At 64.7% G+C, this 110,728-nt stretch carries 114 protein-coding genes, 1 tRNA gene and 2 pseudogenes (2 of these 117 cut by a window edge); 57 read left to right on the top strand and 60 right to left on the bottom strand.

Annotated features, from left to right (window positions below; all coding sequences use genetic code 11):
* From I2488_RS05615 to I2488_RS05630, 4 genes are all read right to left on the bottom strand, one after another.
* A protein-coding gene (locus I2488_RS05615; protein WP_196274826.1) for a TonB-dependent receptor family protein crosses the window boundary here: on the bottom strand, positions 1-1,093 show its 5' portion. 890 nt of this gene lie to the left of the window's left edge; only the first 1,093 of its 1,983 coding nucleotides appear in the window; the start codon lies at positions 1,091-1,093; its stop codon lies beyond the left edge, outside the window.
* A 59-nt stretch (positions 1,094-1,152) separates the two neighbouring features.
* Positions 1,153-1,563, bottom strand: a complete 411-nt coding sequence (locus tag I2488_RS05620) for a hypothetical protein (RefSeq protein WP_196274827.1) — start codon at positions 1,561-1,563, stop codon at positions 1,153-1,155.
* A 68-nt stretch (positions 1,564-1,631) separates the two neighbouring features.
* Positions 1,632-4,178, bottom strand: coding sequence for a DUF2309 domain-containing protein (locus I2488_RS05625; RefSeq protein ID WP_196274828.1), 2,547 nt, complete (start codon positions 4,176-4,178; stop codon positions 1,632-1,634).
* 4 nt (positions 4,179-4,182) lie between these two features.
* Positions 4,183-5,577 carry a proton-conducting transporter transmembrane domain-containing protein gene (locus I2488_RS05630; RefSeq protein ID WP_196274829.1) on the bottom strand — a complete coding sequence of 465 codons (1,395 nt, stop codon included), beginning with the start codon at positions 5,575-5,577 and terminating at the stop codon, positions 4,183-4,185.
* 100 nt (positions 5,578-5,677) lie between these two features.
* Between I2488_RS05630 and I2488_RS05635 the strand changes: the two genes are divergently transcribed.
* Positions 5,678-6,544: a LysR substrate-binding domain-containing protein gene (locus tag I2488_RS05635; RefSeq protein WP_196274830.1), complete on the top strand. Its 867-nt coding sequence runs from the start codon at positions 5,678-5,680 to the stop codon at positions 6,542-6,544.
* A gap of 2 nt (positions 6,545-6,546) precedes the next feature.
* Here I2488_RS05635 and I2488_RS05640 read toward each other — a convergent pair whose 3' ends face one another.
* Positions 6,547-6,813 carry a hypothetical protein gene (locus tag I2488_RS05640; protein WP_196274831.1) on the bottom strand — a complete coding sequence of 89 codons (267 nt, stop codon included), beginning with the start codon at positions 6,811-6,813 and terminating at the stop codon, positions 6,547-6,549.
* Between the two features lie 445 nt (positions 6,814-7,258).
* On the opposite strand from I2488_RS05640, the gene I2488_RS05645 reads away from it, so the two are divergent.
* Complete coding sequence (locus I2488_RS05645; RefSeq protein WP_196274832.1) at positions 7,259-8,161, top strand: LysR substrate-binding domain-containing protein; 903 nt, start codon at positions 7,259-7,261, stop codon at positions 8,159-8,161.
* Positions 8,162-8,170: 9 nt separating this feature from the next.
* Here the strand turns inward: I2488_RS05645 and I2488_RS05650 are convergent, their stop codons facing one another.
* Complete coding sequence (locus I2488_RS05650; protein ID WP_196274833.1) at positions 8,171-9,925, bottom strand: cation:proton antiporter domain-containing protein; 1,755 nt, start codon at positions 9,923-9,925, stop codon at positions 8,171-8,173.
* Positions 9,926-10,028: 103 nt separating this feature from the next.
* Here I2488_RS05650 and I2488_RS05655 point away from each other — a divergent pair, with 103 nt between their 5' ends.
* The 3 genes from I2488_RS05655 to I2488_RS05665 are packed head-to-tail and all read left to right on the top strand — an operon-like array spanning position 10,029 to position 13,760.
* Entirely contained in the window at positions 10,029-11,492 is a 1,464-nt protein-coding gene (locus tag I2488_RS05655; RefSeq protein ID WP_196274834.1) for a DUF4139 domain-containing protein, read from the top strand.
* Between the two features lie 7 nt (positions 11,493-11,499).
* Complete coding sequence (locus tag I2488_RS05660; RefSeq protein ID WP_196274835.1) at positions 11,500-13,029, top strand: DUF4139 domain-containing protein; 1,530 nt, start codon at positions 11,500-11,502, stop codon at positions 13,027-13,029.
* A 50-nt stretch (positions 13,030-13,079) separates the two neighbouring features.
* Positions 13,080-13,760: an SCO family protein gene (locus I2488_RS05665; protein ID WP_196274836.1), complete on the top strand. Its 681-nt coding sequence runs from the start codon at positions 13,080-13,082 to the stop codon at positions 13,758-13,760.
* Here the strand turns inward: I2488_RS05665 and I2488_RS05670 are convergent.
* The 3 genes from I2488_RS05670 to I2488_RS05680 all read right to left on the bottom strand — a co-directional run bounded on the left by I2488_RS05670 (position 13,742) and on the right by I2488_RS05680 (position 16,239).
* On the bottom strand, positions 13,742-14,425 hold the full coding sequence (locus tag I2488_RS05670; RefSeq protein ID WP_246465513.1) for a cupin domain-containing protein: 684 nt from the start codon (positions 14,423-14,425) through the stop codon (positions 13,742-13,744). The two genes, I2488_RS05665 and I2488_RS05670, sit on opposite strands and share 19 nt — an antisense overlap.
* A 201-nt stretch (positions 14,426-14,626) precedes the next feature.
* Complete coding sequence (locus I2488_RS05675; protein ID WP_214652231.1) at positions 14,627-15,655, bottom strand: helix-turn-helix domain-containing protein; 1,029 nt, start codon at positions 15,653-15,655, stop codon at positions 14,627-14,629.
* A gap of 86 nt (positions 15,656-15,741) precedes the next feature.
* Positions 15,742-16,239 (bottom strand): L,D-transpeptidase family protein, encoded by a 498-nt coding sequence (locus tag I2488_RS05680; protein WP_196274838.1) that lies wholly within the window; start codon positions 16,237-16,239, stop codon positions 15,742-15,744.
* A 107-nt stretch (positions 16,240-16,346) separates the two neighbouring features.
* Between I2488_RS05680 and I2488_RS05685 the strand changes: the two genes are divergently transcribed.
* Both I2488_RS05685 and I2488_RS05690 read left to right on the top strand, forming a co-directional pair.
* On the top strand, positions 16,347-17,684 hold the full coding sequence (locus I2488_RS05685) for a surface lipoprotein assembly modifier (protein ID WP_343070992.1): 1,338 nt from the start codon (positions 16,347-16,349) through the stop codon (positions 17,682-17,684).
* Between the two features lie 261 nt (positions 17,685-17,945).
* Positions 17,946-20,339, top strand: coding sequence for a transferrin-binding protein-like solute binding protein (locus tag I2488_RS05690; protein ID WP_196274839.1), 2,394 nt, complete (start codon positions 17,946-17,948; stop codon positions 20,337-20,339).
* 46 nt (positions 20,340-20,385) lie between these two features.
* On the opposite strand, the gene I2488_RS05695 is transcribed toward I2488_RS05690, so the two are convergent.
* The 3 genes from I2488_RS05695 to yghU all read right to left on the bottom strand — a co-directional run bounded on the left by I2488_RS05695 (position 20,386) and on the right by yghU (position 22,873).
* Complete coding sequence (locus I2488_RS05695; RefSeq protein ID WP_196274840.1) at positions 20,386-21,675, bottom strand: adenylosuccinate synthase; 1,290 nt, start codon at positions 21,673-21,675, stop codon at positions 20,386-20,388.
* 178 nt (positions 21,676-21,853) lie between these two features.
* Positions 21,854-21,928, bottom strand: a tRNA-Gln gene (locus tag I2488_RS05700).
* Between the two features lie 78 nt (positions 21,929-22,006).
* Positions 22,007-22,873 carry a glutathione-dependent disulfide-bond oxidoreductase gene (yghU, locus tag I2488_RS05705; RefSeq protein WP_196274841.1) on the bottom strand — a complete coding sequence of 289 codons (867 nt, stop codon included), beginning with the start codon at positions 22,871-22,873 and terminating at the stop codon, positions 22,007-22,009.
* A gap of 88 nt (positions 22,874-22,961) precedes the next feature.
* On the opposite strand from yghU, the gene I2488_RS05710 reads away from it, so the two are divergent.
* On the top strand, positions 22,962-23,978 hold the full coding sequence (locus I2488_RS05710) for a DNA topoisomerase IB (RefSeq protein ID WP_196275071.1): 1,017 nt from the start codon (positions 22,962-22,964) through the stop codon (positions 23,976-23,978).
* Positions 23,979-23,984: 6 nt separating this feature from the next.
* Here the strand turns inward: I2488_RS05710 and I2488_RS05715 are convergent, their stop codons facing one another.
* Positions 23,985-25,343, bottom strand: a complete 1,359-nt coding sequence (locus I2488_RS05715; protein ID WP_196274842.1) for a peptidylprolyl isomerase — start codon at positions 25,341-25,343, stop codon at positions 23,985-23,987.
* Between the two features lie 126 nt (positions 25,344-25,469).
* Complete coding sequence (locus I2488_RS05720) at positions 25,470-27,752, bottom strand: LPS-assembly protein LptD (protein WP_196274843.1); 2,283 nt, start codon at positions 27,750-27,752, stop codon at positions 25,470-25,472.
* Positions 27,753-27,856: 104 nt separating this feature from the next.
* Between I2488_RS05720 and I2488_RS05725 the strand changes: the two genes are divergently transcribed.
* From I2488_RS05725 to I2488_RS05750, 7 genes and pseudogenes are all read left to right on the top strand, one after another.
* Positions 27,857-29,314 (top strand): leucyl aminopeptidase, encoded by a 1,458-nt coding sequence (locus I2488_RS05725; protein ID WP_196274844.1) that lies wholly within the window; start codon positions 27,857-27,859, stop codon positions 29,312-29,314.
* A gap of 133 nt (positions 29,315-29,447) precedes the next feature.
* On the top strand, positions 29,448-29,603 hold the full coding sequence (locus I2488_RS05730; RefSeq protein WP_118072268.1) for a DUF2256 domain-containing protein: 156 nt from the start codon (positions 29,448-29,450) through the stop codon (positions 29,601-29,603).
* Positions 29,603-30,034: a DNA polymerase III subunit chi gene (locus I2488_RS05735; RefSeq protein ID WP_196274845.1), complete on the top strand. Its 432-nt coding sequence runs from the start codon at positions 29,603-29,605 to the stop codon at positions 30,032-30,034. The genes I2488_RS05730 and I2488_RS05735 overlap by 1 nt, the downstream gene beginning before the upstream one ends.
* A gap of 78 nt (positions 30,035-30,112) precedes the next feature.
* Positions 30,113-30,535, top strand: a complete 423-nt coding sequence (gene ndk / locus I2488_RS05740) for a nucleoside-diphosphate kinase (RefSeq protein ID WP_118072266.1) — start codon at positions 30,113-30,115, stop codon at positions 30,533-30,535.
* Between the two features lie 272 nt (positions 30,536-30,807).
* Positions 30,808-31,239 (top strand): annotated as a pseudogene (locus tag I2488_RS19845) (TonB-dependent receptor plug domain-containing protein); the annotation flags it as partial.
* 459 nt (positions 31,240-31,698) lie between these two features.
* A pseudogene (locus tag I2488_RS19850) lies at positions 31,699-33,072 on the top strand (TonB-dependent receptor); the annotation flags it as partial.
* Between the two features lie 84 nt (positions 33,073-33,156).
* Positions 33,157-33,402, top strand: coding sequence for a hypothetical protein (locus I2488_RS05750; protein ID WP_196274847.1), 246 nt, complete (start codon positions 33,157-33,159; stop codon positions 33,400-33,402).
* Here the strand turns inward: I2488_RS05750 and I2488_RS05755 are convergent.
* From I2488_RS05755 to purM, 3 genes are read right to left on the bottom strand one after another with little or no spacing between them, the layout of a single operon-like run.
* On the bottom strand, positions 33,399-34,541 hold the full coding sequence (locus I2488_RS05755) for an MFS transporter (RefSeq protein WP_196274848.1): 1,143 nt from the start codon (positions 34,539-34,541) through the stop codon (positions 33,399-33,401). The genes I2488_RS05750 and I2488_RS05755 overlap by 4 nt on opposite strands.
* A 7-nt stretch (positions 34,542-34,548) precedes the next feature.
* Positions 34,549-35,490: a phosphoribosylglycinamide formyltransferase gene (purN, locus tag I2488_RS05760; protein ID WP_196274849.1), complete on the bottom strand. Its 942-nt coding sequence runs from the start codon at positions 35,488-35,490 to the stop codon at positions 34,549-34,551.
* Positions 35,483-36,589 carry a phosphoribosylformylglycinamidine cyclo-ligase gene (purM, locus tag I2488_RS05765; protein WP_196274850.1) on the bottom strand — a complete coding sequence of 369 codons (1,107 nt, stop codon included), beginning with the start codon at positions 36,587-36,589 and terminating at the stop codon, positions 35,483-35,485. Before purM ends, purN begins: the two co-directional genes overlap by 8 nt.
* 113 nt (positions 36,590-36,702) lie before the next feature.
* Here purM and I2488_RS05770 point away from each other — a divergent pair, with 113 nt between their 5' ends.
* The 4 genes from I2488_RS05770 to I2488_RS05785 all read left to right on the top strand — a co-directional run bounded on the left by I2488_RS05770 (position 36,703) and on the right by I2488_RS05785 (position 39,758).
* Positions 36,703-37,992, top strand: coding sequence for a heavy-metal-associated domain-containing protein (locus tag I2488_RS05770; RefSeq protein ID WP_246465514.1), 1,290 nt, complete (start codon positions 36,703-36,705; stop codon positions 37,990-37,992).
* A 31-nt stretch (positions 37,993-38,023) separates the two neighbouring features.
* Positions 38,024-38,638 (top strand): HdaA/DnaA family protein, encoded by a 615-nt coding sequence (locus tag I2488_RS05775; RefSeq protein ID WP_196274851.1) that lies wholly within the window; start codon positions 38,024-38,026, stop codon positions 38,636-38,638.
* Positions 38,639-38,664: 26 nt separating this feature from the next.
* The gene (epsC, locus tag I2488_RS05780; RefSeq protein WP_196274852.1) at positions 38,665-39,390 is read left to right on the top strand and encodes a serine O-acetyltransferase EpsC; all 726 of its coding nucleotides are present in this window, start codon (positions 38,665-38,667) and stop codon (positions 39,388-39,390) included.
* Positions 39,391-39,452: 62 nt separating this feature from the next.
* Entirely contained in the window at positions 39,453-39,758 is a 306-nt protein-coding gene (locus I2488_RS05785) for a DUF2794 domain-containing protein (protein WP_196275073.1), read from the top strand.
* Here the strand turns inward: I2488_RS05785 and I2488_RS05790 are convergent.
* From I2488_RS05790 to pyrE, 9 genes are read right to left on the bottom strand one after another with little or no spacing between them, the layout of a single operon-like run.
* Complete coding sequence (locus tag I2488_RS05790; protein WP_196274853.1) at positions 39,755-40,171, bottom strand: PaaI family thioesterase; 417 nt, start codon at positions 40,169-40,171, stop codon at positions 39,755-39,757. The genes I2488_RS05785 and I2488_RS05790 overlap by 4 nt on opposite strands.
* Complete coding sequence (locus tag I2488_RS05795; protein ID WP_196274854.1) at positions 40,168-40,671, bottom strand: PaaI family thioesterase; 504 nt, start codon at positions 40,669-40,671, stop codon at positions 40,168-40,170. The genes I2488_RS05790 and I2488_RS05795 overlap by 4 nt, the downstream gene beginning before the upstream one ends.
* A gap of 53 nt (positions 40,672-40,724) precedes the next feature.
* On the bottom strand, positions 40,725-41,192 hold the full coding sequence (gene ruvX / locus I2488_RS05800; protein ID WP_196274855.1) for a Holliday junction resolvase RuvX: 468 nt from the start codon (positions 41,190-41,192) through the stop codon (positions 40,725-40,727).
* Positions 41,189-42,313, bottom strand: coding sequence for a DUF3089 domain-containing protein (locus I2488_RS05805; protein WP_196274856.1), 1,125 nt, complete (start codon positions 42,311-42,313; stop codon positions 41,189-41,191). The genes ruvX and I2488_RS05805 overlap by 4 nt, the downstream gene beginning before the upstream one ends.
* Positions 42,314-42,355: 42 nt before the next feature.
* Entirely contained in the window at positions 42,356-43,417 is a 1,062-nt protein-coding gene (locus I2488_RS05810; RefSeq protein WP_196274857.1) for an AI-2E family transporter, read from the bottom strand.
* Between the two features lie 5 nt (positions 43,418-43,422).
* Positions 43,423-44,298 (bottom strand): signal peptidase I, encoded by an 876-nt coding sequence (lepB, locus tag I2488_RS05815; RefSeq protein WP_246465532.1) that lies wholly within the window; start codon positions 44,296-44,298, stop codon positions 43,423-43,425.
* A gap of 32 nt (positions 44,299-44,330) precedes the next feature.
* On the bottom strand, positions 44,331-44,765 hold the full coding sequence (gene acpS / locus I2488_RS05820) for a holo-ACP synthase (RefSeq protein WP_196274858.1): 435 nt from the start codon (positions 44,763-44,765) through the stop codon (positions 44,331-44,333).
* A 10-nt stretch (positions 44,766-44,775) separates the two neighbouring features.
* The gene (locus I2488_RS05825) at positions 44,776-45,519 is read right to left on the bottom strand and encodes a pyridoxine 5'-phosphate synthase (RefSeq protein ID WP_196274859.1); all 744 of its coding nucleotides are present in this window, start codon (positions 45,517-45,519) and stop codon (positions 44,776-44,778) included.
* Entirely contained in the window at positions 45,516-46,100 is a 585-nt protein-coding gene (gene pyrE / locus I2488_RS05830; RefSeq protein ID WP_196274860.1) for an orotate phosphoribosyltransferase, read from the bottom strand. Before pyrE ends, I2488_RS05825 begins: the two co-directional genes overlap by 4 nt.
* Positions 46,101-46,369: 269 nt before the next feature.
* Between pyrE and coxB the strand changes: the two genes are divergently transcribed.
* From coxB to I2488_RS05910, 16 genes are all read left to right on the top strand, one after another.
* Positions 46,370-47,389, top strand: a complete 1,020-nt coding sequence (coxB, locus tag I2488_RS05835) for a cytochrome c oxidase subunit II (protein ID WP_196274861.1) — start codon at positions 46,370-46,372, stop codon at positions 47,387-47,389.
* A 30-nt stretch (positions 47,390-47,419) separates the two neighbouring features.
* A complete protein-coding gene (gene ctaD, locus I2488_RS05840) occupies positions 47,420-49,111 on the top strand; it encodes a cytochrome c oxidase subunit I (RefSeq protein ID WP_196274862.1) in 1,692 nt (563 codons plus the stop codon).
* A 154-nt stretch (positions 49,112-49,265) separates the two neighbouring features.
* Positions 49,266-50,192, top strand: coding sequence for a heme o synthase (locus I2488_RS05845; RefSeq protein WP_196274863.1), 927 nt, complete (start codon positions 49,266-49,268; stop codon positions 50,190-50,192).
* Positions 50,192-50,356 (top strand): hypothetical protein, encoded by a 165-nt coding sequence (locus tag I2488_RS05850; protein WP_196274864.1) that lies wholly within the window; start codon positions 50,192-50,194, stop codon positions 50,354-50,356. Before I2488_RS05845 ends, I2488_RS05850 begins: the two co-directional genes overlap by 1 nt.
* 1 nt (position 50,357) lies before the next feature.
* Positions 50,358-50,999: a cytochrome c oxidase assembly protein gene (locus I2488_RS05855; protein ID WP_196274865.1), complete on the top strand. Its 642-nt coding sequence runs from the start codon at positions 50,358-50,360 to the stop codon at positions 50,997-50,999.
* 81 nt (positions 51,000-51,080) lie between these two features.
* A complete protein-coding gene (locus I2488_RS05860) occupies positions 51,081-51,902 on the top strand; it encodes a cytochrome c oxidase subunit 3 (protein WP_196274866.1) in 822 nt (273 codons plus the stop codon).
* Entirely contained in the window at positions 51,902-52,273 is a 372-nt protein-coding gene (locus I2488_RS05865) for a DUF983 domain-containing protein (protein WP_196274867.1), read from the top strand. The genes I2488_RS05860 and I2488_RS05865 overlap by 1 nt, the downstream gene beginning before the upstream one ends.
* A complete protein-coding gene (locus tag I2488_RS05870) occupies positions 52,273-52,857 on the top strand; it encodes an SURF1 family protein (RefSeq protein WP_196274868.1) in 585 nt (194 codons plus the stop codon). Before I2488_RS05865 ends, I2488_RS05870 begins: the two co-directional genes overlap by 1 nt.
* A 49-nt stretch (positions 52,858-52,906) precedes the next feature.
* Positions 52,907-54,313, top strand: a complete 1,407-nt coding sequence (thrC, locus tag I2488_RS05875; protein ID WP_196274869.1) for a threonine synthase — start codon at positions 52,907-52,909, stop codon at positions 54,311-54,313.
* Positions 54,306-55,190 (top strand): class I SAM-dependent methyltransferase, encoded by an 885-nt coding sequence (locus tag I2488_RS05880; RefSeq protein WP_196274870.1) that lies wholly within the window; start codon positions 54,306-54,308, stop codon positions 55,188-55,190. Before thrC ends, I2488_RS05880 begins: the two co-directional genes overlap by 8 nt.
* Positions 55,191-55,594: 404 nt before the next feature.
* Positions 55,595-55,969, top strand: a complete 375-nt coding sequence (locus tag I2488_RS05885; RefSeq protein ID WP_196274871.1) for a dihydroneopterin aldolase — start codon at positions 55,595-55,597, stop codon at positions 55,967-55,969.
* Positions 55,966-56,727: an SDR family oxidoreductase gene (locus tag I2488_RS05890; protein WP_196274872.1), complete on the top strand. Its 762-nt coding sequence runs from the start codon at positions 55,966-55,968 to the stop codon at positions 56,725-56,727. The genes I2488_RS05885 and I2488_RS05890 overlap by 4 nt, the downstream gene beginning before the upstream one ends.
* Entirely contained in the window at positions 56,724-57,728 is a 1,005-nt protein-coding gene (gene moaA / locus I2488_RS05895; protein ID WP_196274873.1) for a GTP 3',8-cyclase MoaA, read from the top strand. Before I2488_RS05890 ends, moaA begins: the two co-directional genes overlap by 4 nt.
* Positions 57,729-57,731: 3 nt before the next feature.
* Positions 57,732-57,968 carry a MoaD/ThiS family protein gene (locus I2488_RS05900; RefSeq protein WP_196274874.1) on the top strand — a complete coding sequence of 79 codons (237 nt, stop codon included), beginning with the start codon at positions 57,732-57,734 and terminating at the stop codon, positions 57,966-57,968.
* Positions 57,961-58,407, top strand: a complete 447-nt coding sequence (locus I2488_RS05905) for a molybdenum cofactor biosynthesis protein MoaE (protein WP_196274875.1) — start codon at positions 57,961-57,963, stop codon at positions 58,405-58,407. The genes I2488_RS05900 and I2488_RS05905 overlap by 8 nt, the downstream gene beginning before the upstream one ends.
* 77 nt (positions 58,408-58,484) lie before the next feature.
* Positions 58,485-58,907, top strand: a complete 423-nt coding sequence (locus I2488_RS05910) for a hypothetical protein (protein WP_246465516.1) — start codon at positions 58,485-58,487, stop codon at positions 58,905-58,907.
* Positions 58,908-58,960: 53 nt separating this feature from the next.
* On the opposite strand, the gene I2488_RS05915 is transcribed toward I2488_RS05910, so the two are convergent.
* Positions 58,961-59,500, bottom strand: coding sequence for a hypothetical protein (locus I2488_RS05915; RefSeq protein WP_196274877.1), 540 nt, complete (start codon positions 59,498-59,500; stop codon positions 58,961-58,963).
* A 282-nt stretch (positions 59,501-59,782) separates the two neighbouring features.
* Between I2488_RS05915 and rplU the strand changes: the two genes are divergently transcribed.
* The 3 genes from rplU to I2488_RS05930 all read left to right on the top strand — a co-directional run bounded on the left by rplU (position 59,783) and on the right by I2488_RS05930 (position 61,181).
* Positions 59,783-60,079 (top strand): 50S ribosomal protein L21, encoded by a 297-nt coding sequence (gene rplU / locus I2488_RS05920; protein WP_011444588.1) that lies wholly within the window; start codon positions 59,783-59,785, stop codon positions 60,077-60,079.
* 28 nt (positions 60,080-60,107) lie between these two features.
* Positions 60,108-60,377, top strand: a complete 270-nt coding sequence (rpmA, locus tag I2488_RS05925; protein ID WP_084279130.1) for a 50S ribosomal protein L27 — start codon at positions 60,108-60,110, stop codon at positions 60,375-60,377.
* 234 nt (positions 60,378-60,611) lie between these two features.
* Positions 60,612-61,181 carry a GNAT family N-acetyltransferase gene (locus tag I2488_RS05930; RefSeq protein WP_196274878.1) on the top strand — a complete coding sequence of 190 codons (570 nt, stop codon included), beginning with the start codon at positions 60,612-60,614 and terminating at the stop codon, positions 61,179-61,181.
* A gap of 41 nt (positions 61,182-61,222) precedes the next feature.
* On the opposite strand, the gene I2488_RS05935 is transcribed toward I2488_RS05930, so the two are convergent.
* Positions 61,223-62,107, bottom strand: coding sequence for a metal-dependent hydrolase (locus tag I2488_RS05935; RefSeq protein WP_196275075.1), 885 nt, complete (start codon positions 62,105-62,107; stop codon positions 61,223-61,225).
* A 37-nt stretch (positions 62,108-62,144) separates the two neighbouring features.
* Here I2488_RS05935 and I2488_RS05940 point away from each other — a divergent pair, with 37 nt between their 5' ends.
* A complete protein-coding gene (locus I2488_RS05940) occupies positions 62,145-62,732 on the top strand; it encodes a TetR/AcrR family transcriptional regulator (RefSeq protein ID WP_196274879.1) in 588 nt (195 codons plus the stop codon).
* Here the strand turns inward: I2488_RS05940 and ygfZ are convergent.
* A complete protein-coding gene (gene ygfZ / locus I2488_RS05945) occupies positions 62,716-63,450 on the bottom strand; it encodes a CAF17-like 4Fe-4S cluster assembly/insertion protein YgfZ (RefSeq protein WP_196274880.1) in 735 nt (244 codons plus the stop codon). The genes I2488_RS05940 and ygfZ overlap by 17 nt on opposite strands.
* Before the next feature lie 39 nt (positions 63,451-63,489).
* Between ygfZ and pyrC the strand changes: the two genes are divergently transcribed.
* Entirely contained in the window at positions 63,490-64,524 is a 1,035-nt protein-coding gene (gene pyrC, locus I2488_RS05950) for a dihydroorotase (protein ID WP_196274881.1), read from the top strand.
* Here pyrC and rarD read toward each other — a convergent pair.
* A complete protein-coding gene (rarD, locus tag I2488_RS05955) occupies positions 64,521-65,402 on the bottom strand; it encodes an EamA family transporter RarD (protein WP_196274882.1) in 882 nt (293 codons plus the stop codon). The two genes, pyrC and rarD, sit on opposite strands and share 4 nt — an antisense overlap.
* A 205-nt stretch (positions 65,403-65,607) precedes the next feature.
* Here rarD and I2488_RS05960 point away from each other — a divergent pair, with 205 nt between their 5' ends.
* On the top strand, positions 65,608-66,105 hold the full coding sequence (locus I2488_RS05960) for a glycine zipper 2TM domain-containing protein (RefSeq protein ID WP_196274883.1): 498 nt from the start codon (positions 65,608-65,610) through the stop codon (positions 66,103-66,105).
* 114 nt (positions 66,106-66,219) lie between these two features.
* Entirely contained in the window at positions 66,220-66,438 is a 219-nt protein-coding gene (locus I2488_RS05965) for a hypothetical protein (RefSeq protein WP_196274884.1), read from the top strand.
* Positions 66,439-66,441: 3 nt separating this feature from the next.
* On the opposite strand, the gene astD is transcribed toward I2488_RS05965, so the two are convergent.
* Together astD and I2488_RS05975 are read right to left on the bottom strand one after the other, a co-directional pair.
* The gene (gene astD / locus I2488_RS05970) at positions 66,442-67,857 is read right to left on the bottom strand and encodes a succinylglutamate-semialdehyde dehydrogenase (protein ID WP_196274885.1); all 1,416 of its coding nucleotides are present in this window, start codon (positions 67,855-67,857) and stop codon (positions 66,442-66,444) included.
* A gap of 143 nt (positions 67,858-68,000) precedes the next feature.
* Positions 68,001-69,407 (bottom strand): protein adenylyltransferase SelO, encoded by a 1,407-nt coding sequence (locus tag I2488_RS05975; RefSeq protein WP_196274886.1) that lies wholly within the window; start codon positions 69,405-69,407, stop codon positions 68,001-68,003.
* A gap of 73 nt (positions 69,408-69,480) precedes the next feature.
* On the opposite strand from I2488_RS05975, the gene I2488_RS05980 reads away from it, so the two are divergent.
* The 5 genes from I2488_RS05980 (at position 69,481) to I2488_RS06000 (ending at position 75,199) form a co-directional block, all read left to right on the top strand.
* On the top strand, positions 69,481-70,335 hold the full coding sequence (locus I2488_RS05980; RefSeq protein ID WP_196274887.1) for an alpha/beta fold hydrolase: 855 nt from the start codon (positions 69,481-69,483) through the stop codon (positions 70,333-70,335).
* The gene (locus tag I2488_RS05985; RefSeq protein WP_196274888.1) at positions 70,332-71,489 is read left to right on the top strand and encodes a glycosyltransferase family 4 protein; all 1,158 of its coding nucleotides are present in this window, start codon (positions 70,332-70,334) and stop codon (positions 71,487-71,489) included. Before I2488_RS05980 ends, I2488_RS05985 begins: the two co-directional genes overlap by 4 nt.
* A 151-nt stretch (positions 71,490-71,640) precedes the next feature.
* Positions 71,641-72,396 carry a tetratricopeptide repeat protein gene (locus I2488_RS05990; RefSeq protein WP_196274889.1) on the top strand — a complete coding sequence of 252 codons (756 nt, stop codon included), beginning with the start codon at positions 71,641-71,643 and terminating at the stop codon, positions 72,394-72,396.
* 18 nt (positions 72,397-72,414) lie between these two features.
* Positions 72,415-73,755: an outer membrane protein assembly factor BamB family protein gene (locus I2488_RS05995; protein ID WP_196274890.1), complete on the top strand. Its 1,341-nt coding sequence runs from the start codon at positions 72,415-72,417 to the stop codon at positions 73,753-73,755.
* A gap of 109 nt (positions 73,756-73,864) precedes the next feature.
* On the top strand, positions 73,865-75,199 hold the full coding sequence (locus tag I2488_RS06000) for a methyltransferase family protein (RefSeq protein WP_196274891.1): 1,335 nt from the start codon (positions 73,865-73,867) through the stop codon (positions 75,197-75,199).
* A gap of 3 nt (positions 75,200-75,202) precedes the next feature.
* On the opposite strand, the gene I2488_RS06005 is transcribed toward I2488_RS06000, so the two are convergent.
* From I2488_RS06005 to I2488_RS06015, 3 genes are all read right to left on the bottom strand, one after another.
* The gene (locus I2488_RS06005) at positions 75,203-75,502 is read right to left on the bottom strand and encodes a putative quinol monooxygenase (RefSeq protein WP_196274892.1); all 300 of its coding nucleotides are present in this window, start codon (positions 75,500-75,502) and stop codon (positions 75,203-75,205) included.
* Positions 75,502-76,875, bottom strand: coding sequence for a glutamate--cysteine ligase (locus tag I2488_RS06010; protein WP_196274893.1), 1,374 nt, complete (start codon positions 76,873-76,875; stop codon positions 75,502-75,504). Before I2488_RS06010 ends, I2488_RS06005 begins: the two co-directional genes overlap by 1 nt.
* Positions 76,876-76,986: 111 nt before the next feature.
* Positions 76,987-77,736 carry a 16S rRNA (uracil(1498)-N(3))-methyltransferase gene (locus I2488_RS06015; protein ID WP_196274894.1) on the bottom strand — a complete coding sequence of 250 codons (750 nt, stop codon included), beginning with the start codon at positions 77,734-77,736 and terminating at the stop codon, positions 76,987-76,989.
* A gap of 46 nt (positions 77,737-77,782) precedes the next feature.
* Here I2488_RS06015 and ubiA point away from each other — a divergent pair, with 46 nt between their 5' ends.
* Positions 77,783-78,697, top strand: a complete 915-nt coding sequence (gene ubiA, locus I2488_RS06020; RefSeq protein WP_196274895.1) for a 4-hydroxybenzoate octaprenyltransferase — start codon at positions 77,783-77,785, stop codon at positions 78,695-78,697.
* On the opposite strand, the gene I2488_RS06025 is transcribed toward ubiA, so the two are convergent.
* Positions 78,676-79,521 carry an arylamine N-acetyltransferase family protein gene (locus I2488_RS06025; protein ID WP_196274896.1) on the bottom strand — a complete coding sequence of 282 codons (846 nt, stop codon included), beginning with the start codon at positions 79,519-79,521 and terminating at the stop codon, positions 78,676-78,678. The genes ubiA and I2488_RS06025 overlap by 22 nt on opposite strands.
* A complete protein-coding gene (locus I2488_RS06030) occupies positions 79,511-79,888 on the bottom strand; it encodes a VOC family protein (RefSeq protein WP_196274897.1) in 378 nt (125 codons plus the stop codon). The genes I2488_RS06025 and I2488_RS06030 overlap by 11 nt, the downstream gene beginning before the upstream one ends.
* Before the next feature lie 105 nt (positions 79,889-79,993).
* Between I2488_RS06030 and soxR the strand changes: the two genes are divergently transcribed.
* Positions 79,994-80,434 carry a redox-sensitive transcriptional activator SoxR gene (gene soxR / locus I2488_RS06035; RefSeq protein WP_196275076.1) on the top strand — a complete coding sequence of 147 codons (441 nt, stop codon included), beginning with the start codon at positions 79,994-79,996 and terminating at the stop codon, positions 80,432-80,434.
* Here the strand turns inward: soxR and I2488_RS06040 are convergent.
* The 4 genes from I2488_RS06040 to I2488_RS06055 all read right to left on the bottom strand — a co-directional run bounded on the left by I2488_RS06040 (position 80,431) and on the right by I2488_RS06055 (position 86,050).
* On the bottom strand, positions 80,431-83,871 hold the full coding sequence (locus tag I2488_RS06040; RefSeq protein WP_196274898.1) for an AAA family ATPase: 3,441 nt from the start codon (positions 83,869-83,871) through the stop codon (positions 80,431-80,433). The genes soxR and I2488_RS06040 overlap by 4 nt on opposite strands.
* 38 nt (positions 83,872-83,909) lie before the next feature.
* On the bottom strand, positions 83,910-84,659 hold the full coding sequence (locus tag I2488_RS06045) for a DsbA family protein (protein ID WP_196274899.1): 750 nt from the start codon (positions 84,657-84,659) through the stop codon (positions 83,910-83,912).
* A 90-nt stretch (positions 84,660-84,749) separates the two neighbouring features.
* A complete protein-coding gene (locus tag I2488_RS06050) occupies positions 84,750-85,469 on the bottom strand; it encodes a DsbA family protein (protein WP_196274900.1) in 720 nt (239 codons plus the stop codon).
* Positions 85,466-86,050 carry a DUF721 domain-containing protein gene (locus tag I2488_RS06055; RefSeq protein WP_196274901.1) on the bottom strand — a complete coding sequence of 195 codons (585 nt, stop codon included), beginning with the start codon at positions 86,048-86,050 and terminating at the stop codon, positions 85,466-85,468. Before I2488_RS06055 ends, I2488_RS06050 begins: the two co-directional genes overlap by 4 nt.
* A 29-nt stretch (positions 86,051-86,079) precedes the next feature.
* Here I2488_RS06055 and I2488_RS06060 point away from each other — a divergent pair, with 29 nt between their 5' ends.
* The 4 genes from I2488_RS06060 to I2488_RS06075 are packed head-to-tail and all read left to right on the top strand — an operon-like array spanning position 86,080 to position 90,013.
* Complete coding sequence (locus I2488_RS06060) at positions 86,080-87,144, top strand: A/G-specific adenine glycosylase (RefSeq protein ID WP_196274902.1); 1,065 nt, start codon at positions 86,080-86,082, stop codon at positions 87,142-87,144.
* A gap of 3 nt (positions 87,145-87,147) precedes the next feature.
* The gene (locus I2488_RS06065) at positions 87,148-88,443 is read left to right on the top strand and encodes a serine hydrolase domain-containing protein (protein WP_196274903.1); all 1,296 of its coding nucleotides are present in this window, start codon (positions 87,148-87,150) and stop codon (positions 88,441-88,443) included.
* On the top strand, positions 88,443-89,324 hold the full coding sequence (gene nudC / locus I2488_RS06070; protein WP_196274904.1) for an NAD(+) diphosphatase: 882 nt from the start codon (positions 88,443-88,445) through the stop codon (positions 89,322-89,324). The genes I2488_RS06065 and nudC overlap by 1 nt, the downstream gene beginning before the upstream one ends.
* Positions 89,321-90,013, top strand: a complete 693-nt coding sequence (locus I2488_RS06075) for a DsbA family oxidoreductase (RefSeq protein ID WP_196274905.1) — start codon at positions 89,321-89,323, stop codon at positions 90,011-90,013. The genes nudC and I2488_RS06075 overlap by 4 nt, the downstream gene beginning before the upstream one ends.
* Here the strand turns inward: I2488_RS06075 and I2488_RS06080 are convergent.
* Entirely contained in the window at positions 90,010-90,417 is a 408-nt protein-coding gene (locus I2488_RS06080; protein ID WP_196274906.1) for a DUF1489 domain-containing protein, read from the bottom strand. The two genes, I2488_RS06075 and I2488_RS06080, sit on opposite strands and share 4 nt — an antisense overlap.
* 117 nt (positions 90,418-90,534) lie before the next feature.
* Positions 90,535-91,980: a magnesium transporter gene (gene mgtE / locus I2488_RS06085; protein ID WP_196274907.1), complete on the bottom strand. Its 1,446-nt coding sequence runs from the start codon at positions 91,978-91,980 to the stop codon at positions 90,535-90,537.
* Between the two features lie 110 nt (positions 91,981-92,090).
* Between mgtE and I2488_RS06090 the strand changes: the two genes are divergently transcribed.
* On the top strand, positions 92,091-92,546 hold the full coding sequence (locus I2488_RS06090; RefSeq protein ID WP_118072212.1) for a peptidylprolyl isomerase: 456 nt from the start codon (positions 92,091-92,093) through the stop codon (positions 92,544-92,546).
* A gap of 145 nt (positions 92,547-92,691) precedes the next feature.
* Here the strand turns inward: I2488_RS06090 and gltX are convergent, their stop codons facing one another.
* The 5 genes from gltX to I2488_RS06115 all read right to left on the bottom strand — a co-directional run bounded on the left by gltX (position 92,692) and on the right by I2488_RS06115 (position 99,411).
* Positions 92,692-94,020, bottom strand: coding sequence for a glutamate--tRNA ligase (gltX, locus tag I2488_RS06095; RefSeq protein ID WP_196274908.1), 1,329 nt, complete (start codon positions 94,018-94,020; stop codon positions 92,692-92,694).
* A 45-nt stretch (positions 94,021-94,065) separates the two neighbouring features.
* Positions 94,066-94,506, bottom strand: coding sequence for a hypothetical protein (locus tag I2488_RS06100; protein ID WP_246465517.1), 441 nt, complete (start codon positions 94,504-94,506; stop codon positions 94,066-94,068).
* An 81-nt stretch (positions 94,507-94,587) separates the two neighbouring features.
* Positions 94,588-97,344: a patatin-like phospholipase family protein gene (locus I2488_RS06105; protein WP_214652233.1), complete on the bottom strand. Its 2,757-nt coding sequence runs from the start codon at positions 97,342-97,344 to the stop codon at positions 94,588-94,590.
* A gap of 134 nt (positions 97,345-97,478) precedes the next feature.
* Complete coding sequence (locus I2488_RS06110; RefSeq protein ID WP_196274909.1) at positions 97,479-97,676, bottom strand: hypothetical protein; 198 nt, start codon at positions 97,674-97,676, stop codon at positions 97,479-97,481.
* A 64-nt stretch (positions 97,677-97,740) separates the two neighbouring features.
* Positions 97,741-99,411 (bottom strand): NAD+ synthase, encoded by a 1,671-nt coding sequence (locus I2488_RS06115; RefSeq protein ID WP_196274910.1) that lies wholly within the window; start codon positions 99,409-99,411, stop codon positions 97,741-97,743.
* A 118-nt stretch (positions 99,412-99,529) separates the two neighbouring features.
* Between I2488_RS06115 and I2488_RS06120 the strand changes: the two genes are divergently transcribed.
* A complete protein-coding gene (locus I2488_RS06120; protein WP_196274911.1) occupies positions 99,530-100,465 on the top strand; it encodes a ribose-phosphate pyrophosphokinase in 936 nt (311 codons plus the stop codon).
* Here I2488_RS06120 and I2488_RS06125 read toward each other — a convergent pair.
* Positions 100,462-100,803 carry a hypothetical protein gene (locus I2488_RS06125; RefSeq protein WP_196274912.1) on the bottom strand — a complete coding sequence of 114 codons (342 nt, stop codon included), beginning with the start codon at positions 100,801-100,803 and terminating at the stop codon, positions 100,462-100,464. The two genes, I2488_RS06120 and I2488_RS06125, sit on opposite strands and share 4 nt — an antisense overlap.
* Positions 100,804-100,844: 41 nt before the next feature.
* On the bottom strand, positions 100,845-101,786 hold the full coding sequence (locus tag I2488_RS06130; RefSeq protein WP_196274913.1) for a helix-turn-helix domain-containing protein: 942 nt from the start codon (positions 101,784-101,786) through the stop codon (positions 100,845-100,847).
* Between the two features lie 166 nt (positions 101,787-101,952).
* Here I2488_RS06130 and I2488_RS06135 point away from each other — a divergent pair, with 166 nt between their 5' ends.
* Both I2488_RS06135 and I2488_RS19855 read left to right on the top strand, forming a co-directional pair.
* On the top strand, positions 101,953-102,732 hold the full coding sequence (locus I2488_RS06135) for an inositol monophosphatase family protein (protein WP_196274914.1): 780 nt from the start codon (positions 101,953-101,955) through the stop codon (positions 102,730-102,732).
* A gap of 7 nt (positions 102,733-102,739) precedes the next feature.
* The gene (locus tag I2488_RS19855) at positions 102,740-103,207 is read left to right on the top strand and encodes a gamma-glutamylcyclotransferase family protein (protein ID WP_196274915.1); all 468 of its coding nucleotides are present in this window, start codon (positions 102,740-102,742) and stop codon (positions 103,205-103,207) included.
* On the opposite strand, the gene I2488_RS06145 is transcribed toward I2488_RS19855, so the two are convergent.
* The 10 genes from I2488_RS06145 to I2488_RS06190 all read right to left on the bottom strand — a co-directional run.
* Positions 103,204-103,596 carry a hypothetical protein gene (locus I2488_RS06145; protein WP_196274916.1) on the bottom strand — a complete coding sequence of 131 codons (393 nt, stop codon included), beginning with the start codon at positions 103,594-103,596 and terminating at the stop codon, positions 103,204-103,206. The genes I2488_RS19855 and I2488_RS06145 overlap by 4 nt on opposite strands.
* A complete protein-coding gene (locus I2488_RS06150) occupies positions 103,596-104,477 on the bottom strand; it encodes a LysR substrate-binding domain-containing protein (protein ID WP_196274917.1) in 882 nt (293 codons plus the stop codon). The genes I2488_RS06145 and I2488_RS06150 overlap by 1 nt, the downstream gene beginning before the upstream one ends.
* Positions 104,478-104,486: 9 nt before the next feature.
* On the bottom strand, positions 104,487-105,437 hold the full coding sequence (locus I2488_RS06155; protein ID WP_196274918.1) for a CBS domain-containing protein: 951 nt from the start codon (positions 105,435-105,437) through the stop codon (positions 104,487-104,489).
* Positions 105,438-105,457: 20 nt separating this feature from the next.
* Entirely contained in the window at positions 105,458-105,961 is a 504-nt protein-coding gene (ybeY, locus tag I2488_RS06160; RefSeq protein WP_196274919.1) for an rRNA maturation RNase YbeY, read from the bottom strand.
* Positions 105,958-106,980, bottom strand: coding sequence for a PhoH family protein (locus I2488_RS06165; protein WP_196274920.1), 1,023 nt, complete (start codon positions 106,978-106,980; stop codon positions 105,958-105,960). Before I2488_RS06165 ends, ybeY begins: the two co-directional genes overlap by 4 nt.
* Positions 106,981-107,068: 88 nt before the next feature.
* The gene (gene miaB, locus I2488_RS06170; protein ID WP_196274921.1) at positions 107,069-108,388 is read right to left on the bottom strand and encodes a tRNA (N6-isopentenyl adenosine(37)-C2)-methylthiotransferase MiaB; all 1,320 of its coding nucleotides are present in this window, start codon (positions 108,386-108,388) and stop codon (positions 107,069-107,071) included.
* A gap of 33 nt (positions 108,389-108,421) precedes the next feature.
* Positions 108,422-109,195, bottom strand: coding sequence for a lysophospholipid acyltransferase family protein (locus I2488_RS06175; RefSeq protein WP_196274922.1), 774 nt, complete (start codon positions 109,193-109,195; stop codon positions 108,422-108,424).
* Positions 109,179-109,601: a Fur family transcriptional regulator gene (locus I2488_RS06180; RefSeq protein WP_084278251.1), complete on the bottom strand. Its 423-nt coding sequence runs from the start codon at positions 109,599-109,601 to the stop codon at positions 109,179-109,181. Before I2488_RS06180 ends, I2488_RS06175 begins: the two co-directional genes overlap by 17 nt.
* A 99-nt stretch (positions 109,602-109,700) precedes the next feature.
* Entirely contained in the window at positions 109,701-110,138 is a 438-nt protein-coding gene (locus I2488_RS06185) for a Ros/MucR family transcriptional regulator (RefSeq protein WP_196274923.1), read from the bottom strand.
* A 165-nt stretch (positions 110,139-110,303) separates the two neighbouring features.
* On the bottom strand, positions 110,304-110,728 hold the 3' portion of the coding sequence (locus I2488_RS06190) for a GNAT family N-acetyltransferase (protein WP_246465518.1). It continues 7 nt past the right edge of the window; 425 of the gene's 432 nt are visible here — the last part of the coding sequence; its start codon lies beyond the right edge, outside the window; it ends in the stop codon at positions 110,304-110,306.

Here is a 110,728-nt window from a genome sequence, read left to right on the forward strand (position 1 = left end):
GCTCGGCGCGGAAGACCAGCGCGCCGCGCTTGCCATTCTGGTTGACGAACTGGCGGGCACGGGTGGTGCCCCAGCGGGATTCGCCGCCAAGAGTGAGCGAGACGATGCCGATTTCCCATTCGGCGCGGGCGAACAGGCCGCGATCTTCGGACTTCTGATCGATGACCATGAAGATCGGATGGTCGAGCTGCTTGATGTTGTAGAAGCCGCCGACCGTGAGGTGCAGCGTTCCGAGATCGAAGGTGGTGCGGTTCTGCAGACGCAGGGAGTCGATGTTGCGTGCCTGATCGCCGGTGAAGTTGCCCTTGCGCGGGGTGCTCAGAGCATCAGTCAACGTCAGCGCGCCGGGGAGGTCCTGCCGGATGGTGCTGGCGGTGGCGTAGAAACGGGTGGTAATGGTTTCGCCCAGAGCGAGGCCGACATTGCCATTGAAGCGGAGCGAGCGGCGGCTGGCGTGCTGGCGGTCTCCGTCATGACGGTCGGCGCTGATCGCGGCCCAGGCGTTGGCCTGCGCGTCACCGAAGCCTGCGGAGACGAGGCCGCGCAGGAAATCGAAAGAGCCGGCATCGAGCCTTGCATAGATGCCATGAGCCTCGTCGCCTCGGGGCGTTACGCCATTGATTGCGCCGCCGAGCGTGCCCGAGCCGAAGCGCAGGGCATTGGCGCCGCGATAGACTTCGAGATGATCGAGGAAGATCGGTTCAAGTTCCTGAAAGTCGCCGTTGTCGTCGGCAAGGTTGATCGGCACGCCGTCCTGCAGCAGCGTCAACCCGCGCATGTGGAAGCTGCGCGACAGGCCGGAGCCACGGATCGAGATGCGCACCTCCTGCCCGAAGCGCGGCTGGGTATAGACGCCGGGCGAGAAGGCGAGGGCATCGCGCAGCGAAACGACGGTGCGGTCGGCGTAGTCCTCGTAGGTGACGACATCGGTGCCGCCGGGAGTTTGCGCGGCTTGCTGTTCGGCAACGCTGGCATCGTTCTGGCCGATGACGATGATGGCGGCGCTGTCGGCTGCGGTGTCTTCGGCGTGGGCGGCAGTGGCGAGCGAGAAGGCCATGGCCCACGGGGCCACGGCGAGGATGCGGGTAGTCATTCGGGAAATCGCTTTCGATCGCGTCTGTGATCAGACGACGGGCAGGGTGACCGGTACGGTCAGGCTATCGAGGTGGCGATTTCGTGAGGAGGGCCGCAGGGCGGGGGGAGGATGCGGCGCGCGGCGGCAAGGTGGGGCGCTTCGACCGCAAGGAAGCCCAGTGCCAGCACGAAGGCCAGCGCGAGCGCGAGCTGGATCGGGTCGGCACCGCCCAGCGCAGCGGCGCCGTGGCCTGCGAAGGTGCAGGGTTTGTGGTCCTTGGCGGCTGTTTCCTTGGAGCCTTGCGGGATGGTGACCTGCACTGCCGAGCGTGCGCCGGTGCTGTCGGCGCAGACAAGGATGGTGAGCGCGCGCGAGGAGGTGCCGACCATGTAGCCCGGCGGGACCAGCGCTTTCATGGCGAGCGCGAGCATGACCAGCAGCACGGCCAGACGGCGATTATGCAGCAGGAATGCGCGCAGGCCCCTCATGGCGCCCGCCCCTAGGGCCAGGAGCGGGCGCTGTCATGGGTTTTCATCTGGTTTTCAGCAGGCAGCTTTCAGCAGGGGCGGGCTGCCCACTCGCCGCGGACCCAGTGGTGCGCCTTGTGCTTCCAGGGATCGATCACGACGAGGTTGATCCAGCCGTTCTCGACAAGGCGACCGACGACATCGTGGGCGAGCACGATGTCCTGCACGCGCTGCAGCGGGGCCTCGATGATCACCGCGAGGCGGCGCGGCGTGTGGTAGGGCGTGCCGTCGTCGCGGAACAGCGACTGGCGCGGCAGGCCGACGCAGAGGTCACCGCCGCTGCCCTGAACCACACCGAAGCCGCCGATGACGTTCTGCGTGGTCTTGTCGCCCGCGCCGAACACCTCGTTGTCGATGGTGGAGAACAGGTACTGGCAGTTGATCCACTGCGCGACGATCATCGGTGCGGTCATGATGCCGGTGAGCGCGCTGCCGTCTTCGTCCTTCTTCCAGTCGTAGCTGTGCAAGAAGGCGCTGCCGCCAAGGTCGATGTCGGCAGTGAGGGCGCGCGGGCCGACGATGAAGGCGGCGTTGCCCGAAAGGCCCCATTCGGGGCGCACTTCGCCCCAGTGGGCAGCGCCGGTGAGCAGGTCTTCGGGGGTGCGACCGAGGCGCATGGCGCGTTCTTCGCGGCACTGGGCGCCGGCACGCTGCAAGGCCAGCGTGAACTTCGCCAGATCGTCGGTATGGCTTGCCGGAACCAGCTGGCGGTCGAAGATCTCGATCTCGTCGCGCGTGGTGTCGTGCTGTGCGGCGATGAACCAGCTGTCGTCCGGAATGGCGATGCCCTGTTCGGCAAGGCCTGCGCGGACTTCGCTGTCATTCAGGATGGCCGCCATGAGCCGGGCGTTGGGTCCACCGGGGTGACCACCGCAGGCACCGCAATCGAGGCTTGCGGCGAAGGCATTGTTCGTGGTGCAGCCGCCATGGCCAACCAGCGCGACGAGGCGGGCGGTCTCGTGCGAAAGGCCGGTGAGGGCGAACATGCCCTTGGCATAGGCGACGCGCTGCTCGAGCGGGATCGCGCCTGCGCCATGTCCATGGTCGTTGCAGGCGCTTGGCGTGAGCACGTGCCCCCGTTCGCCGACGAGGCGCTTGCGCAAGGCATCGGTGAGGCGCGGAGCCAGCGTCCGGGCCAGCAGCGCAACGGCTGCAAGTGGCCCCGCCGCCTCGGCAGTGGCAAAGCCGGTGGCGCCGCTCTTCGTGGTGTCGAGGATCGCACGTGCATCGGCGAGGGCGGCGTGACGATCGAGCAAGGCATCCGCTTCGGCTTCGCGCCCCTGCGCGGCGCGTTCGGCAACGACGTGGGCCGGGGAGAGCAACACGGGCAGCTGGTTGCGGGTGGGCGCTTCGCACGCGGGGTTGATGGCGATCGGCAAGCCGAAGAAGCCGGCGTAGCCGAGGGTCTCGTAGCGGCCCTGTGCCTCGAGTGCGCGACGCATCGGTTCCGAACGGACATCGATGCAGAATACGGCCTGAGCCTCGGCTGCAGGTGCCCGGGCAGGTGCGGTCAGACGTGCCGAGGCGCCTTCGAGCTGTGGTGCGAACTGTCCGAGGAAGCTCGCTTCGGCGGCTTCCTGGAAAACGAGGCCCAGCTCTGCCAGCGACATGCTGGCCACGCGCCGCAGGGCGTCACGGGCCTGATCGGACCACGCCGAGGGTGCAGTGGCGGGCAGGCCGAAGTAGGACAGGAGGGCCTGTTCGACTTGGCCGATAGCGTCCGCGGCGCCGGCGAGGGCCTGCGGTCCGCTGCGGACGCTGCCCTGCACCAGAGCGATCAGCGCCATCAGCTCGATCATGGTTGCGGGTGCGCCAGCGCTTGCCGAAGGACCTCCGTGCTCAGCCCGCCAGCGCAGGTGCGCTGCCCAGCCCGGCAGTGATGCGACAAGGCTGCGCAGCCAGGGCAGGCGCCGATCGCGCGAGACGCCATCCCGGCGCGCGGCAAAGAGCAGCATCTCCAGCGGCTCGGCCGGGGCGTTTGCAAGCCAGGCGGCTGCCGTGGTGTCGCCCGCGCGAACCAAAGCTGGATCGTGGCGGAGCGCCGCGCTCACGCTGTGATAGAGGCCGAGTTCCCGGCCGGGCAGGCGCAGCGCAGCATTGCGGTCAAAGAACGCGGCAAGATAGCGCGCAAGGACGGCGTGGGGCGCATCGAGTTCGTTCCGAGACGCCGGAGTGTCTTCCGTGGGAAGCTCGACCAGCCGGGCAACGAGCAGGTTGTAGGCGTTCAGATCGGGGCCGAGCGATTCAAACGCGCTGTCGATCCCGCCCAGCGCGTTGACCACGGCTCTGCGGAAGGCAACATCCTCGATCCGCCCCTCGGCCTTGAGGCTGCGCCACTGGACCAACGACAGCGAGGCTCGTGCACCGAACAGTTCCGCCGCTTGGGGCACCGCGTCCTCGAAGGGAAGATCCTCGAAGCCCGAGAGGGGGTTCACGGCGATTGCGCTGTCGAGGGGCCAGAGGGGGGCAACCGTCTGCCCGGCGATATCGACCAGCGCCTGGAGTTCCTGACGCTCTTCCTGGAGACTTGCGGGTACGCCGGTTTCCGCTGCGCGCACTGCAGTTGCGATGTTCATGGCATCAGTCCTTCGCGTTGGCGTTGGTCGAGGAGGTGAGCGCGTTGCCCGCGTGGATCATGCGGGCGAACAGCGCAGGGGGGAGGGCCTGCTGGCCACTGACGATCCGCTGCTGCCAGACCCAGCCGGCGAGGAACAGCGAGAGGATGGCGATCTGGCCGTAGGGGGAGATCAGGGGCTGGGCAGCACCGGGCTGCACCGCGGTCATGAAAGCAAGCGCAGCCGCATTGATGGCGATCAGCACGATCGGAGCCAGCGCTACGGCGGCGCCAAGCGGTCCGCGAGGCAGCGCGCGCAGCGCCACTGCCAAGGCGCTGAGCAAGGCAGTGAGGGCAAGGCAGACCGGGAGCAGCGCGTGCGCCTGTTCGGTCTGGATCAGCGCGATACCGCCGATGATCGTGGCAAGAGCGATCAGGGCTGGCCAGGGTTGCGAGAGGCCCTTTGCGCGGGTGGGCGCGGAAGAGATCGTGCCGGCCGAACCGAGGAACAACCAGGCCTTGAACAGGCCATGCGCAATCATGTGCCACAGCGCGGCGGGGTAGGCTCCCAGTGCGACTGTCAGCAGCATGAAGCCCATTTGGCCAACCGTGGAAGCGGCCAGCGAACCCTTGATGTCGGCACGGACCAGCATGATGGCACTGCCGACCAGCGCGGCGACGATCCCGGTGGCGAAGAGAGCGTAGCGGGCATTCAGCGAGGCTTCGAGGACCGGAGCGAACTGGATCAGCAGGAAGCCGCCCGCGTTGACGAAGCCGGCATGCATCAGGGCGGAGACCGGCGTCGGCGCCGCGAGCGAGCGCATCAGCCAGTTCGAGAACGGCGGGATGGCGCAGCGGGCGAGCGCTGCGATGACCAGCAGGAACGCCGCAACCGTCGTTTCCAGCGCAGGCATGGCGGGCAACGCAGCCTTGATCGCGGCGATGTCGGTAGATCCGGCGATCGATGCAAGCGAACCAACGGCCACAACCAGGGCGATGTCGCCGACCGTGAAGGCGATGTTGGCGCGGCGGGCAGCATCGCGCGCCTCGCTCCATTCACCGACGTGTCCGATCAGGCCCGCCATGAGCCGACCGGACACAATCCAGGCAGCAGCGAGCAGGAGCGCGTCGGCAGCCAGGCCCATGAGCACGGTCGCGATGGCAAGGCCCGTCGCAAGGCGGGCGAACGAAGCGCTGCGCGGATCGGCACGGAGCTGGCGACGGGAGAACGCGAGAACCACGATCGTGACCAGCAGGCTGAGCGCGGACAGCGCCGCTCCTGCGGCGGTGACACTGGCATTGCCCGTAGCAATGGCCACCGCAAGCAGTGCGCCGAGCGCCAGGACGGGCACGTCGGCGATGCTGGCGCGCCAGCCGCGGGTTCCTGTGGCCGTGTTTGTCGTCATGGTGATCGCGTTCATCGGGTGCCTCCTTCAGTTCGCAGGTGCAGCAGGATCGATGATTTGGGAAACGAATTTCTGAAATGTTGAAGATTGCAAATGTAAATGATAAAGCGATCCCATGGCCTTACGGAATCTCGACATCGATCTGTTGCGCTGCTTCGTGACGATTGCCGACACCGGCAGCTTCACGCGCGCTGGCGAGCGACTCGGCAGGACGCAGTCCGCCATTTCGCTGCAATTGAAGCGGCTTGAGGAGCAGGTCGGGCGTACCTTGTTCCAGCGCAGCCCGCGAAGCCTGTCGATGACGGCCGACGGTTCGCGCCTGATCGGGCCTGCCCGGCAAATCCTGCGCCTCAACGATGCGACAATGGCCGAGATGTTCGAACCTGACATTGCAGGCTCGGTGCGCGTCGGAGTTCCCGAGGATTTCGCGACGGCGCATCTGCCCTCGGTGCTGTCGGCGTTCACCGAGGCGCACCCGCTCGTCGAACTTGAAGTGACCTGCGATCTGACGCTGAACCTGATCGAGCGGTTTCACGCCGGCGCTTTCGATCTGGTGCTGATCAAGCGGCAGCCGACACAGGAGCGTCAGGACGGCGTGCGGGTGTGGCGTGAACCGCTGGTCTGGGTTGCGCGGGACAGGCAGTCAGCGGCGGATTTCGCGCGGGTCCCCTTGGTGGTGTCGCCGGAGCCCTGTGTCTATCGCAAGCGCGCGACCGAGGCGCTGGATGCGATGGGCCGCCCCTGGCGCGTCGCCTATACCTCGACCAGCCTTGCCGGGAGCCTTTCCGCCGTTCGCGCCGGACTTGGCATTACCGTGCTGCCGCTCGAGATGGTGCCATCAGGGCTTGCGACCGCCGGAGAAGACGTCGGGCTTCCGCCCCTTTACGATACCGAGATCGCCTTGCTCGAAGCGCCGGGCCTTTCCGATACCGCGCACCTGCTGGCACAGCACATCATTGCCGCGCTTGAGCGGGGGGCCTGAGATCAGTCGCCGAGGTTGACTCGCGCCAGAGCAGTAGGCCGGACGCACCTGAGGCCGTCTTCGACCGGATTGGCGCACCGTGACGGGGCGATCCGTAGCACGGTGTGATGCCTGGGCGGCGCGGTTTCCGTCACGTGGCCGGTCAGGCGCGGGCCGTCACCCTGCGGGGCGCAGACTGTCAGTTCGCGGCCAGCAGAGCAGCGCTGTTGCTTTGGCAATGTGATCGTGTCCGGGCCGGGTAGGCGGAAGGCGTGATGGTTCTGAGCCATTTCCGGTGCTCCGGTCGTCAGCACGATTGCAGCAAGCATTTTCAACATGACGCATGACCTCGCGGTCTGGGCGGGATAGCCCGGATTTGTCTGACGGCGCGCCGTGCCAGGGTGCTGCAGCGCGCCGCCAGTGCTCCATCGTCGTCGGCGCAGCGCTTCCGGTAAGCGGGCCAGAGCGGCAATGGCGTGCCTTGCGCCGGGTGGGTGGCGGAAGGCCCGTTCGAAACTCTTGGGGGCGACGCGGACTGGCGGTGCGTCGCCCCCGGCAAGGCATCAAGGGACGGTCGGGCAGTTTTGCGAGAGGGGTCCGTGTGCAAACTGTCGGAGATCGACCGTCAGCGGGGCATCCTCTTTTGCCTTGCCATGCCAGGATGGCGAACGAGAGGCATTGCGTCCAATCGAAAGAAAGGGGATAATCCGATAGAAGGAATCTATCGGGGGTGGGATGCCTACGGTCCGACAGCTTGAGTATTTCCTGGCCGTTGCCGAACTGCGTCATTTCGGCAGGGCGGCCCAATCGTGCAACATTTCGCAACCGACCTTGAGCCATCAGTTACGTGCCTTGGAAGATCGTCTTGGCACCACCCTGATCGATCGCGCATCGCAAGGCATCGAACTGACCCCGGTAGGGCGCGAGATTGCGGAGCGGGCGCGCCGGGTGTTGCGGGAGATTCGCGATATTCGCGCGGTTGCAGCGCGAGCCCGCAAGCAGCCCTCCGGCATCGTCCGGCTGGGCATCACGCCGACCCTGGGCCCTTACCTGCTTCCGGCCCTGATCGGTGCGCTCAATGCCGAGCAGAGCGATCTTCGCTTCTACATTCGCGAAGGCATACCCGCAGAACAGGCGCGCGATCTGGTGTCAGGCCGCATCGACCTCATGGTAGGACCGGGGCCGGTCATCGGCGAGGACCTTGAGGTTCTTCCGTTGTTCGATGAACCGATGAGCGTGGTCGCATCGCAAAGCCACCACCTTGCCGGGCATTCGCACATCGATCGGAGCGATCTGGCGGGCGAGCGTTTCCTCACAATGGATCCCCGCCATCATTACCACCAGCAGGTTCAGCGCGCCTGCGCCGAACTGGGCGCGGAGATGCTGCTGGACTACGAGGGGACCAGCCTCGACAGCATTCACCAGATGGTGGGAAGCGGGGTCGGCCTTGCCATCCTGCCCGAACTTTACCTGCGCTCCGAAGTGGGTGGCGATGCCCTCGTGGTGCGCTTGCCCGTGACCAACTGGCAGTGCAGCAGGTCGATCGTGGCGGCGTGGCGCGCCAAATCGGCAAGCGCGGACGACTATCACACGCTGGCTGAGCGCATCCGTGACGAAGCCGGAAAGCTGCTCGCCTAGGGTCCTGACTCAGGTGTGGGGACCTTGCGGTTCGGTGATGATCCGGTCGCGTGCGACCCGCACGTCGCCTGCTTCTATCTGGAGCTTGAGGCGTTCGCGATCGCTGGCGCGGAACATGTCTTCGGCGCGCGCGATCTCTTCCGCCGATAGACCGGCATCGGCAAGCGCGACACGCGCCATCTTCACGGCAGATTCCATCACCTCGCGAACCACCGCGCTGACCGGCGTGCCGCGCAAGCGGATAAGAGCGCGGCGATCGTAGGCGCGCACGTAGAGGGCTGCGCGGGGGAAAGCTTCGTGGACGGCCTCGACCAGATCCGGGGTGACCTGATCGCCGTCCATGCAGAAGAAGATCATCTCGGCTTCGGCAGCGCCGGCCTGGCGCAGCAGGTCAAGCCTGGTGCCATCGCCGAAGTATACCTTGGCACCAAAGGTCGCCGCGACGTCGATCATCTCAATGTCGGTATCGACCATGGTGACCGGGATATTGCTTGCGAGCAGCATCTGGGTGACGCCTTGGCCAAAACGACCGAAGCCGACGACGACCGCATTCGATCCATCGGGTTGCGGACCTTCGCGTTCCCCGGCTGGCGCATTCTCTGCCTCGCGGCGGAAGTTGGCGGTTGCCATCATCAGGAACGGCGTGGTTGCCATCGACAGGGTGACCACCGCCCCGAACAGGCTGGCGGCGTCAGGCGCGATGAGGAGCGCGTTTTGCGCCTGCGCGAAGAGGACAAAGCCGAATTCGCCGCCTTGGCTGAGCAGCAGGCCAAGGGCGAGGGCGCCGCGCCAGGGCATGCCGAAAACACGGCCGATGCCGAAGATGATCGCCGCCTTTATCACGATCAGTCCGGCCGCCATCCCCGCAACGAACAGCGGGCGTTCGGCAATGGCGTGAAGGTTCAGCATCATGCCGACGGCGAGGAAGAACAGGCCCAGCAGGATCGAACGGAAAGGTTCGACGTCGGCCTCGAGCTCGTGGCGATAGGGGCTGTCAGCCAGCATGACGCCGGCAACGAAGGCGCCCAGTGCCGTCGACAGGCCAAGCAGTTCCATGACCGCGGCGGAGGCCATGACGGTGAACAGCGCGGCAACGACGAACATCTCGCGCTCGCCCAGATTGCCGATCAGGCGGAACAGCGGGCGGATTACATAACGACCTGCGGCAATAAGGCCGACGATGGCCGCAATGGTATAGAGAACCATCAGCCAGCCGGGAGGTCCTCCGGCATCGACGGGATTGCGGCTCATCGCGGTGATGATCGTGATCATCGGAATGATCGAGAGGTCCTGGAACAGCAGGATGGCAAAGGCCCGTTCGCCAAACGGCGTGCGCAGGCGGCCCGAGGATTGCAGCATCGGCAGCACCTGGGCGGTCGAGGACAGCGCGAGCGGCATGCCGAGGGCCAGAGCCGCTTCCCAGGTGAAGTCGGTCACGGCAAGGATCATGCTGGCAATGGCAATTCCGCATGCGGTTACCTGAAGCAGACCCAGCCCGAGGATGTCGCGCTTCATCTTCCACAGGCGCGAGGGGTTCAGTTCCAGTCCGACGAGGAACAGCAGGAGCGTGATGCCCAGTTCGGCAATGCCAAGCTTCTGTTCCGCGTCTCCGACAAGGTTCAGTATTTGCGGGCCGACGACGGCGCCTGCCAGCAGATAGCCCAAGGTGGCCCCGAGCCCGAGCCGTCGAAACACCAGCACGAAGGCCAGTGCGAAGCCAAGCAGCAGGAAGCCATCGCGGAGCATGGAGGAATGTTCTGCCATGCCTCTTCTTTAGGCCGCTGACGCAGCACCGCAACCGCCGTTCAGCCTGCGTTGATCTGGCGTCGGGGACAGTCTAGCCATCGGTGAAACGATGGAGGGGCAGATGCGCGAGGTTTTTGGTCTTCTGGGAGTTGCGGCTCCGGCATTGGCTGTTGCGCAGACTGTTCCGACCAGTGCGCAAGGCGACGTTTCGCTGACGATCTACAACAACGATCTGGCACTGGTGCAGGACGTGCGACAGATGTCGCTGCCTCTGGGACGGCACCGTCAGGAGTTTCCTGACGTATCGGCTGCGATCCGGCCCGAGACGGTGACGCTGAATGCCGGCGGGACCGGGATCGTCGAGCAGAACTTCGACTATGACCTGCTGACCCCGGAAAAGCTGATGGACAAGGCGGTGGGGCAGACGGTCACATTGATCCGGGGCGCAGACGACAAGCGCGAGACCGCGACAATCCTCGCCAACAACGGCGGCACGATCGTGCGGGTTGGCGATCATATCGAGGTGCTCCAGAACTATGGCGCACGCGTGCTGTTCTCCAGCTTGCCTCCGGGCCTTCGCGCCCGGCCGACGCTTTCGGTGACGCTCGATACCACGGCACCGGGGACGCGGCCCGTCTCGCTCAGCTACCTCTCGCGCGGGTTCGGCTGGAAGGCCGATTATGTTGCCCTTTTCGACGAGACGGCGGGCAAGATCGACGTGCAGGGGTGGATTACCCTGACCAACAACAGCGGGACCACGTTTGACAAGGCGAAGGTGCTGCTGGTCGCCGGTGCAGTGGGCGATGGCAACACCGGTTACAACGGCGGCTATCGGGCCCAGCCTCCCCGCCTGCCGGGTAACCGGCCGGGGATCGAGAGTGCCAATCGCGAGAGCCTCGGCGATTTCTATGTCTATCCCATCGCGGGCCGGACGACAGTGGCCAATGCCCAGCAGAAGCAGGTCAGCTTCCTCGACGTGGGCGGTGCTCCGGCAACCAAGGCCTACCATTTCCGCAACGGCTGGCTTTCCAGCCAGACCGAACCGCAAAGTGCCGATACCGTGCTGCGTTTCTCAACCTCGCGCGAGGCCGGGCTGGGCGATGCACTGCCGGCCGGTACGGTGCGCGTCTACATGCGCGATGCGCGCGGGCAGCCACAGTTCATCGGCGAGAATGCCATCGGGCACACCCCGATGGGCTCCAGTCTTGCGCTGAAGACCGGCGAGGCTTTCGACGTGAAGGTTCAGCCCGTGCTGGAAAAGCGTGAGCGGATCGACAGCGGCGAATGGGAGAAGTCCGTCCGCTATCGCGTGACCGCGCCGGGCAAGGCGCCGAGCGAGGTCACGGTGGAGACCGAGAAGGTCTTCTGGCGCACAACGATGAGCTACAAGGTGACCAATGCCAAGGCGGTGCCGGTGACGGTCGAGGTCGTGCAGGGCGGGCTCGACAACTGGCGGCACGATACGCGCGTGCCCTCCGAAAGCATCAAGGGAGAGCAGCGCTCCGTCGACGAGCGGATCTGGGCCGTGCCGGTGCCCGCCAATGGCGAAGCGACGCTGACCGTACAGTTCGACACCCGGTACTGAGCCTTCAGTGCGCCGCCTTGCCGCCCTGTCCCTGCTCCTGTCCGGCGCGCCGGTGCTGGGGCAGGGCATTGTCGTCTCGCCCGGCCCAGAGAACGTGGCGGTGAGCGTGTATCGCGCGCCCGATCGTGACACCGATCAGGCGATGGAACTGGACTGGTTGCAGGGCTACGCGCTGATCACCGAAAAGCGCACCGTCCAGATACCGGCCGGCAAGGCGACCGTGCGGTTCGAAGGAGTGGCGGCGGGACTGTTTCCGGAAAGCGCGATCGTGACCGGCCTGCCTTCCGGCGTGCACGAGAAGAACCTCGATGCCGACCTGCTTTCGCCGCGCAGTCTCTATGCGCGCATGTTCGGCCGGCCGGTCATCCTGCGACGTACCGACCTTGCCACGGACAAGGTGCGCGAAGAGCGTGCCGTGATCCGGTCTGGCCCCGATGGAGCGGCGATCGTGCAGACGGCGTCCGGTTTCGAGGTGGCGAATTGCGGCGGGCTGGAGGACGAAATTCTCTACCCGGAGGCGCCGAAGGACCTCTCCGCCCGCCCGACCCTGTCGATCGAGACGGAAAGCCCGGTTGCTCAGACCGCGACCATTTCGTTGTCCTACCTTGCCTGGGGGTTCGATTGGCAGGCAAACTATGTCGTGCGGATGGCTCCGGACGGACGGACTGCCGAGCTTTCGGCATGGGCTACCCTTGCAAGCAGCGATTCCACGAGTTTTGCCGACGCCGAAACGGCGCTGATTGCCGGTGAGGTTCGCCGCGAGGACGCCGGGCGCGGTACCAGGCCAACGGGTGGAGAGCTGGAGTTGCAGTGTTCGCTTTCTCCCGTTGCCGCTCCTGCGTTGGACCTGCCCCCATCGCCAGTGATGGCATTGCCAGCGCCGCCTCCTGCGATGGAGATGGCTGATATTGTGGTGACGGCCCAGCGTGCGGCACCGATGAACGCTCCGGTAATGGTCCAGCAGGAAGGGCTGGGCGATCTCAAGCTCTATCGCGTTCCGGTTCCGGTGACGGTTGCCGCCAACGCCCAGAAGCAGGTCGCGCTGGCGCACAAGCAGGCCGTGAAGATGGAGGCGCTTTATCGCGCCGAGGTTTTCGAAGGCGGCACCGGCGAAGTGCGTCAGATGCTGCGTACGCGCAACCGCAAGGAAGAGGGGCTTGGCCTGCCTTTACCCGGCGGACCTGTCTCGGTTTTCGAGCCTTACGGGGCAGCGATGATGCTATCGGGCGAAGGCGGCGTCACAGACCGGGCAGTGGGTGATGACGTCGAGATCATGCTGGGGGCCGCGACGCAGGTCAGTGTCGATGCCGAACAGGTAGGCTCGGACGACCGCTCGCAGACGATACGCCTTACGGTGCGCAACGCCCGTCCGGTGCCGATACGCTTCGAAGCGCGCATCGCTGCAGACAGCGCTTCGAGAGTACAGGGCCTGTCGCGCCAGAAGCTGGGTCGCCGGAATGGCCGCTTCATCTGGACAACCGAGGTACGTCCATCGGCTATGACGTCGCTCACTTACAGGATAGTTAAATCGGACTAAACGGGACAAAGCTTCCTGACGGGTGCCCTCGCAAACGTTATCAGGGTGCCATGAGAAGCGAGCAGTGCGGCAAGAAAACGGGAAAGATGCGAAGAGTTGTCCTGCTTTCGGCCTTGCTGGCTTTCGCTCTCATCGCAGGGTATTTTGCAACCGGCAGACTGGTCGACAGGGAGACGCCGAGGGCCGGCTTTGACAGCTCTGGCCGATACAGGCTGATTGACCAGAACAGGCAGCTGTTCGATCGGGCCAGCCTGAAGAGACGACCCTATCTGACTTACTTCGGCTATGCCTCGTGCCCTGATCGTTGCCCCGCCATGCTCCTGCGCCTGGCCCGGCTGCGCAAGGACATGGGATTGTCGGCTGAACAGTTGCCGATCCTGTTCATCACGGTCGACCCCGAGCGTGATACGCCCGAGCGCCTCGCGGCGTTCGTCAAGGCCCTGAACGTTCAGATCATCGCCCTTACAGGACCCGCGGATGTCATCCATCGGGTGACTGACAATGCGGGCGTGTTCGTTCAGGTTATCGAACAGGAAGGCAAGGAGGCCCGGATAGAGCACACGACCAGTGCGTTCATCTATAACCGGAACGGGGACTTTTCGGATGCCATCATCCCCGAAGACGATGACCGCACGGCCTTGCGCAAGCTGCAAGAGGCGGTGGGCGCCGCCCCCCGCGCGGCAGCGTCGGCTGCACCTGCCAGAACTACGGATCAGGCTGCGGGTCGGTAGATCGCATAAACCTTCTTGACGTGAACCGTGCTTTCCCACGAGCAGCTGGCGCCTTGCTCCACCAGGAATACGTCACCCTTGCGGAAGGTTTTCTCGCGCCCCGCTTCATCGACGAACGTCACCGCGCCTTCGAGTAGGTGCATCAGCTCGTGGTGCCCATAGCGCATCGGAAGGCGATGGTACGGGCTCGAATCCCAGGTGCCGCAGACGAACTCGCCGTTCGCGGACCTGAAGTCGGTGAAGTTCCGGCATGAAGGCGTCGGTCCGACGAGCAATTCGGCCAGAGGAGCGCCGGAGGGAGCAAGCGGCGCAGACAAATCGACAGGCGTAATGCCAGCTGCTTCCGAAGCCGGCCCGGCGCAGGTCATCGTTACCACCGTCGTCCCCGTCTGCGCCGACCAATCGAACGCTCGTCCGGCGGGGAGCACGCAACTTGCCCCTTCCGGTACCTGAACGACCTTGCCTTCCCCGGTGAGTTCAAGGCTGCCGGTCAGGACATGGACGAATTCGTCCGCGGTCTGCGGGACTTGGGTGCCGCTGCCTGCGAGACGCAACACCCCGACCGTGACCGCTCCTTCAGGCAATGGAAGATCGATCCGGTTCGCCGTCCAGGCCTGCGGTTCTGAGCCCGCAGGGGAGGGATTCGCAGCGGCAAATTCGCGCAAGTCGTGGAAGGTTCGGATGCCGGTTATCGCGTTCATACATGCCCTGGATCAGAATGCTGTGAACCAAGCATAGCGAGGAAGGGCAACGGGTTCTGGCTATCACGCGGCCGGTGCGGCAGGTTCGACCGTCACCGGCCGGCCGTGCGGCACACTTTACCGACCCGGCCAGTAACGGTTCGACTGCCTCCTTAGCTCCTGACCCTAAAGGACCAGAGCCGCGTTGCCGGCCTCGGCAAAGTACTGTGCCATGGAGTCTGCCGCCTTGTCCGACAGTGCGATGAACGCCCTGCGGCGATCGGTTGCGTCCTCGGCACGACAGAGCAGGCCGGTCTCGGTCATCTGGCTGATCCACCGCAGCGCAGTCGTCGGCGGCACGCCCGAAGCGATGCACAGCGATGTAACCGAGACGCGCTTGTGCTCTGCCCGCGCTGCGGTGAGATCCAGCAGCATGTCCCACGCGGGGTCGGCGAAGAGATCACCTTCGAAGAAGCGCGCGCGCAATTGCCTTTGGCGGATGATCTTCCGAACCAGCCGGGGATCGGGAAGTGGCGCGCGGTTGCGCGCAGGAATGCGCGGTGCGCAATCCCGGTCACCGGTTGCGTCAAACGAAAAGGCCGAGGCTTCTACCCGTGCACTGCCGTCGGGCGTACCCGACAGGGATTCCAGCCGTTGCGCGATTTCGCTGACCTGCTGGGTCAGCCGCAGCAGGGACATGCGGTCATTGTCGGACAATTCCCGAACACGCCCGCCGCGTGCGGCGAGATGGGGGGAGGACAGGAGATGTCCCAACGCTACGACACGGTCCGCCCTGCCGGGATTGACCAGGATTTGTGCATTCGACTGGTCGAGGCAGCCGAAGACGTCGTCGAGGGAGCCGACACTGGTCGAGACGATCATCATCGCGCCTGTACGCGCAACGGACTGATCGAGTTGTGCCAGTGCAGCCAGATCTGCGCCTTCCAGCATCGGGCAATCGACGAGGACAATGTCGCCCAGCGGAGGTCCGTCGTCCGCTTCGATGATCCGCTCGAGCCCGGAACTCTGCGCGACGCGGAGGCCTGCAGCGGTGGCATCCTCGGCCATTTCCATTCTGACATAGGCGCGATCCGCCAGCACCGTCACCGAAAGAGGGGCGCAAGGACTGATCCAGGCGACATCGCCTCCCGTCGTCACGTCATCGAAGAAATCGGGGGCGGTACCGGGTGTGGTGTCAGCTTGGACCAATGTCATCGCGTTTGCCCTCAGTAGGAAACCTTAGTGAGAACATCAGTGGAACAAACTGCCGCACGGTCAAGCAAGACTATCTCGGATTTGGATCAAGGTACGATCTCAACCGGGGTGCCATCTGGCACAAGTTGCCATATTTCTTCGATTTCTTCATTGGCGAGGGCAATGCACCCGGCCGTCCAGTCACCGGCGATACGTCCGGTATCGAGGAAGTTGGGTTGTCCGTGGATGAAAATCTCCCCTCCGGGTGACCTTCCCAGCGATTCGGCATGAGCGCGTTCCTGCTTGTTCGGGTAGGTAATGTGGAGTGACAGGTGGTAGGCGCTCGACGGGTTGCCGTAGTCAATGACGTAGCGGCCTTCGGGCGTGCGGCCATCGCCCTCGAACTGCTTGGCTCCGACGGGCTGGCTGCCAAGCTGAATGCCGCCGTATGCCCTGCTGACGTGCCCGGATTCGTCCAGCAACAACAGCCGTCGGGCAGCTTTCTCCACGCGGACCGAAGCGATCGCCGAGGCTTCGGTTGATGGTTCCGCCGCAGCATCGCCCGCCATCATCAGGGCGAGGGGCAGGAGCGCTGATCGGATCATTTGGTCAACCTATCGACGAGAGGCGCGGGAGGCGAGAGCCGAAGCGGGCCAATCGCGGCTTGCGCCCGAACGAGTCCTAACCGATAGTTAGCATCAGTGGGGGTGACGTGCTGTTGCTGGCGATGCTGAGTGTTGTCTGGGAGCCGTCCGCCCAGCAATCTGCTGGTGGAAGCGGGACATCGGGTACGCCCGAGGCCGCTCCGATCCAGTTGACCGCAGCACAGTTGTTCCAGTTTGCCGACGCTGCTCGCGATGCGGGAGACTATGCCGCCGCCGAAGCCGCCTACCGGGCCTTGGCGGGCAACCCGGATATCGAGCTGAGAACCGAGGCACGCTTCCGTCTTGCGCTCATGCTGGCCGACCGGATGCAGCGCCCGCGCGATGCGGCGGTGGAACTGCGTCGCATCCTTGATGAAAAGCCCGACGTTGCCCGCGTCCGGCTGGAACTGGCCCGGATGGATGCCATGCTCGGGCGACTTGGTGCTGCCGAGCGGGAGTTCCGTGCGGCACAGGCGTCAGGGCAATTGCCTCCGGATGTCGAGCGAGCCGTGCGCTTCTATGCATCCGCTCTGGCAGCGGCAAAACCGCTTGGTGGAAGTCTCGAGCTGGCGCTTGCACCTGACAGCAACATCAACCGTGCCACCCGGGCTGATACCTTGGGAACGGTGATCGGCGATTTCACGCTGAGCGATGATGCGAAGGCACAGTCAGGCCTTGGTCTTTCTGTGCGCGCGCAAGGGTATGTCCGGTTGCCGATCGGCTCCAAGGCGCGAATGCTCGGCCGCATTTCCGGAAGCGGCGACTTCTACCGTACGGGCCAGTTCGACGATTATGCGCTTGCGCTGCAGCTGGGGCCGGAGTTCCAATCCGGCGCAGACCGGGTCACGCTTTCGGGTGGTCCATCCTGGCGCTGGTTCGGGCAAAAGGCGTTCAGCCGTGGCTGGGGCGCATCTGCGGTTTATCAGCATCCCATGGGGAAGCGCACGCAACTGCGGACGGAAGCGGCGCTGTCGAGGCTCGACAATCAGCGCAACGATCTGCAGGATTCGACGATCTACGCCGGCGCCCTTGGTATTGATCGCGCATTCAGCGCCCGCTTCGGAGGCGGGGGGCAAATCCGCCTCAGCCGGACCGCTGCGCGCGATCCGGGCTGGTCAGACTGGACGGGCGGTGGGTCGGCCTACCTGTTCCGGGAGATCGGGCGGACGACTCTTGTGCTCGACGGCAGCTATGCCCGTCTCGAGGCCGACGAACGTCTGTTCCTTTATCCAAGGAAGCGTGTGGACGACCGGTTCGCCGTGGGATTGTCCGCAACGTTTCGCGCTATCCAGTGGAAGGGCATTGCCCCTTTTCTGCGCCTGCGGGCCGAGCGCAACCGATCGACAGTAGGGATTTTCGATTTCAGTCGCCGGGCGGCGGAAGTCGGGCTGACTTCGGCCTTCTGAGAAGGAAAGGGAGAGGGAATGATTGATCATCGTCGCAGGGCGGCCGCCGCATCGGTCCTGACCATTGCGCTCATGCTCGCAGCTTGCGGTGGGGGTGGCGGCGTCAGCAGCACACCGGCGCCGGTGCCGACTCCCACTCCGACCCCAAGCCCCACGCCAACTCCGACACCCACACCTACGCCAACTCCGACGCCAACACCCACACCTACGCCAACCCCAACTCCGACGCCCACGCCAACTCCAACCGCGAACACCAGCCTGGTGGCACCGCTGGTAAGCGAGAGCTTCAAGAACGTCGCATCCGTCGGGACGATCAGTGTTCCGACGAGCGGTGCGGCGGTCAGCACTTCGGCCTCGGCATTGACGCTGACGGTTTCGTATAATGCAACCAGCCAGTCGTGGACGGTCTCCGACGGCACGCGCAGCCGCACGTTCGGCCCGGGCGATATCGACGCGACCCAGTCCAACAGCGCGATCACGACCTACAAGGTCGTATCCGGCAACACGACCGAGTTTCTTTCGCTGACCACTACCGGAACGGCTGCGGGGCAGACTCGCTATGTCGGAGCCGGGATCTGGCAGCGGCAGGTCAACGGCACCGGGACCATCGACGGCCGCATCTCGGCCTTTGCCTATGGCGTTCAGACCCCGAACGCCTCGTTGCCCCGGACCGGCGCAGCCAGCTTCGACGTCAAATTGCTTGGCGCGCGCACTTTCAGCACCAACATCTATGCGCTCGGCGGTACGGGCAAGCTTTCGGTCGACTTCCTGTCCGGTGGCATTGCGGGCAAGGGTTTCTATGACGAGACCGACGTGCAGACCAACGTAACTGCGCGCGGCTACAACTGGAGCGCATTCGCCCTGTTGTCCAAGAGCGCGAACAGCTTTCTCGGGCAACTGACTTTGGGCAGTGCCGGCACAGGCGAACTGCATGGCACGTTCTTCGGCCCCAATGCCGAGGAAGTCGGCGCAGCCTTCTCGCAGAATCCCAATTCCGACGTGGCGGCAACCGGCGTGATCTATGGCGCGCGCGGTACGACCCCAGTCAATACTTCGACCAGCCTCGATACTCCTGCCACCGACCAATTCTACCAGCCGCTCAGCGCTTCGGCCAAGGGAACGCTGGACGGCGCTGGCAACCTTTCCTCGGTCGCCGCAGGCAGCGGACTTTCCTCAGTCCATCAGGGCGAGAACGGATCTCCGCTGGTGTTCTATGGCACCGACGGCAGGATCATGTGGCAACCGACGAGGGCGTCCAACGTCAGCCTGTCATATGAGTTCTATACCTCAGGCGATTACCTGCGCGCCGGCATCCTCACCGATCGCCGCTCGAGCGTCGGCCAGATCGACGCCTTCGTCTACGGCTTCCCAACGACCAACGCGGCCACGCCGCGCACCGGATCTGCCGCCTTCAACGTGTTCCTCAACGGCGGGATCATGGCCAATGGCGCGAAGATCCAGGGCGTGAACGGCAATGGCAGCATCAACGTCAACTTCCAGTCGGGCGCGATTTCGACGCTCGGTGCCTATACCGTCGGTAATGCCATTCCGGGAACCGGCGCGGGCCTGCCGGGCACGCAGTCCGATTCCGGCAACTGGAGCGGCAGTGGAACGCTCTCTGCCAGCGCCAATGCCTTCACCGGCAACATCGCCTTCGATGGCTCCACCGACTACAGCGGCACCCTGACCGGCAAGCTCTTCGGCCCCGCAGCCGAACAGGTTGGCGCGGTGGTCCAGGCGAGCAGCGCCGCCGGGGCTGTCATGGCAGCAACGCTTGCGGGCGGGCGCGGATCGGACAGCACGGCTTCACAGAGCGGCCTTGCCGGGCTGACGACGACGACCGTGCTCAACGGCAGCGATGCCCAGTATTACTTCACCCCGAGCCTGAGCCCTGCGGAGCAGGCCCTGCTCGACAGCAATATCGAGGTTACCTACAATCCGACCGACAAGTCCTATGTCCTGACTTCGAAAACGACGGGGGTGAACTTCGGTGGTGCTGCCCAGCTCTCGCAGACGCTGGCCGCTGCCGACCTGAAGACTGCGGAAAGCAGCAGCACGTTCGATGTCTATCGCGGTGCGGACTATACGGCACGAGTCTTCAAATTCGGCAGTGGCAACCCCTCGATCGCGCTGACCTACGCCAGCTTCGCTGAAGTTGTCAGAACCGATACGGTCGACGGGCGACAGGTCACCACGCACTACTACGTGCCTTTTGGTGGACTGACGCCGAGCTTCCAGATTCCACGTACCGGCTCGGCAACCTACTCTGGCGTGGTCTACGGCTATGGCCGGAACGGTGCGACCCAGCGGGAGGCTTCGCTTTCGGGCACAAGCACGTTTACCGCTGACTTCGCTGCGGGCACGGGTAGTGCTGTACTGGCGCTGACGGCTACCGATGTCAGCAACAACGCGGCCTCAAGCCTTGGCAGCTTCACCTACAGCGGTTCGCTGGCGGGCAATTGCCCGGGTTGTGGCGTCGGCAACACGTTCTCCTTGCGGGGTAGCGGTACCGATGTTCTCAGCACCAGCTTCCTCAACGGCATGTTCTTCGGCGCCAATGCAGCCGAATGGGGAGGATCATTCCTGCTGCAACTGAGTCCGCTGGGCGGCCAGCAATCGATCTATACAGGTGTGACCGTCGGCAAGAAGAACTGACGCCTGGCAGCCTCACCATCCGCTTGGACGGTGAGGCTGCGAGTGTTCAGTCGACGAAGGGATCGCGCACGAGGATCGTGTCCTCGCGCTCGGGGCTGGTGCTGACCAGCGCGACCGGGGTTTCGATCAGTTCCTGCACGCGCTGGATGTACTTGATCGCCTGCGCCGGCAGGTCTGCCCACGAACGCGCGCCGGCGGTGGTGCCAGCCCAGCCGTCCATTTCCTCGTAGATCGGCTCGACTTCGGCCTGGTCGGCTGCGTGGGCCGGGAAGTAATCCAGCACCTTTCCGCGCAGGCGGTAGCCGGTGCAGATCTTCACCTTCTCGAAGCCATCAAGCACGTCGAGCTTGGTCAGCGCGATGCCGGTGACGCCGGAGATCGCGCAGGACTGGCGCACCAGCACGGCGTCGAACCAGCCGCAGCGGCGCTTGCGGCCGGTGACCGTGCCGAATTCGTGGCCGCGCTCGCCGAGGCGCTGGCCGACGTCGTCTTCCAGTTCGGTGGGGAAGGGGCCGGAGCCGACGCGGGTGGTGTAGGCCTTGACGATCCCGAGCACGAAGCCGGTCTGCGAGGGGCCAAGGCCCGAACCCGAAGCTGCCGTGCCCGAGACGGTGTTCGATGAGGTGACGAACGGATAGGTGCCGTGATCAACGTCGAGCAGTACGCCCTGCGCGCCTTCGAACAGGATGCGCGCGCCGGCCTTGCGCACGGTGTTGAGCCGCTTCCACACCGGCTGGGCGAACTGGAGCACGTAGGGCGCGATTTCGCGCAGCTCGGCGATCAGCGCTGCGCGATCGACCGGTGGCTGGCCGAAGCCTGCGCGCAGGGCGTCATGATGGGCGCACAGGCGGTCGAGCTGGGCGTCGAGCGCATCGAGGTGGGCGAGGTCGCAGACGCGGATGGCGCGGCGGCCGACCTTGTCTTCGTAGGCCGGGCCGATGCCGCGACCGGTCGTGCCGATCTTGCCCGAGCCTGCAGCCTGTTCGCGCAGGCCATCGAGGTCGCGGTGGAGGGGGAGGATCAGCGGGCAATTGTCGGCAATGGCGAAGTTCTCGGCGTTGATCTCGACGCCCTGGCCGGTGAGCTTCTCGATCTCGGCCTTGAGGGCCCAGGGATCGAGCACGACGCCGTTGCCGATGATCGACAGCGTGCCGGTGACGATGCCCGAAGGCAGCAGCGAGAGCTTGTAGACCTGATCGCCGACGACGAGGGTGTGACCGGCGTTGTGTCCGCCCTGGAAGCGGACGACTGCGTCAGCGCGGCTGGCGAGCCAGTCAACGATCTTGCCTTTGCCTTCGTCACCCCACTGGGCGCCGATCACGGTTACATTGGCCATGGATACACTCCTCCACCCTGCCCGGGTGGATCCTCAAGACGCCCTTCGACAGGACTCGGCGAAACGGGATGGATGGGCGAGGCAACAGCCTCGGATTTCGGTGCGCGCCCTAGGGGCAGACGCAGGCCAAAGTCAAGCGCGGTGCGAAAGGGCCAACCATGTCTTGGGGGATTTCTGCTGGCTGGGGCGGCAGGATTCGAACCTGCGAATGCCGGTACCAAAAACCGGTGCCTTACCACTTGGCGACGCCCCAGCAGGAGGCGCGCTTATAGCGTGGCTTGCGGGGATGAAAAGGGGTGACCGCACTTGGCAGGCACCCCTTTTGAACAGGTTACCAGTTGCGCTTCGGCGGTTGGAGCAGTTCGGGTGCCAAGGTGTCGAAGTCACCGGCGTCATGCCGTTCCGACAGGCCCTTTTGCGAATTCACGAGGCGGCCGCGGATGACGCCGGGGCGAGCATCGATTTCGCTGACCCAGCGACCGACGTTCTCGTATTCGTGCATGGATAGGAACGTTGCCGCTTCGCCATAGGCTTCGCCGCGATAGATGTTCCCGAACCAGGTGTAGGTGGCAAGGTCAGCGATCGTGTAGTCGTCGCCGGCAAGGAAGCGGGTCTTGGCGAGTTGGCGGTTGGCCACGTCGAACAGGCGCTTGGTTTCCATCGCGTAGCGGTCGATCGCATATTCGATCTTGAACGGGGCGTAGTTGTAGAAGTGCCCGAAGCCGCCGCCGATGAACGGGGCGGAACCGACCTGCCAGAACAGCCAGGATAGGCATTCCGCGCGCGCCGGACCCGAAGTCGGCAGCAGGACGCCGAACTTTTCTGCCAGATGCATCAGGATCGCACCCGATTCGAACACGCGGAACGGTTCGGGGCCGGACCTGTCGACCATGGCTGGAATCTTGGAGTTGGGATTGATGTCGACGAAGCCGGACGTGAACTGGTCGCCGTCGAAGATCTTGATCAGCCACGCATCGTACTCGGCTTCGGAAAAGCCCATCTGGAGCAGTTCCTCAAGCATGATCGTTGCCTTCTGGCCATTGGGCGTGCCGAGCGAATAGACTTGGAACGGATGCTTGCCGACGGGCAGCTCCCGCTCGCTGGTGGGGCCGGCGATGGGGCGGTTGACGCTGGCGAAGGCGCCGCCATTGGCCTTGTCCCAGGTCCAGACCTTGGGTGGAACGTACTCTTCGGACATGTGGCCTCCTGCAAATTTGTTAGTGTTGCATACTATAATGCGGCGTTGGCGGAGGAACCGCAAGGACCTCCTGTCCGTTCGCCGCCATATGGACAGCAAAGCCGCAAAACTCGTGCATGTCGATGACAGTCTTCCGGGTGTCACGCGCCGGCGATGTGGGCGGGGCTGGGCCTACTTCGATGCACGCGGGAATAGAGTTACCGATCGGGCCGAAATCGATCGCCTGAATGCGATAGCGCTACCACCTGCCTATGTGGAAACGTGGTTCTGCCCTGCGCCCAATGGCCATATCCTGGCAACCGGCGTGGATGCCAAGGGGCGGAAGCAGTACCGCTATCATCCTGATTTCCGGGCGGAGCGTGAAGGGGAGAAGTTTGACCGCTGCGCCGCTTTCGGGCGGCTCCTTCCGCTGGTAAGGGCCCGCGTTGAAGAGGAGCTGGCTTCGCGCCAGCTTTCGCGCGATCGCTGTATTGCAAGCGTGGTGCGGCTGCTGGATACCGGTGGCATACGCATCGGCAACGAAGCTTATGCGCGCAGCAACGCCAGCTTTGGTGCGACCACGCTGCGGATGAAGCATGCCGAAGTGAAGGGGCAGGTCCTGCGGCTGCGATTCCGCGCGAAGTCCGGCAAGGACCGCGAGATGCGGATGACTGACCGGAGCCTCGTGCGCTTCGTCAAGAAGATGCAGGACCTGCCGGGGCAGAACCTGTTCCAGTACATCGGCGATGACGGCACACCGTGCGCGGTGGGATCGATCGACGTCAATGACTGGCTACGCGAGGTGATGGGCGAGGATTTTACCGCCAAGCATTTTCGCACCTGGCGCGCGAGTGTTCTCGGCTTCGATGCGCTGGCACATGCCGAGGGCAAGATACCGCTGAAGGAGTTGCTGACGCAGGTCTCGGACCACCTTGGCAACACGCCTGCCATTGCCCGCAAAAGCTATGTTCACCCAGCGGTACTGGCCTTGGTAAACGAGCAGGAGGAGTGGCGCGCCGGGCTGCGTCTGCCGCGTGCAACGCGCTGGCTGAGCCGCGAGGAGCGGGGCCTCATCGCATTGCTGGAGGAAGGACCGGCGGCAGCTGAACTGCTTGCCGCCGGATAAGCGCGATCAGTTGTATTCGATCACCGCGTCGCGGCGAAGGTCGCGCAGATAAGTCTGCGCGCGCTTGTTGACGCGATCGTCTTCCATCTGCGCCATCATCTCGTCGAAATTCGGACCGCTGGCGACCTTGGGGTCGTCGCGGCCGCAAAGCATGAGTACACGCACGCCTTCGTCGATCGAACCGAAGGGTGGCGTGGTCTGCCCGACAGGCAGGTTGAGCAGCGTTTCCTGCAACTGGGCGGGTAGATCGCGGGCCTTGATCTGATCGTTGGCAACGACGGTCGCCCCGATCTTGTTGGCCTGACCCTCCGCATCGCCGCAACCCTTGATCGCCTTCACGGTGGCTGCGAATTCCGCCGCGCGCTTGGTGGCCTGCTCGTTGGTCGTGCCCTTGGGGAACTCGATCGAGATCTGCTTCAGGCTGAGCAGCGCATCGCGCGGATCGGCCGTGAGCACCTGACGCTTGTCTATCAGGTAGAGGATCGAGAAGCCGCCGCGGATCTCGACCGGGCCCGCCAGTTGCCCAGGCGCCATCGAGCCCGCTGCCGTGGCGAGTTCGTTGGGCAGCTGGGCGAGGCGGATCCACCCGAGGTCGCCGCCGACCGATGCGGTCGACGCTTCAGAATACTGGCGGGCATAGGCGACAAAGCTGCCGCCCTGCTTGAGCTGTTCGACGATTTTCTCGGCGTTGGCAAAGATCTGCGCCTTGTTCTCGTCGGTCGCGGCGAGGAAGATCTCGCCGATGCGGTATTCCTCGGTGCCCTTCGACGCTTCGAGCCGCTGCATGGCTTCCTGCACTTCGCCTTCCGAGATGTTCACGAACGGCTGCACGTTGCGGCGAAGCAGGTTCTGCCAGGCGATTTCGCCGCGGATCTGGCGCTTGAGCGAAGCGGCGGACGAGCCGATGCGCTGGAGATACTTTTCCATGGCCTCGGGCGACTGCCCGAAATTCTGGGTGGCCACGCGCTCGTAAGTCGATTCCACCTGGGCATCGTCGGCAGGGACGTCGGCCGCCTTGGCTTCCTGGATCTGCAGCGTTTCGTCGATCAGGTTGCGCAGCACCTGCATGCGCAGACGCTCCAGTTCCTCGGCTTCGATCTTGCCGCCATTGGCCGAGACGATCAGCGCAAGGCGCTGTTCGACATCGGTGCCGGTCACGATCTCGCCATTGATGATCGCGGTGGCGCGCCGGACGTTCGGGTCGTTCTTGCCGAACATCGTCGGATTGGCGGGGATGTTCAGCGGCGCGTTGGCGCCCTGAGCGAGCACTGGCGTTACCGCAACCGAAAGCGCGGCGAGGGTCGTAGCGGTGAGACCCAGCGTGCGCGATACCGCCTTGCGGGTGATGTTCATCTTGGACGTCATGGTCTTGAAAGTGGTCCTGTCGAACTGGCGCTCGTCTGGCGGCCTTCAGCTATGTTTTCTCTCTGGCCGCGCACGGCTTAACCCAAGCTGAGTGGCGCATCAGACGCAAAAGGGCAATAGAAGAGGCTATTTCACCCCGAGGTTCTTGAGCGAAAGCGAGATCTGGAAGGAGTTGCCGCGAACGGCGTCGCCGATGTTCACGTAGTCGCGCCGCCAGGTAAACGAAAGATCGAGGCAGTCGTCGGTGTAGGCGACGCCAAGGCGGTGGCGCAGCATCTGGAAGCCGTCGGAAGTGCGCGTCGGGTCTTCGTCGCGGTTGGTGAGGTTGACAATTGCCGATCCAAAAACCGAGAAAGTGCTGGTGATCGGCGTGCGCGCGGCGAAGCGCAATTCCTCGCGGTCCTGAAGGTCCTCGAAGGTCGTGGCGATGTTGCGGTTCAGCTTCAGATAGCCCGCTTCGATGTAGCGGCGGTGGTTGCCCAGCGTCGCGTCGAATTCGTTGCGGCGCAGTGCGAAGCTGTCCTTGTCCAGCCGGAAGCGATGGGTGAACTTGACGAGGTCGCCGAACCGGACGGTCGTCCTGCCCACATAATCCGAGGCCCGGTTGGTGAGGCCGGTTCCGTCAGGAAGCAGTGTGTTCTGATTCGACAGGCGGTAGCTCTGACCCACGGTGGTCATGATGCGCAGACCGGGGCGCTGGAACGTCCAGTCGAAACCATAGGTGAAGCGCACCCCGTCTTCCACGCGGTCATGGCCGGGAAAGCGGTTCAGCGCGAAGAGGTTGGTGTCCTCGAGATCGACCGAACGCGAATCCTCGTTTGGGATCTCGAAGTTGCGCACGCCGGGAGTCGCGACGACCTGGAAACGTGGCGTCAGAACCTGGGTGCCGCCAAAGACATCGCCGACGAAGGGCCACTTCACGTCCACGGCTGCCGTCGCGATGCCGCGCGTCTGCCATCCGGGCAAGCCGCGGTAGACAGCGGTCGTAGTCAGGTCGTTGTCCGAGCTGTGATAGGCATCGCCGCGCAGGAGGCCGGTCAGCGTCACTTCCTGGCCAAGCCCGGTGATCGTGCGCAAGTCCCACTGCGCGCGAGCGAAGGCGCGCTGGCTGTCCTGCCCCGCGGTGCGGACGATCGCGAGGCTGTTGGCTTCGAGTTCGAACCTGCCGGGCACACCACTGAAGGTCATGCGCTTGCGATAGTCGATGGCGGGAAGGGCCAGCGGCACCATGCCCTGGGGGTCATTGACCCGGACGGTCTGGGTTACCCATCCGGCGATGGAGAGGTAGCTGTCGTCGTCAATGCGCTCGAGGTTGAGCGAGGAGCGCAGGCGGTCGTCGCGGCTGATGTCGTAGCGGCGCAGGAAGGTGCGGTCCGAAGCGACGCGGGCGTTGCCAGTGAGGCTCCAGTGTGGCGAGAACTGCAGCTTGCCGTTGGCGTCGAGATAGCCGCGCCACGATTGCTGGCTGGCATTGGCCGCGCCGGTCGAGGTGCTGCCGAGCGGAATGCGCGAGCTGCGCGTGGCATAGCCGGTAACCTGAAAAGCGCCGAGGTTGGTCAGGTGGCGGTACTTCGCCGTCAGCATCGGGAGCGAGCCCGTGTAGAACGTGCCGGTCAGCGAAAGGTCGCGATTGTCGGCAATGCGCCAGTACCAGGTCTCGCTGATTTCCGCGCCGTTGGCTGCGCCGAGGCGGAAGTCAGGAATGAGCAGGCCGGTCTCGGCACGGAAATCGGACGTATGGCCGAGGCCTGGAAGTGGCAGGATCGGCACGCCGAACATGCGCAGCGTCGCACCCTTGTACTTCACACGCTTCTGCTTGGCATCGAAGTACACGCGGGCGGCGGTAACCTCCCAGCTAGGCTTTTTTGGGCAACCCTTGCCGTCCTCGACCGCGCAACCGGAATAGGCGGCGTTCTCGAGCGTCATGTTGCCGAACTCGTCGCGCGTGCCACGCTCAGCGGCCAAGCGCCCGCCGGTGCGCAAGACGACGAGCAGGTCCTCGATGGCCCCTGCCTTGAACTCGTCGGTCAGTTCGACCTTGTCGGTGTAGACGGTGTTGCCGTCCTCATCGACGAAACGGATGTTGCCTGTCGCGAGGATCTGCCCGGTGGTGCGATCCCATGTGACATTGTCGGCGCGGACGGTCTGCACATCGTGGCGAAGCACGACGTTGCCATCGGCGAAGACCTTTTCGGCGTTGCTGTCGTAGCGAACCTTGTCGGCCTCGAAGCGGACCACATCGTCCACTGACGATTCGTCTCCAGCCGGGGAGGCTAGTGGCGCTTCCTGCGCAATGGCTTGCGAACCAAGGGTGGAAAACAGCGCCAGTGCCGAAGAGGCAGCGGCCAAGCGCGCAAGGCGCAAGCGTCGATCAAGGGCTTGCGGCTGCGGCCGCCGGGCGGGTTGCATGCGCTTGCCTATCGCACCAGTGCACCCTAACTGCAATTCCACAATTTCCGCTTCCCGCCCTGCCTGCGTCGAAGTGTGACGTCCATTCCGTTCAGGAGTTCCCGATGAAGGTCGTTTTCCGCACAAGCGATGCCCCGCTTCCCCGTCTTGTAGCCCGTCTCGTGGCGCAGGACGCGTTGCCCTCCGATCTTGACGCGGTGGTACGCGAGGGTGCTGCTGCGGCGCGGTTCGCTGGCAAGGTGGGGCAGGTCTACGAGGCATTCGTAGCGGGCGAGACCGGCTTGAAGCGGCTCGCTCTGGCTGGCATGGGCAAGGCGGATGCTGGTGAACGCAGCGCAAATCTCGAGAAGGTTGGTGCGGCGCTGACGGCGAAGTACCTGACTTCGGGCGAGACTTCGCTGGCTATCGATTTCAGCGGTTCAAGCCTGTCCGGCACAGAGGCAGCTTCCATCCTGTTCGGGGCTCGCTTGCGCGGCTGGCGCCACGATGTCTATCGCACCAAGCTGAGCGACGAGCAGAAGCCGTCGCTGACCGAGATCGTGGCGGTGAACGCTCCCGAAGGTGCTGCTGCGGCTTGGGAAATCGAATCGGCGCTTGCCGAAGGCATCGAATTCACGCGCGAACTGGTCGCCGAGCCTGCCAACATCATCTACCCGGAAAGCTTCGTCGAACGCGCCAAAGCCCGCCTTGAAGGCACCGGTGTCGAGATTGTCGTCCTCGGGCTCAAGGAAATGACCGAGCTTGGCATGGGTGCGCTGCTCGGCGTGGCGCAAGGTTCGGTGCGCGAACCAAAGCTGCTCGCGATGCGCTGGAAGGGTGCTGACGCTGACAAGCCGACCGCCTTTGTCGGCAAGGGGGTGACCTTCGACACCGGCGGCATTTCGATAAAGCCCGCCGCTGGCATGGAAGACATGAAGTGGGACATGGGCGGCGCTGGCGCGGTCGCTGGTGTGATGCTGGCGCTGGCCAAGCGCAAGGCCAGGGCCGACGTCATCGGCGTCTGCGGCCTTGTCGAGAACATGCCCGACGGCAACGCTCAGCGCCCCGGTGATGTAGTCACTTCGATGTCCGGCCAGACGGTGGAAGTGATCAATACCGACGCCGAAGGCCGCCTTGTGCTGTGCGATGCGCTGACTTGGGTGCAGAAGGAATATGCGCCCAAGACCATCGTCGATCTTGCTACCTTGACCGGCGCCATGATCATCTCGCTCGGCCACGAATATGGCGGCATGTTCGCCAACGATGACGACCTTGCCGCCAAGCTGGACGCTGCGGGCAAGACCTCCGGCGACAAGCTGTGGCGCTTCCCGCTGGGGCCTTCCTACGACAAGCTGATCGACAGTCCGATCGCGGACATGAAGAACGTCGGGCCCCGCTATGGCGGTTCGATCACCGCAGCGCAGTTCCTGCAGCGCTATGTCGACAAGGGCGTGGCCTGGGCGCACCTCGATATCGCGGGCATGGTCTGGGCCGACAAGCCCGGCCAGACCTGGGACAAGGGCGCAACCGGCTTCGGCGTGCGCGTGCTCGACCGCTACGTCCGCGACGTGCTGGAGGCCTGAGGTTCAGGCACCGGCCCGCTCCCCCGGGCTGGTCACCTTGCGAGTAGGCTCTGGGTGGCCGGGCCGGGGGAGCGGGCCGGTGCCGCGCACAATTCGCGGATGCGGATTGTGCATCCCGAAGGGATCGATAAAGATGCCCAAGATGCGGCGCAAATCTGATCTTCCTACGAAGGTTTGCGCCGCTTGCGGTCTCCCGTTCACATGGCGCAAGAAGTGGGAGCGGGATTGGGACAACGTGAAGTTCTGTTCCGACCGCTGCCGAAGCGGCAAGAGCAAGGTGGCTGGCTGATGCGCGTCGATTTCTACCAGCTGACGAACGACCCGGCCGAGCAGGTCCTGCCCCTGATCGCACGTAATACGCTGGGCGCGGGCGAACGACTGCTGGTGGTGTCGGAGGACGAGGCGCAGCTTCGCCGCGTCAGTGAGGCGCTGTGGACGCGCCTGCCCGAGACGTTCCTCGCCAATGGTCGGGCAGGAACCGGCAACGACGAGTGCCAGCCGATCCTCTTGGCGGATGCACCTGAACCGGCCAACGGCGCCAGGTATATGGCGCTTGCCGATGGTGTCTGGCGAGAGGGCGCGTTCGAACGGGTGTTCCTGCTGTTCCCGCCCGCCCGCATCGATGACGCACGCGGCTGCTGGCGCATGCTCGGTGCGCGCGAGGGCGTCGAGCGGCGCTACTGGCGGCAAGAGGGCGGCAAGTGGAAGGAAGGGCCGTGAGCGCCAACCTTGCACCGCAGCACAAACATCGCTAGGGGCGCGCGCAATCAGAATCCCTATATCGCAAGGAATGCTCCCATGGCGGTTACCCGCACTTTCTCGATCATCAAGCCCGACGCCACCCGTCGCAACCTGACCGGCGCGGTCACCAAGATGCTGGAAGAAGCAGGCCTTCGCGTCGTCGCTTCGAAGCGCATCCACATGTCGCGCGAGCAGGCTGAAGGCTTCTACGCCGTTCACAAGGAACGCCCCTTCTTCAACGACCTGGTCGAATTCATGATCTCGGGTCCGGTCGTTGTGCAGGTTCTCGAAGGCGAGAACGCCATGCAGCGCAACCGCGACATCATGGGCGCGACCAACCCTGCCAACGCCGAACCCGGCACGATCCGCAAGGAACTGGCTGAGTCGATCGAAGCCAACACCGTTCATGGTTCGGACTCGGACGAGAACGCGGCGATCGAAATCGCCTACTTCTTCAAGCCGGAAGAAATCGTCGGCTGATCGGCATCCACCGCTGACATTCGAAGGGCCGGGGCAGCAATGCTCCGGCCTTTTTGCATCAGGCCGCATGCACTTTGGGTCTATGTTGCAGCATTGCAACGTATCATTGCAAAAACATTGTTATAGGCAATAACCAACTTTGTAGGTGCCACGTACAAGTGCTAGGAATGTAGCCGTTCCGAAACGAGAACGGTCGGGCCTTCGGGCTCATTCAGGGAGGATACCTGATGCTTTTCCAACGCGCTTCCGCGCGCCTGCTCGCGCGTACCAGCATGTTTGCTGCCGCTGCCTTTGCGCTTTCCGAGCCTGTCCTTGCCCAGGACGCGGCGCAGGAAGCGACTGCCGATGACAATGGCGGTGAAATCATCGTCACCGCGCAAAAGCGCGCGCAGTCGCTGTCCGATGTTTCGCTTTCGGTCGCTGCCGTCGGCACCGAGCAGCTTGCGGCCAACAACACCGTCAACCTCGAAGGCCTGCAGGCGCTGGTTCCCTCGATCAGCTTCGGCAACGACTTCAACTTCGCCAAGCTCTTCATCCGCGGCATCGGCCTGTCGAGCTCGCTTCCCGGCGTTGACCCGTCGGTCGCGCTCCACGTCGATGGCGTGGTCGTGAGCCTCGCGCAGGCGCAGCTCGGTTCGATGTTCGATCTGGAGCGCGTCGAAGTCCTGCGCGGGCCGCAGGGAACGCTCTATGGCCGCAATGCCACTGGCGGCGCGGTCAACCTGATCACCGCCAAGCCTACTGACAAGCTCGATGGCTATGTTCGCCAGACCCTCGGCGGCGATGCCTTCCTCGTGCAGACGGATGCCGCCATTGGCGGCCCGATCACGGAGGGTGTGCGCGCTCGTCTCGCCGTCCAGCGTATCAAGCGCGATGGCTTCGGCATCAACGAGTTCACCGGCAACGAGATCGACAACGCCAACCAGTGGTCGGTGCGCGGTCATCTGCAGTTCCTGCCGACCGACAAGCTCTCGATCCTGCTGACCGGCGAACTCCACACCGAGAACGACCGCTCGCTGGCCGTGAAGTTCCGCGAGGTTTCGTTCCCCGGTACGCAGGTCGCCAGCCTTACCGCGCTCGGCCAGCGCACCAATGCCGATGGCAGCGCGGCGTCGTTCGCCAAGAACGTGCGCAACCTCAACACCAACTATGACCCGATCAACGACCGCAAGCAGTATGCCTTCACCGGCATCATGGACTATGCCGCGTCCGATACGGTCGCGCTGAAGTCTTTGACCAGCTACCGCAATTTCCGCGCGATCTTCTTCCATGACTTCGACATGTCGTCTTACGCCGGCTACCCGCTGGCGCAGACCAACGCCGTGCGGACCAGCGCCAACCACTGGCAGCCGGTGTTCGAGAACCAGTTCAGCCAGGAGCTGCAGCTCAACGTCGATACCGACAAGCTGCATGCCGTGTTCGCCGGGTTCTACCTGAAGGACCACATCCGCGTCGAAAACCACATCGGTTTCGACGTTCTGAAGAACACCGATCCGTTCCGCGTCCAGTTTGATGGCAAGCTCGATGTCGAGACCTGGGCCGTGTTCGGCAACGTGACCTACGACCTTACCGACCAGTTCTCGGTCAAGGCGGGTGGCCGCTATTCGTGGGAAAAGCGCAAGATCAAGAACAACAGCGGCATCGGCACCGCCGCGACCGGCTTCGTTCTCGATCCGCTGCAGTGGGACACCTCGAAGACCTGGGATGACTTCTCGCCTTCGCTCGGCATCGAGTTCCGTCCGAACGACGACGTGATGGCCTATTTCAACTGGTCGCGAGGCTTCAAGTCTGGCACGGCCGAGATCGGTTCGCGCCGTTCGGCAGCGGCAGTCACGCCGTTCGTGAACCCCGAGAAGGTCGAAGCCTTCGAAGGCGGCATCAAGTACAGCGCGGGTTCGCTGCAGACCAACCTTGCGGTGTTCTACCAGAAGCTCAAGAACGGCCAGTTCCAGCGGACCTTCCCGATCCCGAACCCGCCGTTCTTCGCCAGCGCTCTTGAGAACGCTGCTGAATCGCGTGCTTATGGTGCGGAGTTCGAACTGCGTTGGCGTCCGATCGATGGCCTCGCCATCGATGCTTCGGCAGCGTACCTGAACTCGAAGTTCACCAAGTTCTTCTCGAAGAACCCGCTGAACGCCGCGCTGTTCGGCCCTGGCGGCGCTTCGCTGCCTGACGAGGACCTGTCGGGCAACGCTACGCGCATGAGCCCGAAGTGGACGCTGAACTTCAACCCGACCTACACTGCCGACCTGTCGAGCGGCGCCAGCGTCGTGTTCGGCACGAACGTCTCCTACCGTTCGAAGCAGTACCACACCGAGTTCAACGACGATCGCATGGCCGCCGATGCCTATGTGATGGTCGATGCCAACGTGAAGTATCGCCACTCGGACGACCGGACTTCGGTCAACCTGTGGGTGCGCAACCTGACCAACGAACTGGTCTGGGCGGGCAGCTATGCGGTGGCGACCAGCCGCACCATCGGTGGCACGCTGATGCCGCCGCGCACCTATGGCGTTACGCTCGGCTACGAGTTCTGAGCCGACGCCAAGGCAAAATGACAAGAGGCCGCCGGTTCACCCCGGCGGCCTTTTTCGTTAGGGTGGATGTCTGGGAGAGATTTGATGCAGGGCATGGGCGGGGGCGATTGCCCTTTCGAATTCAACTTTGATGCAGGCACCTTCAAGGCCGGCGATACCGTGAGCTATCGCATCGTCGGCAGCCCGATGTTCGAGGACATGCCGTTTGCAGGCGCCCTGCTCGAGGTGCACGATGATCACGTGATCATCGCCGGAGATCCGAACGACGCGTCAGTGCGCTATCGCGGCACGCGGGAGAGCAGGCCGCAGGTTCAGGCGAACGAGATCTAGGCGGGGAGCGCCTGCTCGCTGCGATACCATTGTGTCAGGCCCCATGCGATACCGGCTATGGCGAGGAGGCCCAGCAGGATCGGCCACGTGTAGCCAAAGCCGCTCGCCAGGAGCGCTGCAGCAACCAGCGCGGCGGTGGAGCAGCCAAGGTCCCACCCGCCTTCGGTCGCCATGTTGAAGCGCAGGGTGCACTGCGAGCGCTGGGCCATCGCATAGAGGGGCGAGAGCATGGCGGTTGCCAACATGGGTGCCGCCAAAGCTCCCAGCGCCGTTGCGATGAGCGCGGACAGGGGAGAGGCCCACGCCAAAGCCTTGATCACGAGAACCGCCGCGCCAAGGCCATAGGCAAGCGCCAGCGAATGCGTGCCGCGCCCGCGGTCGATCAGCCGCCCGATGATCAGGCTGCCCGCCGCCGCGCCCATCCCCGCCAGCGCCAGTGCTCCGCCAAAGCTCTCGAAGTTCTGGCGCAAGGTCACGAACAGCGCGAGGTTCCATACGACGACCGAACAGCCCGCCTGCAACCCTTCCGCGAAGTAGATGCGCCGCCCATTGCGGACGATGACGGGGTCTGCCCGGCTTTCTCGCGGGATCTCAGGGTTGGCCGCTCCCAGCAACGGTGCTCCAGCCAGCAACTGGAGCGCGGCAATGACGGCAAAGCCGATTTCTGGCCCGGCGCCTGAAAGCAGGAAGCCACCGGCAACAGGTGCGACAATCCCTACCGCAGCTGTCGTCGCCTGCTGGATCGAGACCTGCTTGCCCATTTCGGCGTTGTTGCCTGCAGCCGAGACGTAGGCATGGTAGCCAGTCCAGTAGAACACGCTGCCAAGACCTGACACCAGGATGTAGGCTACCAGCATCGGTCCCAGTCCCCCGATTAGCGGGAGCATCAGGAACGATCCGGCGCGAATGCCGACACCGAGCAGGAGAACTGTCCGCAATCCATGGGCGTAGGCGATCGGAAGGACCGCTGCGCGCAAGGCAAAGCGCGAGAGCAGGACAAGGGCAAAGCTTGCCAGCGCCAGCGAAGGTGTGAGGCCCTGCTTCACCAGAAATCCGACCACGAAAAGACCGCCACTGCCCTCTACAAACGATTGCAGTCCGGCGTGGGCATAAATGCGGCGGATCGTGGTGAGCGCCATGGTGCTCTCAGAATTCCATCATTGCGGCGAGGCGCTTGGGCGCAACGGCCGCCCAGCTGCGCCGCAGCCAGTCGGCGGCGTGGTCCCAGTCGACATCGGGGCGGTTGAGGATGAGGCCCGCCCATCCGCTCGCGCCATAGTACGCGGGCCGGAACCAGATGGTGTCGTCCTGCTCGATCAGCGCGGCCAGTTCATCCTGCCCGCTTGTCTTTACCAGCAGGGCAACGTGCGGCGTCCCGTGGTGCTGGTCGTTGAAATAGGCGAAGTACTTGCCACCCACGCGCCAGCCCGGAGCGCCGTGGCTTTCGCGTTCTTCCACTTCGGGAAGACTGGCGGCGAGTTCACGCACCTTGTCCAGCAGCCACTCGGCGCTGCTTTCGCGGGCGACATAGGCGGCCAGCGTTCGCGAATAAAGCTGGTGTTCGGCGAACAGGACCCGCGCGGCAAGGGTGTCGCCACTATCGCCGGGGCTGATCGCCACGGGTGTCTGGCCCAGAATCGGACCGTCGTCCAGCTCAGCAGTGACCAGATGCACGGTGCAACCGCCGTGGCTGTCGCCCGCCGCGATGGCGCGATCGTGCGTGTGCAGGCCCTTGTACTTGGGCAGCAGCGAAGGGTGGATGTTGAGCATCCGGCCTTCCCACCGCCCGACGAACTCGGGGCTGAGGATGCGCATGTACCCGGCCAGCGCGATATAGCGCGCCCCGGCCCGGACCACTTCGGCTTCCATCAGCGCATCGTGTTCGGCGCGCGGGATGCCCTTGTGCGGCAGGCAGAACGTCGCCACGCCTTCAGCCTCGGCAAGCTTCAGGCCCGAAGCCTCCGGATTGTTCGAGAGGACGAGGACGATCTCGTAAGGGCAGTCCACCGCACGGCTTGCATAGAGCAGCGCGGCCATGTTGGTGCCGCTGCCCGATATGAAGACGGCGACGGGGGCCCGCTCAGCCAACGTGGGTCGCTTCCCACGCCGAGCGCGCAGACCACGTCTCGGCACTGCCCGTGACGGTGCAGCCCTTTTCGCCCGCGACGATCGTGCCGACGCGATAGACGGTTTCGCCTGCAGCAGCGAGATCGGCGGCGAGCGAATCGGCTTCCGCTTCTTCCACAGCGAGGATCATGCCGATCCCGCAGTTGAAGGTGCGGGCCATCTCTTCGGGCTCGATGTTGCCCTGCGCCTGCAGGAAGGCCATCAGGCGGCTCTGCTCCCAGCTGTCGGCATCGATGCGGGCGTGAAGACCCTGCGGCAGTACGCGAGGCACGTTCTCGAGCAGGCCACCGCCAGTGATGTGGGCCAGCGCGTTAATCCGGCCAGAGCGGATGAAGGGCAGCAGGCTCTTCACGTAGATGCGCGTCGGCTCGATCAGGTAGTCGATCAGCAGGCGCTCGTTGTCGAACAGGGCAGGGCGGTCGAGCTTCCAGCCCTTGTCGGCGGCCAGACGACGGACCAGCGAATAGCCGTTGGAGTGCACGCCCGACGACGCAAGACCGAGCAGCACGTTGCCCTCGGCCACGCGGTCGCCGGTCAACTGCTCGCCGCGTTCCACGGCACCGACGCAGAAGCCTGCCAGGTCATAGTCGCCGTCGGCGTACATGCCGGGCATTTCCGCGGTCTCGCCGCCGATCAGAGCGCAACCGGCCTGCTTGCAGCCCTCGGCAATGCCTGCAACCACGCGCTCGGCCACACCGTTGTCGAGGCGGCCCGTCGCGAAGTAATCGAGGAAGAACAGGGGCTCGGCACCCTGTACGATCAGGTCGTTCACGCACATCGCGACGAGATCGATGCCGATCTTGTCATGGCGGTCATGATCGATCGCCAGCTTGACCTTGGTGCCGACGCCATCGTTGCCGGCAACCAGCAGCGGGTCCTTGTAGCCTGCGGCCTTGAGATCGAAGAAGCCGCCGAAGCCGCCGAGTTCCGCATCCGCGCCGGGGCGGGCGGTGGACTTGGCCAGCGGGCCAATGGCCTTCACCAGCGCATTGCCAGCGGCGATGTTCACGCCGGCCTTGGCGTAGCTGTAGCTCTCGGGCTTTTCCTGCTTGTCGCTCATGGTTGGCGCGCCTAGCGCTTTCCTGCTTGGATTTCCACTTTCGTTTCGGCAAAAGCGGGGCATCCAGTTGCGGAATTCGAATTCCGTGTGCGTTTCGGGCCGGACCTTCGGCCATGACTGGTTTCGGAGTTCCCTTGGTCGCCCTGTCCCTGCCACTCGAAAAAGCGAAGAACCGCAAGGCGCTGCTGCTCGGCATCGCGCTGCTGGCGGGCCTCGGCGGGGCTGCGCTTGTTGCACAGATCGAAGGCGATCGCGGGATCCCGCCAATTGCCAGCAACGGCGATTACGAAGTGCGCGGGATCGAGGTCAATGTCAGCGGCGACGACGCCGAGGACGCACGCAACAAAGGCTGGCGCGAAGCGCAGCGCAAGGCTTGGGTAAAGCTCTGGGGAAGCAATGGCAGCGGAGGGACAGCTCCAGGCCTGGATGATTCGACGATCGAATCCATGGTCTCTGCGGTGGTGGTCGAGCACGAACAGATCGGTCCTCGTCGTTACATCGCACGCCTTGGTGTGATATTCGATCGTGCCCGCACCGGCGAGCGACTCGGGATGACCGGAGTAAAGGCTCGCTCGGCACCGCTATTGGTCGTACCCGTGCTTTATCAAGGCGGCGTGGCGACAGTGTTCGAGACCCGCACGCCGTGGCAAAAGGCTTGGGCGGAGTACCGCACCGGAAACAGTGCGATCGATTACGTGCGCCCGGCCGGTGCAGGTTCCGATTCGCTCCTGCTCACCGCAGGCCAACTGGATCGGCGCAGCCGCAACTGGTGGCGCCTGATCCTCGACGAGTTCGGCGCATCGGACGTTATCATTCCCATCGCGCGCCTCGACCGGCAGTTCCCCGGTGGCCCGGTCAGCGGCACTTTCACCGCGCGCTATGGTCCGGACAACCGCTTCCTCGGCAGCTTCACGCTGACCGCCAAGAGCGAAGCTGACGTTCCCAAAATGCTTGAGGATGCCATCGGCAGGCTTGACGGGATCTACACGCAGGCACTGGTGGCAGGCGTGCTGAAGCCCGATCCCACGCTCAACATGGCAGCGGAAATCGACCCCAAGCTGATTGAGCAGACCTTGGCGACGGCTGGGCCAGTTGCCGTGCAAGCCACGACGGCAGGCCCGGAAACGGCGCCGACGGCGGCAGCCACGCCCACCGCCGCAGCCAGCGTCTCGACATTCACTATCCAGTTCGCCACCGCCGACGGTCCCGCAGTCGACGCCGGCATGGCAGCGGTGCGCGGGGTTGCCGGCGTCAAGAGCGCGGTGTCTAGTTCGATCGCGATTGGCGGCACGTCGGTCATGCGCGTGACTTACGCGGGCGAGATCGAAGCCTTGGCGGCAGCATTGCGGGCGCAGGGTTGGCGCGTGACGGTCGGCGCAGGCGCGCTTTCGATCCGCAAGTAACCGAACCGCGATTCGAGCGTATAGTCAGCAGATGTCGTCGCAGATCGCCCTTCCGCTGGTGACAGCGCGCGGTGCCGAAACCGTGGTCATGGGGCCAAGTCTGCTGCCCGTGATCGAAGCGCTGCAGTCTGCATCCACATGGCCTTTCCGCACAGCGATCCTTGTCGGCCCTCCCCGGTCGGGCAAGAGCCTGCTGGCGCGATGGTTTGCCGAAAGCGGGGCAGGGGAGGTGCTCGACAGTGCCGATTCGCTGCCGGAGGACGAGGTGTTCCATCATTGGAACCGTGCTCAGGCGTCCGGGCGTCCGCTCCTCCTGGTCAGCGATCGTGCGCCCGGAGCATGGCATGTCACTCTGCCCGACCTCGCCTCCCGCCTCGGCTCGGCCCTGCTGATCGAGATTGGCGCGCCAGATGACGAGCTGGTCGCGGGCCTGATCGTGGAACATTCGGCACGGCGCGGGCTCGTGCTGGGGGATCAGGTAATGGCCTACCTGTTGCCCAGAGTGGAACGGGCGCATGCCGAAATCGAGTTGCTGATTGAAACTCTTGACCGTCTGTCTCTTGAGCGTAAATCACCCGTCACCATATCCCTCGCACGCGACGCGCTTGCCGAGCGGACAGGGGAATTCCAGCCGCGCTTGCTTTAAGCGCCTGAAAGAGAGAGAATCGGGGCATGTTCAACGGCCTGATCGCCTATCTGGACTCGATCCGCTCGCGCGATCCCGCGCCCCGTTCGCGCTGGGAGATTCTTCTCTATCCCGGTCTGTGGGCCGTCGGCTTCCATCGAGTCGCGCACTGGCTGTTCGAGGCTGAACTCTATTTCCTGGCGCGTGCGGTAAACCACTTCTCGCGCTTCCTGACTGCCATCGACATCCATCCCGGCGCCAAGATCGGGAAGCACCTGTTCATCGAGCATGGATTCACCGTGATCGGCGAAACCGCGGAGATCGGTGACAACGTGACGATCTATCAGTGCGTGACACTGGGCGGTACGAACCCGACAAACGGCATTCCGGGCAAGCGCCATCCCACCTTGTGCGATGATGCGATCATCGGCTCCGGTGCCCAGATTCTGGGGCCCATCACGGTGGGCTCACGCGCCCGCGTCGGTGCGAATGCGGTGGTGACCGATGACGTGCCCGAAGGTGCGACGATGATCGGACTCAAGGCCCGGTCCACGCTGGTTCCGGCTGAAACCTGGCTCAAGCAGTTCATTCCTTATGGCACGCCCTGCAAGGAACCGTGCGAACCCAATGGCGGCACGCGTGTTGATGAACTCGAAGCCGAAGTTGCGGCGCTGAAGGCACAAGTCGCCGCCTTGATTGCTGCCCAGTCGGGCGGTGACGACACCACGCCCGCGCCGACTCCGAGCACCGTCGGCCGAAGGAACCGCAGCTGAGCGTGACCGGTCCTGATGCCGGGGCGTCCGGCACGGTCGTCCCCTTTCCGAATGTGCGCGCCATGCAGCAGGTGGGGTTCGAACGGCCCGAGCTGCTGAAGATTCTCGACATCTACGGCCGCATGGTCGCGGCAGGCCTGTGGCGGGACTATGCGATGGACTTCGGCAAGGACGCAGCGGTCTTCGCGGCCTTCAAGCGCACTGCCGAACGGCCTACGGCGCGAATCGAGAAGCGCCCGTCGCTGCGCGGCAAGCAGGGCATGTGGGCGCTGTTCGGCGAGGCCGGACAGGTCCTCAAGCGCGGGCACGACCTCGCCGGCGTTCTGTCACCGCTGGAACGGCGTCTGCTGAAGGTTGTCGAAGACTAACCTTTTGGCTTGATCAGGAAGTTCATCCAGCAACTGGCAAGCGGCTTGTCGCGATCCGCCTGCCATGCCTCGGCGCGCACATTGGCGATCCGCCGTCCCGCGCGGATCACCTCGCCGCGCGCAAAGGTTTCCACCGTCACGCCACCGCGCAGGTATTCGACCGAGATGTTGACCGGCTTGATCCGCACCTTGGCATCTTCCTCACCCAGCTCGGCATGAAGCGCCATGATCGCAGCGATTTCGAGCATTCCGGCAATTGCCCCGCCGTGCAGGAAGCCGGGACGCCCCATGGCGCGGTCGGAAAAGTCCATCGCGAGAAGCGGCGAGCCATCCAGCAAGCCTTCGATCCGCATGCCCATCGATCGCGCATAGGGCGGCAATCTTTCGGAAAGGAACTCGGCGCTGTCGCTCATTTCGCTGCCCCCGGATCGCGCGACCAGCCATCGGCGTCGACCTGGATGAAGATGCCGGCGGCGTGGGCAACCGGATCGGCGATGTCACCGTCGTGCGCGATGCCGCGGACGAAGGCCATGGACTTCTTCAACTGATAGCATTCGGCCCAGGCAATGATCGTCTTGCCCGGCGTTGCGGCGCGAACGTAGTCAACGCGCAGGTCCAGCGTCACCTGCGGCCGGAAACCGCCACGCAGAGCCCAAACCGACATCGATGTTGCATTGTCGAGCAGGCTGATGATCGGACCGGAGGCAAGCACGCCGGTCTCGGGATCGCCGACGAGATCCTCCCGCCAGGGCAGGGCCAGTTCGATCCAGTTGTCACCGTGGGTGCGATACTGCATGCCGATGAAACCGGTGTGGCCATGCCGCATCATGAACTTGCCGAATTGCGACGGGTCGAAACTCAGACCCGGCGGAATGGCAGGCCGTCCTCCGGTGCTTTCGGGCGTTGTTTCCATGCCGGAATCCCTGCCGCAGCCGAGGCCCGATTACAAGCGCTTCAAGCGCCTGGTTAAAACGCGCTTCCCGCCAGCGCGTCGATCGCGCCTTGCAGGATCAAGGCCGCCGCGTGCGAATCGATGCGTTCGGCGCGCTTGGCACGGCTGAAATCCTGCTCGATCATCGCCCGCTCGGCGGCCTGCGTCGTCCAGCGCTCATCCCAGAGCAGGATCGGCAGGCCCAGATCCTCCAGGTTGCGCGCAATTGCTCGGGCGCCTTGCGAGCGGGGGCTTTCCGAACCGTCCATGTTCAAAGGCAGGCCGATCACCAGACCCTTGACCGAGCGTTCGGCAATCATAGCCTCAAGCTTGGCCTTGTCTGCGGTGAACTTGCCGCGCTGGAGCGTCTTTCCAGCCGAGGCAAAGCGCCAATCCCGGTCGCAGAGGGCGATGCCAATGGTCTTGGTCCCGGTGTCGAGCCCCATCAGCACACCGCCATCGGGCAGCGCATCGCGCAAGGCCAAGGCCGATTGGGTAATCATCTGCCCTGCCCGGCATGCTGCTTTTCCCAGGCCGCCGCGCGCCGGGTGACGTCCGCACGCAGGTTCGACCAGAACAGCGGGATGTCATAGACATGGTAGTTGTTGCCCGGCAGGACATAGGGGCCAAGGTCCGGCGGGTCGCCGATCATGAGCAGGCCCGTCTTCTCGTCGCAGCGTGCAGGAACGGCCTTTGCGATCAGTTCGCCGCCCTTGAGATCCGCAGCCGGCTTCAACGTGCCGAGGTTGGCTGATGCAGGAGCGGCGCCTCCCATGGTTCCCGTCAGCGGATTGGTGCAAAGCACTGGTGGTGCGTCCTTTGCCTTTCCATCAAGCGCGGGGCGCGTTCGATAGGCTTCAAGGACAAGCTGCGGATCTGCCGGTTCGGCAAAGCTGGACCAGGTCATGACACAGCCCGTCGCATCGTCCTTGGCGCAGGCGGGCAGGCCCATCGCCGGCAAGTCATGCTCGACCGAGATCGGCCAGCCGATCGGATAGGCCGCAACCACTCGCGATGCGAGGGGCGTTCCCGCAACGCGATCCTTCAGCAGGTGCATGAGGTGAAGCGCGCCTTGGCTATGTCCTGCAAGAACGATCGGTGTGTCCTGCGGAACATTCGCCAGAAACGCGTCGAAAGCCTGACGCACATCGAGATAGGCTGAAGCGAGCGCGAGTTCGCCTTCCGCCTTGTCGGTCAGGAATGCGCCGAAGGCGGCCTGGCGGTAGCGAGGCGCCCAGACCTGCGCTTGTCCGTTGAACGCCGAGGCCATTCCCTGCACGAAGTAGGTCGCCCTGCGGTTGGTGTCGTTGTCGTCAAGCGGTCCATTCCAGCTGTTTCGGGCGAGATAGCTGGTCGGGTGGATGAAGAACACCGCGGCACGGCCTTGTCCCTTTGCCGCCCCAGCAGGGACCCACTGCGCCGGATCGTCCTTCAGGCCGGGTCGGGCAAGCCACATGCGATTGCCGGCGTAGGCGTCGGCCGGCAGTGGTTCGAGGCGGCCATATGCCACCCTTGGCACAAAGGCGAATCGGGTCAGTTCGTTCTGCCAGATGCGCAGGACGAAGATTGCCGCGATCACGAGGACCGCAAGAACAGCGATCAGGTAAAGGAACTTGCGGGCCATCCTTGTGTCTCTGTCTCTTTGGTGAGGTGCTTCTTCGGGGCTTCAGGCTTCGGCGCGGTTCGCGTCATTGCGCTCCGCCTGGCGTTCAAGCGCGATCTTGAGCATCGCCACGATCGGATCGGCCAGCATCAGCCCAAGGATGCCGAACAGGAGTCCGAACATCAACTGGGCACCCAGAACGAGAGCCGGAGCAAGATCGACGGTTCGCTTGGCCACCATCGGGACGATGATGTTGCCGTCGACAGTCTGGACGACGAGGTAGACGGCGATGCAGAACAGCCCCATCTCGGTCCCGCCGGAAAAGCCCACCATGATCATCAGCGCGCCGGAAATCGGCGCACCGATGTTCGGCAGAAAGGCAAGCAATCCTGTCAGCAGGCCGAGCAGGGCAGCCATCGGCACGCCCCACCACGCAAGCAGCGCCCAGGTGGCAACCCCTTCAACCGCCATGCCGATCAGCCGCCCGAACAGGAGCATGCGCAGCGACTTGCCCATCCGCAGCGCCGTGCCTTCCCAGTGGCGGCGGCTGACTTCCGGCAGCATCCATGCCACGCCGCGCCGGTACAGATCGGGTTCGAGCACGAAGTAGATCGAAAGAATGAAGATCAGGAATGCGGTGGTGAAGCCGCCGAATATGCCGCCCAGCGCTCTGGTTACCTGCCCGACACTGCCAAGGACCTGGCTGGCGATGCTTTGAAGGTCCAAGTTCTGAACGCTGATGCCATGGCTCTGCGCCCACAGGCTCAGGTTCGTAAGCTGCCGCTGGATGACTTCGGGCAGTTGCGCCGCCTGCGCGGCTATCTGCCCGCCGGCAAAGATCACCAGCCAGACGAGGAAAGCGAAAGTGCCCAGCAAAACTATCGTGATCCGCAATCCGCGCGGAATCCAGGGGAGCACTCGGGCGAGGAGGCGCTGGCCTCCGTCGATCATCGCGGCGAAAACGATGCCGCCGATGATGAGCATGATCGGCTGTGCCAGCAGGACGACAAGCGCAAAGATTGCGGCAATGCCCAGCCAGACGGTCGCCTTCTTCGCCTCGCGCCGGACGAGATCGTCCGTGATGTCGGTCGGTCCGGCCGGTCCTGGCGGATTGACATCATCCATGCGCTTCAATGTGCTCCTTGATCGCCGCCCGGGCCAAGCACGCCGCGCAGTTCAGGCCGTAGTCTGGTCCAGGCGCGGCCCGTGCGCAAGGCAGGCCACCAGGTCGCCGGATTCCACGATTCGCTGCCGTTGAGCGAGAACGTCACGAATTCGGCCCGCCCGCCGACATTGGCCAGCGGTACGGGACCTCCGAGGCCCTTTTCCTCGATTGGCGCCCGGCTGTCGGCGGAATGGTCCCTGTTGTCGCCCATCAGGAACACATGCCCTTCCGGCACGCGGGTTTCGGGATAGTTGTCGAGCACCTGATCCATGTGATCGATGATCACGTAGCTCGCGCCGTTGGGCAGGGTTTCACGGAACGCCGGAAGTTCATAGACCTCGCGGCCGTCGGCAAGACGCGTTCGATAGCGTTCGAACATGTCGTAGCACGGGGCCCCGTCGCAACTGAGTTGCGGATCTGCCGGGATCTGCACCGGTGGCTCGGCCTGTTGCGGGACGAGCCTGCCGTTGAGAATGATCTGGCCATGGATCACCGCAATCCGGTCGCCCGGCAGTGCCACGACACGCTTGATGTAGTCCTCGTCGCGGTCCGGTGGCACCGCGATGACGATGTCGCCATAATCGGGCGTCCGGGGGAGAACCCGGTCCTTACCGCGCGGCAGGACGTGGAAAGAGGCCGAGACCCACGACCAGCCGTAGGGATACTTCGAAACGATCAGCCGGTCTCCCACCAGCAGATTGGGCATCATGGATATCGAGGGAATGTAGAACGGCTTGGCGATCAGGCTGTGAAAGGTCACCACCGCCAGCAGCATCAGGAACAGCCCGCGAATCTCGGCCCACCAGTCTACGCCCCCCGGCGGCGGGGGAGGAGGGGACAGGTCCTGTTGGGGAGTCTCGGAAAATTCGTCGGTCAAGCGTCGCGCTTTTCTGCAATGGGGCTGGCATTCAGGGGACGTGCCTCGATTACAACGAAAGCCTGCGCCCAGGGGTGGTCGTCGGTCAGGGTGAGGTGAACCACCGCCTCGTGGCCCTCGGGAGTGATGGCAGCGAGACGCGCCGCCGCGCCGCCGGTGAGAGCAAGCGTGGGGGCGCCGGACCTGGCGTTGACCACACCGATGTCCTTCATGAACACCCCGGCCTTGAAGCCTGTGCCGACAGCCTTGGAGTACGCTTCCTTGGCCGCAAAGCGCTTCGCCAGCGTTCCGGCCATCGTATAGGGCCGCGCCGCCGCCTTGGCCTTTTCAACCTCGGTGAACACCCGGTTGACGAAGCGCTCGCCAAAGCGATCGAGCGAATTCTGGATGCGCTCGATGTTGCAGAGGTCGGAGCCCATGCCGATGATCAACGGGCTGTCCTCACCGTGCCTCGTCCATCAGCTCGCGCATCCGACGCACTGCGCTTTCCAATCCGACGAAGATTGCCTCCCCGATCAGGTAGTGCCCGATGTTCAGCTCGGCCAATTGCGGAATCGCCGCGATCGGCTGGACGTTCTCGTAAGTCAGCCCGTGCCCTGCATGGGGTTCGATGCCATTGCGCGCGGCGAGCGCAGCCATGTCGGCAATTCTCTTCAGTTCGATCGCCCGCTGCTCGCCCTCGGCATGCGCGTACTCACCGGTGTGCAGTTCCACGACCGGCGCGCCCAGCTTCATCGCGGCCTCGATCTGCCGCGCCTCCGGAGCAATGAACAGACTGACGCGGATACCGGCATCGCTCAGGCGTGAAACGATCGGGGCAAGACGGTTGTGCTGCCCGGCAGCATCCAGTCCGCCCTCGGTTGTCCGCTCTTCGCGCCGCTCGGGCACGATGCAGGCCGCATGCGGCTTGTGGCGCAGCGCGATCTCCAGCATCTCGTCCGTCGCCGCCATTTCAAGATTGAGCGGCAGGTTGGTCGCCGCTTGGATCCGCGCGAGATCTTCGTCGCGGATATGGCGGCGATCCTCGCGCAGATGAGCGGTTATACCATCGCCACCGACGCTCGCGACGATCTCGGCCGCACGTACCGGGTCTGGATGATCACCACCCCGCGCATTGCGGATGGTTGCAACGTGATCAATGTTGACGCCAAGGCGCAAACGGGCAGGGCGCAGCACGTTGTTCACGGCTTCGCGCGGCTCCCTGGCTTGACCGCTTCAGTCGCGGCGAGCTCGGGCGGCAGTTCGTCGGGCGCGTAGGTCGGGAAGTTCAGGGCAACGAGCGGGAAGAACGGCACGCCGAGATCAACGCTGCCAGCAGACCTGTCGACCAGCGATGCAGCAGCAATGACCACGCCGCCGGCGTCCTCGATCGCCTTGATCGCCTCGCGGCTGGAGAGTCCGGTCGTGACCACGTCCTCGACCATCAGCACCTTTTCGCCCGGATTGAGCGAGAAGCCACGGCGCAGTTCGAAGGTGCCGGTCGGGCGTTCGACGAACATCGCCTCGACGCCCAGAGCGCGACCCATTTCATGCCCGATGATCACGCCGCCCATCGCCGGTGCCACGACCTTCTGGATCTGCTGCCGCAACTCGCGCGGGATTTTCTGGGCCGTTGCCGCAGCAAGCCTTGAGGCGCGCATCGGGTCCATCAACACGCGGGCGCACTGCAGGTAATGTGCGCTGTGCCGACCCGAAGAAAGCAGAAAGTGCCCTTCGAGCAGAGCCTGGCTGGCACGGAATTCGGAAAGGATCTCGTCTTCGAGCATCTGTCTGCCTGGAATAATGCTGCAATGCCTCGCAAATGGCCCTTGCCCGCCCCGGTAGCAACCCTTTTCGAACGGTGCTGTAACGGACTGTTTCGGCCTTGCACCAATGGCCATGAGAGGCCCATGAAAAATATGCGTTCTGCCGCTTGAGGCTTGAGACAACCGCGCGTATAGGCCGGTCCGATCGAGGGACTTAGAGGAGGTGCGCATGCGCCTCCTTGATGCAGCGCAACAAGCGCGCAAACAGGGAAAAAGCGGAAACTTTGACGATGAGTCTTGCCGATACCGCCCGTTCCATGGGCAAAGCTTTCCGGACCTTTGGCGTCGCTGCCGCGCTGACATTCGGGACCCAGGCCATGGCCGCAGCGCCTGCTGCACCGGTTGCAGCCGAAGCTGCCGCTCCGGTCGCCGCCGCACCGGCTGCTGCCGCCAGCGACTCGGCTGCTCCTGCAGTCGCCGCTGAAGCTGCTCCGGTCGACAAGGGCTACTACACGCCGATGAAGCCGACGCCCGGCAAGGGTCAGCCGGTCGACAAGGGGTGGACCTTCCAGGATCAATACTCGCCGATCGGTGAGCAGGGTCTGTGGATGCACGACGTGATCCTGATGCCGATCATCGTTGCCATCTCGATCCTCGTGCTGGTTCTGCTGCTGGTCGTGATGGCCAAGTTCAACAAGCGGGCCAACCCGGTTGCTTCGAAGACCAGCCACAACACGCTGATCGAAGTGATCTGGACCCTGGTCCCGGTTCTCATCCTGGTGGTGATCGCGGTTCCTTCGATCCGCCTGCTCGCCCACCAGTACGAGCCGGCTCCAAAGGGCGCGCTTACTGTCAAGGTGACGGGCTACCAGTGGTACTGGGGCTACACCTATCCTGACAACGGCGGCTTCGAAGTCATCTCGAACATGCTGTCGGAAGAAGACGCGCTCAAGGCTGGCGAACCCGGTCACCTTGCAGTCGACAACCGCATGGTCGTCCCCGCTGGTGAGCCGATCCGCATCCAGACCATCGGTTCGGACGTGATCCACGCCTTTGCCGTTCCGTCGCTGTGGTTCAAGCTCGACGCCGTGCCGGGCCGCATCAACGAGAAGGTGCTCTTCATCAAGGAGCCGGGCGTGTACTACGGCCAGTGCTCCGAACTGTGCGGCGCCCGCCACGGCTATATGCCGATCGCGGTGGAAGCCCTGCCGCGCGACAAGTTCGAGGCCTGGGTGAAGACCCAGCCCGGCGGCACCGTCGGTGCTCCCGCAGCAGCCGCGCCGGCAGCACCTGCTGCCCCTGCTGCCTGACGCCAAGTTCATGAACAAGGTTTGACCGAGATGGCCACCATTCCCGCAAACGAAGGCTTCGATGCGCACCACGATGCGCACGACCACGATCATGACCACAAGCCGGGCTTCTTCGCCCGCTGGTTCATGTCCACCAATCACAAGGACATCGGTACGCTCTACCTGATCTTCGCGATCTTCGCGGGGATCATCGGTGGCGCCGTGTCGGGCATCATGCGTGCCGAACTGGCCGAGCCGGGTATCCAGTACCTCGGCTGGTGGACCAACTTCCTCGGCGGCAACGCTTCGGACTTCAACGCCACGCTGCACATGTGGAACGTTCTGATCACCGCCCACGGCCTGATCATGGTGTTCTTCATGGTCATGCCCGCGATCATCGGCGGCTTCGGCAACTGGTTCGTTCCGATCATGATCGGCGCGCCGGACATGGCCTTCCCGCGCATGAACAACGTCTCGTTCTGGCTGACCTTCGTGGGCTTCTGCTCGCTGATGCTGTCGGCATTCGTGCCGGGCGGTACGGGCGTTGGCGCTGGCACGGGCTGGACGGTCTATGCTCCGCTCTCGACCTCGGGCTCGGTGGGCCCGGCTGTCGACTTCGCGATCTTCTCGCTCCACCTCTCGGGCGCTGGCTCGATCCTGGGTGCGATCAACTTCATCACCACCATCTTCAACATGCGCGCGCCGGGCATGACCCTGCACAAGATGCCGCTGTTCGTGTGGTCGGTGCTGGTTACCGCGTTCCTGCTGCTGCTGGCGCTGCCGGTTCTGGCCGCTGCCATCACCATGCTGCTGACCGACCGCAACTTCGGCACGACCTTCTTCGATCCTGCCGGCGGCGGTGACCCGGTTCTCTACCAGCACCTGTTCTGGTTCTTCGGCCACCCCGAAGTGTACATCATGATCCTGCCGGGCTTCGGCATTATCAGCCAGATCATCTCGACCTTCTCGAAGAAGCCGGTGTTCGGCTACCTCGGCATGGCCTACGCCATGGTCGCGATCGGCGTGGTCGGGTTCATCGTGTGGGCGCACCACATGTACACCACCGGCCTCGACGTGAACACGAAGATGTACTTCACCGCTGCGACCATGGTCATCGCGGTTCCGACCGGCATCAAGATCTTCTCGTGGATCGCGACGATGTGGGGCGGCAGCATCGAGTTCAAGTCGCCGATGGTCTGGGCAATCGGCTTCATCTTCCTGTTCACGGTTGGCGGCGTCACCGGCGTCGTCCTGGCGAACGGTGGCGTGGACGACAACCTGCACGACACCTACTACGTCGTCGCGCACTTCCACTACGTGCTGTCGCTGGGTGCGGTGACCTCGCTCTTCGCCGGGTTCTACTACTGGTTCCCGAAGATGAGCGGCCGCATGCACTCCGAGTTCCTGAGCCACCTGCAGTTCTGGATCTTCTTCGTCGGCGTGAACCTGATCTTCTTCCCGATGCACTTCCTCGGGGTCCAGGGCATGCCGCGCCGTTATCCGGATTACGCGCTCGCTTACTCGTACTGGAACAAGATCGCTTCGATCGGCTACGTCATCATGGCTGTCTCGATCGTGATCTTCTTCATCAACATCCTCTATGCATTCCTTGCCGGCAAGAAGGCTGAAGCCAACTACTGGGGCGAAGGTGCGACGACGCTGGAGTGGACCCTGTCCTCGCCCCCGCCGTTCCACCAGTTCGAAACCCTGCCGGTGATCGACGACGCCGCTCACGCACACTGAGCAGATCGTCGGCCCAAGGGCTGAAAAGAAATGGGCCTCCGGAGCGATCCGGGGGCCTTTTTCCTTTCCGGATCAGAGGGGCGGGACCTGCCCCAACGCCTCATCCCGTTTCGCTTTCCATGAACGTAAAGCGCGCGTATAGGCGCGGCCAATCATGGATTCTGCAACGCCCCTCGGTTCGACCGTAGCCCTGCCCGCGGAGTGGCGCGATTTCTTCGCGTTGACCAAGCCGCGCGTGATGACGCTTGTGATCTTCAGCGGCCTGTGCGGCCTGCTGGCAGCGCCGGGCGAGATCCACCCGATCATCGCCTTCACGGCAATCCTGTGCATCGCAGTCGGAGCTGGTGGTGCCGCCGCACTCAACATGTGGTGGGAAGCCGATCTCGATGCAGGGATGAAGCGGACGTCCAAGCGGCCGCTGCCCTCGGGCCGCATGGACCCGACCTCGGCGCGTGATTTCGGCTTTGCTCTGTCCGGCGCATCGGTCGTTATCATGGGGCTGGGCGTGAATTGGCTTGCAGCCGCGATCCTTGCCTTCTCGATCTTTTACTATGCCTGGATCTATACCGTCTGGCTCAAGCCACGCACGCCGCAGAACATCGTGATCGGTGGCGGGGCGGGGGCCTTTCCGCCGCTGATCGGCTGGGTCGCGGTGACCGGCAATATCACGCTCATGCCGGTGCTGCTGTTCCTCATCATCTTCATGTGGACGCCGCCGCACTTCTGGGCGCTCGCGCTGTTCGTGCAGATCGACTACGCCAAGGTCGGCATCCCGATGATGCCGGTCGTCGCCGGTGAAAAGTCGACGCGCCGTCAGATCCTGATCTATGCGCTGCTGCTCCTGCCGGTCACTCTGGCGCCGTGGTGGATTGGTGGCACAGGTTGGGTATACGGCGTCTCGGCGCTGGTCCTTGGCCTGATCTTTGTCGCACTTTCGATCAAGGTCGGCCTGCGCGAGTCAGGTCCTGATGACAACATGAAGCCCGAAAAGCGCCTGTTCGCCTACTCGGTGCTCTATCTCTTCGTCCTTTTCGGCATGCTGGCGGGGGACCGGCTTGCCACAGTGCAAGGCTGGCAATGATGAATGACCCCAAGCAGCATACCCACCTCGGCAAGGAAGAGACCGCACTCTATCGCGCGCGCCAGCGCAGCCGCAACAAGGCGCTCGGCATCGTGCTGGGATCGCTGGCGGTGCTGTTCTTCGCGATCTCGATCGTGAAGATCGCCGCGCAAGTGAGCCACTGACATGGTGGGTACCGTAGCGCCCGATGCGCGCAGGAACCGCAACGTCGGCCTGATGGCTGCCGGCGCCGCTTTGGCCATGCTTGGCCTCGGCTATGCTTCGGTTCCGCTTTACAGGTTGTTCTGCCAGGTGACCGGCTATGGCGGCACCACGCAGCGCGCAACGGCCGACAAGCTGGCGGGCGTGAAGGTTGCGGGCAAGATGATCCGCGTGCGCTTTGATGCCAACACCGCGCCGGGCTTGCCGTGGATGTTCAAGCCGCAGCAGGTCACGCAGGACCTGCGCATCGGTGAGCGCAAGATCGCCACGTTCGAAGCCAAGAACCTCTCGGGTCGTCCGATTACCGGCACTGCGATCTTCAACGTGTCGCCCGAGCAGGCCGGCAAGTACTTCAACAAGATCCAGTGCTTCTGCTTTACCGAGCAGAAGCTCGTGCCCGGCCAGGATGTCCGGATGCCGGTGATCTACTACGTGGACCCTGCGATTCTCGATGATCCCGGCGCGAACAACATCGAGGAGATCACGTTGAGCTACACCTTCAACGAGACCCCCGAAAGCGCTGCACAGGCGCATAATTCCGCCGGGGCCAAGCCACTTGCTCTATTGGCAGAAAAGCCTCTGGACCGCGCGCAAGTGCGGCGATAAAGGCCCAAGTGAACTGCGCCCGAAGCGTCCTGCTGCGGGCTAGCCATTACGACCAGACTGACTGGGGGAATTGAGGCGATCATGGCCGGCGCAAAGAACCACGATTATCATATCCTTCCGCCCGACGTGTGGCCCTTCATCGGTGCCCTCTCGGCGCTGACGATGACCAGCGGCGGCGTGCTCTACATGCACAAGATGGCCGGTGGCCATGCCGTGTTCTTCGCAGGCCTCTTGGGCGTGATCGTCACGTTCTTCTCGTGGTTCGGCAAGATCATCAAGGAAGCCCATGCGGGCGACCACACCCCGGTGGTGCAGCTGCACCAGCGCTATGGCATGATCCTGTTCATCGCTTCGGAAGTGATGTTCTTCGTCGGCTGGTTCTGGGCCTTCTTCGACTTCTCGCTGTTCCCTTCGACGCTCGCCGAAGTGGTCGGTGGCCAGTGGCCGCCCAAGGCGATCGAAGCGGTCATGGACCCGTTCGACCTGCCGCTGCTCAACACGCTGATCCTGCTCTGCTCGGGCACCACGCTGACTTGGGCGCACCACGCCCTGATCCACGGTGACCGCGAAGGCCTGAAGAAGGGCCTGTGGGCAACGATCATCCTGGGCGCCGTGTTCTCGATGATCCAGGCCTACGAATACGCCCACGCGCCGTTCGCCTTCGGCACCAACACCTACGGCTCGGCCTTCTACATGGCGACCGGGTTCCACGGCTTCCACGTGATCGTCGGCACCGTGTTCCTCGTGGTCTGCCTGATCCGCGCCTACAAGGGCCACTTTACCCCGCGCCAGCACTTCGGTTTCGAAGCAGCCGCGTGGTACTGGCACTTCGTCGACGTGGTGTGGCTGTTCCTGTTCGTCGCCATCTACGTGTGGGGCGGCTGGGGCTACAAGATCCACTGATGCCGTCTGGCGACAGCCAGCACTCGAAGGGGCAGCCGGGGATTACCCAGGCTGCCCTTTTCGGTTTGTGCCCGCGCTGCGGGGCCAAGGGGCTTTGGGCTGGCCTTGCGGCGCTGGCAGATCGCTGCCCGACGTGTGGGCTTGAATTCGAACGCCTCGAACCGCGCGGACGGGGAATGTATCTCGTCGTCCTGCCGGTCACGATCCTGCTGGTTCTCGCGGCGCTCAAGCTGGATGACATCGTCCAGTTGCCGGTCTGGGCGCTGATCGGCCTGTGGGGCACGCTGGTGCCAGCCGTCGTGACAGCCACCCTGCGCTACGCCAAGGCAACCGTGCTGATGGCGCGACTCGAAAAGGAAGGTCTCCAGTGATGCGGCGCGTGCCGATCGTCTCCACCGTGATCGTGATTGCCGCCGTCCTGACGATGATCGGGCTCGGCGTGTGGCAGCTTGAGCGCCTGCAATGGAAGCAGAGCCTTCTGGCGCACTACACTGCCGCCATGGCTGACAAGGCAGAAGCGCCTTTCCCTTCGGCCAATACGCAGGAGATCGAGGCTGTCCTGTTTCGGCATTCGAGCGTGAACTGCCGCTTCACCTCTGAGTGGAACTCCATTTCAGGGCGAAACGCGAATGATCAGGCTGGCTACGTCCACGTCGTGCTCTGCGGGATCGAGGGGAACAGGACGGCATACGTTCAGGCTGGCTGGACCCAAGGGCCGCAACACCCCGATTGGAAAGGCGGCCCGGTAAGTGGCCTGATCGCTCCCTACATTGGCGGCACCGCTCGTCTGATCGCCGATCCACCTGCTCCCGGCTTCGAGGCCAGTGCAAAGCCTGATCCCAACGACATTCCCAACAACCACCTCGCCTACGCTGTCCAGTGGTTCTTCTTCGCAGGCGTCGCCTTGGTGATCTACACCCTCGCCCTGCGCAAGCGCTGGCGGGAGCGGGCCTGACTCCTCAATCCTTGCCCTTTGCGCCCATGGCCGCTAACCGCGCAAACCCATGAAGTACGTCAGCACCCGGGGGCAGGCACCCTCGCTCGATTTCCAGGGCGTCACGCTCGCAGGCCTCGCTTCGGATGGCGGTCTCTACGTGCCCGAAACCTGGCCGCAGTTCAGCGCTGACGAGATCGCGGCGATGGCAGGGCTTCCCTATGCGAAGCTCGCGCAGACGATCATGCAGCCTTTCGTCGGCGACTGCCTGACGCCCGAGCGCCTGCTCGAATTGTGCGAGCAGGCCTATGGCCGCTTCGCCCATGCCGCCGTCGTTCCGCTCAAGCAGCTGGACGAGACGCAGTGGGTGCTCGAACTGTTCCATGGCCCCACGCTGGCCTTCAAGGACGTCGCGTTGCAACTGCTCGGACTGCTGTTCGAGGAATTCCTGGCGCGCGGGGATGACCACATCACCATCGTCGGCGCCACCTCCGGCGATACCGGCTCGGCGGCGATCGACGCGGTCGCCGGTCGCGCCAAGGTCGACATCTTCATGCTTCACCCGCATGGCCGCGTGTCCGACGTCCAGCGCCGCCAGATGACCACCGTCATTGCGCCCAACGTCCACAACATCGCCATCGACGGCAGCTTCGACGATGCCCAGGCGATGGTGAAGCGCATGTTCAACGATGCCGCGATGACCAGCCGCTTCGGCATCGCCGCGGTGAACTCGATCAACTGGGCCCGCCTGATGGCGCAGGTGGTCTATTACTTCTACGCCGCGCTGCAGCTCGGCGCGCCGCAGCGCAAGGTCGCCTTCTCGGTTCCGACCGGCAACTTCGGCGACGTGTTTGCAGGCTATGTGGCGGCGAAGATGGGCCTTCCCATCGAGCGTCTGATCGTCGCCACCAACGTCAACGACATTCTTCATCGCGCACTGTCGAGCGGCGACTATTCGGCCAGCACCGTGACCCCCACCGCTGCGCCGTCGATGGACATCCAGGTCTCCTCGAACTTCGAACGCCTGCTGTTCGACGGCTGCGGTCGCGATGGTTCGGCAATGGCCGCGCAGATGAAGCACTTCGAAGCGACCAAGGCGATGCAACTGACCAACCAGCAGCGCGAATCGGCCGCCGAGCTGTTCACCTCCGAACGCGCCGATGCCGGGCAGATGGCAAATGCCATGCAGTGGGCCTATGAAGCTTGCGGCGAAGTGCTGGACCCGCACACCGCCATTGGCCTCCATGCCGCCCGCATCGCTGAAGGCATCTCTGCCGGCGTTCCCATCGTCACGCTCGCCACCGCACACCCGGCCAAGTTCGTCGATGCGGTTGAACGCGCCACCGGCGTGCGCCCGGGCCTGCCTTCGCGCGTTGGCGACCTGTTCGAACGCGAAGAGCGCTACGACCGTTTGCCCGGCGAGTACGACGCTATCGCCGCCTACGTTGCCGAGCGCGCGACGCTCAAGCATGGCTGATCTCGATCTCCAGCCGAAGCTGATGGTCGGCGAGGGCTGGGCGGACTTCGCCCTGCTCGATTCCGGCCACGGCCGAAAGCTGGAGCAATATGGCCCGCATCGCTTCATCCGTCCCGAACCGCAAGCGATGTGGACGCCGCGCACTTCGGACTGGCGCGCGGACGCCCAGTTCGTCCCGGGCTCCGACGAAGACGGCGGCGGGCGCTGGCAGTTCGACCACCCCGTGCCCCGCGAGGGCTGGGAACTCGGCTGGAACGACGTCCGTTTCACTGCCTCGTGCACCCCTTTCCGCCACCTCGGCTTCTTCCCCGACATGGCCCCGGTGTGGGAATGGATGGGCGAACGCCTCGCCGGAAGACCTGACGCCCAGACGCTCAACCTGTTCGGCTACACCGGCGTCGGCACGCTGGCGCTGTCCGAGTACGGCCCGGTCACCCACGTCGACGCCTCGAAGAAGTCCGTCGCCCAGGCCCGCGCCAACGCACAACTTTCGGGCATGGCCGAACGCCCGGTCCGTTGGATCATCGACGACGCCGCCAAGTTCACCGCCCGCGAAGTCCGTCGCGGTCGCCGCTACGACGGCATCATCCTCGATCCGCCCAAGTTCGGCCGTGGCCCTGATGGCGAAGTCTGGCGGCTTGAGGAAAGCCTCCCCGGCCTGATCACCGATTGCGCCCGGTTGCTCGACGCCGACAGCCGCTTCCTCTTCCTCACCGTCTACGCCGTGCGCATGTCCTCGCTCGCCATCGCCGGCCTGCTGTCCGAAGCGCTGAAGGACCTGCCCGGCACGATCGAGCACGGCGACCTCTGTATCCGCGAACAGGGTGAGGGCGGGCGTCACTTGCCCACTGCCATCTTCGCGCGGTGGCGGGTTTGACCTCAGGATTGAAATTTGCAGGCAATGCTGCTATCTGATCCGGACCAAACGACATTGGCTGATGCCATTGGATAAACCCCCATCGTTGCAGCGGTGGGGGTTTCTTTTTGGACCTGTCCGTTCGGGGGACGCGTTGCAGCGCATCCCCCTCCCGTCAGCCTCGCTTGCGGCCTGCCACTTCGACCACCTTCAGGATGAGGGTGGCAAAAGCGAACATGGCCCCAAGGAAGAGGCAAAGGTCACCAAACGACATTGGCTTCTCTCCATTGGATCACGGCAAGATTGCCGCGGAACCGTTAGAGCAGTTTCATAACGAGTTTACGAGATGGGGGCGTTGTAGGATGCGCCGTCACAACGCCCGATGAGATGGACTTTCTGAAATCCCGGTGCCAAAGAGCCCACCCATGTCCGACAGCCTGATCCTCGAAGTCGCCAATCTCGAAACCGATGTCCTGACCGGGATATATTCGGAAGAGACTGGCCGCCCGCAGCCGCTGCGCATCACCATGCGCGTCGGGCTCAAGCATCAGGATCGCTACACCGCCGATTGCCCGCTTGCCGCCAGCAAGAACTACATGGACCTCAAGTTCGCGGCGACCGACGGCTTGCCCAAGGGGGTGCATTTCAAGCTGATCGAGGCCGTGGCAGACCACATCATCGAAACGCTGATGTTGCAGGATGATCGGGTTCAGTGGGTGGAAGTGAAGATCGTGAAGCTGGCTATCAGCGAGAACGGCGAGGAAATCGGGATCACCCTGAAGCGCGAGCGCAAGGCTTGAGCCAGCGCCCGCTCGCGCTAGTCACCGGCGGATGGCGCCGGATCGGCGGCGCGATTGCCCGCAAGCTCGCAGGCGAGGGCTGGGACCTCGCACTCCACGCCCACCGCCCCTCCACCTTTGACAACGAGTTCAAGGCCCAGCTCGAATGGCTTGGCGCGGCGGTCCATCCCGTTTCGGGCGACCTCGAAGACCCCGCCTATCCACCGAGTCTGCTGGCGGAGGTCATCACGCTCGCTGGTCGCTCACCGGACCTTTTGGTGAACTGCGCCTCCCTGTTTCACGACGATCGTGCCGAGACGATCACGTCTGAAGCGCTCGAGCAGCACTTCCGCGTGAACCTCTTCGCCCCGCTGCTGCTCACCCGCGCCTTCGCCGAGGCCTTGGGCGAGCGTGACGGTTCGGTGGTCAACATCCTCGACCAGCGCGTGCTCAATCCCGTGCCGGACCAGATCAGCTACACGCTGTCCAAGCAGGCACTCCACGCTTCGGTGCGGACGATGGCAAGAGCGATGGCGCCCAAGGTGCGCGTCAATGGCGTCGCCCCGGGCCTGATCCTGCCAACCGCCGATTACGATGCCGAGCAATGGCGGCGGCTCGAGGACATCATGCCGCTCAAGCGTCTCCCCGGTGCCGACGAGATCGCCGACGCCGTGCACTACCTGGCCAGCGCCAAATCCGTCACCGGACAGACTTTGTTCGTCGATGCCGGCGCGGCCCTTGAATCTTATGCGCGCGACTTCGTATATCTCGAGAAGTGACAGCGCCTGCACCTCTGATTGACCGGTTCGCCCGCCGGATCACCTACCTCCGCTTGTCGGTCACCGATCGCTGCGATCTGCGGTGCGCCTACTGCATGCCAGAACGGATGGAGTTCCTGCCCAAGGCGGAAGTCCTTACCCTTGAGGAACTCCACCGCCTCTCGCTCCACTTCATCGCCCGCGGCGTCCGCAAGATTCGCCTGACCGGGGGCGAGCCGCTCGTTCGCCGGGACATGATGGAACTGGTGCGCGCGCTGGGCCGCAAGCTTGGTGACGGACTCGATGAGCTGACTCTGACGACCAACGGTACGCGGCTTACGGAGTTTGCAGATGACCTCGCCGCCGCCGGGGTCAAGCGCATCAATGTCTCGCTCGACACGCTGGATCGTGAGGCGTTTGCCAAGCTCTCCCGCCGTGACATGCTGCCGCAGGTGCTCGAGGGAATCGCCGCCGCAAAGGAGGCCGGGCTCAAGGTCAAGATCAACGCCGTCGCGCTCAAGGACATCAACGAGGCGGAAATCCCCTCGCTGATCGAATGGGGGCACGGTGCCGGACATGACATGACCCTGATCGAGGTCATGCCGCTGGGCGAGATCGAAGGCGATCGCTTCGATCATTACCTGCCGCTCGATGCCGTTCGCCGCGATCTGGAGAAGCGCTGGACGCTGACCGACAGCGACGCCCGTTCGGGCGGTCCCGCGCGCTATGTCGACATTGCCGAAACCGGCGGTCGTCTCGGCTTCATCACCCCGCTCACGGGCAACTTTTGCGCCGGTTGCAACCGCGTGCGCGTCACCGCCACTGGCCAGCTCTACATGTGCCTCGGTGGCGAGGGGAGGGTCGACCTGCGCGCCGCGCTGCGCTCGGAGGACCCGGACGGCGCCTTGTCCGAATGCTTCGCTCGCGCGATGGGCGAGAAGCAGGAACGCCATTCCTTCGTGATCGACAAGCCCGGCGGTGCCCCCGCCGTTTCGCGCCACATGTCCACGACCGGCGGCTGAGCCATGGCAAAGCTCGTGTTCATGGGGCGGCTCGAAGACGTAGCCGGTGCGCCGGAAATGGCTGTAAAACCGGGACCGGTCGAACAGGTGCTCGCGGCGCTGGAACCGGCTCTGGCGGTCGAACTGCTTGGTGAAAAGATCCGCATGGCCCTCAATGGCCGTCTCCTCACAGACGTCGGCGGCATCGTTCTTGCTCAAGGTGACGAACTCGCCTTCCTTCCCCCGGTGAGCGGTGGCTGACGTCCGTCTCTCGCTCGATGCGTTCGATCCTGCGGTTGAGATCGCGGGCTTCAACGCTCGTCACCCCAATGCAGGCGGTATTGTCACCTTCCTCGGCCAAGTGCGCGATTCGGGCGGTGTCGAAGCGCTCGAATTGCAGCACTACGAACCGATGACGCTCCCCGGCATGCAGGAACTTGCCCGCGTGACCGAACGGCGCTGGCCGCTCGAAGGCCTGCTGATCCTCCACCGCAGCGGGGTCATGTTGCCGGGCGATGCGATCGTGCTGGTCTGCGCCGCGGCGCGCCACCGCCGCGATGCCTTTGCCGCAGCAGACTTCGCCATGGACCACCTCAAGAGCGAATCTTGGTTCTGGAAGCGCGAGAAGACCGCCGCAGGCTGGCGCTGGATCGAACCACGCCCTGAGGATCACGAAGACATTTCCCGCTGGCGTATTTGACCAGCGCCATTTGATTCCCGTCAAGGAATCGCCGTCCGGACAGGCGCATGAAGGCTCCAGCACAAGGAGCCCAGTCCATGAGCATGCACATCGCCGTCGACCACATCGAACAGGTCGCCGATATCGTCGAACAACCGCACCACACCGTCGTCGATCGCAACTTCGGCCTGCCCGGCGGCCTCTATGCCGTCTCGGCTGGCGGCTACCTCGCCTTCATTGCCATGATGGCCTCGATCTTCGGCAACGGCCAGCTCGCCATCCCCATGACGATCTTCGTGCTGTTCATCGCCTGTGCCTTCGGCATCCCTGCCGTCTGGACCAAGCTTGGCGCTGATCGCCACCCGGACGCGCTCGGCTGGTACGACTTCCGCCGCAAGGGCATCCAGACACTGTCGGGCAAGCTCGACGCCGGTTCGGCCATGGCGCAGGTGCTGATCCTGCCAGTCCTGATCGCAGTCTGGGGCCTGGCCATCGCGGTGATCGTGGCCACCGTTCGCTGACCGGTTTTCAGAACCCCCCGCAGGGCGCTGCGCCGATGCGCGGCGCCCTCACTTTATCCGGCGAGTTGCGATAGCAGCGAATCGATCACCGAAGTCTCGCCCGCGACAAGCGCTTCAACTTCGCTACGCGCCGTCAGCACTGCCTTGAGGTCCGCGTCCGATCCATCGACCGCGCGATTGCTTGCCTCGGCTTCCAGCCGGTCGAGGTCGGCCAGCGGCAATCCCGCCTGCGCCCGCGCCGATTCGAGCCGTGCCACCGCCAGCGAAGCCACCGACCAGTTCTCCGTGCCCTTTGCCGCCCCGCGCGCTGCGCTTACCGCACGCGTTGCAGCTGGACGCGCGCTTTCAAACGCCGAATGTGCCTTGCGCGCCTGTGCGGTCAGATCCGCCAGACGCCTGGCCATGCCCTCGGACATGACCGCGGGCGGTGGCGCCGGAGGCGTCGCGCGCGCCGTGCGATAGATGTCCTCTGCCGGCCTGCGCGCCAGCGAGGGAAACTTTGCTCGGTCGGCACATCCGCCCAGCATGGTAGCAACGCCAAGCGTGGCGACGAGGGCAGTGCGACGGGCGGGAAAGGTCTTGTGGCGGGCCATGGACCTCGCCATAGCATGGACACGCGGGCTCGCCAGCCTTGCTTGCCAGTGTTGGTGGGCGGCTGCGTGCCAAGTGGCCGGATTTCGGGCGGGAAGCTGCCAGTTCCATTGATAGCGGGCATTGACAGCAGGCCTTCGTTTGACTATCCGCGCCACTCTTTCCGGGACCCTGCAGCCAGCGGGGTAACGGTATGTTGCCCTCAGTCAGCGATTCGCAGGCGTTGGGCGCCTCATTTGGAATCGCCCAGGGCAACCGGGCTTATGGAACGGATACACAGAACGATGTTCGCAATCGTGCGCACGGGCGGCAAGCAGTATCGGGTCGCCGCCGGAGACAAGATCGCGGTCGAGAAGCTGGCAGGCGAAGCCGGTGACAAGATCACGCTGGGTGAAGTCCTCCTCGCCGGTGAAGGCGATTCGCTGGCTGACGCCGCGAAGGTCACTGTCTCGGCAGAGATCATCGCCCAGGCGAAGTCGGAGAAGGTGATCGTGTTCAAGAAGCGCCGTCGCCACAACTATCGCCGCCGCAACGGTCACCGCCAGCAGATGACCCTGCTGCGCATCGTCTCGGTCGCCTGAGCGCAAACGGAATTCGGAGTAATCTGAGATGGCACACAAGAAAGCAGGCGGCTCTTCGCGCAACGGTCGCGACTCAGCCGGTCGTCGCCTCGGCGTGAAGAAGTTCGGCGGCCAGGAAGTGGTCGGCGGCAACATCATCATCCGCCAGCGCGGTACCCGCGTGTACCCGGGCGCCAACGTCGGCATGGGCAAGGATCACACCCTGTTCGCGCTCGGTGAAGGCCGCGTACGCTTCCACGCTGGCAAGCTTGGCCGCAAGTACGTGTCGGTCGACATCATGGCCGAAGCGGCTGAATAACCGGATGGTCATTCAAAGGGCCATCCCGATGGGGTGGCCCCGCCAGCGCTTCGCAGCTGGCCAGTAGAGGGAGAGGGCCCCGCCCATCTCCCTCTTTTCATGTCTCCCTCGGACGCAAACCGCTCCCTCGCAATCGGACGCATTGGACGCCCGATCCAGCGCAGGGCGCAATACCTCTGTCACGTCAGCGCTTTAGCTGCGCGTCGGCAGAGGGGCCGATGAAGGAGACTTGAGATGTTCATTCGCAGCGAACGGCTGTTCCTGCGGCCTGCCTGGCCGGAGGACTGGGCCGAACTCCACGCCCTGATCGATGACGAGGCCGTCGTCCGCAACCTCGCCCGTGCGCCGTGGCCCTATGGTCCTGATGACGCGAAGCGTTTCGTGGCGGCACCGCAGGGCGGCAATCACCCGCATTTCCTCGTCACGCTCCCCGGCAGCCACGGCTCCCGCCTGATCGGCTGCGTCGGCCTGATCGAGGAAGCGGGCGAAACCGAACTCGGCTATTGGGTCGCGCAGACGCATTGGGGCAGGGGCTATGCCACCGAAGCCGTGCGCGGCGTCCTCTCGCTGGCGCGCACGATCGGCCACCGCCGCGTCAACGCGCGCCATTTCGCCGATAACCCTGCCTCGGCGAGGGTCCTCGAAAAGGCCGGCTTCCGCCCAACCGGCGAGATTCGCCTCGGCCACAGCGCCGCGCGGTCGCAACCGGCGCCCACGATTCACCATGTCATCGATCTGGTCGTCCCGGTCGATTGCGATGGCCCGGAGGACGGCGGCTTCGAGCCGATGCGCCGCGCCGCCTGACTTGCAACGAAAAAGGGCTCCCTCGGGGAGCCCTTCGATCTTCAGCGTGGCATCACCGCATCGGGAAATTCGCTGTCTGCCTTGCCGATCAGCGCGCGGTCGTCGTGCTGCCACGGATGGAACCCCGGCAGGAAGTAGCTCAACCACGCCGGGAAGATGCGGCGGATCACGCCCGGCTTCCACAGCAGGTAGGTGGCCAGCTTCCACTTCCACTTCGCGCCGGTCAGCCCGTCCTGCGCCAGCAGGTCCAGCGTATCCTCGACGCGGTGGGTGATGAAGTTCTTCGTCACCACGACCATCATCAGGCTTTTGACCTTCCAGCGCTTCCACCGGCTCCAGTCGCGAGTCGCATGAAGCCAGGTGTCATAGGCGACGCCCTTGTGCTCGATCTCCTCGATCGCGTGCCAGCGCCACATGTCCGCCGCTTCCTGCTCCGCCCCGGCGAAATGCGCCGGGTTGGCGAGGAATTCGTGCGCCATCATCGCGGTATAGTGCTCCAGCGCCATGGTCGCCGCCAGATTGAGGATCACCGGGCGATCCTTGGTCAGCGCGAGCATTTCCTCCACGCGCTTGTCGATCCGCGCCATGTCGTAGCCGGCGTTCTCGGCCTGACGGTTGAACGCGATGTGCTCGCGCGTGTGGTTGATTTCCTGTTTCACGAAGGCCCGGATCTCGGCCTCGAGCTTGGGCGGCACGCCCTCGCGGTGGGCCTTGACTGCCTCGATGAAGAACGCCTCGCCACGCGGGAATGTGCCGGACAGCGCGTTGTGCCACGCCGTCGCCACCGGATCGCCATTCAACCACCAGCGGCCCGCAGGCTCGTTGCGGCCAAAGCGACGGTCGCGTATCGTGATCGTCAGGTCCGAGGGAGTGGGCACGGCCTTGCCGGAGGCAGCCGCGCGCTCTAGTGCGATCGTGGGGGTCATGGCAGTCATGAGCCGTAATCTAGGCGTGCTTACACCAATGTCAATAAGGAAGCGTCTTCCGCCCGAAGAAAGCCGCATGGCCGCGCTTGAAGCCGCGCGCGCGCTGCTGGTGGAGGCAGGACCTCAAGCTGTCACGCTCAAGGCCGTCGCTGGTCGAATCGGTCGCACCCATGCCAACCTCCTGCATCACTTCGGCTCGGCATCAGGCCTGCAGAAGGCGCTGGCCAAGCACCTCGCTGAAACGATCTGCGCCACGATTCGCGAGGCAGTGATTGCCAGCCGGTCCGGCATCGGCAAGCCGCGTGACGTTGTCGACCTCACCTTCGACGCGTTTGACCGTGAAGGTGCAGGCGCGCTCGCTTCATGGATGCTGCTCTCGGGCAACGAGGACGCGCTCGACCCCATCGTCGAGACCATCCACGATCTCGTCGTCGATCTCGAGGAATACAGCTCGGACGCGCAGCGCAGCACCACGCTGGCGTTGACGCTCATGGCCTTGGGCGATGCCCTCATGGGCGGCCCGCTGGCCAAGGGCCTGGAATTGCCGCGCACCGCTGCGCGCGATCGCGCCGAACAGATGCTGATCGAAGGTATTGCTACCCAGCAGGCTACTCAGGCGGATTGAGCTCCATCCAGTCGGGCGCAAGCTCGGCCGGAATATCCTCGACCCGGCGATGGTCCACCGCAAGGCCCAGCTCCGGATAGACCGCGCGCTGCCGCGCCGGGTCAGACTGTTCCAGCGGCACCACCACCAGACGGCGGTTGACCTTCTGCCGCCAGTTCATCCGCGCAGTGTTCTCCTGGCCAACGTAGCAACCCTTCGTGAAGCTTACGCCGTTCAGGTCCACCGCGTTGCATTCCAGCCAGAGCACTTCGCCGTTGCCAAGCTCGGCCTGCCCCTCGGCCACGCCCAGTTTGAGCCGGTGCGCACGCCAGGCGCTGTCTCCGGCTTCGTCCGCGTCCGACACCGGCGCAATCCAGCGCTGGCCAAGAGCACGCAGCCGTGGATCGTTCGCGCCGCCGTCACCGGGATGATCTTCCCAGAACACGCCCAGCGAATCGACCCGCTCGATGCGGATCTTGCGCCGCAACCGGTAGAGCGTCAGGCGCTTGGCCAGCGCGTCAGCCTGTGCCGCCTCGCAATCGATCAGCAGGCTGTCGAGCCCATCCGGCCAGACGAGTAAGTCGAACAGCACCTTGCCTTGCGGGCTCAGCAGCGCGGTCCACACCGGCAGCACGCCCTTCACGTCGTTGGTGACAAGCCCCTGCAGGAAACCGGCGACATCCTCGCCGGGCTCAAGCGGAGAAAGGCGGATCAGCGCGCGTTCGAATAGACGGGTCATGACTGGTAGATAGGATGCGCCCCCGCTAAGGGGAAGGCCATGACGACGACTCTCACGATCCGCCGCCCCGATGACTGGCACACCCACCTGCGCGACCGTGACGTGCTGGTCGGCGTCGCGCCCTATACCGCGCGCCAGTTCGCCCGTGCCATCGTCATGCCCAACCTCTCCCCGCCGATGACCGACGTCGCCGGCGTTGCCGCCTATCGCGACCGCATCCTCGCCGCGCTCCCGGCGGGCAGTGATTTCACCCCGCTGATGACGCTCTATCTGACCGATTCGACCGACACGGCGGAAGTCGAACGCGGCTTTGCCGAAGGCGTCTTCGCCGCCGCCAAGCTCTACCCTGCGCACGCCACTACCGGCTCGGCCCACGGCGTGACCGACATCCGCAACATCTACCCGGTGCTGGAAGTCATGCAGCGCATCGGCATGCCCTTGCTGATCCACGGCGAGGTCACCGACAGCCACGTCGACATTTTCGACCGCGAAGCCGTCTTCATCGAACGCACGCTCACGCAGCTCGTGGCCGACATGCCGGAGCTTCGCATCGTGTTTGAACACATCACCACAGAGGAAGCGGCGCAGTTCGTCGAAGGGGCAGGGCCGAACGTTGCCGCCACGATCACGCCGCAGCACCTGCATATCAACCGCAATGCCATGCTCGTCGGCGGTATTCGGCCCCACGCCTTCTGCCTGCCTGTGGCCAAGCGCGAAAAGCACCGCCTCGCCCTGCGCAAGCTCGCAACCTCAACATGCGACCGCGTGTTCCTCGGCACCGACACCGCGCCGCACGCCAAGCACCTCAAGGAGACCGCCTGCGGCTGCGCCGGCATTTTCAACGCGCCCTTCGCGCTGGAAAGCTACATCACCGTGTTCGACGAGGAAGGCGCGCTTGACCGCTTCGAGGCATTCGCTTCGCTCAATGGCCCCAAGTTCTATCGCATGCCGGTGAACGAAGGCACGCTCACGCTGGAAAAGGCCACGGTCGAAGTTCCCGAAGTGATCGACTGCAACGGCACCCTGATCGTGCCGTTCCACGCGGGCGAAACGCTCGGCTGGCGCATCGCTTAACGCGCCCGCTTGAGCATGTCCCAGCTGTAGAGGCCGATCGCCGACCAGATCAGTGCGAAGCAGGCGAGGCGGGTCGAATCGAGCGATTCGCCGAAGACCGTCAGTCCAAGGATGAAGCTCAGCGTCGGCGAGAGGAACTGCACGAACCCCAGCGTGGACAGCGGCATGCTGCGCGCCGCCACCGCAAACAGCAGCAGCGGGATGGCCGTCGCCACGCCCGAGGCGATCAGCAGCGGCGTCTCGTGCCCACCAATCAACAGCGCCGAGCCTGCAGGTGAGATGGCGCCCAGCCAGACGATAACGAGGGCGGGCACAACGAGCAGCACTGTCTCGATCGTCAGTCCCGGCACAGCCCCGACCGGCGCCTTTTTCCGCACGAAGCCATAGAATGCGAAAGTGAATGCCAGCGACAGCGCAACCGCCAGCGTGTCCAGCGCGCCGCCGAGCAAAAGCGCAATGCCGGCTCCGGCCAGTGCCACTGCCGCCCACTGCACCCGCGACAAGCGTTCACCCAGAAAGACGGTGCCCAGGACGACGTTGATCAGCGGATTGATGTAGTATCCCAGACTCGTCGCCAGCACATGACCGTTGTTGATCGCGATCACGAAGATCAGCCAGTTCGATCCGATCAGCAGCGCACTCAGCACCAGCAGTCCCAGAACGTGGCGGCTTGCCAGCGCCGCCCGCACGTCCGGCCACTGCTTGCGGAAGCTGATGATCACGAAACACACCGGCACCGTGAACAGCACGCGCCATCCCACCAGTTCGAGCGGTGGTACGGCGTGCAGTGCCCGAAAATAGAGCGGGAGCAAGCCCCACATCACATAGGCGGCAAGCGCTGCCGCAAGTCCCCGGCCCAAGGTGCTGGATTCGTTCATGCCGCGTCCCTGCCAGCAATGTCCGCCGGGGCCAACCCCGCTATGGCCGTCGTTTCATCGGCAACCGCAATCGCTTTATCGCAAACTTCGAATCTGACGCTTCGGTTGCGTTCCGTTCAGGTTGGCAGGCGTAAACCTTAACCAACGAAGCAGCAGGACCAGACTCCAAACGGTGCGGGTCCTCAAGGAAATGAGGAGAACGTCAATGTTCAACCTGAAGAATACCGCGCTGGCCCTGGTTGCCGCCTCGACCGTCGCCACCGCCGTTCCGGCAACCGCCGCAGTCCTTCCGCAGGCCCAGGCCAGCACCGCCATCTCCACGCAGTGGAACGAAGGCTGGGATGGCGAGCGCTGGGAACATGGCCGCGATCACGGCCGTCGCGACTGGCGCGGTTATGTCCGCGGCGACCGCTACTATGGTCGGGGTTATGATCGCGACTACTATCGCGGTAACGACCGTGGCTACTACGGTGGCGACCGCGTCTATCGCAACACCCGCGTCTGGCGCGGTGACGATGGCCGCTACTACTGCCGCCGCTCGAACGGCACGACCGGTCTCCTGATCGGCGGCGCAGCCGGTGCCCTGCTCGGCCGCGAAGTGGCCGGCAACTACGGTGACCGCACTCTCGGCGCGATCCTCGGTGCCGCCGGCGGCGCTCTGCTTGGCCGCGAGGTCGACCGTGGCGGCTCGCGCTGCCGCTAAGGTTCAATAGCTACTGACCGTCCTTCGGGTCGCACTGAGAAGGTCGGCAAGGGGAGCGCTCCGCACCAGCGGGGCGCTCCCTTTTTCTTAACCATGTCACGCTAATGCAGCGTCATGCGCAGCCTCGGCCTCATCCTGACCCTTGCTCTTGCCGCCTGCGGAGCCGCGCCGGTCGAGCAGGACAAGACCCCGCTGGACCCGGTCATGGCCGAAGCGCTCGAAGGCCAGCTCATGGTCGATCCCGACCTCAGCCAGCAGAACATGCGCAATCTTGCGATCGTCCCCGGCGGTCCGATCGACCCGGCGCTCCCGCTACCCGATCCGAAAAGCTGAAGCTTACTCGCTGCGCAGCCCCACGCCGATGCTGGCGCGCGGCTGGTCCATCTCGGTCGATGCGACGGGGTAGGCGCAATAGTCCGCCGCGTAATAGGCGCTCGGCCGGTGGTTGCCCGAAAGCCCCACGCCGCCGAAAGGCGCAGCAGATGAAGCCCCGTTGGTCGGCCGGTTCCAGTTGACCACGCCCGCCCTGATGTTCGCCCAGAAGCGGTTGTAGTCCTGCGGGCTTCCCCCGATCAGCGAGGCCGAAAGCCCGAACCGCGTGTTGTTCGCCTCGGCAATCGCCTCGTCGAAATCGTCGACCTTCACCACCTGCAGCAGCGGGCCGAACAGTTCCACGTCGGGCCGCTCGGCGATTCCCGTAACGTCGATGATGGCAGGGCTCAGGAACGGCAGGCCTTCCTGCAGCCGTACCATGTGCTTTATCGGCCGCCCGCCAGACGACAGCAGATAGACGAAGCTTTCCGTCAGCCCGTCCGCGGTGCGGTTGTCGATCACCGGGCCCATGAACGGCGCAGGTTCGTCGAACGGCGCGCCGACGATGATGCGGTCAGCGAGGTGCTTCACCTGGCTCACCACCGCATCGTACATCGAAGACTTCACGATCAGCCGCCGCCCCGCCGTGCAGCGCTGCCCTGCGCTGGTGAAGGCCGATTGCACGATCAACGTCGCGGTATCTTCGATCTTTGGCGTGTCCCACACCACGATCGGATTGTTGCCGCCCATCTCCAGCGCCACCATTTTGCCGGGGTTGGAGGCGAGCTTGCGGTTGATCGCAATCCCGGCGTGGGCAGAGCCGGTGAACAGCACCCCGTCGATTCCGTCATGCGCCACCAGCGCCTGACCTTCTGCCGGACCACCGATCAGCACCTGCACCACGGCTGCGGAAATTCCGGCACGGTGGAAGCACTGTGCCAGCATTTCGCCGGTTGCCGGGGTCTTTTCCGAAGGCTTGAACACCACCGCATTGCCCGCGATCAGGGCAGGAACGATGTGGCCGTTGGGCAGGTGCGCCGGGAAGTTGTACGGCCCCAGCACCGCCAGCACGCCATGCGGCTTGTGGCGCAGCGCTGCCGTACCCTGCAGCGCGCTGTCGAGCTTGCGCTGCGAGGTGCGGTCGGCATAGGCGCGGACCGAAATCTCGACCTTGTTGACCACGCTTTCGACTTCGGTGCGCGCCTCCCACAGCGGCTTGCCGGTCTCGCGCGCGATCATCGTGGCGAGCTTGTCGGCATCCTTGCGCACTTCGTTGGCGAAGCGGCGAACCAGTTCGATGCGCGTGGCGAGCGGCTGAGCCGCCCAGGCCGGCCAGGCCCGGCGGGCTCGCGCGACGACTTCCTCGACATCGCCGATCTTGCCGCGCCACACTTCGGCGCCGGTTGCGGGTTCATACGAGACGATTTCGGCAGCTGCCACGGATTTGCCTGCTCTTCTTTTCGGTTCTGGCGCGAACGATGGGGTCCCGGTCCCGGGCGTACCGTAACGCGGTATTCGTTACCGATTAAACAATATTCATGGGCGGGACCACCCCCGCCTTACGGATTTCTACCGGGCGGATTTCAACCGGGCGTGTGGCCGACAGGTTCCGGCTTTGCGCCCATCGCCTCGCCCATGCGCCGCGTGGCTTCGACCTTGGCCATCAACGCGCTCCAGTCATCCTGCCCGGCAATCGGCGCCCAGATCGCCTCCACCTCGTCGATCAGCATGGACTGCGGCGCGGCATCGGACCAGTACGGATGGCTACTGTCCGCCGCCGCATAAGGCGCCAGAGCCGCCTTCAACGCCTGCTCCTCCTCGCTCGCCCCGAACGGCCCGCGCCCGCCGCGATGGGCAAAGAAGAACGCATCCGGCCCAAGGCCTTGCGTCGCCATGACCTTCTCGCAGGCCCCGATCAGCGCCGTGTCTTCCTCCAGCCCGCGCTGCTCCACGCCCAGCCGCCACAGCCAGCGCCTTGTCATGGCCTGCTGGTACAGTTCGGGGTAGCGGTTCAGCGCCTCGATCAGCGGCGGCGCTTCAACCAGGGTCCGCAGGGCCACGGCCAACTGCCCGCAATTCCAGTGAATCGCCTCGGGCTGGCGGCCATAGGCATAGAGTCCCTGATGATCGAAGTACGCTGCCGTGAACCCCGGTTCCCACTTCGGCAGCCAGCGCCACGGCCCATAGTCGAAGCTCTCGCCGGTGACGTTCATGTTGTCGGAATTGAGCACGCCGTGGACGAACCCCGCCACCATGTAGCTCGCCGCCATGTCGGCCATGCGCTCGACCACCTGGTTGAAGAACCGCACTGCCGGATGCGGCGCGTCCTCATGCCCGCCGGGAAAGTTGGCGAGGCAGTAGGTGACGAGCTGCGCCATCTCGTCCTCGAGCTCCAGCGCACCCAGCCGCTGGAACGTGCCGATGCGGATATGCCCATGGCTAAGCCGCACCAGCACCGCCGACCGGGTCGGCGAAGGCTCGTCGCCGCGATAGAGCGATTCGCCGGTCTCGATCACCGAAAGCGTGCGGCTGGTATTCACCCCCAGCGCCTCGAGCATCTCGGTCGCCAGAATCTCGCGCACCGCGCCTTTCAGCGTCAGCCGCCCATCGCCCGCGCGGCTCCATGGCGTCTGGCCCGAGCCCTTGGTGCCAAGGTCCAGCTGCCGCCCGCTGGCGTCGAGCATCTGTGCAAAGGTAAACCCCCGCCCGTCCCCCAGATCAGGGTTGTAAACGCGGAACTGGTGCCCGTGATAGCGCAGCGCCAGCGGCCCCGGCATGTTGTCGGGCAAAGGCTCGAACCGCCCGAAATGCCGCACCCACTCCTCGTCCGACAACCCCCTAAGACCGATCTGCCCCGCCGCCCGGTCATTGCGCCAGCGCAAGGTCGTTTCGGGAAAGTCTGCCGCTTTTACCGGATCGCCAATCCAGTCAGCGAGAGCCATGATGCGGGGGGAGGGGCGATAGATCGCGTCTTGCGGGAGCGCCTGCATCCGGCAATAGTGGGCATGACCAGGCCTGCCCGCAAGCAGGCTTCCTTCGATTTCACGCGGAATACCAGACGAAATGGCCGAATACGAAGATCGCTACTGGACCAGCAGCGACGGATTGCGCCTGCATTTCCGATATTTCGATGGTGACGCATCACGCCCGCCGGTGATCTGCCTGCCCGGCCTCACCCGCAATGCCCGCGATTTCGAGGACCTGGCTGGCCGTCTGGCCGGCACCTGGCGCGTACTCTGCCCGGAAATGCGCGGCCGCGGGGACAGCGATTACGCCAAGGACCCGATGACCTACACGCCCATGCACTACCTGCAGGACGTCGAGGCCCTGCTCGCGCAGGAAGGGATCGAGCGCTTCGTCTCCATCGGCACTTCGCTCGGCGGGCTGCTCACCATGCTGTTGGCGGTGTCCAACCCGCAGCGCATCGCTGCCGCCGTCCTCAACGATGTCGGCCCCGAGGTTTCCGAAAAGGGCCTCGAACGTATCCGCGGCTATGTCGGGCAGGGGCGCAACTTCGAAACCTGGATGCACGCCGCCCGCGCGCTTCAGGAAAGCAGTGGTGACGTCTATCCCGATTGGGACATCACCCAGTGGCTGCGCTATGCCAAGCGCATCATGGCCTTGGGCACCGGCGGGCGCATCGCCTTCGATTATGATATGAAGATCGCCGAGCCATTCGAGGCTCCTGCCGGCGCGACTCCGCAGGTCGACATGTGGCCACTCTACGATGCCCTCGCCACGCGCCCGCTGCTGATCCTGCGCGGCGAAACCTCCGACATTCTCGAAGCTGCCACGGCAGAGAAGATGGCGAGCCGCCCCGGCGTCGAACTCGTCACGCTCCCCCGCATCGGCCACGCCCCGACACTGGACGAGCCGGAAAGCATCGCCGCAATCGGACGCCTGCTGGCCCGGGCATGACGGAGAAGCCGCTCAAACTGCTCCACCTGCATTCCACCTTCGATGCAGGCGGCAAGGAGCGGCGTGCCGTCGCCCTGATGAACCGCTGGGGCAAGGGGCGCAAGGACCGCCCGATTGAGCACCACATCGTCTCTGCCCAGCCCGGTGCGATGGGTGCCAAGGCCCTGATCGACAGGAACGTCACCGCCCGTTTCCCCTTCGGCTTCCCCCCGCTCGCCGGAAAGCTCGGCATCGCCCGCCTGCGCCAGCTCGCCCGCGCCATGCAGGGCTTCGATCTGATCCTCACCTACAACTGGGGCGCGATGGACGCCTGCATGGCCCACGCGATCTTTGCGCCGACCATGAACCTCGCCCCGCTCGTTCACCACGAGGACGGCTTCAACGCCGATGAAGCGGGTGGGCTGAAAACCAGCCGCAACTGGTATCGCCGCATCGCACTCGCCCGCGCCAGCGCGCTGATGGTCCCCTCGCGTCAGCTGGAAGACATCGCACTCACCGTCTGGCACCAGCCTCGCGCACGCGTGCAGCGTATCGCCAACGGCATCGATACGGCGCTCTATGCGCGCAAGCCGAAGCCGGATGTTCTCCCGCGCGTGGTCAAGCGCCCCGGCGAAAAGTGGCTCGGCACGCTCGCCGGACTGCGCGCGGTCAAGAACCTGCCGCGCATGGTCCGCGCCATGAAGGAATTGCCGCCCGAATGGCACCTCGTCATCCTTGGTGAAGGCCCGGAACGGGAAGCCATCACCGCCGAGGCGATCCGCCTGGAAATCGGCCACCGCGTCCACCTGCCGGGCCACGTCGCCGACCCGTCGCTTGCCGTCGGGCTGTTCGATCTCTTTGCGCTTTCGTCGGACAGCGAGCAGGCCCCGCTGTCGGTGATCGAGGCCATGGCCGCAGGCCTCGCCGCGGCGAGTCCTGCCGTGGGCGACGTCGCCGAGATGGTAGCCGAGCCGAACCGCCTCTTCATAACCGCTGCAAACGACGAAGCCGCCTTGGCGCGCGCCATCGCCACGCTCGCCGCCGACGAGCCGCTACGCCGCACCATCGGCAAGGCCAACCGCGATCGCGCCCGCGCCGAATTCGATGAGTCCGTGATGGCCAGCCGCTATGCGCAAGTCTACGCCGCAGCTCTCGGCGCAAGCCTGTTCCCCTGAAGCACCTTCCGCCGCCGCCTTCATCATGCGTTCACGCGCGGCGCGGCAGGTGGGCCGGAGCAATCAATTCCGTTGAAAAGGCGGTCCCATCCGCTAAACACCGCGCCAGACACACGCTAGCAAACGTCAACCAATTCCTGAAAGCGCTGCCTTGGCTCTCCGTCCCGATCGTCCGCAATCCCGTTCCAACCAACTCGCCGAGCGTTCGGCCGGGGGCGATGCCTTCCTGCGCGAAGTGGATGATGCTCTGCGCGAGGATCAGGTCTACACCGCGATCCAGAAGTACGGAAAGCCGGTCGGCGCGGTCATCCTCGCCGGGCTGCTCGGCCTTGGCGGCTACCTCTGGTACGAGAACCACAGCAATTCCAAGGCCGCCGAACAGGGCGAAGCGCTGACCAAAGCGCTCGACGATATCGAGGTGCGCAACCTCAAGGCCGCGACCGAAGCCGTCGCCCCGCTCGCCAAGGATGGCACCGATGGCTATCGCGCCACTGCGAAGATGCTGGCAGCGGGCGTCCTGTCCGAACAGGGCAAGAATGCCGAAGCCGCCAAGGCTTTCGCCGAAATCGCCGCCGATACCGGAATTCCGCAGGCCTATCGCGATCTCGCCACGATCCGCGAAGTCTCGCTGACCTTTGACCAGCTCGGCCCCGACAAGGTGGTTGAGCGCCTGAAGCCGCTCGCCGTCCCCGGCAACGCCTGGTTCGGCAGCGCGGGCGAACTCGTCGGCATGGCCTATGTAAAGCAGGGCAAGAACGATCTCGCCGGCGCCCTGTTTGCGCAGATCGCCAAGGACAAGACCGTGCCCGATACCCTGCGCCGTCGGACCCGCCAGATGGCCGGCCTGCTGGGCGTGGACGCCGTGGAAGATCCTGGCACCGCCACGATCGTCCAGCGCGCGCAATAAGCTTTGAGGATGCATTCGATGACGCCGAAACCCACTTTCCGCCGCGCTTCGCTGACCAGCGTGGTGGTTCTCGCGCTTGCCCTTGGCGGCTGCGGCGTCTTCAAGAAGAACGTCAAGACCACGCCGACTGTCGGTTCGCGCCAGCCGATCCTCTCGAAGATCGATGCCGGCACCAAGATCGACGACTCGATCTCTTTGATGACGGTCGTCTTGCCCGCGCCGGAAGTGAACACCGAATTCGCGCAAGGCGGCGGCAACGCTTCCAAGTCCTACGGCCACGCCGCGCTGTCGGAATCGCCCTCGCGCGCGTTCAGCGTCTCGATCAAGGGCTCCAACGCCCGCCAGCGCCTCGCCGCCTCGCCCGTCGTCGGCGGCGGCAAGCTCTTCGCGATGGACACGGACGGCACCGTCCATGCGTTCGACGCCAGCACCGGCGCACGCGTATGGGACACCTCGGTCCGCGCTGAAAAGCAGAACGCCGGCTCCACCTTCGGTGGCGGAGCGTCCTACGATGACGGCAAGGTCTATGTCACCAACGGCGTCGGCGAAGTCGCCGCGCTCGATGCCAACTCCGGCGAGATCAAGTGGCGCGTGAAGCCCGCTGGCCCGCTGCGCGGATCGCCCACCGTAGCCTTCGGGCAGGTCATGGTGATGAGCCAGGACAACCAGCTCTTCGCCCTCAACGAAGCCGATGGCGCAGTGCTGTGGAACGAAAGCGCATCGGTCGGCCAGACCAACGTCTTCGGCGTCGCCTCGCCCGCTGCCGGGCAGGGCACGATCGTCGCCGGCTTCTCCTCGGGCGAACTCGTCGCCTATCGTTACGAGAACGGTCGCCAGCTTTGGGCCGATGCTCTCGCGCGCACCTCGATCGCCACTTCGGTCTCGACTCTGACCGACATCGACGCAGACCCGATCATCGAGCGCGGCCGCGTCTATGCACTGGGGCAGGGCGGGCGCATGGCCGCCTATGAACTGGTCACCGGCCAGCGCATCTGGGAACTCAACCTCGCCGGCATTTCCACCCCCGCCATCGCGGGCGACTGGATCTTCACTCTCACGGACGAGGCCAAGCTGCTGTGCATCGCCAAGTCGAGCGGCAAGGTCCGCTGGATGACGCAGTTGCGCCGCTACAAGAACGAAAAGAAGAAGAAGAACCAAATCCTGTGGACCGGCCCGATCCTCGCCGGCAACCACCTGTGGGTTGCCAACTCGCGCGGCGAAGTCATGCGCGCCTCGGTTGCCGACGGCACGGTCAGCGAATTCACCAAGCTCGGCTCCAGCGTCACGCTCGCCCCGATCGTCGCCAACCAGACGCTCTACATCCTCGACGACAAGGGCAAGATCACCGCGTTCCGTTGATCTGCCGACACCTTGTCATGATCCGCTCATCCTGAGCTTGTCGAAGGATGTCCGCGCAAGGTCGTGATCACAACCATATCCTAACGCTTTGAGCGCTAAGGACGGGTGCATGAGCGCCCGTCCGGCCCCGCCTCCGTCAGACGTCTCCGCAGGCACCGGCCTTGCCGGGGTCATCGGCCTCGCGCTGTGGGTCCTCACCTGCCGCTTCTGGCCGCAGATCGTCACCACGCTCGGCCTCTCGGCCCCTGCCGAAGTCATGGACGGCCCCTCCGCCGCGCTCGCCGCCCTGCTGTTCTCGGGCAGCGCGATGGTCGGCTACGCGCTGTTGGTCGAAAAGGTCCACTTGCGCCCGTCCACCGGCATAGACTGGTCCTCGCCGCGCCCGTTGCGTGAAGTCGTCGACATCTCGATCACCAAGATCGCGGGCCTCTGGGCAACATGGGCGCTGATCGGCTTCGCCTACTGCATCGCCCGCTGGTACTGGCGCGGACAGTACGTCTTCGCGATGGAAGTGCTGGAAAGCGCCGCCCCGGTCCTGTTCCTCGGCGCCATCCCCTACATCTTCTGGCTCGACCGCGTCCTCGTCAACCCGCGCGACGCCGCGTGGCACTTCGGCGCCATGCTCATCGGCCGCGAGCCGTGGGACCCTGCCGAGGTAAAGCGCCACGCCCTCGCATGGCTGGTCAAAGGCTTCTTCTGCGCCTTCATGATCTCGATCGTCCCCGGCGGATTCGCCGCGGTCATCCACTTCGACTGGGCTTCCGTCCTCCACGATCCCGTCGCGCTCGGCACGCTGCTGATAGAGACGATGTTCATGATCGACGTGCAGATCGCCATGGTCGGCTACCTCGTCACATGCAAGCCGCTGGACGCGCAGATCCGCACCGCCAATCCGCACCTTTCGGCGTGGGTGGCTGCGCTGATTTGCTACCCGCCGTTCATCCTGATGGGCGATGGCGACGTGCTCGATTATCGCCATAACGGCGCGGAGTGGGCGTACTGGCTCCAAGGCCAGACCGGCCTGCTCTGGCTCTGGGCGGGCGCGCTGGTGTTCCTCACCGCCGTCTATGCCTGGGCCACCGTCGCCTTCGGTCTGCGCTTCTCCAACCTGACCTATCGCGGCGTCCTGACCAACGGCCCCTACCGCTACACGCGCCACCCGGCCTATCTGTCGAAGAACGCCTACTGGTGGCTCGCTTCGCTGCCGTTCCTCACCACCAGCGGCTCGATGGTCGATGCCATCCGCAACACCGTGATCCTCGCCCTCGTCAGTGCGGTCTACTACTGGCGCGCCCGCACCGAGGAGAAGCACCTCCTCACCGAAGACGCCAAGTATCGCGAATACCATGCATGGATGGCAGACCACGGCCTGATCACCGCGTCCTTGCGCAAGCTTGCCCGCGCCGTCACGCCTCGCCGACCGGTCGCCCAGCCCGCAGAATAAGCGTCAGACTTCGACGCCTTCGTCCGTCTCGAACACGCGGATATTGCGGTCGAACAGACCCAGCGTCGCGCGCTCTTCGGCCCACACCTTCATGTGCTCGGCCTGGAAATGCGCCTTGAGCGCCGCCATGTCGCTCCATTTCTCGGCGATGTGGATCAGCTCGGGATCGAGCACGTCCTGCCCGTAGGCATACTGGATGCAGCCATCTTCCTTGAGCGTCGCCGCGATGACCTTGGCCATCATCGGCTTGATCGGCTCTATGTTTTCCACCGGAACGCGGACGGTGCCCATCACGATGATCATCAGAAGCTCTTCTCGCCATAGATGCGCGAAAGGTCGCCGCCCCATTCGCCGTGGTAAAGGTCCAGCAGGCGTTCGGCGGGCGTCTTGCCCGAAGAGACGATCTCGTCGAGCGGCTGGAGATAGCCCGTCTCGTTGTCGCCCGCCTCGTTCAGCTGCGCCCGCGCAGCCAAGCCCGAGCGCGAGATTGCCAGCACTTCGGCGGCCACATCGCGCAACTTGCCCCCACCCGGCAGCGTCGCGTCCAGCCCCAGCTTGGGCACTTCGGCGCGCAGCCTTTCGCGAGCTTCCATGTCCCAGCCCTTGACCAGATCCCACGCCGCGTCGAGCGCGCCCTGATCATAGAGCAGGCCGACCCACAGCGCCGGCAGCGCGCAGATCCGGCTCCACGGCCCGCCATCGGCCCCGCGCATCTCGAGGAACGATTTCAGCCGCACTTCGGGGAAGGCGGTGGATAGATGGTCGTTCCAGTCTGCCAGCGTCGGCTTCTCGCCCGGCAGCACCGAAAGCTTGCCCTCCAGGAAATCCCGGAACGAAAGCCCTGCCGCATCGATGTACTTGCCCTCGCGGAACACGAAATACATCGGCACGTCGAGCATGTACTCGACATAGCGCTCGTACCCGAACCCTTCCTCGAACACGAACGACAGCATCCCCGTGCGCGCCGGGTCTGTATCGGTCCAGATATGGCTGCGATAGGAAAGGAACCCGTTGGGCTTGCCCTCAAGGAACGGCGAATTGGCAAACAGCGCGGTCGCCAGCGGCTGCAGCGCAAGGCTCACGCGGAACTTCTGCACCATGTCCGCCTCGCTCGAATAATCGAGGTTGGTCTGGATCGTGCAAGTCCGCAGCATCATGTCGAGGCCCATCGTTCCCACGCGCGGCATGTGCCGCAGCATGATGTCGTAGCGGCCCTTGGGCATGATCGGCAGTTCTTCGCGGGTCTTGTCCGGCCACAGCCCCATGCCGAGGTAGGCCAGGCCCAGCTTGTCGCCGATCGTCTTGACCTGCGCCAGATGCCGCCCGGTCTCCGCACAGGTCTGGTGCAGGTTGACCAGCGGCGCGCCCGAAAGCTCAAGCTGTCCGGCAGGCTCAAGGCTCACCGCGCCATCGGGGCCCGACATCGCGATGACGTTGTCGCCCTCGATGATCGGCTCCCAACCGTATTCGGTCAGCGCATCGAGCAGGTCCCTGATGCCGCCCTGCTCGGCATACGAGGGCGCACGGCGATCTTCTGTGCGATAGACGAATTTCTCGTGCTCGGTGCCGATCCGCCAGTTTTCCTTGGGCTTTTCGCCCTTCTGCATCGGCACCACGAGCATGTCGCGGCTTTCGATTACGGGATCGTTGCTATTTGAAACCTGCCGCGTGCTCATGCCCGCATCCGTTAATGGGCAGGACAGCTTTTAGCCAGCCAAATTGTAGCACTTCACCTGCAAGGCATTGTTGCCGGGTGGAAACGAAATGGCGACAAGTCGGGTCTGTTGCTACCCGAACCAGTCGCCCTGCATGCCCATCCACAGCGCAGTTCCGGCAACGGCCGCCGTCTCGCCGCGAAGGATGCGCGGCCCCAGCGACAGCGCGACTGCAGCCGGATGCGCGCGCACCAGTGCCCGCTCCGCCTCGTCAAAGCCGCCCTCCGGTCCGATCAGCAAGGCCGCCGGACCGTCGTTGATCGAAAAGGCCACCGCCGCCGGCAAGCCGCCGTTCTCGTCGGCAAAGAACAGCGTGCGCCCCTCCGGCCAGTCGCGCAGCAGCTGCTCCAGCTTCACCGTCTCGCCCAGATCGGGCAGCGCTGTCCGCGCGCACTGTTCTGCCGCTTCGGTCATGATCGTCAGCGCCCGCTCGGGATTGAGCTTGTCAGCCACGCACCGCCGCGTCACCACCGGCACGACCTTGGCCGCGCCCAGTTCCGTCGCCTTTTCCAGCACCAGATCGAAGTTCGGCTTCTTCAGCAAAGCGGCGCAGAGCCAGAAATCCGGCACCTCCTCGCGCTCGCGCAACCGTCGCTCGATCTCGACAACGACCTCGCGCTTGCCCGCCTCGACCACCCGCGCGACCCACTCGCCAGTCCGGTTGTCGCAAACGATCACCGCATCGCCCGGGCCGACGCGCATCACCTTGCCCAGATAATGCGCCTGGTTCCCTTCGATCGGCAGATGCAATCCATCGCTCAACGTCGTATCGACGAAGAGACGCGGCGCGGACTTGGGAGGCCAGGCAGGAGTCGCAGTCATCCACCCCGCCTAGCGCGGATTATGTCTTTCGTTAAGAGTTTGTCATGTGACTCCTGCCAGTTCCGAAACAATCGTCCCCGACAGCGAACACAAGGGCCTCGTCGCCAGCCTGCCGCAGCCGTGGCGCAACCTTGCCCTGCTCGCGCGGTTCGATCGCCCGATCGGCTGGTGGCTGTTGTTCTGGCCCTGCGCCTGGGGGCTGTTCCTCGGCGGCGGCACTTCGCGCTGGGGCATTCTCGCCTGGATGCTGCTTGGAGCCATCGCCATGCGCGGGGCCGGGTGCGTCTATAATGACATCGTTGATGCCGATCTCGATGCCCGCGTCGCCCGCACCGCTGCCCGTCCGATCGCCAGCGGCGCAACCAGCAAACGCACGGCATGGATCTGGCTGCTGACGCTCTGCGCAGTCGGTCTCGTCGTCCTGCTGCAACTGCGCTGGGAGGCACAACTTGTCGCGCTCGGCAGCCTTGCCCTCGTCGCCGCCTATCCCTTCATGAAGCGCATCACCGGCTGGCCGCAGGCATGGCTTGGTCTGGTCTTCACGTGGGGCGCCCCGGTCGGCTGGGTCGAAGCGAACGGGTTTGACCGCCTCGCCCCCCTCGGCCTGCTCTATGCCGGATGCTGGGCCTGGTGCATGGCCTATGACACGATCTATGCCCTGCAGGACCGCGAGGATGACGCCATGGTTGGTATCGGCTCCTCCGCGCTGTCCTTCGGCAGACACGTTCGCGCGGGCGTCGGCGGGCTCTATGCGATGGCGGTATTGTGCTGGGCTGGCGCAATCTGGCTTGTCCGCGCCGATCCGCTGGCCCTGCTCGCGCTTGCGCCGATCGCGCTCCATCTCCTGTGGCAGGTCGCCACCCTCAAGGAAGACGGCATCGATCCGCTCGCCAAGTTCCGCTCGAACCGCTTTGCCGGCCTGCTGATGGCTGCCGCAGCCTACGTCGTCGGCGCGGCCTGAGTGCCGAACAGCGCTTCGTGCCGAGCCTCGATGGCCGGCCACAAGTCCGCCGCTTCAGGCACGTCGAGCAGGAACAGGTCCCGCAAGATTTCGACCAGTTCCGTGGCCGAAGCCACCTCACGCCGCTCCTCGCCCTTGGTGGTGATGACTGACATCACCTTGCCTCTGAGCATCAGATAACGGCCCCCATCGCGCCGCTGCGCCGTCAGGTTCTGCACGAATACCGAAGCGGGATCGTGCGCCTGCCAGCGGCAGAGCCGGGAAAGCTGCTCTTCGTCGGCGGGTTCGGGCTTGAAATCATAGGACATCGCCGTCGGCCCAAGGCTTACGGAAACCCGCCACATCGCATCGTCCGTCCGGCCCAGCGAAACCGGCAAGGGATCATGTGTCCACGCCCCTTGCTCAAGCGGAACCGGTGCGCCCAGCCAACTGCCGAACCCGGCATCCACGAGCATCTGGCCACCGCACTGCACCAGCAGGCACAAATGCGAGCCCATGGACTCGTCACCCCGCATCTGCCGCATCACGCCCGCGCTCATCCGCGTCACGTCGAAGCCGATTGCCGCCAGCGCTGCGCCCAGCACGCCATTGTGTTCATAGCACCACCCGCCGCGCCTCGCCTCCACCAGCTTGGCGAAGGCTGCGGCAGGATCGGTCGTCAGCGGGCGGCCCAGCTGCACGTCGAGGTTCTCGAACGGGATCGCGCGCACGTGGGCGCGCACCATGGCGTCGAGCGTCGGCAGATCGGCGCGCACGGCCTCGGCAAGGCCGATGCGCGCGAGATAGGCCGCAAGCTGCGCAGGCGAAAGCGGCTCAACCGCCATAACTGACCACCTCGAACTCGATCCCGTCCCAATCGTAGAAATAGAACCGCTTGCCCGGCTCGTAATCGGCATGATTGAACGGTTCGAGCCCTGCAGCAATCACGATCTGCTCGGCCACGTCCAGATCGTCCACTTCGATGCCAACATGCTGCAACGGCACCCCTTTCTCGAAGCGTCCGGAGTGTCCACCGGGAGGCGCATAGAACACGATGTACTGGCTCTCGGTGCCGAGATGGATCGAGAATCCGTCATCGATCGCTGGCCCGCGCCAGCGCTCGTGCCACCCGCACAGCTTGGTGAAGAACGCGGCTGACCGCTCGGCATCGCTGACGCGGATGTTGACGTGTTCAAGGCGGGCTGCAGGCATCGGTGGTGTCCTTCTATGGCACTGATTTGATTCGATGCTTGCGAATCTGCAACCTCAAGTTAACTTGAGGTCAAGCGGAAATCGCGGAGTCGCAGGACCTTGGCCATCAGTCGTAACGATCTCATCCCGATCGGCACCCTCGCGCGCCGCACCGGCCTCGCCGTCAGCGCCATCCGCTATTACGAGGATCGCGGCCTCGTCACCTCGATCCGCACCGGCGGAAACCAGCGGCGGTTCCTCCGTTCCGACATCCGCCGCCTCAGCTTCGTCCAGATCGCGCAGAAGCTTGGCCTCGGCCTGGCGGAGATCGAACGCGAACTCGCCGCCCTGCCACAGGGCCGCACCCCCAATGTGATGGACTGGCAGCGCATAAGTCGTTCCTTGCGCAAGGAAATCGACAGCCGCATCCAGCTTCTCACGCGCACCCGCAACAAGCTCGACGAATGCATCGGCTGCGGCTGCCTCAGCCTCGAACGCTGCGCCCTGTACAACAAGGATGACCGCGCCGCCGCAGGCGGGCCGGGGCCTAGGTATGTGCTGGATTAGCTCGCGTTCTCAAGCAGTTCGACTGCGCCGCCAAGGTCCACGCTGACAAGGCGCGATACGCCGCGTTCCACCATCGTCACACCGAACAGGCGGTGCATGCGGCTCATGGTCACCGCGTTGTGGGTGACGATCAGGTAGCGGGTGCGGGTTTCCTGCACCATCGCGTCGAGCAGGTCGCAAAAGCGCTCGATGTTGGCGTCGTCGAGCGGCGCGTCGACTTCGTCGAGTACACAGATCGGGGCGGGGTTGGTCAGGAACAGCGCGAAGATCAGTGCGACGGCGGTCAACGCCTGCTCGCCGCCGGAGAGAAGAGTCAAGGATTGCAGGCGCTTGCCCGGTGGTTGCGCGAAGATTTCGAGGCCGGCCTCGAGCGGATCGTCGGAATCGACCAGCGCCAGGTGCGCCTCGCCCCCACCGAACAAGCGACTGAAAAGACGGCGGAAATGGCCGTCGACGGCCTCGAACGCCGCCCGCAGCCGTTCGCGTCCCTCGCGGTTGAGGTTGCCGATCGAGCCTCTAAGCCTATGAACCGCCTCGGTTAACTCGGCCTGCTCCGCCACAGAGGTGCCCAGCTTCTCCTCGGCATCCTTCAATTCATCCGCGGCGACAAGATTCACCGGCCCGATCCGCTCCCGCTCCGCCGAAAGACGATCCATCGCCGCCGACTCTTCGGTAGCAGCGGCGACGTCTGCGGAAGCGAATTCGAAGCGCTCGGGCAGGAGGGGGGGCGGGCACTGGAATCGCTCGCCGGAGATGGCAGCCATTTCCTGTCGGCGGGCGTCTTCGTTCTCGGCGCGGGCGGCTGCTCCGGCACGGGCCTCGCGGGCGGTCGCGAGGGTCTCGTTTGCTGCCGAGAGTTTTGCCTCTGCCTGCGAGAGTTCGCCTTCCGCATCGGAGAGTTGCCGCTCTGCCTCGGAGAGTTGGATTGTCAGGCGCGCGCGGATTCCTTCGCCCTGCTCGATCTCGGAAATCAGTCCAGCAGGCTTCGCGGCAGAGATCGCGCGCTCGGTTTCAAGCTCCTCGCGCCGCCCGGTCATCTCGGCCAAACGCTTGGCCGCATCGCCGGCGCGGGCCTGCCAGGCCCGGATATCGCCTTTGAGGCCGGCCAGACGCTCCTTGCCCACCGCAATCTGCTGCTCGAGCGCGGCGGACGCGGCACTGGCGGATTGCAGCGTCACGCGCGCCGCATCATTTCGCGCCCGCGCCGCATCGAGCGCCGCCCGGCCAGCTGCCGGATCGGGCAGGGTGCTGCGCTTGTCCTCGGCGGCAGTGACGTCAGCCTGAGCCGCAACACGTTGATCTGCCAGCTCTTCCTGCGCCCGCGCCAATTCCGCCTTGCGCTGCTCAAGCCGCGCCCGCGCAGCCTCTGCGGCATCCAGGGCACGCAGCGCCATGCGCTCTGCATCGGCGGCGGCAGAGAGCGCGCGCTCCACTTGCGAAAGCTCGGCCTGCACCGAGGAGAGGCTCGCGCGGACCTCCTCCTGCGCTGCTTCGGCGATGGCAACGGCTTCGCGCCGCTCGGGCAAAAGCGCCTGCAATTCCGCCAGCCGGTTCTCGGCTTCGAGCGCCGCCGCCTCGGCTGCGCCTTCGCCGCGCGCGACGAAACCGTCCCAGCGGCGCAAGTGTCCGGCCTTGGTCACCATCCATTCGCCGTGGTTCAAAGTCTGGCCTTCGTCGGCTTCGACAACGCGCACAAGCGCAAGGCGTGCAGACAGTTCCGGCGGGCATTGCGGCACATGGTGGGCGAGGGAATCGCCCAGTGGTTCAGGGACTGGCGCCCCGGTCCAGAAACGCCCCTCCGCACCTGCCGGAGCCGCGCCGACGGGAGCCGAAGCATCGCGCCCCAGCACGGCGGCAAGGGCACGCTCATACCCCGGCGCAGCGCGGGTTCCGGCGATGGCGGACTGGCCCAAGCCCTTGGCAGAGCGTGCTTTCTCCCGTGCCGCCTTGTCGCGGGCGAGCGCATCGGCTTCCCGCTCGATCCCGGCGAGATCGGCGCGCGCCTGCGCCAGCGTGTTGCTGGCCGCATCGCGGCGCGAGGACAGGTCTTCGCGTTCGGCGGTGAGCGTGGCGCGCCGCTCTTCGGCAGAGGCGATGGCCTCGGCAGCAGCGGCACGCTTTGCCTCAGCTTCGGCGATCTGCGCTGCGGGATCGGCTTCGCGGGCGAGCACATCGGCCTGCTGGGCCAGTCGCGCAGCATCGGCATCAACGCGCGCAAGTCGTTGGCGGGCAGCGGAAACTGCTGCTTCGGCAACACGCCATTCCGCGTCGATCCCCGCCTGCTCGGCCACGCGCTGGGCCAGCGCGACTTCGGCTGCGCGCGCGGCGCGGTCAGCGTCGTCAACCGCGGCTGCAAGGGTCGGGCGACGTTCGCTGTCTGCGGCAAGCGATGATTCCGCAGCGGTGAGGTCCTGCTCCAGCTTCGCCATCGCAGCGGCGGCATCCTCGGTCAGCCGGTCGGCGCTGGCGCGGTCTTCCTCGATCCGAGAAAGCTGCCGGTCGATGTCCTTGACCCGCTGCTCGGCCGCTTCAAGCTGTGCGGTGAGCGAGGCCATGCGCTGGCCGTGGGCGGCGGCGTCCTGCCGGCGGTCGAACAGTTCGTCCCGCGCTTCGGCGAGGGCTGCAGCCGCCTTGTGCTGCGCTTTCTGCGCCGCTTGCGCGAGATCGGTAGCAGTCTTCACCGCTTCCTCGGCGGCGACAGCCTGCTTGCGGGCCGCATCGGCCGCAGCGGCGGCATCGCGCCAGCGGGCGAAGACGAGGCGGGCCTCGGCGAGGCGAATCTTCTCGCTGACCGCCTTGTAGCGCTCGGCCGCGCGGGCTTGGCGGCGCAACGTGGCAATCTGGCTTTCGAGGCCCGAGAGCATGTCCTCGAGCCGGGCCAGATTCGCTTCGGTCGCGCGCAGCTTCTGTTCGGCATCGCGGCGGCGGACGTGGAGACCCGCGATCCCCGCAGCCTCTTCCAGCATCATCCGGCGTTCGGCAGGCTTGGCCGCAATGACCGCAGCAATGCGGCCCTGACTGACCAGTGCCGGACTGTGCGCGCCGGTAGCGGCATCGGCGAAAACGAGCGACACGTCCTTGGCGCGGACATCCTTGCCGTTGACGCGGTAGGCGCTGCCTGCGCCGCGTTCGATGCGGCGGACGACTTCGAGCTCTGCGCCGAACGGCCCGTCAGGATCGGTTTCGGCGGTGAGCAGGACTTCGGCGAAGGCGCGGGCCGGGCGCGTGGCGGTCCCGGCGAAGATCACGTCTTCCATCCCGCCGCCGCGCATGGACTTCGGCGAGCTTTCGCCCATGACCCAGCGGATGGCTTCGAGCAGGTTGGACTTGCCGCAGCCGTTGGGACCGACGACGCCGGTGAGGCCGGGTTCGATGCGCAGTTCGGCAGGTTCGACGAAGCTCTTGAAACCGGATAGTTTCAAGCGCTTGAACTGCACCGATCAGGCCCCCCGACCCCGTCCTGCCCCCGGCGGCCTTAGCGGGCGCCGGCCTTCTGCAGCATGGGTTCGAGTTCCTGCCAGCTGGCAACGCCGGTCTTGCTGCCGTTGAGGAAGAACGTCGGCGTGCCGGTGATGTCGAATTCCTTGCTCCACTGCTCGTTCACGGTAGCAAGTTTGGTCGCCTTGGCGCTGTCCGCCAGGCACGAGGAACCTTGGGCTGCAGCAATCCCGCGCGAGGCGAAGAATTCGCTCATCCCGCCAAGCTGGGCGATACCCGCAAAGCGCTTGTCGGCGGGCAGGTTCTGGATCTGCTGGAAGGCGGCATCGTCCTTCTGCAGGTTGGTGAACATGTTCGGCTGCCATTCCCAGAACTGTTCGGACAGCGGGATTACCGCCTCCGGGCTTCCGCAAGTTGCGAGCAGCACGGCCGGCATGTCGAGAGCGTTCAGCAGGAACAGGCGCAGTTCGTAGGAGACGCGGCCCGAGGCGACGTAATCGTCACGCAGCTTGGGGAAGCCTTCCTTCGAGAACTGGGCGCAGTGCGAGCACGACAGCGCGCCGAATTCGACCAGCTTGATCGGCGCATTGGGATTGCCCATCAGGTAGCCGCCTTCAGGGGTGACCGAGAAGGTTTCCGTCCACGACTTGCCAGCGGGCGCCGGAACCTTGGCAATCGGCTCGGCGCTTGCGACGTCGCCCCCGGCGGCGGCGTCCTTCTTGTCGCAGGCGGCGAGACCCAGCGTCAGGGGAAGGGTGGCAAGCAGGAGCGCGCGGGCGAGTTTCATCGTCTGGATATTCCCGTTTTCTGGCGGTTTGGAGGGGACGCTAGCGGATTGTTGCCGGGGTTTGAAGGGGCGTCGCTCCGGGATTGTGGATCAGTTCATCCGCGCGAGGATCTGCGGGCGCAGCGAATCCCAGTCATGCGTGCCGGCAAGCAGGATGCCATCGATCATGAAGCTGGGGGTGCCGGTGACACCGAGCTTTTCCGCTGCATCATCGGTCTGCTGGGCGAGCTTCTTGGCGAGAGCCTCGTTCGCAAGGCAGCGGTCCATTGCCTGCCGGTCCATGCCGCGTGCGGCCATGAAGTCATAAAGCTTGAAGTCGCTGGCGATGGCGCGGGTGCGGCTGGCGAAGGCGCCAGTGGTCCAGCGCTGGCGTTGTGCCTCGGTCGAATTGGTGAGCGGGCCGATCCATTGGGGCTGCAGGCGCATGAATGCGGTATGCAGCTGGAAAAATCGGTTGGCCGGCACGCAATTGGTGATCAGCGCCACGGTCATGTCGACCGGATCGCGCACGAAGTTGCGCACTTCGACCGCGCCCTTGCCCGGAGCGATCATGCCGATCTTGAGCTGGCCTTCGGACTCGGTTTCGAAGTGCGAGCAGTGCGGGCAAGTGTAACTGACGAACTCGATCACGCGCAGTTTGGCGGCAGGATTGCCGAGCACGTGATGGCCCTCAGGCGTGACCGAACCGGTGACGGCCCAGTTCAGACCGCCGGCGGGGCGCGGTGCGGGCTTTCTCGCAGCCTGACCCGATGCCCCTGACGCCACGAGCGCGGTGGCCGCAATCGCTGCTGCAATGAACTTGCGAATCATCCGATCTTCTTCCCCCCGGTTGCACTGTCCAGACTGCGCGCCAGCGATTCCAGCACCGTGCGCAATTCGGGATCGCCGATATCGCGCAGCGAATCCCCCAATTCCATCGGTATCGGTTTGAGCGAGGGAGGCGCCGCGCGCGGGGCCTCCTTGGGCTTTGGTGCCTGAACCGCGCCTTGCCGAATCTTCACCTTGGCCACGGCATTGTAGCCGAAAAAGCGGTTCACCCGGTCGATGATCTCGGGCGTGACATGCTGGATCAGCGGCGCATGGGCAGGGCTGACGACAAGTTGCAGGATGCCTTCCGATTTCTCGCCGGGCGGGAAGCGGATCGATTCCGGCATGCAGTGGCGCGCGTGGCGTTCGCCGACGATTTCGGGCCAGCGGGTGACGACGCTGGATTGCACGAAGCCGAAGCGGCGGAACGCGGTGCGGCCGATGGCGGGCATGAGATCGGCGATCTGGCGGGCCTCGCCGCCGCGCGGACGCTCATAGGGTTTCGGGGCGTAGAGCTTGCCTGCCTCGGCCTTCGTCGACCGGGAGCTCTTGCGTTTCGGCGCGTCCGAAGGGGTGCTTTCCATATCGCTTCGCGCCATGCCATAGGTGCGCGATGCAAGCCAGAGAGGAAGCCGCAAAGTCGTTCGATCCGGAGGCAATCGCCCCGCTGCTGCTGGCGTGGTACGATGCCAACGCGCGGCGCCTGCCGTGGCGGCGCCTTCCCGGCGAAGAGCGGCAGGATCCGTACAAGGTCTGGCTGTCCGAGGTCATGCTGCAGCAGACGACGGTGGCGGCGGTCGGGCCGTACTTTGCGAAGTTCACGCAACGCTGGCCGAAGGTGAGCGATCTGGCGGCGGCGGACGATGCCGATGTGATGGCGGCCTGGGCGGGGCTCGGGTATTATGCGCGGGCGCGCAATCTGCTGGCCTGTGCGCGGGCGGTGGCGGCGCGGGGCGGTGCCTTTCCCGATACGGAAGCGGGTTTGCGCGGGTTGCCGGGGCTGGGCGAGTATACCGCTGCTGCAGTGGCGGCGATTGCCTTCGGACAGCGGGCGGTGGTGGTCGATGCCAATGTCGAGCGGGTGGTGTCGAGGCTCTTCGCGATTGACGAGCCGCTGCCTGCAGGCAAGGCGGCGATCCGCTTTGCTGCCGGACAGGTGACCCCCGAAGAGCGCGCCGGGGATTTCGCGCAAGGGATGATGGACCTTGGCGCGACGATCTGCACGGCGCGGAGCCCGCGCTGCATGCTGTGCCCGTTGCGCGAACTTTGCCGGGGCTATGCCGAGGGTTCGCCCGAGCGGTTGCCGGTTAAGGCGGCGAAGAAAGCCAAGCCGGTGCGCGCAGGCCGCGCCTACTGGATCGAGCGCGATGGCGAGGTGCTGCTGGTGCGCAGGCCGGGGCGGGGAATGCTCGGCGGGATGCGGGCGCTGCCGGACGATGGCTGGTCAGCCAAGGGCGATGGTCCCGACGGGCTTGAGGGGGAGTGGCGCCCTGCCGGCGTTGTGCGCCACGGCTTCACGCATTTCGATCTCGAATTGCAATTGATGCTTCCGGTTCAGGCACAAGCGGTTAGTCTGCCCGAGGGAGAATGGTGGCCGGTCGAGACGATCGAGGCCGCCGGATTGCCGACCGTGTTCGCCAAGGCGGCGCGGCTGGCGGTCGCTGGAAGGACTGACTGAGGAATGCAGCAGGTTTCGGTTTCGCGGCGTGGATTCATCGGCTCGCTGGGTCTGGTCGCGGGAAGCATCGTATTGCCGCGTCTGGCTTGGGCCAGCGCTGCGGCTGAGGCACGTTTTCCCACGGTGGCGGGGATGGTCGATGGCTATGTCTCGTCGGGCAAGCTGCCGGGCATGATTGCCGCGCTGGGCTGGGGATCGAGCGAGCCACCGCTGGACATTGCCCGTGGCTCGCTGGCCAAGGGGCTGGCGCTGCCGGTCGACATGGACAGCCTGTTCCGCATCTATTCGATGACCAAGCCGATCACCGGCATGGCCGCAATGATGTTGGTGGACGAAGGCAAGCTGCGGCTCGACCAGCCGATTGCCGACCTGCTGCCGGCGTTCGGCAAGATGCAGGTGCAGGTCACGCCAGATGGGTCGATCACCGATCTTCGTCCGGCCAAGGCGCAGATTACGGTGCGGCACCTGCTGACGCACACGGCTGGATTGGGCTATTCAATCATCCAGAAAGGGCCGATCAAGGACGCCTATATCAGCGCAGGGCTGGTACCGGGGCAGGCGAGCCGGATGCGCTTTCCGGGCATGGATGCGCCCAAACCGCTAAGCAGTCTGGCCGAATTTGCCGATGTCCTGGCGACGATGCCGCTGGTTTACGAACCCGGCACCGTGTGGAGCTATTCGGTCGCGCTGGACCTGATGGGGCGGGTGATCGAAGTGGCATCGGGCAAGCCGTTCGATGCGTTTCTGGCCGAGCGCGTGTTCGGGCCATGCGGCATGACCTCGACCTGGTTCCGCGTGCCGGAGAGCGAGGTCGGGCGCCTGACCACGAACTATGCGGCGCTGGGCGGGACACTGCTGCCGGTCGATCCGGCCAAGGCTTCGATCTATCTCGATCAGCCGCCCTATCCGTTCGGCGGCGCGGGGCTGGTTTCCAGCCCTCGCGACTATGACCGGTTCCTGCGGATGCTGCTGGGCTTCGGGCGCATCGATGGCACTCAGGTGATGAGCGAGGCGGCGGTGCGGCTGGGGACGAGCAATCTCCTGCCAGCGGGCACCGACCTTTCGCAGTCCTTCATCAAGGGCAACGGCTTCGGCGCAGGCGGGTCGGTCGGGCTGGGCGAGGATGCCGGGACCTTCGGCTGGGCCGGGGCTGCCGGGACAGTAGGCTTCGTCAACTACCGGGTGGGGCTGCGCGCCGGGGTCTATACCCAGTACATGCCGTCCGACGCCTATCCGGTGCACCGCGAATTCGCAAAGGCCGTGCTGGCCGATGTAACAGGGAAGAAGGCCGCAGCCTGATGGACACGACGATTGCTTTTGCTGGCGGCGGACTTGACCGCGCCGACCATATCCGGGGCGATGCGGACAAGCTCGGCAGCTTGATGAACTGGCGCGCGCGGCTGCTGCGACTGGAGGGGATCGACCCGGTGATCGCGCCCGATGGCGGGCTTGACTGGGGCACACTGGCCGATGCCGATCCCGATGCGGAACTGGTGTTCCTTGGCCTCAGCGAGGACGGCCGTGGCTGCTTTGCGCAAGTGACGCCGGCGATCATCGGCAGTGTCGCGCCGCCCAATCCTCGGCTGTGGGCAGCAATGGGCTCGCTCTCGCCTGCGGACCTAACCATCTACGGCGGCGCGCGCAGTCTGGTCGACTGGCATGCTCGGCACCGCTTCTGCGCCCGCTGCGGGTCGGCGACGAAGCTCGCCAAGGGCGGTTGGCAACGCAGCTGCACCAACGATGCCTGCAAGGCAGAACACTTCCCGCGCGTTGATCCCGTGACGATCATGACGGTGGAGTGCGAGGGCGAATTGCTGCTCGGTCGCCAGCCGCGTTTCCCGCCTCGGCGCTATTCGGCGCTTGCCGGTTTCGTCGAACCCGGTGAGGGCCTTGAAGATGCCGTGCGCCGCGAGGTGCAGGAGGAGGCTGGCGTGAAGGTCGGCGAGGTGCGCTTTGTCGCAAGCCAGCCCTGGCCGTTCCCGTCCTCGCTGATGATCGCCTGCCATGCATTCACCACGCAGCGCGAGATTACCATCGACGAGACCGAACTCGACGACGCGCGCTGGTTTACCCGCGAGGAAGTTCGTTACGCCATGACCGGGGCCGAAGACGGTGCGTTCATTGCGCCGCCGCCTTTCGCCGTGGCGCATCACCTGCTGAAATGGTGGCTCTCGCAATGAGCGCGCCCGCCAAGGTCACGCTCGACATCTGGTCCGACGTGATGTGCCCGTGGTGCGTGATCGGCCTCAATCAGCTCGACAAGGCGCTGGCCGGGATGGACGGCGAGGTGGATGCCACCGTGCGCTTCCATCCGTTCGAGCTGAACCCCGACCTGCCCGAGGAAGGCGAGGAGCAGGCTGCGCATATCCAGCGCAAGTATGGCCGCACCGCAGAGCAATCGGCCGGTGTGCGCGAAACCCTGCGACAAGCCGCCGAGCGCGCGGGCTATTCGTTCGACTACACCGGCGATGGCGAAGCACCACCGGCGATGATGTGGAACACGCGGATGGCGCACCGGCTGCTGACCTGGACCCTGCGCGAATTCGGGCCGGAGCGTCAGGTCGAACTCAAGCGCGCTTTGTTCGATGCGCACTTTAAGGTGCGGCGCAATGTCTCCGATCCCGAAGTGCTGGCGGAAGTTGCGGAAAGCCTCGGCCTGCCCCGGCTCAATGCGCTTCAGGCAATGATCGACCCGCAGATCGATGCAATCGTCACCGCCGAGGAGCGGCAGGCGTGGGACTGGAACGTCACCGGCGTCCCCGCAGTGGTGATCAACGGCAAGCTGATCGTGCCGGGCGCGCAGGAGCCGGACGTCTATGCCGACCTGATCCGCAAGGTATTGGCGCGCGAGGCTGCGGGCAAGGCTTAGACCAGCCCGAGCTTGGCCAGTTCGGAGGCGATCTGAGCGGGCAGGACTTCTCCCGCCTCGCCATCGCCAAGATCCGCAGGCGCGTCGGCATCTTCGAGGTAGCGCCAGCCCTGGTGCGCGCGGCGGGGCTTGGGGTGGACGTCGATCAGCCTGGTGCTGACGACGATGTTGGTGCGACCGCCCTCGGCTTCTTCGAATCCGACGATCTCCGAGCGGGCGACGAGCTGGTGCTTGTGAATCCAGTAGAGCGAGCCGCCGATCATTTCCTCCGCACGCTTGGGGCGGTTGCGGGTGGTGAGGTAGGCGACCTTGGCGCCGCCGCGACGACCTGTGTCAGAGAACCATTCGTGGATCTCGGCCAGTGATTGAGCACCGTAGGCCACCTTGGTCATGTGCAGGGGCATTGTCTGATCCCGAACTTTCCCGTTGCGCCTTGCGTCCTTCGACAGGCTCAGGACGAGCGGAGTGTGTTGAGGTTCCTCAAGAGCCGCTCATGCTGAGCCTGTCGAAGCACCAGAATGCTAAGCCAAGCCGCTCAACACGGCGAGACCGAGGAACGAGAAGAAGCCCATGACATCGGTCGCCATGGTCACGAATACGGCCGAAGAGACAGCCGGATCCACCTTGAGCCGATCAAGGGTCACCGGGACCATGATTCCGGCAAGACCGGCGACAAGGTTGTTGATCACCATCGCCGCGCCGATCACGCCGCCAAGCAGCGGGTTGCCGAACAGCAGCGCCGTGCCCGTGCCGATCATCAGGCCCAGCGCGGCACCGTTGGTGGCGGCGATGCGCAGTTCGCGCAGGATCATGCGGATCGTGTTCGAACTGGTCAGCTGGTTGGTGGCGATGGCGCGAACGACAACGGCCAGTGTCTGCGTGCCCGCATTGCCGCCCATGCCAGAGACGATCGGCATCAGCACGGCGAGCAGCGCCAGCTTTGCAATCGCGCCCTGGAACAGGCCGACGACCGAGGACGCGATGATTGCGGTGCCGAGATTGACCACCAGCCACGTCAGGCGGGTGCGCACCGTCAGCAGGATCGGCTCGTTGATGTCGCCATCGCCTGCACCGGACAGGCGCAGGATGTCCTCGCTCGCCTCTTCCTGAATGATGTGGACGATGTCGTCGACGGTGATCTGGCCGACGAGGCGACCGCTCTCGTCAACGACTGCAGCCGAGATCAGCGCGTACTTCTGGAAGCGAAGCGCGACTTCTTCCTGATCCATCGAGACCGGGATCAGCGTCTGGTCGCGCTTCATCACGTCGGCTAACGGCACGCTGCGCGGCGCGCGCAGGATCCAGCTGAGGCTGCAGGTGCCGACCGGATGGTGCTTGTGATCGACGATGAACACTTCCCAGAATTCGGTGGGCAGTTCGTCGTCGCGGCGCAGGTAGTCGATCAGGTCACCCACGGTCATCGCCTCGGGCACCGCGATCAGATCGCGGCTCATCAGGCGGCCGGCGGTTTCTTCCGGGTAGGACAGCGCGGATTCGATCGCGGCGCGATCCTCCGGCTCCATCTCGGCAAGGACGGCCTGCTGGTCTTCCTCGTCGAGGTCCTCGATCAGGGCGACGGCGTCGTCCGTCTCCATCTGCTCGGCAAGGTCGGCAACTTCCTCGGGCTCGAGCTCTTCGACCAGCAGTTCGCGTACGTGGTCGTTGAGTTCGGCGAGGACCTCGCCGCCCATGAGGTCGTTGATCGCGCGGGCGAGCCTTACGCGGTCATCCTGATCGATCAGTTCGAAAAGGTCGGCGATGTCGGCCGGGTGGAGCGGTTCGACGAGGTTGTAGACGGTCTCGTCATCACCCGCTTCGAGCGCTTCGGCGACGCGGCGGACAAAGCCGGGGCGGAGGGTGTTGTCCTCTTCGTCGAGGCTCTCTGCATTGCGCGACGGCTCAACCGGCGCGGGCGCTTCGTCCACGTCGGGGAGCAGGCTGTCGATGATGTCGTCGTCGCGCTCCATAGGCGCGGGTTACCGGCTGAGGCGTCAATTGCAACCGCCTAGCAGACCTATGCGTGACTTTCTTTTCGCATGCCTTATATCGGCGCGCAAACAAGCAAGGATTGCGACAAATGGCTGACGAAAAACTGGTCCTCACGCTCGATTCCGGCGATGTTGTGATCAAGCTGCGCCCCGATCTGGCCCCCGGCCATGTCGAGCGCATCAAGGAACTGGCGAACGAGGGCTTCTACGATGGCGTGAAGTTCCACCGCGTGATCCCCGGTTTCATGGCGCAGGGCGGCTGCCCGCAGGGCACCGGCATGGGCGGATCTAGCAAGCCGGACCTCAAGGCCGAATTCAACGATGAACCGCACGTGCGCGGCGTTTGCTCGATGGCGCGCACCAGCTATCCGCACTCGGCCAACAGCCAGTTCTTCATCTGCTTCGACGATGCGCGCTTCCTCGACAAGCAGTACACCGTATGGGGCCAGGTCGAGAGCGGCATGGACCTGATCGATGCGCTGCCCAAGGGCGAGCCGCCGGCAAACCCGGGCGTGATCCGCAAGGCCAGCGTCGTCGCTGCCTGATCGGATTTTCGGTTGGTAAAGAGGGGCGGGGCCATGCGGCTGCCGCCCCTTTTAATTACACCAAACCCCGCTCATGCTGAGCTTGTCGAAGCATCTGGCGCAGCGCAAACGTCCTTCGACAGGCTCAGGACGAGCGGGTTGGAGTTTAAAGACCTAACCGCCGCACCGCCTCATCCTGGGCGATGAGCGGCAGGAGCGCGGCCATCTCGGGGCCGTGGTCATGGCCGGTGAGGGCCTGGCGCAAGGGCAGGAACAGCGCCTTGCCCTTGCGGCCGGTGCTGTCCTTGAGCGCGGCAGTCAGGGCGCGCCATGGGTCGGCGGACCAGTCCAGCGTGGCCGTGACCTTGGCCGCCTCGCCAAGGTAAGCGCGCGTTTCCTCATCGAACGCTGGCGCAGTCACCGGGCCAGTGACCACCTGCCACCAGTCCTTTGCCTCGTCGATATGCGCAAGGTTGGGACGGATCGCATCCCATGCGGTTTCGCCCATGCCTTCGGGCAGGAGGTGGGCAACGCGGGCATAGGGCAGGCGGTGCACGATCTGGGCGTTGACGCGGTGGAGGTCTGCCTCGTCGAAGCGCGCGGGCGCGCGGCCGAAGCGGGAAAGGTCGAAGCTTTCGGCAAGAGCTGCTGCATCGAGCGTGGCATCAACCGGATCGGAGGTGCCGAGACGGGCAAGCAGCGCCACGATTGCCTCAGGTTCGACCCCCTGTTCGCGAAAATCGGCCATGCCGAGCGCACCGAGCCGCTTGGACAGCTTGCCTTCGCTGCCAGTGAGCAGCGCTTCGTGGGCAAAGCGGGGCGGCTGGGCGCCTAATGCCGTGAACATCTGGATCTGCGTTGCCGTGTTCGAGACGTGGTCTTCGCCGCGCAGCACGTCGGTAACGCCCATGGCAATGTCGTCGATCGCCGAGGGCAGCATGTAGAGCCACGAGCCGTCGGCGCGGCGGATCACCGGGTCCGACATCTGGCGCGGGTCGAAGGTCTGAGGGCCGCGAATGCCGTCCTCCCACGCAATCGGCTGATCGTGGTCGAGCAGGAAACGCCAGTGCGGTTTCTCGCCCGCAGCCGCCTTCGCTTCATGATCCGCCTCGGTCAGCTTGAGCGCTGCGCGGTCGTAGATCGGCGGCAGGCCTCGGCCGAGCAGGATCTTGCGCTTGAGGTCCAGTTCCTGCGCAGTCTCGTAAGCGCGGTAGATGCGACCGGCCTCGACCAGACGCTGGAACTCGCGTTCGTAGAGTTCGGTGCGCAGCGATTGGCGCTCCTCGCCGTCGTAGGTCAGGCCAAGCCAGGCAAGGTCGGCACGGATGGATTCGACGTGCTCTTCGCGGCTGCGCTCGGCATCGGTATCGTCGATGCGCAGCAGGAACTTGCCCCCGGTCTTCTTGGCCAGCAGCCAGTTGTGGAGCGCGGTGCGGACGTTGCCGACGTGAAGCTTGCCGGTGGGCGAGGGGGCGAAGCGGGTTACCGTGGTCATGCGCGCTGCCCTAGCGCGCCGCTCCTTCAAGGGGAAGGCTGGCGGTTACGGTATCAGGGCAACGGCGTGGATCGTCGCGTTGTAGAGCGCTTCGTGCCGGTCGGCGCGGACGAAGCCTGCAATTGCCGCCGAGAACAGATCGCGATGCGCGGAAACAGCCGCGCGACCGAGGTTGGCAAGCGTTGCCTCGTCGGGCGTTATGGCAAGGCAGCACGGACGGTTGACCATGAAGGGTTCCGGCCAGACCTGCTTGATGGTCTGCACCAGCCCATGCACGGCGCAGGCCGCTTCGACGCTGCGATAGCGCTGCGCCAGATCCGGCACGGGATCCCTGCCCGAAGCTTCGAACATGGCACAGACCCGCATCGCCATGATCAGGTGCAGCCCCTTGAGCGAAAGCCCGCGCACATCCTGCGGGCGGCGCAGGGCGGCAATCAATTCATCGTAGCGGTTCGGGCCATCGCTGACCGGCTTCTGGGAGGCCATCGGAGTCCTTTCTTGCGAACGATTCGCAAAGTAGGTGGTTCGCCTCATCCGGTCAATGCGAATCGTTCGCAACAACTCCAGTTACGGGATCAACTTCCTGAGGATGTCGTTGCCCTCTGCGGTCTCGCCCAGCAGGCGCCGCATCATGCATTCGCCCAAGGCGCGATAGCTTTCCCACTGCGCCTCGTCGAAGAACTGGTCGCCGGTGCTTTCCTGCGGAAAGGCCGGATTGTGGGCGGCGTAGCCGAGCACGTCCTGCGGCAGGCCATCGAAGCGCCGGGGCTTGAGCCAGACGATGCGATTGGTCACCTTGCCGTCGTCGTTGCGGACATCCAGCATCAGGGCGAATGCCCCTTGCGGCGTGCTGCCGGGAGTGCTGCGCGTGCGCCAGTCGCCCGGGGAACCGTTGAAGAACAGTCCGGCCCCCTGCGCTCCCACGAGACCTTGCAGCTCCTGAGAGGGCGTGACCGCGATCCTGATGCCGAGGTCGATCCGTGCCTTACGGATCAGCAACTCGAGGTCTTCAAACGCATAATCGGGGTCGGCACCGTTGTCGCAGACCACGACCAGCTTCACATCGCGACGCAGCAGCTCGTAGGCGCCGGAGTTTTCGAAGTGTCCGCCGTCCGATATGTTGAGCCGCCCATATTCGCGCGAGTAACTGCCGCGCATCTCGTTGAGCAGGTAGAAGTAGGTCCGCACCGGGCGGGTGAGCCGATGAAACCACCGCTTCGCGCCGGTTACCTCGCCACGGATCAGGTTGTTCACTTCCCACCAGTAACCGAGGCGGATGTTGGCCAGCGTGAAGGCCAGCGCGCCCCCCAGCGTCGTCCGCGAACCCATTGCGCTCGACGCGGCTGCACCCGAGATCGCGCAAAGCTGGCCCAGCGAAAGGGCCTCGACGCCAGCCTTGGCCATCGTTTCCCAGCTGATCGGCGTGTCTTTCAGGCCCGATTCCTGTCGCGCTGGATCGATCCACACGCCTTCCGGGGCGAAGACCAGCGGCACACCCTTGCGGTCGCGATCGAGCAACTGGCTGCCGTCACGGCTGTGCGTCTCGTTGAGAGTGACATTGACGAGATGGAGGGGGCCGGCCGTCGGCTGCCGGAAATAGACCGATGCGGGGATCTGGTCGTCAGGGTCGCTTTCGGTGATGCCAGCGCCTCTGCGCGCGCCTGATCGGGTGATGCGGCGCAGATTGCTGGCGCCCAGATAGGCCCGCGTCAGGCGCGATGCGTAGAGGCCATGCAGGGACGACAGGTTGATGAAGCCGACCGAGGCTCCTGTCACCAGCGTCAGCGCCAGGATTGCAGCAAAGCTGAACGCCAGGCTGTGGACGGCCGTTCCTGTCATTTGCCATTCCGCCAAGGCAATCGGTGCCTTGCCGATCGCCGCCCACTCCGTGCCGAACACCATGGCTTGCACGAGCAGGTGGATGGAAATGGCCAGGGTCAACAGCATGGCTAGCCCGGCGATCAGGGCCAGCGTCCAGATCCATTTTGAAAGAAGCGCCCCGATGCTGCTTTCCCGACCGGACAGCATTTTGGGCAGCTTGTGGATCAGCCACGCCAGGACTGGCGAAAGCAGAGCGGCCAGTGCGCCCGCGGGGCCGTTGCGCCTGCCGTGTTCAATCAGCCACGAGAACAGCGTCATCGACAGCGTATCGACCAGCGCCAGTGCTCCGAGGCCCAGAGCAACTCCCAGGAACATCGCGCTGATCCGTGTAAATCGTCGCCGCGCCTCGGCAATGACGGCTTCGCCCGGCACCGCTTTGCCTTCCGCCTGATAGGGAACTGCAAGCGCGGTGAAGAACGCAAAAGCACCACCGGCGACTGTGCTGGCAGTCCCCAGGCCAACGAGAAAGCGTAGCGTGACCGGAGGATTGCCGATGAGGCCATGACGGAACACGCGGTCTGCGAGGACCCCGGCGATTGCCATGGCCAGCAGGCCGGTCAGGACCAGCGCTATCCTCGGCCAGGCAACGCGCTCCTCATGTGACGTAAACCGCGTCGACATGTATTCGGTCAGCCAATAGGCGATCCCGGCCGAAAGGGCGAGGAAGGCGGCTGCTGCGCTCCCGAGCCAGATAACGCTGAATTTCCACGGAGCGTTTCCCGTCGGCGCGATGAAACCGGCAATCGCACCACCATGATTCAGCAGCAGCGCAGTAGCCGTGACCACGGTCAGCCACAGCAATGCCAGCGGCAAGGCGATCACATAGGTCATCGCGATCCAGTTGCGGATCATGTAGGCGGCAGCGACAAAATAGTCCGAGCCACCATCCGGGGCGAGATAGCGGCTGTGTTCGCGCAGCCACCATACCGGATTGCGCACGCGCTTCCCGTTTTCCGGTCCGCTGATCTCCTGCGCGTTCTGCTTGCTGGCGAGAGCCTCCCGAACGAAATTTGCCTGCCTCTGCAGCGCGTCTGTCGACGCAGGAGCGGCCATGGCTTCGGGGCCGCGCGCGGTTCTTGGCAGGAACATCGCGCCAAGGAAGCTCCCAAGGTAACCGCCGCCGGAGACGGTGGAGCAGTAGTCGAAATCGAGCAGGCGGTCCTTTTCAACCAGCGCCTGCGCCACGCCAAGGGAGATCGTCGCACTGCGGATGCCGCCGCCCGAGAAGGCGAGCCCCATGGACCCCGCCGGATGGTCCAGCGATGTGCCGAGTTCCTCGAGAACTTCCCTGCGCCGCTCGAGCGACTGTTGCGGAGTGCGGGAAGAAACAATGCTGCTTTTGCTGCTGTAGGCCGAGGCGACTGCGGAAGCGACATAGGCCCTGACCCTGTGGATCACACCCTGATCGGAAGCGACCGGCTCCGGGTCTTCACTGCCAGCCATCGATCCCCTCCGCCAAGGCTCCTGCCCCGGAAAAGGTCCGCTGGATCGCTCGTGAAATCAATAGGCTCCGGAACGGGAACTCTGCCGAAATGGCGCGACAGGAATGGTCGGTCAGCGTCTGCCGGCTGACGGCCTCACTCTTCCGTTGCTTCCACCCGATGCGACCGCCAGCGCAGCGCCATGCCGACGATCGACAAGGCCATGCCCGCAATGATCGCCAGCAACATGGCCTGTTCGTCCTTTGCCGACTTCAGCGCCGGAATGCCCAGCAGAACCACGCTGACGCTGGAAACCAGATAACCGCTACCCTTCAGACGCGAACTTCGGCGCATTCGGCACTTTCCCGATATTTGTCAGGCCTTTGGCAGGCATGGACAGACTACGGGAAAGCGCTTTTCAGGTTCCGGTGCGGAAACCGTGGGTTATCGGATAGCGCCGATCGCGGCCATAGTTGCGGGCGCCGAGCTTCACCCCCGGAGGGGCCTGACGCCGCTTGTACTCGGCGAGGTTCAGCAGCCGCTCCACTCGTACCACAGTGGCGCGGTCATGACCTTCGGCCACGATCTGGTCGACGCTCTTCTCGTTCTCCACCAGCCCCTGCAGGATCGCATCGAGCACATCGTAAGGCGGCAGCGAATCCGAATCCTTCTGGTCGGGGCGCAGTTCGGCGCTGGGCGGCTTGGTGATGATCCGCTGCGGCATCACCGGACCATCGGGGCCAAGGCCGATCTTCGGACGCCGCGTGTTGCGCCATTCGGATACGGCGAAGACTGTCGTCTTGTAGGCGTCCTTGAGCGGGTTGTAGCCGCCGTTCATGTCGCCATAGATCGTGGCATAGCCGACGCTCATCTCGCTCTTGTTGCCGGTGGTCACCAGCATTGGACCGAACTTGTTCGAAAGGGCCATCAGCGTCACGCCGCGAATACGCGACTGGATGTTTTCCTCGGGCAGGTCGGGCTGCTTGCCGGTGAACACCGGGGCGAGCATGACGTCGAAGGCATCCACCGCCGGGGCGATCGGCACGGTATCGAGGCGGACGCCGAGCATGTCGGCGCAGCCTTCGGCATCCTCGAGGCTCTCCTGCGAGGTGTAGCGGCTCGGCAGCATGACGCACCAAACCCGGTCCGCGCCAAGCGCATCGACGGCGATTGCAGCGCAGATGGCCGAGTCGATCCCGCCCGACAGGCCCAGCACGACGCCCGGGAAGCGGTTCTTGTTCACATAATCGCGCAGGGCCATGACCATCGCGCAGTAGATGTCCTCGGGATGCTCGGCGAGTTCGTGGTCCACGCCCGGTTCGCACCGCCAGCGCGAGCCGGAGCCGACGGCGGTCTGCGTCCAGACCGTAGTGACGACCGATTCTTCCCAGTCCGGCATCTGCACCCACAGCGCGCCTTCAGGGCCGACGACGAAGCTGGCACCATCGAACACGATCTCGTCCTGCCCGCCGACGCGGTTGAGGTAGGCGAGCGGGATGCCGGTATCGATCGCACGGCGCTTGGCCACGCCATCAATGCGCAGCACGTCCTTGTCGATCTCGTAAGGCGAGCCGTTGATGCAGATGAAGATTTCCGCGCCGAGATCAGCGAGGTGGCGGCAGACATCGGGGTGCCAGATGTCCTCGCAGATGGGCAGGCCCAGCATCGCGCCCTTGAACAGCACCGGTTCCGGCAGCGGGCCTGGCATGAAGTAGCGCTTCTCGTCAAAAGTGCCGTAGTTGGGCAACTCGTACTTGAAGCGGGTGGCGGCAATGCGTCCGCCTTCGAGCAGGGCAACGCCGTTGTGCAGATCGCCATCGCGCACGAAGACCGAGCCGACCAGCATGGCAGGGCCGCCGTCTGCCGTGACCTTGGCCAGCTTTTCCAGCTCCGCCGCCGCGCGTTCGATCAGCGCGGGCTTCATGATCAGATCCTCGGGCGGATAGCCGATCAGCATCAGTTCGGGATAGACGATCAGGTCTGAATCCGGATTGCTTTCGCGCACGGCAAGCATGGCCGCAACGTTTGCGGCAAGATCGCCAACCGACTGGTTGAGCTGGGCGAGGGTGATGCGAAGGGTATCGGCCATGGCCTAACTCCTAAGGGACTGTTTGCCGGGCGGCAACGCCCGTGGCTCCGAAGAGTTGCAAAGCTGTCATCTTGGGCTAAGGGCCGAACGGGGATCGAATCCGAGGGAATCGCACGCAATGAAGATCATGGCCGGCAACTCCAACCTGCCGCTCGCCCGCGCCATTTCGGCCTATCTCGAAATGCCGCTGACCGACGCCAGCGTGCGCCGCTTTGCCGACGAGGAAGTCTTCGTGGAAATCCACGAGAACGTCCGCGGCGAGGACGTCTTCGTCGTGCAGTCGACGAGCTACCCCGCGAACGACAACCTGATGGAACTGCTGATCTGCATCGACGCACTGCGTCGTGCCTCGGCCAAGCGCATCACGGCGGTGGTGCCCTACTTCGGGTACGCCCGCCAGGACCGCAAGCCCGGCCCGCGCACGCCGATTTCGGCCAAGCTGGTGGCCAACCTGATCACCCAGGCAGGAGCCGATCGCGTGCTGGCAGTGGACCTCCATGCCGGACAGATCCAGGGCTTCTTTGATATCCCGACCGACAACCTCTTTGCCGCCCCGGTCATGGCTGCCGACATCCAGACCCGCTACGGCACGCAGGAGCTGATGGTCGTCTCGCCCGACGTCGGCGGCGTGGTCCGCGCCCGCTCGCTGGCCAAGCGCCTCAACAACGCGCCTCTCGCCATCGTCGACAAGCGTCGCGACCGTCCCGGCCAGTCCGAGGTCATGAACATCATCGGCGACGTGAAGGGCCGCATGTGCATCCTGATCGACGACATCATCGATTCGGGCGGCACCCTGTGCAACGCGGCGCAGGCGCTGCTGGATGCAGGTGCTGCGGGCGTTTCGGCCTATATCACCCACGGCGTCCTGTCGGGCGGCGCGGTTGCCCGCGTGAGCAATTCGGCGCTCAAGGAACTGGTGATCACCGACACGATCATGCCGACCGAAGCCACCGCTGCATCGGATCGCATTCGCGTGCTGACGATCGCCCCGCTGATCGGCGAGGCCGTGCGCCGCATCGCCGACGAAAGCTCGGTCTCGAGCCTGTTCGACTAATCCGGACGCTTCAAGCGTTCCAGCCATGCGCGAGCCTGCTTGGGCTCGCCCACGGCGTTGGCTGGCGGCTTGCCCCGCGAGGCCATGAACTCGTCGTGGAGCGTGAACGGCTCCATGAACAGGGCTTCGCGCGCCTCGGCGATCTCGTCGGCGAGTTCCGTCAGCTTGTCGATGATCGGCGCCGTCGCCGCGCGCATGATCTTGTCAGCGTTGTGGTCGAACAGGCCCCATTTGCCTGCAGCGGTCACCTCCAGCGCCTCGATCAGCGCGGCGCGGTAGTCCGCTTCCATTTCGGAGCGGCGCTTGTCGAGACGTTCGAGACGGTCAGCCCTTGCCATGCGGAGGGCCTAGGCGGTGAGACAGGCCCACGCAACCATGCTCACTCCCAAGGCTTGACCTCGCCGGGTTCGAGCCTGCGGATTTCCTCGAGCCGACGCGCCTGCCGGGTTTCCAGCCCCAGCGTCATCAGCGGTTGCGGCCGTTCCACGAATTGGCGCGGGCTCATGCCGAACAGGGCTGTGAACTCGCGGATGAGGTGGCTCTGGTCATAGTAGCGCAGGGCAATCGCCTCGGCTTCGTCGTGATCGGCCACGCCGCGCAGGTGGCTGGCCATGTCGAGTGCCCGCGCACGGCGCAGCACCTGCTTGGGCGGCATGCCGAAATCGCGGCGCACGATCCGTTCGAGCCGGCGCTGTTCGACGCCGAATTCATTGGCGATCTGAGCGATGCTGACCGTTGGGTCGGAGAATGCTGCCGCCTCGAACCGCGCCGACACAGGATCGGGTTCGCGCACGGCACGTTCGGCAATCAGGCTGCGCATCTCGTGCTCCATCGCCTTGACCCAGTCCTCGGGCGAATCCGCCGGGTCGAACAGATCGAGCCAACGGGCTTCTGGCATGCCGAGATCGCTGAAGGTGGCAAGGCGGTCGGTCAGGCTGGCGACGTCAGGCCCGTTGAGCGCATGGCACACGCCGGGGCGCAGGAATATGCCGATGCTGATGAAGCTGCCGGTCACGCTGATCGGCATGCGCCTGGAATGGGGACCGAACAGCATCGCAGCGCGCCCCGACGTCTGCACGCCGTCTGCAGTCGTGGCTTCCCAGTCGCCGCGCAACTGCATCCGGATGCAGGCGAAATCGCTGAGCAACCCGCAGTCGAGGCGATGTTCCGGCGGCGCGCCGACAATGGTGACGTAGAACCGGCCGACCCAGCGCTCGAGATCGGCGGCTGGCGCCCTGCTGTATGAGATCGGCTGCCCGTCGCGCGTGGCGATGGGTGAGACTATGGCCTTGTCGACCCCAGGCCGGTTGTTGCGACTCATTCTGCGTGCCCCCAGACAAACGATGCACGCGAGGGTTAGCGCCCCTGAAACTTCCCATGCGTGTCGTCCGTCACGCCCCCCTTAAAATTGCGCGAGGGTGTTTGTCCAATGACGAATCGTGTTCTGCGCCTTGACCGGGTCGGGGCGGAGCAGGCAGAGCCGGGGCATGAAGCTCGATAACGACATCGCCCTCGCCATGCGCCTCGCAGACGCCGCCGCTGCCGCCATCCGCCCGCATTTCCGCACCGTGGCGGCAGAGCGCAAGGGCGATGCCACGCCGGTCACCCTGGCGGATCGCGCCGCCGAGGAGGCGATGCGCCGCATTCTCACCGCTGAAGTGCCGCGCGATACGATCATTGGTGAGGAGTTCGGCTCGACCGCAGGATCGTCCGGTCGCAGCTGGGTGCTCGATCCCATCGACGGAACGGCGGGCTTCCTTGCCGGGCGTCCCATCTTCGGCACGCTGATCGCGCTCGTCGTCGAAGGTTTCCCCGTACTCGGAGTCCTCGATCAGCCGATCACCGGAGAGCGCTGGGTCGGCGCGATGGGGATGCAGACCACGCTCAACGGCAAGCCCGTGCAGACGCGCATTTGCCGGGAGCTGTCCGATGCAACGCTGGCGACGACCGGGCCGCACTATTTCGACGATCATGACGGCGGCCACTTCATGGGCCTTGCCGCCAAGACCGATCACAAGCGCATGGTCATGGGCGGCGATTGCTACAACTACGCCATGCTGGCGACGGGCCAACTCGACGTGGTCTGCGAAGCTAACCTTAAGCTGCACGACTGGGCCGCACTTGTGCCCATCGTGGAAGGGGCAGGCGGCACCATGGCAGACTGGAATGGCGATCCGCTCCACGCCGGATCCGATGGCCACGTGATTGCCCTTGGCGATCCGGCGCGGCTGGAGGACGTGGTCGAGGCGCTGGCCTGCGGGCATTGATTGCAGCGTGCGCGGCAGCTGGTTCTTCTTCTACGGGACGCTGACCGAGGACCACGACAATCCGGTAACGCGACGTATCTTGCCGCTCCTGGAAGGCGGGAAACGGGCGTCAGTGCAAGGTTGCCTCCGCACGGTGCCTACGCCGGATGGGTGGTATCCGGTTCTGCGGGGCGGTCCGGGCAGGGTTGCGGGGCGGCTCTATCAGGCAGGCCCGTCCTTCTCGTTGAAGCACTTGCGCCTGCTTGATGCGTATGAGGATTGCGACCCGCGCCGCATCTGCCGATCCGAATACGTGAGGCGGACCATACGGGTGAGGACCGCGCGAGGCGGTTCCGTCATGGCGCAAGTCTATGTTTACAACCGGCCATGGCATCCGGGCCTGCGGGTCATCGCCGGGGGAGATTTCACGGCGTTTCTCGCAAAGCACCATCTTCGCGCCTTCGGCTCAAGGCTCGATGGCAACCGTCGGCGTTAACGGACCAGAAGCTCGACCTCCGAAAGCTCGATCACCGGAACCTCCCATGGATGTGCGGCCATGAGCGCAGCGAGCGCCTCGGCAATGTCGGCGCCAGCGTAAGCGTAAGTGGTCAGGATCGCGGTCGAAGAAAGGCTGCGTGCGCCCGAGGTGCCGAGGGTGGGAGTGGCGTCCGGGCCGGGCTGGAAACTCTCCCATCCGGGCGCGATTTCGCACACGCCCTTGTAGAGACCGAAATCGCCCAGCGGATTATCATCGCGGATGACGGCGAGTATCGCGCCGGCCGCCGGATCGCGCTCCAGCGCGTCATTGTCGCCCTTCAGCAAGGCGGCTAAGGTCTGCGATGCGATCGGGCAGTGGATCTTCACCGCGACGGCGCGGCGGCGCATTACAGGCCGGCCTTCAGCATCCAGTCGTGGAACAGGCGGACCGGGCGCGATTGCAGCGCGCGCGGGCGGCAGACGAACCAGTAGGAATAGGGGCTGTCGACGTCGATATCGTAGAGCCGGGCAAGGCGGGAATCATGGCTGCGATGATAGTGATCGTCATGCATGATAGCGATGCCGAGCCCTTGAGCAGCCGCTTCCAGGATCAACTGTCCCGAATCGAAATGGTCAATCGCGGCAGGTTCCAGCTTCTCGAGATGCAGCGCCCTCTTCCACGCTTCGAAGCTGGCTGGCAGGTCGTTGTGGACGAGGAACGTCTGCTTCGCGAGCTTGGCAATGTCGGGCCGTTCACCCAGTTCTGCCGCCAGTTCGCGAGAGGTGATGGCGTGGACGCGGTTGTGATCGAGCCGCACCGAGTGGAGCGAGGCATCCGGTCCTTCCGAAAGGACGATGGCGGCGTCGATCGTGTCGCCCAGCTTGGTCTCTGCCGCATGGCCCGAATCGATGTCGATGTGCAGTTGAGGGTGGAGCTTGCGCAATTCGCCAAGGCGAGGGAACAGGCGCTGGCTGCCGAACAGCGGAAGGACGCCGAGGCGCAGGCGCATGACCTTGCCGGTATCGATCAGGCGATCCACGCGATCGGCCATCTCGTCGATCAGCGGGGCAACAGCATCGTAAAGCTGCTGGCCTTCCTCGGTCAGCTTCAGGGCCTGATGCTTGCGCTCGAACATCGGCTTGCCGACGAAGTCTTCCAGCGCTCCCAGGCGCCGCGACAGGGCGGAAGGACTGAGCGCGAGTTCCGCCGCTGCCGTCTTGGCCGAGCCGGCGCGCACGACGCGTATGAACGCCTCGAGCGAACGCAGGGGGGGCAGGCGGCGGATCATCGACTTGTCCTATTCTGCTTCGGTCAGTTCGGCCTGCGGCGCGTGGAGCCTGAGGCGGGTCAGGCGGCGTTCGTCGCCGCCCGTCACTTCCAGGCGCCAGCCACTGGCATGTTCAAGCACGCGCCCGACGGGCGGCACTTCGCCTGCCAATACCACGGCGAGGCCGCCGAGCGTATCCACGTCTTCCTCCACTTCCGCAAGTCTCGGATCGACCGTTTCCGCGACGTCATCAAGCTCCGCACGGGCATCGGCATCCCAAGTGTCGGGATCGATTCGGCGCAGAAGCTCTTCAGGTGCATCGTCGTGCTCGTCCTCGATCTCGCCGATGATCTCTTCGACCAGATCCTCGATGGTTATGATGCCATCGGTGCCCGAATACTCGTCGATCACCACGGCGAGGTGGGTACGGCGGCTGCGCATGTCGGCCAATACGTCAAGCGCGCCCCGCGCCTGCGGCACGAACAGCGGCTGGCGCATCAGTGTGGTCCAGTCCTTGGGCGGTTGCTTGTGGGACAGCATCATGCCGGCGACAATGCCGAACACGTCCTTCACGTGGATCATGCCCACGATCTCGTCGAGCGATTCGCCATAGACCGGCAGGCGGCTGTGACCGTGCTCCGCAAACGCCGCGACCAGTTCCTCGAATGTGGCGGAAGCCGGCACGGCAATGATCTCGCCGCGCGGAATGGCTACGTCGTCGGCGTCATGTTCGCTGAAGTGGAGCAGGTTGCGAAGCATCTGGCGTTCGAGCGGCACAAGGTCGCCATTGCCGTTGCCACCACTGTCCTGATAGACCTCGCCTTCGTGCTCGTCGATCGCTTCCTCGATCTGCGCGCGCAGCGACTGGTCGTGGTCGGGCCCGCGGAAAAAGGCCCGGATCGCGCGCCACAAGGCGCGGCTACTGCTACTGTCTCCGTCTCCCGACCGGCTGTCGCCGGTGGAGCCATTGCCCTCGGGCACTGCGGTGTTCCCCTGTCTGGTCAGTCTTCGACCGCATATGGGTCGGCAATGCCCATCAGCGCAAGCGCCTTCCGCTCCAGATTTTCCATTTCCTCGGCTTCGGCCTCGCCCAGTTCGTGGTCATAACCGGCCAGGTGGAGCAGGCCATGCACCACCAGATGGGTGGCATGTACCTCGACCGACACCCCTTTCTCTGCCGCCTCGCGCGTGCAGACGCCGTGGGCGAGGATCAGGTCGCCGAGCATTCCGGGCGCATCGGTATCGCGCGCGGCATGGAGCACTTCCTCGCGGCTCAGCATCGGGAACGACAGGACATTGGTCGGCTTGTCCTTGGCCCGCCACTGCTTGTTGAGTGCGTGGACTTCCTCGTCATCGGCCATGACGAGGCTGACGAGGAGGTTCTCGTGTGCCAGCTCGCCCGCGATCTGCGCCGTCGCTTCGGCGGCGCGATTGGCGAGGTCCTCCCAGTCGGTTTGCTCGCCCCAGACCGGATCGATGTCGATTTCAAGGATCGGCGCGCTCAAGCGTCTTTCCCCTCGTAGGCCTCGACGATGCGCCCGACGATCGGATGGCGCACGACGTCGGCGGTGTTGAACCGCACCGTGGCGATGCCATCGACACCTTCGAGGCGTTGCACTGCATCGTTGAGGCCGCTGGCGCCGACGCCGCCGGGCAGGTCGACCTGCTTGGGGTCGCCGCAGATCACCATGCGGCTGTTCTGGCCGAAGCGGGTGAGGAACATCTTCATCTGTGCAGGCGTCGTGTTCTGCGCCTCGTCGAGAATGACGAAGGCGTCCGCCAGCGTGCGTCCGCGCATGAAAGCGATCGGCGCGATCTCGATCTCGCCCGAGGCAATGCGCCGCTCGACCTGTTCGGGGGGCATGCAATCGTAGAGCGCGTCGTAAAGCGGGCGCAGGTAGGGATCGACCTTCTCCTTCATGTCGCCGGGCAGGAAGCCGAGGCGTTCCCCCGCTTCGACCGCCGGGCGCGACAGGATCAGCCGCTGCACCGAACCGGAGATCAGCTGCGCCACCGCCTGCGCCACGGCGAGATAGGTCTTGCCGGTGCCCGCCGGACCAAGCGCGAAGATCACGTCGTGGCTGATCAGCGCCTTCATGTAATCGATCTGCGTCGGGCTGCGCGGAATGATCGTTTTCTTGCGGGTGCGGATCATGATCGGCGGAGCACCGCCGGGCGCACCGGTGATGATGCCTTCCAGCGTCGGCTCGACGCTCATCGCGATCAGCGATTCGACAGCGCCGGAATCCAGTTCCTGCCCGGATAGCAGGCGCTGATGCATGCCCTTAAGCACGTCGCGCGCGCGGGCGACGGCATCGTCAGGCCCCTCGATCAGCACGCGGTTGCCGCGCGCCGAAATGTAAACTCCCAGCCGGTTCTCGATCTGCACGAGATTGGTGTCGAACTGGCCGAACAGGGCGCCAAGCACGGTCTGCTCGTCGAACTCGACTTCCACCCGGGCACGGCGGTGCTGTGATTCCGGGCGATGATGCGCCTCGTCGGCGCGGTGGGGTCTACGGGCCATGAGCTCCTTTCAGGGTTGGGGCCTGATTCAGAGCATAGGAACGGTTGTTGCGCGCACAAGACGCGCACGCAGACTTTGCACAGCCGTTTTAGACGAGCTGACCCGCAATCGAGTTCGGGCCTGCTTCCACAAGCTTCACCGTAACTATCTGGCCGATCTCGGCTTCGCCCGTGAAGTGCACCGATTGCAGCCAAGGGGACTTGCCGAGCCACTGGCCGGGATGCTTGCCCTTGCGCTCGACCAGAACTTCGCAGGTCTTGCGGACGCTGGCCTGATTGAAGGCCAACTGGTCCCGGTTGAGCGCGGCTTGCAGGCGCTGCAAGCGTTCGTCCATCACGACCGCAGGCACATGGTCCGGCATCGTCGCGGCGGGTGTGCCAGGGCGGGCGGAATACTTGAAGCTGAACGCCTGCGCATAGCCGACGGCATCGACCAGATGCAGCGTTTCCTCGAATTCGGAAGTGGTTTCCCCGGGGAAACCGACGATGAAATCGCCCGAAAGCGCGATGTCCGGACGGGCGGCGCGAATGCGTTCGAGCAGCTTGAGGTAACTGTCGGCGGTGTGGCTGCGGTTCATTGCCTTGAGCACACGGTCGCTGCCCGCCTGCACCGGCAGGTGGAGGAAGGGCATCAGCTTCTCAAGTTCGCCATGGGCGGCGATCAGCCCGTCGGTCATGTCGTTGGGATGGCTGGTGGTATAGCGGATGCGCTTGAGGTCCGGGTCGGCGGCGAGTACGCGCGCCAATCCATCAAGACCGATGCTGCGGCCCTTGTCATCTTCGCCGGTCCAGGCATTGACGTTCTGGCCGAGCAGGGTGATCTCGCGCGCACCGCCTGCCACGAGCAACTTTGCTTCTTCCACCAGATCGGCAAAAGGACGGCTGATTTCCGCGCCTCGGGTGTAGGGCACGACGCAATAAGTGCAGAACTTGTCGCAGCCTTCCTGAACCGTGAGGAACGCGGTGGGGGCAGACTTGCGCCGCTTGGGCAGGGCGGCGAACTTGGCCTCGGCGGGCATGTCGGTCTCGGTCGCGCGCTTGCCAGCGGCGGCGTCGGCGACCATTTCCGGCAGGCGGTGATAGGACTGAGGGCCGACCACGACCTTCACGCTCGGTGCGCGGCTCATGATTTCCTCGCCTTCGGCCTGTGCGACGCAACCGGCAACGGCGATCAACGGCGCGGAACCATCCTCGCGGCGCAAGCGACCGATGTCGGAATAGACCTTTTCGGTTGCCTTCTCGCGGATGTGGCAGGTGTTGAGGACCACAAGGTCGGCATCTTCGCCTTCAAGAGCGGGAGACATGCCATCGGCGGCGAGCAGTTCGGACATGCGTTCGCCGTCATAGACGTTCATCTGGCAGCCGAAGCTTTTGACGCGGAAAGTCTTGGGGGCAGGGGTGGTAGCCATGGCCGCGCCGATAAGGGATTCGGGACGCTTTGTCTAACGCGTGGCGCTTATCGCCTGCAGGATCCGTTCGCGCGCAGCAGTGGCCATGACCTTGCGGTTGGCTGTTTCTTCCGCCGTGAGGGGCGCAAGGAAATGCACGGTGACCGGTATCGGTCTGCGCCGGGCGAGAATCTTGAGAAAGTTGTCCAGCCCATGCTCTTCGCCGACCCATGCCATGGCAGCAACGTCGGGCCCGTAATCGAGCCACACCGGCTGGATAGCGATGCCGGGCGGAGGCGGATCAAGGGCTGACAGCAGCGAGGACTTGAAGGGCAGGAGGCCCAGCCCGTCGCTGGTGGTGCCTTCGGGAAATACCGTCAGGGCACCCGTATCGGTCAGTGCCGCGCGCACCTGTTCAACTTGTGCGTGAACAGAGCGCCGTTCATGTCGCGCCACGAACACCGTGTCGTTCATTTCGCACAGCCATTTGAGCAGGCCGACATCAGCCAACCCCGAGTGCGCGACGAAGGCACTGCCGCTTGCGCCCGAGATGACCGGAATGTCCAGCCAACTCACATGGTTCGAAAGCAGGAAAGCGCCCTTGCGCGAGGGCGCGCCGGTGATCGTGACACGCGCCCCGGCGATGCGAGCAATGCCGCCGAGGAATATGCGCGGCCATGGATTGTGCAGTCGCATAACCCGCCAGACGTAGTAGAGCGGCACGCAAACGAGCAGCAGTAGCAGCATCGCGGCAAGCCGCAGGACGATGCGCAGACGTCCGGCAAGCGAGATTGCCGGACGGGCGATGGCGTCAGCCGTCGCGTTCAAGCTTCACGCCGTAAAGCTCCATGCGGTGATCGACCAGGCGGTAGCCGAGCTTTTCCGCGATCTGGCGCTGGAGCTGTTCGAGTTCGGGATCGACGAATTCGATGACCTTGCCGGTCTCGACGTCGATCAGGTGATCGTGGTGCGCTTCCGGCGTCGCTTCGTAACGGGCGCGGCCGTCGCCGAAATCGTGCCGGTCGAGAATGCCGGCCTCTTCGAACAGGCGCACCGTGCGATAGACCGTCGCGATCGAGATACGCGAGTCGATGGCCGATGCCCGCTCGTGCAGTTTCTCCACATCGGGATGATCGTCGCTCTCCGACAGGACGCGCGCGATCGTGCGGCGCTGGTCAGTGATGCGCAGGCCACGCTCGGCGCAGAGAGCTTCGATGTCGATCGCTTGGTGCACTGGGTACTCGTCGTAAAAGGATCGGCCCGCCGATCTATAGACCGGCGGGCCGAATCTTCAACCGCGCGCAATCGTGTTGCGCACAGGATCGCGTGTGCTTCAGGCTGCGGTCTTGCGGCCGCGCTTGGGAGCAGGCTTGCGACCGAGGCCGATCTTCTTCGCCAGTTCACGACGCTTCTCGGCATAGGCCGGAGCGACCATCGGATAATCGGCGGGAAGATTCCAGCGAGCGCGATACTGTTCCGGCGTCATGTTGTAGCGCGTGGCGAGGTGACGCTTGAGCATCTTCAGCTTCTTGCCATCTTCAAGGCAGACGATGTGATCGTTCTTGACCGAAGCGCGGATCGAAACGGCAGGTTCCGGCGCAGCCTCTTCTTCGACCACCGGCTTTTCGAGACCGGCAAGAGCCGAATAGACGTTCGAAATCAGGGTCGGCAGATCGCTGACCGAGACACTGTTGTTGCTCACGTGAGCTGCAACGATGTCAGAGGTGAGGGTGATCAGGGTCTCCCGCATATCGTTCTGAATTTCACTCATTGCACACCGGCCTTCTTTTTGTTGGTTCCAGGGCAGGGTTTCTGGACTGGCAACTGGTTTGGTGATCCAGGTCACATCTATAGTCCTATCCCGCGAAGATACAACCGATTGGGTGAAGGATTTTTAATCCAGCCAAGGTCATGGAATCCGAACGAAAGTAACCGGTCAATTGTCCAAAGTCAGTTCCTGGCTGATCGCATCGATTCTGCCGCCGCCAGGCGTACGATAGTAGCCCGGTCTCAGCCCGACTTCGCGGAAACCATGGGATGCATAGAGAAACGCCGCCGGATTGTCCTTCCTCATCTCGAGGAAAACTCTCTGCATTCCTGCAGCCTTTGCCGTTGCGATGAACTGGGCGAGCAGGCGGTGGCCCAGTCCTTTGCGGCGATACTTTGGAGAGATTGCGAAAAGTAGCAATTCCTCTTCATCGAGTACGGAGCGACTCATGAAGAATCCAGCGGATTCGGACGTTTCTTCAAGTTGCATGCTGCCGTCTGCGGCAATCAAGCCATAGCGACAATTACCTAGCAGGAGGGCGTCGCTTACCTGACGGCGGTTCCATGCCTCGCCGTATTCCGGCGGGAAGGCCT

Origin of the sequence: Novosphingobium jiangmenense (assembly GCF_015694345.1) — a bacterium.
Classification (GTDB): domain Bacteria; phylum Pseudomonadota; class Alphaproteobacteria; order Sphingomonadales; family Sphingomonadaceae; genus Novosphingobium; species Novosphingobium jiangmenense.

What these genes read in the sequence shown, in the direction of transcription:
- I2488_RS05725 (WP_196274844.1), top strand. Translation starts at nt 27,857, where the DNA reads ATGAAGGTCGTTTTCCGCACAAGCGATGCCCCGCTTCCCCGTCTTGTA.
- ygfZ (WP_196274880.1), bottom strand. Translation starts at nt 63,450, where the DNA reads ATGACCCGTCTATTCGAACGCGCGCTGATCCGCCTTTCTCCGCTTGAG.
- I2488_RS06000 (WP_196274891.1), top strand. Translation starts at nt 73,865, where the DNA reads ATGAGCGCCCGTCCGGCCCCGCCTCCGTCAGACGTCTCCGCAGGCACC.
- I2488_RS06115 (WP_196274910.1), bottom strand. Translation starts at nt 99,411, where the DNA reads ATGGCCGATACCCTTCGCATCACCCTCGCCCAGCTCAACCAGTCGGTT.
- I2488_RS06120 (WP_196274911.1), top strand. Translation starts at nt 99,530, where the DNA reads ATGAAGATCATGGCCGGCAACTCCAACCTGCCGCTCGCCCGCGCCATT.
- I2488_RS05695 (WP_196274840.1), bottom strand. Translation starts at nt 21,675, where the DNA reads ATGGCCAATGTAACCGTGATCGGCGCCCAGTGGGGTGACGAAGGCAAA.
- I2488_RS05735 (WP_196274845.1), top strand. Translation starts at nt 29,603, where the DNA reads ATGCGCGTCGATTTCTACCAGCTGACGAACGACCCGGCCGAGCAGGTC.
- rplU (WP_011444588.1), top strand. Translation starts at nt 59,783, where the DNA reads ATGTTCGCAATCGTGCGCACGGGCGGCAAGCAGTATCGGGTCGCCGCC.
- I2488_RS05975 (WP_196274886.1), bottom strand. Translation starts at nt 69,407, where the DNA reads ATGCAGGCGCTCCCGCAAGACGCGATCTATCGCCCCTCCCCCCGCATC.
- I2488_RS05915 (WP_196274877.1), bottom strand. Translation starts at nt 59,500, where the DNA reads ATGGCCCGCCACAAGACCTTTCCCGCCCGTCGCACTGCCCTCGTCGCC.
- I2488_RS05650 (WP_196274833.1), bottom strand. Translation starts at nt 9,925, where the DNA reads ATGGCAGAACATTCCTCCATGCTCCGCGATGGCTTCCTGCTGCTTGGC.
- I2488_RS05880 (WP_196274870.1), top strand. Translation starts at nt 54,306, where the DNA reads ATGGCTGATCTCGATCTCCAGCCGAAGCTGATGGTCGGCGAGGGCTGG.
- I2488_RS06065 (WP_196274903.1), top strand. Translation starts at nt 87,148, where the DNA reads ATGCAGCAGGTTTCGGTTTCGCGGCGTGGATTCATCGGCTCGCTGGGT.
- I2488_RS05640 (WP_196274831.1), bottom strand. Translation starts at nt 6,813, where the DNA reads ATGGCTCAGAACCATCACGCCTTCCGCCTACCCGGCCCGGACACGATC.
- I2488_RS06105 (WP_214652233.1), bottom strand. Translation starts at nt 97,344, where the DNA reads ATGGCTGGCAGTGAAGACCCGGAGCCGGTCGCTTCCGATCAGGGTGTG.
- I2488_RS05790 (WP_196274853.1), bottom strand. Translation starts at nt 40,171, where the DNA reads ATGAGCGACAGCGCCGAGTTCCTTTCCGAAAGATTGCCGCCCTATGCG.
- I2488_RS05785 (WP_196275073.1), top strand. Translation starts at nt 39,453, where the DNA reads ATGCAGCAGGTGGGGTTCGAACGGCCCGAGCTGCTGAAGATTCTCGAC.
- I2488_RS05750 (WP_196274847.1), top strand. Translation starts at nt 33,157, where the DNA reads ATGCAGGGCATGGGCGGGGGCGATTGCCCTTTCGAATTCAACTTTGAT.
- I2488_RS06125 (WP_196274912.1), bottom strand. Translation starts at nt 100,803, where the DNA reads ATGGCAAGGGCTGACCGTCTCGAACGTCTCGACAAGCGCCGCTCCGAA.
- I2488_RS06145 (WP_196274916.1), bottom strand. Translation starts at nt 103,596, where the DNA reads ATGCGCCGCCGCGCCGTCGCGGTGAAGATCCACTGCCCGATCGCATCG.
- I2488_RS06060 (WP_196274902.1), top strand. Translation starts at nt 86,080, where the DNA reads ATGCAAGCCAGAGAGGAAGCCGCAAAGTCGTTCGATCCGGAGGCAATC.
- gltX (WP_196274908.1), bottom strand. Translation starts at nt 94,020, where the DNA reads ATGACCACGGTAACCCGCTTCGCCCCCTCGCCCACCGGCAAGCTTCAC.
- I2488_RS05935 (WP_196275075.1), bottom strand. Translation starts at nt 62,107, where the DNA reads ATGACCCCCACGATCGCACTAGAGCGCGCGGCTGCCTCCGGCAAGGCC.
- I2488_RS06100 (WP_246465517.1), bottom strand. Translation starts at nt 94,506, where the DNA reads ATGGCCTCCCAGAAGCCGGTCAGCGATGGCCCGAACCGCTACGATGAA.
- I2488_RS05910 (WP_246465516.1), top strand. Translation starts at nt 58,485, where the DNA reads ATGAGCATGCACATCGCCGTCGACCACATCGAACAGGTCGCCGATATC.
- I2488_RS06130 (WP_196274913.1), bottom strand. Translation starts at nt 101,786, where the DNA reads ATGAGTCGCAACAACCGGCCTGGGGTCGACAAGGCCATAGTCTCACCC.
- I2488_RS05775 (WP_196274851.1), top strand. Translation starts at nt 38,024, where the DNA reads ATGTCGTCGCAGATCGCCCTTCCGCTGGTGACAGCGCGCGGTGCCGAA.
- I2488_RS05630 (WP_196274829.1), bottom strand. Translation starts at nt 5,577, where the DNA reads ATGAACGCGATCACCATGACGACAAACACGGCCACAGGAACCCGCGGC.
- I2488_RS05635 (WP_196274830.1), top strand. Translation starts at nt 5,678, where the DNA reads ATGGCCTTACGGAATCTCGACATCGATCTGTTGCGCTGCTTCGTGACG.
- I2488_RS05870 (WP_196274868.1), top strand. Translation starts at nt 52,273, where the DNA reads ATGCGGCGCGTGCCGATCGTCTCCACCGTGATCGTGATTGCCGCCGTC.
- I2488_RS05865 (WP_196274867.1), top strand. Translation starts at nt 51,902, where the DNA reads ATGCCGTCTGGCGACAGCCAGCACTCGAAGGGGCAGCCGGGGATTACC.
- I2488_RS06005 (WP_196274892.1), bottom strand. Translation starts at nt 75,502, where the DNA reads ATGATCATCGTGATGGGCACCGTCCGCGTTCCGGTGGAAAACATAGAG.
- I2488_RS06015 (WP_196274894.1), bottom strand. Translation starts at nt 77,736, where the DNA reads ATGACTGCGACTCCTGCCTGGCCTCCCAAGTCCGCGCCGCGTCTCTTC.
- epsC (WP_196274852.1), top strand. Translation starts at nt 38,665, where the DNA reads ATGTTCAACGGCCTGATCGCCTATCTGGACTCGATCCGCTCGCGCGAT.
- coxB (WP_196274861.1), top strand. Translation starts at nt 46,370, where the DNA reads ATGAGTCTTGCCGATACCGCCCGTTCCATGGGCAAAGCTTTCCGGACC.
- I2488_RS05620 (WP_196274827.1), bottom strand. Translation starts at nt 1,563, where the DNA reads ATGAGGGGCCTGCGCGCATTCCTGCTGCATAATCGCCGTCTGGCCGTG.
- I2488_RS05940 (WP_196274879.1), top strand. Translation starts at nt 62,145, where the DNA reads ATGTCAATAAGGAAGCGTCTTCCGCCCGAAGAAAGCCGCATGGCCGCG.
- I2488_RS05885 (WP_196274871.1), top strand. Translation starts at nt 55,595, where the DNA reads ATGTCCGACAGCCTGATCCTCGAAGTCGCCAATCTCGAAACCGATGTC.
- I2488_RS05995 (WP_196274890.1), top strand. Translation starts at nt 72,415, where the DNA reads ATGACGCCGAAACCCACTTTCCGCCGCGCTTCGCTGACCAGCGTGGTG.
- rarD (WP_196274882.1), bottom strand. Translation starts at nt 65,402, where the DNA reads ATGAACGAATCCAGCACCTTGGGCCGGGGACTTGCGGCAGCGCTTGCC.
- I2488_RS05855 (WP_196274865.1), top strand. Translation starts at nt 50,358, where the DNA reads ATGGTGGGTACCGTAGCGCCCGATGCGCGCAGGAACCGCAACGTCGGC.
- I2488_RS06185 (WP_196274923.1), bottom strand. Translation starts at nt 110,138, where the DNA reads ATGAGTGAAATTCAGAACGATATGCGGGAGACCCTGATCACCCTCACC.
- I2488_RS06045 (WP_196274899.1), bottom strand. Translation starts at nt 84,659, where the DNA reads ATGAAACTCGCCCGCGCGCTCCTGCTTGCCACCCTTCCCCTGACGCTG.
- purM (WP_196274850.1), bottom strand. Translation starts at nt 36,589, where the DNA reads ATGAGCGACAAGCAGGAAAAGCCCGAGAGCTACAGCTACGCCAAGGCC.
- I2488_RS05655 (WP_196274834.1), top strand. Translation starts at nt 10,029, where the DNA reads ATGCGCGAGGTTTTTGGTCTTCTGGGAGTTGCGGCTCCGGCATTGGCT.
- I2488_RS06025 (WP_196274896.1), bottom strand. Translation starts at nt 79,521, where the DNA reads ATGGCGGTTGAGCCGCTTTCGCCTGCGCAGCTTGCGGCCTATCTCGCG.
- I2488_RS05805 (WP_196274856.1), bottom strand. Translation starts at nt 42,313, where the DNA reads ATGGCCCGCAAGTTCCTTTACCTGATCGCTGTTCTTGCGGTCCTCGTG.
- ndk (WP_118072266.1), top strand. Translation starts at nt 30,113, where the DNA reads ATGGCGGTTACCCGCACTTTCTCGATCATCAAGCCCGACGCCACCCGT.
- I2488_RS05645 (WP_196274832.1), top strand. Translation starts at nt 7,259, where the DNA reads ATGCCTACGGTCCGACAGCTTGAGTATTTCCTGGCCGTTGCCGAACTG.
- I2488_RS05665 (WP_196274836.1), top strand. Translation starts at nt 13,080, where the DNA reads ATGAGAAGCGAGCAGTGCGGCAAGAAAACGGGAAAGATGCGAAGAGTT.
- I2488_RS06030 (WP_196274897.1), bottom strand. Translation starts at nt 79,888, where the DNA reads ATGCCTGCAGCCCGCCTTGAACACGTCAACATCCGCGTCAGCGATGCC.
- I2488_RS05720 (WP_196274843.1), bottom strand. Translation starts at nt 27,752, where the DNA reads ATGCAACCCGCCCGGCGGCCGCAGCCGCAAGCCCTTGATCGACGCTTG.
- nudC (WP_196274904.1), top strand. Translation starts at nt 88,443, where the DNA reads ATGGACACGACGATTGCTTTTGCTGGCGGCGGACTTGACCGCGCCGAC.
- pyrC (WP_196274881.1), top strand. Translation starts at nt 63,490, where the DNA reads ATGACGACGACTCTCACGATCCGCCGCCCCGATGACTGGCACACCCAC.
- rpmA (WP_084279130.1), top strand. Translation starts at nt 60,108, where the DNA reads ATGGCACACAAGAAAGCAGGCGGCTCTTCGCGCAACGGTCGCGACTCA.
- pyrE (WP_196274860.1), bottom strand. Translation starts at nt 46,100, where the DNA reads ATGCTCGAAGACGAGATCCTTTCCGAATTCCGTGCCAGCCAGGCTCTG.
- I2488_RS06150 (WP_196274917.1), bottom strand. Translation starts at nt 104,477, where the DNA reads ATGATCCGCCGCCTGCCCCCCCTGCGTTCGCTCGAGGCGTTCATACGC.
- I2488_RS05770 (WP_246465514.1), top strand. Translation starts at nt 36,703, where the DNA reads ATGACTGGTTTCGGAGTTCCCTTGGTCGCCCTGTCCCTGCCACTCGAA.
- I2488_RS05960 (WP_196274883.1), top strand. Translation starts at nt 65,608, where the DNA reads ATGTTCAACCTGAAGAATACCGCGCTGGCCCTGGTTGCCGCCTCGACC.
- I2488_RS05625 (WP_196274828.1), bottom strand. Translation starts at nt 4,178, where the DNA reads ATGAACATCGCAACTGCAGTGCGCGCAGCGGAAACCGGCGTACCCGCA.
- I2488_RS05845 (WP_196274863.1), top strand. Translation starts at nt 49,266, where the DNA reads ATGGATTCTGCAACGCCCCTCGGTTCGACCGTAGCCCTGCCCGCGGAG.
- I2488_RS06110 (WP_196274909.1), bottom strand. Translation starts at nt 97,676, where the DNA reads ATGCGCCGAAGTTCGCGTCTGAAGGGTAGCGGTTATCTGGTTTCCAGC.
- I2488_RS05930 (WP_196274878.1), top strand. Translation starts at nt 60,612, where the DNA reads ATGTTCATTCGCAGCGAACGGCTGTTCCTGCGGCCTGCCTGGCCGGAG.
- ruvX (WP_196274855.1), bottom strand. Translation starts at nt 41,192, where the DNA reads ATGATTACCCAATCGGCCTTGGCCTTGCGCGATGCGCTGCCCGATGGC.
- I2488_RS06080 (WP_196274906.1), bottom strand. Translation starts at nt 90,417, where the DNA reads ATGCCCCTGCACATGACCAAGGTGGCCTACGGTGCTCAATCACTGGCC.
- I2488_RS05675 (WP_214652231.1), bottom strand. Translation starts at nt 15,655, where the DNA reads ATGACATTGGTCCAAGCTGACACCACACCCGGTACCGCCCCCGATTTC.
- I2488_RS05715 (WP_196274842.1), bottom strand. Translation starts at nt 25,343, where the DNA reads ATGACGTCCAAGATGAACATCACCCGCAAGGCGGTATCGCGCACGCTG.
- I2488_RS06165 (WP_196274920.1), bottom strand. Translation starts at nt 106,980, where the DNA reads ATGGCCCGTAGACCCCACCGCGCCGACGAGGCGCATCATCGCCCGGAA.
- miaB (WP_196274921.1), bottom strand. Translation starts at nt 108,388, where the DNA reads ATGGCTACCACCCCTGCCCCCAAGACTTTCCGCGTCAAAAGCTTCGGC.
- I2488_RS05860 (WP_196274866.1), top strand. Translation starts at nt 51,081, where the DNA reads ATGGCCGGCGCAAAGAACCACGATTATCATATCCTTCCGCCCGACGTG.
- I2488_RS06090 (WP_118072212.1), top strand. Translation starts at nt 92,091, where the DNA reads ATGGCTGACGAAAAACTGGTCCTCACGCTCGATTCCGGCGATGTTGTG.
- I2488_RS05755 (WP_196274848.1), bottom strand. Translation starts at nt 34,541, where the DNA reads ATGGCGCTCACCACGATCCGCCGCATTTATGCCCACGCCGGACTGCAA.
- yghU (WP_196274841.1), bottom strand. Translation starts at nt 22,873, where the DNA reads ATGTCCGAAGAGTACGTTCCACCCAAGGTCTGGACCTGGGACAAGGCC.
- I2488_RS06050 (WP_196274900.1), bottom strand. Translation starts at nt 85,469, where the DNA reads ATGATTCGCAAGTTCATTGCAGCAGCGATTGCGGCCACCGCGCTCGTG.
- I2488_RS05850 (WP_196274864.1), top strand. Translation starts at nt 50,192, where the DNA reads ATGAATGACCCCAAGCAGCATACCCACCTCGGCAAGGAAGAGACCGCA.
- I2488_RS05795 (WP_196274854.1), bottom strand. Translation starts at nt 40,671, where the DNA reads ATGGAAACAACGCCCGAAAGCACCGGAGGACGGCCTGCCATTCCGCCG.
- I2488_RS05980 (WP_196274887.1), top strand. Translation starts at nt 69,481, where the DNA reads ATGGCCGAATACGAAGATCGCTACTGGACCAGCAGCGACGGATTGCGC.
- I2488_RS05810 (WP_196274857.1), bottom strand. Translation starts at nt 43,417, where the DNA reads ATGGATGATGTCAATCCGCCAGGACCGGCCGGACCGACCGACATCACG.
- I2488_RS05730 (WP_118072268.1), top strand. Translation starts at nt 29,448, where the DNA reads ATGCCCAAGATGCGGCGCAAATCTGATCTTCCTACGAAGGTTTGCGCC.
- thrC (WP_196274869.1), top strand. Translation starts at nt 52,907, where the DNA reads ATGAAGTACGTCAGCACCCGGGGGCAGGCACCCTCGCTCGATTTCCAG.
- I2488_RS05900 (WP_196274874.1), top strand. Translation starts at nt 57,732, where the DNA reads ATGGCAAAGCTCGTGTTCATGGGGCGGCTCGAAGACGTAGCCGGTGCG.
- I2488_RS06135 (WP_196274914.1), top strand. Translation starts at nt 101,953, where the DNA reads ATGAAGCTCGATAACGACATCGCCCTCGCCATGCGCCTCGCAGACGCC.
- I2488_RS05985 (WP_196274888.1), top strand. Translation starts at nt 70,332, where the DNA reads ATGACGGAGAAGCCGCTCAAACTGCTCCACCTGCATTCCACCTTCGAT.
- I2488_RS06075 (WP_196274905.1), top strand. Translation starts at nt 89,321, where the DNA reads ATGAGCGCGCCCGCCAAGGTCACGCTCGACATCTGGTCCGACGTGATG.
- I2488_RS05965 (WP_196274884.1), top strand. Translation starts at nt 66,220, where the DNA reads ATGCGCAGCCTCGGCCTCATCCTGACCCTTGCTCTTGCCGCCTGCGGA.
- mgtE (WP_196274907.1), bottom strand. Translation starts at nt 91,980, where the DNA reads ATGGAGCGCGACGACGACATCATCGACAGCCTGCTCCCCGACGTGGAC.
- I2488_RS06010 (WP_196274893.1), bottom strand. Translation starts at nt 76,875, where the DNA reads ATGAGCACGCGGCAGGTTTCAAATAGCAACGATCCCGTAATCGAAAGC.
- I2488_RS05710 (WP_196275071.1), top strand. Translation starts at nt 22,962, where the DNA reads ATGGACAGCAAAGCCGCAAAACTCGTGCATGTCGATGACAGTCTTCCG.
- I2488_RS06055 (WP_196274901.1), bottom strand. Translation starts at nt 86,050, where the DNA reads ATGGAAAGCACCCCTTCGGACGCGCCGAAACGCAAGAGCTCCCGGTCG.
- I2488_RS05680 (WP_196274838.1), bottom strand. Translation starts at nt 16,239, where the DNA reads ATGATCCGATCAGCGCTCCTGCCCCTCGCCCTGATGATGGCGGGCGAT.
- ctaD (WP_196274862.1), top strand. Translation starts at nt 47,420, where the DNA reads ATGGCCACCATTCCCGCAAACGAAGGCTTCGATGCGCACCACGATGCG.